The sequence below is a fragment of the Mucilaginibacter sp. L196 genome (assembly GCF_009765905.1).
In the GTDB taxonomy this organism is placed as follows: domain Bacteria; phylum Bacteroidota; class Bacteroidia; order Sphingobacteriales; family Sphingobacteriaceae; genus Mucilaginibacter.
Map to the genome: position 1 here is coordinate 405,197 of NZ_LMUO01000011.1, position 91,692 is coordinate 496,888.

The window sequence follows — 91,692 nt, forward strand, 5'->3', positions numbered from 1 at the left end:
GCTTTAATGCTGTTAATCCAAAACCCTTCAATCGAATGATTGAGGGGTTTCTTGGTTTAAAAAACATTTACAACCAAGAACAATAACACAAATTGCCTTCGCTTAACCAGCGGAGGCTTTGTGCGTTCAGAGAATCTTGAGCCGACAAGCATTTTAGCGATAGACGGACTTAAAAACTGCCTATTTAATGGTGTTTTGGCCTTTTTTTGATGTTATTTGTACCAAGTATACCGGGTGCTTCAACTGTGCCGCGGTACAGTGTAGCATTAAAATAATAATTGCATTCAGTCAACATAATTCTTTTTTAACTCACCTATTGATATTAAGCTTTAGTTAATTTTTTATTTTTTTATAGCTTTTACGAATAATTTATTGATATTCAATATTAATAAACGTAACCTTATCAGTCTTTGTCTTCATTGTTTAAATATTTAATTTTTGATTAATTTTCTGTCGATTAATATGCTTTATGTGGCGTAATGGTTAATATTATGATTAGCTATTACGTAACATACAACTCAGTAATTTTTTGAATTAAGTATTTCACAACTGTACCAAGCTTAAATTGATTGTTTTTTTGTAATGGAGATTAACCTATTCATTACAAGATGTATAGTAATACCTTATCAACCTTATTAATGAGCGGAAAAAAGTTTATAGTAATTGGATGTGATAATGCAGTGCATTTATACAGTGTGTTAAATAACATTAATGAAACCGCTATTTTATCTTATAATATTGTTTCAACAGCACGGATCAGTGATTTGATAGATCTGGTTAAGTCACTTAAACCTGATCTAGTTATTTTATCTTTCCGCAGCATGCCAATGTTGATAAAGGATATTAACAGAATAAAGCCCGAAGTACCTATACTTTGTATTAACAACAATTTTGACGCTATTTTAAATTGGGATAAAAATTGCGTTGTATTTACCTGTCAGTTTGAATACATTACCAGGGCTGGCTACCTTAATGGGTATATAAACTCTATCTTGCTTCTTAGGAGCATATCTCTAAAAAAGGAAGTGTTACCTGCCCAAAGCCTTGCCCAAGCAGCCGCAATAAAAAACACTGAGATCGGTAATGACAGGAGCCTTAGCCGGTATGTACTGGAGCTGGACCAGAAGGTTGAGGTGCTTTTAAAGATAAAGGAACGTATAGCTGATCTTTACCCACTTGTGAATGATAGCATTAGAGCCGAATTAAGTTCGATAGTACACTGGATCAAAATGTCGGCCAACAATAGTAAATTATGGGATGATTTTAGATTGTATTTTGAACAAAGCGATCCGAATTTCTTGCTGCAGCTAGCTCAAATATACCCCGATCTTACTCCAATCGACCTAAAATATTGTTGTTACTTGAAAATGAATATGAGTAATGATGATATCAAAAATTTACTGGGTATTAATCAGGAAAGCGTACGTACCCATAAGTATCGTTTAAAAAAGAAAATGTCGCTCACAGCTGATCAGGACCTTAAGAGTTATCTGATTACCGTAGGCCAAAAAAGTGCCCGTTTAGTTTAATATCCCATCTCTTTCGTTTCATTGTCTACACTTTGTCTATGCTTTTTTTAGGCAGATGAGTGGCTGTATACGAAACGTATATGTGCAGGCATAACTACCATAACATGTTATTGATAATTTTACACAACGCATTATTACAGTTGAGTAAAAACTTATAAAGCATACTAAACCTTATCCGATGATAGCCCAAGCAATGCAATTTATGAATAGTTCGCTTGACCAGTTTTTGCGCAACCGGTTTGGTTTGGATGAAAGTAAAGTTGTGCTTAATAATCTTATTGAAAGCAATGGCTCGATACCAACTATTAACCAAAATAAGCTGGTTATCTCCTTGATTAACGTTGAAAAAGAGACGAACAAGGCATTTTATAATCATAATAGAAAACTCACCAATGGTAATTTTTCTGATGTAAGTCCTTCAGAAAGATATAACCTGATCGTATTAGTTAGTTCAAATTTTGATGATTACAGCGAAACGCTAAAATTTTTAAATGCTGCTATTTTATATTTCCAAGCAAACACGGTGCTTGATGCACAAACATCATCTAATATCCCCGCCGGATTACATAAGTTGGAATTTGAGGTTGAAAAGATCAGCTATCATCAAATGCAAGGTTTATGGACAGCGATGGGCGCAAAATATCAACCTTCAATAATTTACAAAATGAGGCTGATTACAATACAGGCTAATGAAACAGAGGGCTTTATACCTGCCGTGCTTCAATATTCAACTACAATAAACCCCCTGTAATATGAAGAGCAGCTTTAAGCCAATATTTAGCATCGTGGTATCGCATTCATATTTTGAAAGGGAGGTTTGCAATTGCCTTCAATTTAAACCAGGTGCAATTACTAGTGAGTTATTCCGGAGGTTTGACCTCAAAATGAGAGAAAATATAAATGGGTTTGAATTTTATATAAACCCGCAAAATACAGTTACCGGCTTACTCAATTACATCAGCAGTACAACAGGTAAAAACTATTTTGATTTTAATATCGCAACTGATGACCCTGCTTTTTATTTTTTTACAGATCTACTAGTGGATAATATTGGCCAGTTGATTTATAATAGCCATGCTATTGAAAATAAATATAAAAATAACATGGTTGATCTTGCCATGCATTTATCGGATGACACAAGCACCGGGTACGTTGGCAGTTTAATAATATACTTTGATGATGTTATTAAATTTAATGATCAGGGTGGTTTCAAATTGCACATCAGCTATACGGCCAGGGCAACACAATGGCAATATTATATTATAAACAGCAGTTCGTTGCAGTTGCAAAACCCGCAAATATCAGGTAAAACAGCAATTGATTTTTCCGGCCCTGACGATGTGATCCTTGAGAATGGACAAGAAGCCATTCTTTTTTCCTCAGGTGATAATATGATACCATTAAGCGTAACAGCAAATAATAAGTTTGATCTAATCAGTAAGGCCACACCAAGTGCCAACACTGTAAATAAAGGTTCTTCCGCTAAAATAATATTTAAAGGACTGCCTGTCCCTGATCCTATGCGTATAGGCGCTATTAGCAGCGGGGGTAAAGTTTCATCAAAAATGTATGTATATATATAGCACCAGTAAAAAAATCACAGTTTATGAATTTATCAACCATTAGTTCACCAGGCGTTTATATAAACGAGATAAACGCCTTCCCAAATTCGGCGGTGGCAGTTGCCACGGCAGTACCGGCCTTTATTGGTTATACACCGACGGCTTTATACGAGGGGAAATCATATGCCGGCGTGCCTACCATGGTGTCGTCATTTGCAGAGTTTAATGCAATATTCTGTTATCCGGATCCGGCCGCCCCGGCACCTGCGGCAAAGCAATATAGCCCGCAATATTACCTGGTGCAACAAAAAAGCAAGCCATCTGGTAACGAGTATATGCAAATTAATGGTAATTATTATTCTATATTACCTGATCCTAACACTATTTATTACCTGTATAACAGCATCAGGCTTTTTTACGAAAATGGCGGGGCCGAAGCCTATATTGTTTCGGTAGGAACATACGGGCCGCCATCGCAAAAACCAATGGGTTTAACCGATCCGCTTGTTAATTCAAATGTTTTATTGAACGATTTGCTGGGCGGCCTTAAGTTATTGCTAAATGAGCAGATGCCAACTATGTACATATGCCCCGAAGCAACATTGCTTTCGATTGGTGATAACAGCACGCTGATGGAAGCTATGTTGTTGCAATGCACCAATATGCAAACAGCAGTGAGCGTATTTGATATTATAGGCGGCAAAAACCCCGACCCGATTATGTATACCAATGATATTACCACTTTTAGAAATGGTACGGGTAACATGGGGTTAAATTATGGTACAGCATATTATCCGTTTGTGGGCACATCAATTATGCAACCTCAGGACATTGACTACACCAATTTGTTTGGTGGCGATATAAAACAGCTTGCCCCTATAATTAACCCTGCATCTAATCCGGACCCTAATGTTGCAACCATTTTAAGCAATATTGAAACACCTGCCGGTGCCCCATTAACAGTTACACAGTATAATAATGCTTTAACTAATTCAAGCAAAACATATAAATCCATTATCAATAATATTTTGCTTGATGCTAATATGTTGCCACCAAGCGGAGGCATGGCCGGTGTAATGACTACCATTGATTCGCTTGATGGTGTTTGGGAAGCGCCGGCAAATACCTCGATGGTGGGCGTAACATCATTACCAATTCGCTTATCAGAAAGCCAGCAGATGAATTTAAATATTGATGCTGTGTCGGGAAAATCTGTTAATGCTATCCGGTTTTTTAACGGATTAGGCATATTAGTTTGGGGTGCCAGGACATTGGATGGCAATAGCCTCGATTGGAAATACCTTTCTGTACGCAGAACCATGACGATGTTGGAGCAATCCTGCAAGCTTGCAGCACAAGCCTACGTATTTCAACCAAATGTTAAAAATACATGGGAGGCTGTAAAAGCAATGATAGGCAGTTTTTTAACCTCGATATGGAAACAAGGCGGTTTGATGGGAGCTACTGCGTCTGATGCGTTCTCTGTTGATTGCGGATTAGGTACCACCATGACTGGGAATGATATTTTGAATGGTTTTATGAATGTATCAGTTAAAGTTGCGGTTGTAAGGCCTGCAGAATTTATCGTGATTACTTTCCAACAGGAAATGGCTACTTCAAGCTAGTATGACAATTAACAAATTTAATTAAACACTAAAAAAATATAAAATTATGGCAACAGATGACGGTAGTGCAGAAGGCGCAACATGGCCCATGCCGAAATTCAGGTTTGAGGTTGATCTTGGATCTGAATTAAAGGGAGTAGCATTTCAGGAAGTATCAGGAATGGATGTAGAAAACCAGATAATTGAATACCGCAAAAGCAATAGCCCGCTTTTTTCGACAGAAAAAATGCCGGGTATTGCAAAATATGGTAACGTAACCATGAAACGGGGTGTATTTGTTAATGATAATACCTTTTGGAACTGGCATGCCGAAATATCAATGAATGTAATTAAAAGAAGAACTGTTTTAATTAAGCTGCTTGATGAAGATGGTACTGTAACTATGCAATGGCAATTAAATAATGCCTGGCCTACAAAAATTACCAGCACCGATCTTAAATCGGATGGTAATGAAGTAGCAGTAGATACCATTGAAATTGCACACGAGCAACTGATTATAACTAATGGAAAATAATAGTACCTATCCGGTAAGTTTTTATTTTTCTCTTTCATTCAGGGGTGAAGATGCTGCATTTCAGGAAGTATCAGGGATATCAAAAGAGTTAACTACTGAAGAAGTTGTTTGCGGGGGCGAAAATCGTTTTAAATATAAACTCCCGGTTATTACAACTAATCAAAATTTAACACTTAAAAGAGCAATCAGAACTGAAGGCTCGCAATTGATAGATTGGTGCGCGAGTTGCCTGGATGGCGGCCTTGCTAATAAAATTACACCGAATGATGTATCTGTAAGCTTGCTGGATGCCAGTGGGGTGGTATCCGTAATGTGGACGTTCCACAACGCCTACCCGGTAAAGTATTCAGTCTCGGATTTTAAATCGCAGGAAAACGGTGTAGTCATCGAATCTATTGAATTGGCTTACACCTACTTTGATGTAACGTCGGATACCTTGTTTGGAAACTTATTTGATTAAGATTATGCCTATCGAGATCAGGGAAATAATAATTAAAACACAGGTATTAAGCACCGACCGCAACCGGCCGGCCGGGGTGAAGGAAAAAGACCTGAATTTGATAAAGAGGCAATTGATTGAAGAATGTAAAAGAATGATAAGGGAAAATACTGAACGCAGCAATTATAAACGATAATTATTTATTTGGCTATGAGCGGAAGTTTGGCATTGTTAAGAATTACGGGTTATACAGATGGCAATTTTCAAAAAGCTTTCCGTTCAAAACCTTATACGGTTATGATAAATCCCGACTCGGTTAAGTTACAGCGGAGTATCGAATATAATGAGCAACAGGCTCCTGATTCAAGCTCTGCATCGCAGAAATATAAAAGTACCCCGAGCGATAAGCTTAATTTTGATATTGTGATAGATTGTACAGGTATTGTTGATCCCAAAAGGATAAGCATGCCTGATGAAATTACCGCACTCGAAAATATTATTTATACCTATAACGGGCAAATACACAGGCCAAACTTTGTATCGGTACAGTGGGGTAAAAATATGATTTTTAAAGGCGTATTGGTATCGTTTGATATATCCTATACACTCTTTAAACCAGACGGTACCCCACTGAGGGCGAAAATATCCTTAGGATTTAGCCAATACATTTCGCCTGATACAATCAACAAACTCAATCAGAAGAAATCACCCGACGTAAGTCATCTGGTAACCGTTGTTGAAGGTATGACACTTCCGCAGATTTGCGAAAAAATCTGGAATGATGATTCATACTATGTACACGTAGCAAGGTATAATGATTTGGATAAGTTCAGGAACCTCAAAGGAGTAAGGACATTAATTTTTCCACCAATAATTCAACCTGTATAATGGCAGCATCAGGTACAATAGGCGGGGTAGTAACCTTTACGGTTAAAGTTTCAGGTAGCCCTATTCCCGACGAATTGCGGATACTTTCGATCAGGATCGGAAAAAGAATAAACCGTGTTTCGTCAGCAAAACTTATGATATTGGATGGTAATTCGGGAACAGGAAAATTTGATGCCAGCTCTTCATCAATTTTTGTTCCTGGGGCACAAATTTCAATCGAGGCCGGTTATGATTCAAATAATTCGGTATTATTTAAAGGGATAGTTACAGGGCAGGCAATACACATAGATGAGAGTAACGGATCGGCCCTGGAAGTTGAGTGCCGGGATGAAGCAATAAGAATGATTGTTGGCAGAAAATGCCTCACCTATTCAAAACAAAAGGACAGCGATATCATATCATCCATAATAGGTACTTACAGCGGGTTATCGGCAGATGTTACCGCTACAACCACAGTATGGCCGGAGCAGGTACAATATTATGTAACAGATTGGGACTATATATTAAGCGCCGCTGATGCAAACAGCATGGTTGTAACCACAGATGGCGGTAAAGTTTCAGTTTTTAAACCCGGGGCAAATACCGCTCCGGTATTTGCTATGAAGTATGGCGATGGGTTAATGGAATGTAATGCCGAATTAAATTCAATAACGCAATTAGGTAATGTAACGGCGAATGCGTGGGATTATAAAACCCAGGCGGTCATATCAACCAGCTCAAGCGCCAGCTTAGCGGGAGCTGGAAACCTCTCCTCAAAAAAGCTATCAGAAGTAATAGGCCTTGATAACTATATGCTGCAAAGCAATGCACCTATTGAAACAGCTGATTTAACTAACTGGACAGAAGCACAAGTAACAAAAAGCGAATATGCCAAAATACGGGGTGATGTTAAGTTTCAGGGTACAGCCATAGTTGCACCGGGTAAATACATTACCCTACAGGGTTTGGGCGACAGGTTTAATGGTGATCACTTGATGTCGGGTATTACGCATAATATCTCTGATGGTAACTGGCTAACCGATGTATCTATCGGTCTGTCGCCAACATGGTTTATTGAAGAGCCTGATGTAATTGCACCAGCTGCTTCGGGGCTTTTACCCGGCGCAAGCGGACTGTACAGTGGTACAGTGAAGCAAATGTATGAGGACCCTGGCTCGCAATTTAGAATATTGGTAACGGTACCGGTTTTCGACAAAAATGGGGCAGGAATCTGGGCCCGGCTGGCCAATTTTTATTCAACAAGCGGCGCGGGAGTATTTTTTTTACCAGAAGTTGGTGATGAAGTAGTTGTAGGATTTATGAATGAGGACCCCCGTTTCCCGGTAATATTAGGCAGCCTTTACAGCAGTTCAAAGGTAAAACCTTTTGAAGGGCTTGCACCTAATCAAAAAAATTCAATAAAGGCAATAGTATCAAAGTCGGGTATTTCTATACAGTTTGATGATGATAAAAAGATATTAACCATCGAAACCCCAGCAAAAAACACAATGATCATCAGCGATGATGCCAAGCAGATCACCATTAAAGATCAACATTCAAATAGTATCATAATGTCGGCAGATGGCATCACTATAAAAAGCCCTAAAAATATAAATATCGAGGCGGATCAAAATGTGAATATAAAAGGTACACAGGGAATAACTGTACAATCTTCAGGAGGAGATGTAGCCACTAAAGGTATAAATATAAAGGAAACCGCGGATATGCAATATTCGGCAGAGGGTGCGCAGATGGCTAAAGTAACAAGCGGTATGCAGCTTACCTTAAAAAGTGCAATGGTAATGATAAACTAAATAAACTATGCCACCAGCAGCAAGACTTACAGATTTTCATGAGTGCCCTATGGTAACCCCGGCATTGGTACCTATACCGCATGTTGGTGGCCCTATAGTTGGCCCCGGCGAACCTACTGTGTTAATTGTAGGGCTGCCGGCTGCAAGGGTTGGTGATATGCTTGTATGTGTAGGGCCGCCGGATAGTATTGTAAAAGGATCGGCTACGGTGCTAATAGGCGGTATGCCTGCTGCCCGTATAGGCGACCAAACTGCACACGGCGGGCAAATTATGTTAGGCGCATTTAATGTAATGATAGGTGGATAAACACGAAAAAAACTTTTTAGGATCGGGATGGGCATTCCCGGTGACTTTTTCTCCCGGAAATTTCCAGTTGAATTTGTCGGCTTATGAAGACAATATCAATGATTCCATTGATATTATTATGAAGACCAATAAAGGTGAGCGATGCCTGGAGCCACAGTTTGGGGCGGGCTTGCAGCAGTTTTTGTTTAGAAAAATGGATGACGCGCTTAAAGGCGAAATATGTGATGTGGTTAAAAGTGCACTTTTATTTAATGAACCCAGGATAACGGTTACTGATGTAAAAGCAGATTTTATTGACCAGCAAAATGGAAGGGTTGAAATTATAATTACCTATGAATACAACCAAACGAATACAAGGCATAATTATGTTTTTCCTTTTTCACTAAATGAGGGAACTAATTTGAGACTATCAGCAAATGAATGGAATTGATCAATATAGCCTGCTAAATTCGCTGAACGAAGCACTTATGCCCGGTTCGTCACTTATTGACGGGAGGACCGAGCAGGACAGGTTATGTTTTTTTGCTGAGTTTGCCTCTGTGATCAATTTTTATGATGAAGAAAATAATATAAAAGGCAACTGGGCGCCGTTTATGCTCAAAGACCCCATTTTTTTACTGGCCAGTATTTCAAAAACCAGGTTTGCACAAATCCACAACCAGTATCTCGAAACATGCCACAGGTTAAAAGTACTTATTGATGATCAGAAAAATGAAGTGATCACTGATTTAGTAGCTATCTCCAATTTATTTAATCAGTTATTTGATCAGCTTATCAGGGTTTTTATTTGTATAAAACGCTGGATCTATTACATGCAAAGATCAAACGAAGTTTATGATCTAAAAACATACGTAATAGATCAAACCAAGACCAACATCAGCGCTTATTACTGGGCTGTAATCGCTTTGAGGCAAAATCTTTCTATTTCATCGGCTATTACAGGCATACAGTTTTCTGACCCAACCAAGTTTTATTTATTTGAACATAACGAAAAACTGATATGGAAACAGGATAAAGATAAAAGCCCGTACTGGGAAATTCTGGATTTGGATAACCCGATAACAAAAAATTCAGACGGGGATTTTTATAACGCCCTTACCAAAACAGGCGATATTGTATTTGATTTTTTTCAAACCATTATTCAGCATTCATCTGTCGACTATGAAAAACTAAGTAAAAGGCGCAGTCAATATCCGGATACCACGCTGTTACGCGGCTTTGTTGAACTTTTGCAAATACAGCAAGCGCAATTAAATGGCATTTCTGCCAAGCATCTGCAATTTTATTATAAGGATATTTTGAAGCAAACAGAACGTACCGCAGTGCCCGATAGTGCGTATGTTTTTTGTGAACTGGCCAAACCGGGCACAACATTTAATTTGCCATCGGGTACTTTATTTAATGCCGGGCTCGATGCTGAAAAACGGCCCGTAGTATTTACAACAACCGGGGATGTAAATCTTAACTCAGCTTCAATTACCGAAGCTTTTACATTAGGGTATGTTAGCGGGGCGGCAAATCCTAATGCATTTTATCTCCAAAAGATAGCGACCCCATCCATAGTGCAAAAAAATTCAGATGGTGCTGTACAGTCGTGGCCAACATTTGGTGGATATACCGCTTTGCCGGGCGCACTGGTAATGCCAGCCATTGTATTTGCATCGCCAATGTTTTTGTTAAGGGAGGGAACCCGCATTATTCAGTTAACAATAAGCTATACCGGCAATGCTGATGTACAAATGATGAACAGCGCATCATATTATCTGAGTACGCAAAAAGACTGGGTTAAGGTTACAGCCGTGGTAAAAGCGGGCACATCGCCTGATTCGCTAATTATTACGATAAGCCCCGATGGTAGTTACCCGCCAATTGAAGCATTTGCTAAGAATCCGGATGGTTTTCAAAGCAACTGGCCAATGCTCAAAATTGAGTTTAGCGCATTATCAAAGTTATCGGCTCCACCTGTTATTAATTCGCTTAATATAACTGTAAGTGCTTCTGATTTTAAAACCTTCCAGCTTTATAATAATGATGGTGCATTAAGTACCAAAACACCGTATCAACTTTTTGGGCCAACCCCTGCGCTCAATAGCAGTTTTTTGATTGGAAGCGACGAGATATTTAGTAAGCCACTTAATGATATTAATTTTGAATTTGATTGGAATAATATTTTACCCGGTTTTAATTTTAAGGATTACTATGCGCAATACAACGATTATTTATATAGTAACGAATCCTTTTTTACACGTGTAAAACAGCGGCTTTCTACATTGGTTAAAAAGCAGAATGTTAACGAATATAATTCCGAAAACCCTTTTAATAATTGCTGTTTTAAGGTGAATTTTCAGCTATTACAAAACCATAACTGGCAAGATTTTAGCTTGCATGCAAGCCAAAAATGTGTTTGCGTTCCTGGTAAAGACAATGATACCATAGCTGCCTGGGATGGCAGCGAAATTACAAGCGAAACACTTTTTGCTACTGATGCTGCCGGTAATCTGGTGGGTAAAAGCACCTTTGCTTATAACAATACCGGCGATAAGTTTATATACGATCCGGGTATACAAGATACACCACTAAAATTTACTGACAGTAGCTTATCCGGTTTTGTAAAAATGGAATTATGCGATCCTGTATACGGGTTTGGGATGGAATTATATTCAAACATAATTTACCAGATAGCATTGGACAATGCCATTTCATTACAAAAATGGTTTGATAAAAGCTTTAAACAAACAGCCGTATTGCCATTTGCACCAAAGCTTAATCAATTATCAGCAAGTTACAGCGCCTCTCAAACATATACATTTAATCCTGCTGTTGATGATTATCCTTTAGAATGTTATTTATACGGTGCTTTTGAAAAGTACAAAATATATGATGGCACTACCGGCCCAATACCCGGCTCATATACTATCAGTACTACTGAAAACATTGCATCGGGAACAGGTGTGCCTTTATTTGCGCCAATGGACTACATGGGTTATTTGTTTTTAGGTATGGATGATCTTGTACCGGCTGCCGGGCTCAGTATCTATTTTGAGCTGACCAGAAAATATGAGATAAACAATGTTAATGATCAGATCGAATATTATTATTTGAGCATAAACGGGTGGCAATCACTCTCATTACTTTCTGATGGTACTAATAATTTTAATTGTTCAGGAATTATAAAGTTAAATGTACCCGGTGATATTACTAATCAAAGCCAGATAATGCCGGATAATAAATTCTGGTTTGCAATAGCTGTGAAAACTAATCCGGAAACCTTTCCGCATACTGTTATAGTAAAAACCAATGCCTTTAACGTAACCCGGTCGGGAACGGAATTTTTAACGGATAGCCAAATACCCGTACTGGCGGCAAATGCCATAACAAAACCTAAAAACCCAATACCACAAATTGCGACTGTTCTACAGCCATTTGCTTCATTTGGAGGGGCGCCTGCAGAGAATGAGGCCACCATGAACAGCAGGATTTGCGCCCGCATGGAAACTAAAGACAGGGCCGTTGATGCCGGAGATTATTTTACAATGGTAAGGCAGCAGTTTAATGATATTTATTTTGCCAAAACTGTATTTGATAAGATTACCCGAAAAATAGGTGTATATGTGGTGAAGGCATATGCAGACTGGACAGATGCAAGTGCGTTTATGCCATTGATTACTGCCTGCCGGGAAGAAATGATAACTGAATATCTGAAAGAAAAAACTTCGGCATTTGCTCAGGTTGAGGTGTCAAATTTTGACATGCAATATGTGAAAATCACTTGTATCGCAATGATAAGCCAAGGGTTTGAATGTCAGGGAATGCAAAAAAATATAAATCAGCTGTTAAATATTTACTTATCCCCCTGGATTACAAACCATATACAACAAGTACAAATAGGCGTGCCGGTAAATGATACACAAATAGCAAAATTTATAAAAAGTATAAATGGGGTTTCTGAGGTGTTAAATGTATCGTTTCAAACCTGGATGAAAAGTGGGGGTGATCTGGCACAAAGCAAGGCATCGTTGCAGGATAATATTGTGCCGTTAAGCCCTGTGTCGTTATTAATATCCTGTATGAATCATGATATACAATGTATAGCAATATAAAATGAATACCAACAGTTACATAGTTGATGTGCCTATGCCGCTTAACCAGAATTTCAATTTATTGAAACTGGAAGGGTTGGCCTATATTCAAAAACACAGCGGCTATGAGTGGACTAACTTAAACCCCAGCGATCCGGGGATAACTATACTCGACCAGGTTTGTTATGCGCTTACAGAATTAGGTTATTGTAATGATTTCCCCGTAAAAGATATTTTAACCAGGCCCGACGGAAAATTAATAGTAAAAAATCAATTCTACTTACCTGAGAATATATTGACCACATCGCCTGTAACCATACAAGATTACAGGAAATACCTGATTGATGGCATAGATAAGGTAAATAATGTATTAATTACTACTGCGCCCAATAATGCATACCAGTTTTATTTGATGATTGATCAGTCGGTTACTGATAAAGACGAGATTGGCACAATATGTAGCGCTGCATATTTTTACCTGAATAAATGCAGAAATATTGGTGAATTGTTTTTACAGCCGTTGCCTTTAAAACCTGATAATTACCTCTTGTACGGGCGTATTGATATTGAAAACGAAACGGCTCTTAACGGTATAATTGCACAGATCCAGCTTAAGATCCGGGATTTTATTTTTCCGGAAGTGCCGCAAACAGGTTACCAGCAGTTGTTAGAAAAGGGATTGGCAGCCGATGAAATATTTAATGGACCCTTGTTACAAAACGGATGGATAGCAAGCGATACGCTGGGCGATAAGAAAGATGAATTACGGGCGATTGATGTAGCTAACATCATTGAATCAATTACTGGGGTAACATCGGCATCAAATCTGAGCTTTGATAACTTAATACCTGCTACAAAGCGGGTTACTTCAATCTTTAGCGAAATTATTACGATTAATCTGGCAGATTCATTAAGAAAAGGCCTCGAAATTTATTGTAAAGGAAAGAAGCTAACTATCGGTTCAAACCTGGATTTGATACTGAGCAAATCTCAGGGCCCGGAAATAAATATACAATTTGGTGCATCGGTTAATATCCATGCCGAACTGCCGTACGGGAAGTTTAGAAATATCAATAACTATTATTCCATCCAAAATACTTTTCCTGAAATTTTTGCTGTTGGCGATGATGCTATTGTTGCTAGCGCATCTGATTTTGAGATGGCGCAATCGAGGCAGTTAAAAGGCTACCTTACCTTATTTGACCAGGTATTGGCAAACCAGTTTTCGCAATTGGCAAATGTTAGCAGGCTATTCTCATTCAGAAACTCAATGACCGGTGCCCCGACCGAAATAAGATCATACTATAAGCCGGAAGAAGATGACAACATGAACCTTAAATATCCTGCACCATATGTAGCATTTTCGCCAACTTATTTTTACCAGGCGTTATACGATATTCCGCATGTAAGGCATTTATTAAAAAATAACGACAGCTTTAATTATACTGACGATATTGAATCGCAAAAATTATTGGAGCATAATAGTTGGGCGGCCTATAAACAAAATCCATATAACAGCTACATACGTGGCTTAATGGATTTTATGGAGGATGAAAGCGCCGGGCATACACGCAGGAATAATATACTCGACCATTTGCTGGCGCGCCATGGCGAATCGCCTTTAATGATAGATACGCTGATTGAAGGATCGGTGTATTGCGGAGACAATTTGAAGGACAAACTGATATTTAAAAGTTTGTATCTGCAAAACCTGGATCTGCTGTCGTATTACCGGCAAAAGTCATACAACTTTTTGGCTGCAAAAAAGCTATCGGCTGATCTTACCGAAGTCCCAGAAAACTATTCAGAGAAAATACTCGGTTTATATGAAAGAAATTTTATTGTTGAATCTCCTAAAATAGATCGTGCTGAAAAACTGGAAGCAGATGATTTTATAAATTATTCGGCACTTGAGTTAAAGCTGAGCCTGCTTTTAGGCCTGAAAGTTAAATACAGGGATTACATATCCAAATATTATGAATCGCCTGAGTTTGATATCAACATCAGGCTGGCCATGTGGATGATAAAGCAGCGAAAAGGTGTAATAATGGTAGAAACAGCTTTGTTTCTTAAATATTTCAAGTTTGATGTAATTATAACGGATAGTGAAAAAGCAGAGCCTGATAGCCATTACTGGCAAATAGATAGCGATTTGAATTACTCGCAAGCTATCGCAATAATTCATTCAATAACCGATATGCACCAGGAAGAAGCGTTGGATTTAGCTCAAATGGATGTTGTAGCAGGCGGAAATACATACAAGTTTAAACCGGCGGATAGTAATAATACGAATAACAAATACCATAAGCCGATAGCCAACACAAAATATTTTTTTAGTGTCAGGATGCAAAATGGAGATGAACTACCGCATTTTGATGAATTCCCGATTTTTAGCAATGATTTGGAGCTTATTTTCCCGGTATTTATAAATGAACTCAGCTCCGTAGAATTTACAAACCGGCTGGATGTTTTTTTGGAAAATACGCTGCCGGTGCAGGTTAGTTATGCGTATCATTTTATAGGCGATAATCAACTCGAACTGTTTATACCAGCATTTGTAAGCTGGCATAACCAACTTATATACAACTATAAACACCCATTTATTTACTAATAACAATGTAAGCAAATTTTAAAAAGTGGATCAAAATATCAATCATATCATTTCAAAATTTAGCTGGGATACCTGTTTTGACAGGAAAGAGAAAGCATTTGAACTACAGGAGCGAATAAGCAACTGGAGCAGAACAGGTATGCCGCGTGAATTAGCTGATATTTTTGATAAAATATGCCCTGCTGAACAAACCTGGAGAATAAAATCTTTGGAAATTGACCTAGGTGAGGTTGATTTTGATAACCTGGAATTTGAACTTTCATCAAAATTAAGATGGAAATTGAATGAAAGCCTGAGCGATATGATCAACAATTCCAATCAAAACCAACAAAATATTGAGTTGGTAGATGAAAAATTTTCACAATTGGAATTGATCCGTGATTTTTTGCTTCATGGCCTGATGAGATGGAATTACCAGCCTGCTTATGGTTGTGTAAATGAAATGCTAAGTAATTTGCTTCGATCGGATATGGATGGTGTTATCAGCATGGTGAAAGAAACAGGCGCAACCCACGAGAATGTCAGGAAAAGAATAGCGTGGCAGTTTAATGAAAGCAATATTGTTAAAATTATAACAGGATTGGAGCCCAATTACCATAACGAAATAGTTGAATTTTCAGTTGAGCTTATAAGGGTACAGGAGCAGGAAACAGTTGTTAAAAGTAACGTAAGAGAGCTTAAAAAAAACATATGGTTTTGGATACTTAATTTTTTGATGAACGAGAGAGGAACCTTATTTAATAAAGTTGCTTTTATGAAGAGCACCCTAAAGCAAATGGCAGCTGCCCATAATATTAGTTATGATGAATTGCTTGAACTAATTGAGCTTGCGACTGATAAACTAAGTAAACGATTTACTATAAAAACAGATTTTATAACAACGTTAAAACTATTATCTAAAGAAAAAAAGAACCAGGAAAAACATGCCCAGGTACAGAGAAATACTGATTACTGGCAGCTTTTAGAACATTATTTTAATAACCCGGAATCACGCAGATCTCCCGCTAAAGTTATAGAGTTTAATGAATTGGTGGCAGCCTTTACAAAGCAAGATCACCCCAAATTTCGTGAATTTATTTTGTCGTTTAAGCCCGATGAACAGTTATGGCATAGTGTGCTTACTGATCTAAAAATAAGTTCATTTAAAGCCATAGTATCTGCAATAACTCCGGCTAACTCTGGTCAATTACTAAAAAGTTTCGACTTTCTTGATGCGCTTACCGGTTCGGCTGATATTAAATTATTGCAAAAAATAACACTGCGCTATCTGCAAAGCCATAATGGTACCTTTACTGAAAAAGATTTTTTTAATTATTTTAATACCTCTTTAACTAAAATTGGATCAATAAATAAACACGAATTATGGGAGCGTTTAATAGAAAAGAAGATACCCTATATTGAAAAAACAATTTCAAACTCAAGTATTTTTTCAGCTTTCATATCGTCTTTTGATCAAACAACTCATAGTGATTCAATCACCCAATCAGAAAGTTTCCAAAAAATAATTGATGGGCTTGTGAAGGAGTTTAAAAAAGGAAGCATTAATAAAACATCCTTTAGCTCGTTACAGCGTTTGGCAGTAAAATATATTCAGTTTAGCCCAAAGGCGGGGTTTACAATATTGCTTAACTACCCGGATAAAGCCGTTCTGCAAAAGCTTATCCCGTATATAACAGATAATAGTACTGCACGCCTGCTTATACAAGCCAGCAACCCTAAAGTCTACGACGATTTATTACAGATTGAGCAATTGTTTAATCAGTTTAAAATAGCCGGCAAATATTCTCAAACAAATTCAACCAGCCACGAAAGCCTTTTTACTGAAGCTTTAAACTCGCTTATTTTTTATCCTGATTTGAAAGATAGTATAGTGAAGTTTGTTTTTAGTAGAATAAGTGGATTAATATCGACGGCAGAATTTAATGAACTCAACCTGTTTGCGGGTCAATATCTTAGTAACCCTCTTTTTACAGCTATCAATTCAAGCATAATTGTTGAAGGAGAAAAAATAGCCTCATCTGTTTTAGCCCGCGTTGAACAATTGATAAAGGCTAAAGCAAATAAATACAATCTTATTGAAAATAAGCAGGCTTTACTTGCCCAACTATTGGTTGTAAATTATAACGACAGAGAACTTACTGCATTGCGTACAGGTACAGATAATCGCCAGATATTGATCGTGAATTATTTGTTGAAAGACGGGATAAAGTTAATGGATGAACTGGTGAAAAAGTATTCAACAATACTAAAACTAACGTTAGATTCTGTTGATGGAATTTCAACAATTAACCAATTGCGCGGGCTGTATTGGCAATGCCTTTTAAGTTATAGCGAGTATAGCGGTAACGCCGGGGAATTTAGAAGTTTATTCGGGGTGGCTGTATGGTATCATTATCCAACATTAAAGCATATTGGTGCGGTTGATCGGTATCAAAACACTGGAAATATTGTTGAAGAGATCGATAAATTGATAAATGAACCTGTAAGCAAACACTACGAGGTGATAAAGCGGCTAACCGAAAATTTAAACAGCAGCTGGATCGTTAAGTTAAAAAAATCGGATAGCAAGCAAGGCATAGTCTTAAAAAATTACTTTTTGCCTAATGGCGATAAAATAAAGGATGAACTGATAAAAGAATATTCGGCTACATCAATGAATGCTATTGTGAAGGGTGGAACCCAGCGCCACGTAGTTGAGCAATTAAATGAACTGTACTGGGAATGCTTGTTAAAATACAATAAGTATAATGGTGATGCCGGATTATTCAAAAAGCTGTTTAAGGCTGTTTTTGAATTGAAATATCCTGTATTGATAAAATCTGCTGTAAATAACTTTAATGCAAAAGAACTATCCGTTGCAAAAAGCAAAGAGTATACATTAAAAAGTGGTGATATATTGCCTATAGGTAATCTTTTACAATACATAAAAAGCTGCCTGCAAAAGGGCAACGACTATTTTAGCCATAATGAGAGAAAATATTATTTAAGCGAGCTATTAACCATTGCATTGGAGGAAAATCCAGGCAAATTAAGAGAAGTTATAAACGATATAGCATTTTCTGACAAGCAAATTAAGCAACTAAGCTCATCAATATCATTCAATCATTTTAGCCTTTGGATAAGTAATGATGCACATAGTGCTGAAACTGAAAATATACAAACCGTAGGTGCCTTGTTTAATATGGTACACCATTTTGTTCCTGCTAACATGAGTAACGAATTGATGGTAATGTACTGGAAGCAGGTTTTAAAAATCATGAAGGGGCATGCCTGGTCATCAGCAGATAAGAAAAAATTGGTAACTGATTCATTTAGTTTTATAGCCGATAAGGCAGGCTTAACTATGGGTGCAATTATTAGCAGCCTTAAAAAAAATGGGTATACCATTTCACCTCCAATCCACAGTATTATAAGTGAATACCTACCGATAGCGGCAGTTTTACAGTTAAACGAAATAATAATTAATCCTAATGAAAAGCTTGCCCGCGCAGAACAGGTGGGGCTATTAGATAGCTTAATTGATGCACTTGTTATTCAAAGGCAAATTTCTGGTTGGTTTGATAAAACTAATGCTGGCGATGAAGCAGTATTACTAAACGAAGTGGTGATACATTACCCGTTAAAATTTCTGTGCATAATGCAACGACAAATAATAACCGGGCAACAAATGTTTTGGTTAGGCCGATCAATAAACTTTAAAAAGCTGCTTACCGCTATTGCAGGTTTAAACAGGCCTCAGCAATCTATTTTATACGCGCTCGAAAAATTACATCAGTCATTCGGTACCATATCCATCAGTGGTATCAGCGCAGAAGAACTACAGTATATCCTGTTTAAAAAAGTGATAAAAGCATGGTCATCAGGTAACTGGGAAATAGTTTTAGCCAAAAATATTTGGAATGAACTGCTTTGGGAGGTTTGCAATAAAAAAGGGGTTTCGCAAAAAGCCTTTTTTATGGGGATAGATAATATAAAATTTCAATTACCCGCTTCGCTCCAGGTATCCTATAAGTTTTTTAAAAATACAAGTGTTATGCAAAAAAAAGTGATCAATGACGCTGTCATTAAAATACCTAAACTAAATCCTCAAAAAAATGATACCCTAATATTAGCAAAGGCGGGCATTACAGTAAAAAATGCCGGGGCGGTACTGCTTAACAATTATATAATAATGTTATTTGAGCGATTGGGGCTCATTAATAATAAAAACTTTGCAAACAGTACGGCACAGGCAGAAGCGGTGCATTACCTGCAATATGTAATAACCGGGTTAACCCAAACCGACGAATCACTATTGGCATTAAATAAAGTGTTGTGTGGCTTGCCATTAGCTGAACCGGTGCACGACGGGATAAACATTTCACCTGCCAATGTAAAATTGATAGATGGCCTTATTACAGCTATTATAGGATACTGGCCAGCTATAGGACAATGTTCTGTTAATGGCTTTAGAGGTAACTGGTTAGTGCGCAACGGATTATTGGTTGAGCAGGAGGAAAGGTGGGAATTAACAGTTGAAAAGCGTGCTTATGATCTGCTGATCAATAAGTCGCCTTTTTCATTTTCAATTATAAAGTATCCGTGGATGGTTAAACCCTTGCATGTTTACTGGGCCTATTAAACTTATTACAATGAAAAAAACAGAATCTGAAAAAATGGATACCAGTTAGCTGCCATCAAGAGGTAATTAACTACAATAATTAATTAATAACTGAACAAAAATATCATGAATACATACAACGAAAATTTACAAGCAAATGTGGTAACCTCGTTACTAACCCTGCAACTCGAGATAAAAGCGTCACAAGCAAAACGGGATGCTGCTATGTTTAGCCTTTATTACGCCGAAGGTGCACAAATAACAGCTGGAGAAAACCTTGATAAGGCGAATACTAATTATACTTTTCAGCAGGCTATTAAGGAGCAGGGTGTAAATAACAATAACATTGCAGCCAACCTTTTATCATCAGCAACGCAACAAAAAGCCTATACCTTACAATCGGTTACCAATACCGCCGTAAGCGCGTCAAATATCCAAATCGCATCAAATGCTATTGTTCGGCTTGCGGGTGATATCGGGAGTATATTCAGTATATTAAAAGCAGCGGATTTTGATACGGAAATTTATACACAAGGGCAGGAAGCCAATGAATTGATGTCGAAAACTGCGTATGATGCCGAAAAAGCTTCACAAAGTGCAATGGAATCCTCAACAATTACTGCAGTAATTTCGGCATCAACAGTAGCCGATGAAGCAAAAGCGACAAATACTGCTGTTGGTAATCTGTTAAGCATTATATCTGCCGACTATGATGCCATAGCAGCAAATGTTACCAGCGATAACACAGCCCTGGCAACCGCAAGCTCGGCCGAAAAAAAGGCAGAGGGTGCGCTGGAATTTATTAATGCCGAATATTTTGCTGCAAACTATGCTTATGTACTTAATAATAAAGAGCTTAATTTGGATTTAAGCGTTCCTGTTATAAAATTAACCGCCGATTCTTATACAGTAACATTTTCTGATTACAGAAGCGCTTTCAGGCTTGATGAAACAAACGTTCGTGTTAAAGCTAATGCACTGCATGATTTGGAACTACCTTCCTATCCTGTTGCCAAGTATTATGTTATGCTGGTAAAAAACAGCAGGAAAACGGTATTTTCTAATGCTAACGCTGAAGCCTTATTGCTGGATGCAGCACAGTATGTTGAAGTTCCGGCTTTATCATTAGGGAACAGAAAGGCTACAGAAATTCTTATTTCGCAACTGTTGGATTCTGATGGCGAACCGATGGAATTGGGACAGGATTATGTAGTGTTTGTATTGACCGAATTTATGGATGATTACAAAAAAGCGATCAATGATTTTGATAATTATTTATCCGCGCCGTCCGCTCCATTTAGATTAACCAATCAGTTAACTGCGCCCAATAAGGAAACCATCATTGTAAATAAAGAAACGAACATACTTTCATTTGAAATTGATGTGAAGAGTGAGGATAATAAACATATTAAGGATGGAGAAAAGGAGGATGACGATATTGATGGGCCTGGTGTTGAATACAGATGTATGTTTTTGCCTGATAACAGCGATTTGTTAAAAGGCTTACTATCAGCCGGGGATTTAAGAACTATTGAGAAGGAAGTAGAAAAGTTAGAACAAATAGCAAATACGTTTGACCCGCAAATATTAGCGCTTGATGCAAAAATAAGCACCCTTAATGCCACCTTGCATGGCTATAACCAGCACCTTGCCGAATTGAAAAAAACGAAGCCAAGGGATAAAGCTGTTGAGGACGACATTCAATATACTACAAAAAAGATTGATGATACTATTAAGCTTATAAAAAAGGATAAAGCGGCTTTAAAGGCAATACATGCGCAGATGCGGATTGCAATGAGGTCTATCGATCCGGTAAAAGAAACCATACCAGGATTTTTCTTCAACCTGACTATAGCTGAACAGGTACCTGCTGCAAATTATACGGTTGCCATAGAACAGGAGAAATCTAAAGAACAGAAAAATAAGAAGAAGCAACATTTTGAGGCCCGGATACAGGACAGTAGCACAGATAATTTTGGCAATGCATTAATAGTAGGCAAAAAATATCTGCCTGTAGTTTTAGCGGTTTCTAAAGCTATGGAAGATGACCTTGGCGAATATACCAACGCTTTATCGGGCCATGGTGAACATTTTATATATGTTGCAGCAGATCAAAAACTATAAAAAAATAAAAAACTATGAAAACATTAGATACAAGTTTATTTCCTGTAAAAAGATACGGGGTAACTGAAAGAAAGAAAGCAGAGTTAGACGCAATTGCTGTAATGGTGCTTGATGCGCAATACGATGTGGAGCAATTACAGGCAATAGTTACATCGCTTACTGAAAAATCGAATAAATTTCAAGGTGCGCTTGCAGATGCTATTGCCGACCGTGCCCACACACTCGATAATCGTAATTTGCTTGATGTGGTGGTTCAAAATGCGCTTAGTCTGTTAGAAAATTCTGAAAAAGCTTTTAGTGAAACGGTGATAGCAGATGTATCAACCAAAAATACAGCAACAGCAGTAAAAAGCCTAATTGATAAACTAATTTACTCGGCAGAGGTAATTAATAAGCTATCAACTATGGTGATCCGCAAAAAAGCATTAAACCCGCTTATTTCTGATGACCTGGTAAGCAGGATAACCGTTGCAGGTAACGATGCAAATAATGCGGTAGCATTAACATTGGTGGCATTACAGGCAGCATTTACCACCCAGGCCTCAAGTATGGAGTCAGAAGCAGCAGCTTCATTGGAATATATACAATCCATGCAGTTGTATGAAACGTTAACAGGTACCAATTACCAACTTGAGGAAACGAGAAATGTTGATACCTGTTTAAAAACATTATTATATCAGGCTTATGACCAGGCTGAAAGCGCATATAAACACGCGCATAGGGCAAATGCAGATACCTTAGTGCAATTAAATGAAGCATCGGTTAATCTTATACAGGCGCAAATAAAGCTTAAATCGTTACAGGCTGGTTTTGCGGCAGGTAATGCAGCTGCTTTGGCTTCGTAACAAGTTGTTTCGTATGGCTTGGGGTAAAATATAGGTTGGTATTTATTGCAGTAAAACTAATGGATAATATATTTAAAAATTTTTATCGAAAGTTATATATGCGTACCGGTGGTTTTATACCATCGATACCGCATAATAATAACATATATCCGGGTAATTTTTTGCAGATCAGGAACGGCCAGATGACCCCGCTTGGAAATATATTCAGGAATGGTATTATTGAATCCGAAAACTATAATTTGGGGTATGGAATTAAATTAGACCCCGCTTACTGGAATTTTAGCGATGGGGTAACAAAACCGTACTCAGGCAGGGGCAGCGGCCATGGCCCGATAGGGGGCGAGTTTGAATATAGCAAGCAAGTGCTGGCATTTTCGGGCTATGGCAGTTTTTTTTTCCGCAGCAGTGATCCGCAATCAGTAAAGGTTAGAAACTGGAACCAATTGCAGCAGCAGCTGATCATTAAACTAACCCAAACCCTTTATTCTTTTCGGGAAGTATATGTTGTAACCGAAACCGTTAGTACTGCAGATTGGACACTTGCTATTGCTGGCTCGGCAAATGCTGAACTGGAAATAGCAACAGACACCGAAAATTTTGGTTTAGTTGATATTTTTGGCGATCCGACGGCACGCACTATTCAGGCAAAAGAAATAGAATATTATTACAGGCAGCTTAATCGTAAACCGGTTTTTTATAAGGCTAAAAAACTGGCCTTACAGGACGAAAAAATAGAGCAAATGGTGTCAGAAATGGTTGCGAAGGAATTAAATCAGGATGAGTGGGCCAGTGAGTTTTATGATTATGATTTTCATTATGATCAAATGGATTCTTCGCAAGACCCGGGCAATTATAATATAAATATACTGGATCTGATTAAGGCTAACGAACTTAACCCTCATACAGCATTAATGTATTTTAAATGGGTAGATACCAACCTGGATGATGTTGAAAAATTATTTTTTAACTATGGAGGCTAATCTTTCCGTGAAAATATTGCAAAACGAAATGGATTGGTTACAAAGCGTGATCGACCAGGTGATTTGTACTTATCTGTTGCATGACGGGCATGAAAACAATTGGCAGGATATAGCCCTGCCGGATCTATCGGAAATTGATTGCCCGTATGCCGGGATGATTAAACAATGGGATTTGGATATATACAGCAGGCTTGCCCTGGTGCTGGCTATGGCACCGCACATAAGGCCAGAGGTATTGGATGTTTTTTTAGGTAAAAACCAGATTTATGACCGTTGTTTTACTGAGTTTGGCGGCGTAGCCGATAAAAATCACAGCGGATTTTTACCTACCGGCCAAACTTTATGTTTCATGATAACCGTTGGGGCGCCTGAATTGAGAGTGAAGGTATTGGAAGTATTAAGCACTGATAATATTTTAGTAAAGGAGCAGGTGCTGATATTAACCGATGTAGACGAATACCTGCCGCGGCTTAATGGGATCTTAAGTTTGTCGGGCAGATGGTTTCATTATTTTACAACCGGTGAACAATTGCAAATGGAAAACAATGCTTCATTCCCGGCGCAGCGAATAACCACTAGTATGGACTGGGAGGATGTGGTATTGGATGATATGGTAATGGAGCAGGTTGAAGAAATAAAAACATGGATAACCCACAGCCATACATTAATGGAAGATTGGGGTTTGTTTAAAAAGATAAAACCCGGCTATAGGGCATTGTTTTATGGGCCGCCTGGCACCGGGAAAACCTTAACAGCAACGCTTATAGGAAAAGTATCCTCGCGGGAAGTTTATAAAGTTGACCTGTCTATGGTTGCATCAAAATATATTGGTGAAACAGAGAAAAACCTCGCGAAAATATTTGATATCGCGCAGCATAAAAAATGGATCTTATTTTTTGATGAAGCTGATGCATTATTTGGGAAACGCACAGCTGCAAATTCGTCTAACGACAGGCATGCAAATCAGCAAACGGCCTATCTTTTGCAGCGCATTGAAGATTTTCCGGGCGTGGTTATTCTGGCATCAAATCTTAAAGCCAATATGGATGAAGCCTTTATGCGAAGGTTTCAGGCTACAATTTATTTCGCTATCCCATCGGCACCGGAAAGGTATCAGCTTTGGAAAAATGCCTTTTCAGGAACCTGCACGCTACACCCCGCAATTGACCTGCAACAGGTAGCCGAAGAGTATGAATTAGCGGGCGGGGCTATAATAAATGTATTGCGCTTTTGCGCATTATCAGCCATCCGCAGAAATGATACGGTGGTTACCCGGCACGAGTTGTTAACCGGAATACGAAAAGAATATAAAAAGGAGAATAAAACACGAAGTATTGCAAACTGAAAACCATGGCCAAAACCAGTAAACAAACTGATGATACAGACGAAGAATCAGAAAATAGGGCGACGCTGTATCCCATAACGCTTACAATGGGTAAATGGAGGGAGGGGTTTACGCAGGAGCAACGAAAATTAATTATAGCTGAGGCGTTAAATTATTGCACCTATAACCACGGATTAAATATTGCCGGTTACCTGATAAATAACACCAGACTACACCTGGTGCTTAAAATAAATAAAGCAGATATACATAGAATGCTTAACCTATTTTATGATAGCGTTGGGCGGGAAGTAAGTAAATACCGCAGTACAATTAAACACATTGATTTTGAAACTGCTGAAAAGCAATTATTTATTAGGCATAGTACTGTAAATGACAGCTTGGTGAGGTTAATAACAGGCAAACAGGTTGATTTAGGTTACTATGACCCGCAATTGGCAAGGCTAAAGGATAATATTAATAGCAGTGATTTTTGTTCGGCAATAGATTATACGGGGGCAATAGGGCCTGTGATAGTAAAGCTGCCTGCGGGAAATTAAATGTTGATAAGATGAACGATTATTTAAAAGCACCAACTAAGCAAAACAATCAACCTACAACGATTGTGGGGGCAGCAAAAAAATCTGCTGCTCAGCTTCAGGATAACCGTCCAAAATCTGTTGTCCAAAAAAAACAGGCTGAAGCGTTATCAAACAAAAATATCGCAAGCCCAATCCAAAAAATGCCCAATAAAACTGGGTTGCCAGATCAGCTAAAAGCAGGTGTTGAGAACCTTTCAGGTTATTCAATGGACGATGTAAAGGTTCATTATAATTCTGTTCAGCCCGCCCAGCTTAATGCGCATGCCTATGCACAGGGTACGGATATTCACATAGCATCCGGCCAGGAAAAGCACTTGCCGCACGAAGCCTGGCATGTGGTACAGCAAAAACAGGGCAGGGTGAAACCTACTTTGCAGATGAAGGGAAAAGTGAATGTTAATGATGATAAAGGATTAGAAAAAGAGGCGGATGTGATGGGGGAATTAGCCAATAAAACAAATGCCCTGAGATCAGTTTCTACCCCTTTGTTACAGGCTCATTATAATGAAATGGCTGAGCCTTTGGTACAACGAATGGTAAACTTTACTGCCACCCAGTACCAACAACAGGAGGCCCCGGGCGGTAACCTAACCCTACCTCAGTTAAAACAGTATCTTAAATTTTTTATAAACAGCGATCTTATTTTAGCACAGGGATACGCAGATAATGGAATTGCGGCAACAGGGCCCTTAGGTGTTGCATTTCCAATAGGTGTAGGACAGGGCCATGGCGAAATAGGCGCTTTGACGGCTTACCGAACTGCAATAGCTGCAGCTGCAGTTGGCGCACCGCCTACCTTGGCTGCTAATATTGCTGCTGCTGATGGCCTTGCTGTATTAATAAATACTATCCTTGGCCGGGCTATTGTGAATATTCCGGATTATGCCGTTGCACCTGCATTACCGGGTGCTTTGCCGGGTGCTATGCCTACAGGTGTAGCAGCGAATATTCCCGTACCGCATTCTCAAACAGCATATTCCGTAGCCCCGGTTTTGGGGTATGCACATCAAAATGCCAGGCCATTGTGGCTTGCAACATATGATGCAACCCCGGGCAACCACCAGGTTAAAACGGCTGCTGCTAACCTGGCTGCTCCACTTGTTACCTGGGTTGACGAAGCTACAGGGCAGGCCGCTTTTGGGCGTGCTGCAGGGGCCGCACTGCTGGCCGCCCCCCGCGTTACACATGATGCGCAAGTGGCGCGCCCACAAATTAAGCAGTTGACGTGGTCGCAGGCGCAGGAATTTTTGCCCAAGCCATTACTAAATTTGCTTTTTAATGTTAAGCGCCAGCTAAATGGCGGCCCAATGGTAGATGAACGAACACCACTTGATCAGCATGCTTTAGTTCGGAATGCAACTTCAACAGTACCCGGTACATTAAGAAGCTGGCACGAAGATTCCGCGGGAATGCTTCCAGCCAATGGCCTGGCGGGTGCGGCTAACGGGCAAGCAGTGGCGGTTCCTGCCCCGGCTGCTGCATTGCATGCACATTACACTGCTACATCCAGAACCGGTGCCGGTGCTGCTGCGGGAGGTGTAAATGCCCCTGTTGCCCCCGTTGGTTTCGCAGAATATACTGGCGCTGGTACAGCTCATATACACAACATTAAAGTAGTTTTGGATTACATTAACACCCGGGTTTATTTAACGCTTTCCCATTATCAATATTGGGCGTTAGTGATCAATGGAGCAGGGCAACACGAATTTATCGCAGGAGGTTCTCAAAATCGTGCAGCAGCGCAAATAACCATAGAGGCTAACCCAACAGTTGTTGCTGCAGCTGCTGCTCTTCCTCCCCGAGCTTACACGATGATGAATCCGTGGCTCGAAATTTTGGTGTGATGAGATCTGCAACACATTTAAGAAATATAAGTATAAAAAGGTTCGATTTTTCATCAAAAATCAGTCAAAAACAAGCGAAATACATCGTTTTTTAATCGTTTTTAGGCCTGAAATGAACCTTTTTTCGCTTAAAAACAACCAAAATATATTGTAAAAATAGCCTTTTTGAGATTTTTTTGACTGTTTTTGGGGTGAAAAGTGTACCAACTGTTTCACTTGTGCCATGGTACAGCACAACATCTTGTTTACATGTACTGATAAATATAACCTATACACTAGCTTTTCATAAGCGAAAATTTTAGATAAGCTGTTCCTTGTTCGCTTTATAACGATAGCTTAACATCGCCTTAATTTTACCTGGGTTTATTTGCGCTCTAATTAACGCAAGTACAAATGACGAAACCCTTACCTCTTTTAATTTTACTTTTCTGCTCATTATTTAGTTTTGCAAGTGCTGGCAGCATTGTAAAAGGAACTATTACTGATAAAGGCGGCCAACCGCTAATAGGAGCAACCATTGCATTGAAAAATGAAATCAACGGCAACAAAATTTATACCAGTGCCGGATTAGATGGCTCTTATATATTCAAAAACATTGATGCCGGTAAGTACGAGATCGAAGCCAAGTATGTTTCTTATAAAAGCGAAAGCAAAAACATAGTGGTTAATGGTGCCGTAGTTATAGTAGATATTTCATTAGCCAGTAAAAGTGGTTCGCTTACCGAAGTTGCTGTAAGTGGCCGTGCCAACAAAACTTCTGATCAGGCGGCTATAAATGCGGAGCGCCGCTCAGATGTGATTCTGAATGCGGTTTCTGCCAGAACTATTGAAGCATCACCCGATATTACCATAGCCAATGTTACCCAGCGAATATCAGGCGTTTCGGTTGAGCGGAGTAACAACGGAGAAGCACAATATGCTATTATTCGTGGTATGGATCAGCGATATGAATATACACTGGTAAATGGTATAAAAATCCCAAGTCCTGATAATAAAAACCGATACGTTCCATTGGATATATTCCCGGCAGATATTGTGGACCGGCTGGAGGTTTCAAAATCATTAACTCCAAACATGGAGGGAGATGCTATTGCAGGCGCTATTAACATGGTATTAAAATCAGCTCCTGACGATTTTACTGTTTTGGCCAATGTAGGTACAGGTTATGCCGGAAACTTTTTTAATGGCAAAGGCTTTACTCAGTTTGATCATAGCGCTAGTTTAACAACCTCGCCTCGTGTATCAGGTAATACTGCTGCAACAATGGCCGATTTTCCAAATAATCCATTTCATTACAGCCAGGATAAAACACCATTGGGCAGTATATTAGGTTTAACGATTGGTGGCCGTACTCCGGATAAAAAGTTCGGTGCTATAGTTACCCTAAGCTATCAAAACACCTTCCGCCAAACTAACGGAACGTTTTTTAATTCTACCACAAACGAGGAAACTAGTCAGCCGGAGTTAACAAGTCAGCAAAGCCGCACTTATGATATTCAACAAGAGCGTACAGCGGCTATTACTAAGTTTGATTATAGGTTCGATACCAATAACAGAATAAGCCTGGATGCTGATTATATCAATCTCACTAAAAATGAGTATCGCTTTACTTCGGATACCAGTTTATTAACGAGTCACACGCAACCGGGCATTGGTAGCGTTGATCAGGATTACAGAAGTGACCGCACGGTACAGCAGATATATAATTTCGACCTGCATGGTGATCATAAATTAAGTGATAAATGGAAAATGGATTGGTCGGCTGTATATTCAAAAGCTACAGCTAATGAGCCTGATCGTGCTGATCTTTATATCACCACAGGCGCTAATTTAGATCCTACCACGGGTGCTATTGTACAATCGCCTCAGCGCTTAAGTACAAATCCGTATGCCCAGTCGCGTGTATTTGAGGAAAACTCCGATGCGGATAAAATCGGTTATTTGAATCTTACTTATTCGCCAACCATATTTGGTACTGTAGTGGATTTTAGCGCCGGCGGCATGTACCGTGATAAAACCAGGCACAGCACTTATGACGATTATAATATTAACGAATCAGGAGCAACTAATCAAATATATGATGGAAACATCAATGATAATTCGTTCGCGGTGCAAAATACAGCAGGTAGCGCGTCGGATGCATTAAATTATGATTTTACCGAAAAGATTGGTGCCGGATATGGCATGTTTAAATTTACCGCAGGTAATTTATTGGCCATAGGCGGTGTACGATATGAGAATACCAACCAACAATGGACAACCGGAGCGCCGGTAAATAGTGTTATTGGTGCAAACGGATCTATTAGCTATTTTGATGTTTTACCGAGCCTAAACTTAAAGTATACGCTTGATAACAAACAAGATGTACGTTTCTCGTATTATTCAGCTATCAGCAGACCCAACTTTTATGAGTTGATCCCTCACACTGAAGGAGACCCTGATGCGGATTATACGGAAGTAGGTAACCCATATCTTAAACGTATCACTTCAAATAATCTTGATCTGAGATATGAGTTTTTCCCTCAGGCGCTTGATCAATTATTGGCAGGTGTGTTTTATAAAAATATCCAAAATCCAATCGAGTATGCTGTAGTACTTCCGCCACATGCGGTTGACTATGTTTTAGAGCCTGAAAACTTTGGTAATGCAAACAACTATGGTTTTGAGCTGGATGCGACAAAATATGTCAGAAACTTTGGCTTGAGGTTGAATTATACTTATACAAATTCAGAAATCACTACCACCAAATTGCTGGATTACCGTGATGCTAATGGAAACCTAACACATCGTGATGTAACGCAAACACGCCCTCTTCAGGATCAGTCAAAGAATATAGGGAACTTATCGTTTCTATATCGCGAACCAAAAAGCGGTTTTGATGCGCAAGTTTCTGCTGTATATACCGGCGCACGCATTTACGCAGTCTCACCTTACCTTGATAACGACATCTGGCAGAAAGGATTTGTGACGCTGGACGTATCCGCAGAGAAAAAGATATTTAAAAAATTCTATATCTACGCTAAGGCTACTAACCTTACGAATACTCCTCTCCAATTAGAAATACACCGCCCGTATACCCCACAGGCTAATGTGTTTGAAGATCAAACCGTCGGTAAAAACATATTTATCCGCAAGGATACTTATGATCAGTATTACATTTTGGGTATAAGGTATAAATTATAATTATTTGAAAATGAAAAGATTAACTATTATATTAAATCTGGCTGTTAGTATTATGCTATTTAGCGCTTGTCATAAGACGGGAAATCTAAGGATCTCTCAACCTGTTGTACAAGTGGGTAGCATTATTACTTCAGATACCCTTAACGGTAATGTTAAGGGAACTTTATTAAGCGGAAAAACCTATTATTTTGCAAGTAATATTACTGTTAATGGTGGCGATACACTATTAATGCAAGCAGGTACTAAATTGATTGCACTGGGCAATGGTTTAACCTATCAAACCGCCCCCGAGATATTTGTGCACGGTACATTTATAAGCCTTGGCACACAAGCAAATCCCAATTATATTACCGTTAGCAGCGCGGCGCAATTGCATACGCAGGCAAATGCACAAAATTATACCAATGTTTTCCAGGGATGGTGGGGTGGTATATTTTGCACCCCGGGTGCGGTAACTGCAGAGGATCCTAATCCGGCTGGCGGGGATGTGATCATTAAATGGACGCATCTTGAATTTGCAGGTGGTCCTTCAGGTCCTGATGATAATGCGACTGTTTATAGCCCGGTAGGTTCGCCCCGTTGGACAATTTATTTTGGCAACATCACCAAAAACTTTATCCTCGAGGATTCGTGGGTATTTGGTAGCCGCGATGACGCCATGCGTATAGCCGGTGGCCATGTGGATATTATGCGTAACACCTATGAGCTATGCGGCGTTGCAGCCGGAGAAGCTTGTAATATTAAAAGCGGTTCAGTAGGAGATGTAGGCTACAATATGGTTATCGGTGCGGCAACCAATGCCTTTAAAATATCAGATGCAGGCAGCACCGGTACACAGTGCAACATCAATTGTTATAATAACACCCTTGTAAATTGTGGTTTCAGGCAAAACTCCACCAGCGGTCACGGTGGTTCAATTGATTTTGAAAAATCAGCTAAAGGCAATGCTTATAACAATATGATCGTGAATTGTGCTATTGGTTTGCGGGTATTAAGCAGTGCCGACGTTGCTAACGTGCATTATAACAATCAGCTATTTTATGGGTATAATGCAACCTTAGTTAAGGAGTTTTATGCTGCTGATGGTATTGGAAAAGTTCAGGCTGCCGACATTTATTCTGCTACGGAGCAGCAAAATAATCCAATGTTTTATGGCTTTGATGTAAATGCATATAACTATACCCAATATCCGGCTCCTGTTACTGCAGATAACCAAACACCTGTAATTGTAATGGTGGGTACTTCCAGCTTTAGGCCCCAGGCAACTTCACCGGCGTTGGGAAAAGCCAGTACAACAGCAGCATCCTATAACACTGTTACAACAACAGGCAATTATGGGGCAAATATTACGGCTCCAGGTAAAGATATAGGTGCTTATCAAAATGATGGTACCGGTAACCAACATTAATAATTGAATTTATTAAACAGAGACGTAATACAATGCGTCTCTGTTTTTGTTAACATTAAACCTGTTATGAAAACTACCATATTGTTCCTTTTGTTTGTAATTGTATTGCCTTTGGGGGCATTTGCCCAAAACTGCACCAGCGATTTTTTAGGTACAAAAACGCTTTATAAATCTTCCGGCTCAAAATATACCGCTGCACCTACAGGTTATGTGCCTGTTTTTATAAACCATGTTAGTAGGCATGGTGCGCGGCATTTAACTAAGGATGTAAAATCAACGCTCGCATACAAATTATTATTTAAAGCAGATAGCTTAAACGGATTAACTGCAAAAGGGACGCAATTGAAGCAAATGGTTATTGCTTTACAAAAAATTGAAAAGGGAAAGAAAGGCTTTATCTCTGCCGAGGGAAAAGAAGAATTGCGTGGTTTGGGCGAACGGATGTATTTAAACTATCCAAATGTGTTTAAGGGTGATCTGAATCTTAGCATCGCCATAACTAAAGAAATACGTACCCGGCAAAGCGCTGATGCTTTTTTAAAGGGATTAAACAGCAAACTTAAAGATACGGTATCCGCAACGTTTCATAATGATGATGTGGCCTTAAGATTTTATGATTTATCACCTGCCTATAAAAACTTTGAAGATAGTGTAGATAACGATGCGGCGATGCTGGAGATTGAAAAAGCAGACGATTTTAAAGCTATTAATTTTTTTGTTGCCAGCCGGATATTTACTGCCGGATTTTTAAAACAATTGAATGAAGATCAGCAATCAAAATTTGTAGCTGATATATTTGGATTTGCTACAATTGTTTATTCGTTAAAAACAGAGATAAGGGAAGAAGGGCATGAAACAAAAGATCTAAATTTCGAATCGTTTTTTACTTGCGACGAGTTGAAGAAGTTAGGTGAGATGGATTCCTGGAATGAAGATTTAAAAAAGGGGCCAGGGAAGAATTGTAATGGTATACAGGTAAGAGTAGCCGTACCGCTGTTGGTTGATTTTTTAAATACCTCAGATGAATTTATAAAAACTGGTAAAAACGATGCACGGCTTCGTTTCGCGCACGCGGAAACAATAGCTCCATTTGCCGCTTTGCTACAAATAGCATCGGCAGATAAACCGATTAGGAGTGTTGGTAAATCAAATACCAACTGGAACACATCAACAATTATCCCGCTAAGTTCAAATATTAATTGGGTGTTTTATAAACGAAAGGGGACTTCAAATTACTTGGTTAAGGTATTGTTAAACGAAAAGGAAGAAAAGATAGACGGCCTCTATTCAAAGTCATTTCCGTATTATCAATGGCATGATTTGAGGACTTTCTACCTGAAAAAATTAGAAAGATTAAAAGTTAAAACTTCTGATGACATGAGCTCATATCTGTTACAGCTTAGGTAAATATTATTTTGGGCCTGATAAGAAAGGCAACCCTTATCCGTCTGCTACCGTACTTTAAGAAGAAATGCTCATTGCTGATATAAGCGCTGTGAATTAACTTCTATAAAAGATTTGAAATACTTAGCTGAATCTGTTCTAAGAATACTTAATCGCAAAGAAAAGATAAGGTTTGGCCTAAACATTACACTTGATTTGTTGATTGGGATACTGGATATAGTTTTTTTGGGCTTATTGTTAGTAATAATCAATTTTTATTCAATAAACCAAATCCCGGTCAATCATATTCTACAGCAATCATTATTCAGTAAAAACTCGCTGACGCTAATCAGTGTGTTTTTCGGGTTATACGCGTTGAAAAATTGGGCAGGTTACGGCATTGCTCAATCTCAAAATGCTTTCTTTTACCAGATTGCCTCCCGTTTGTCAAGGCAAAATATGATTGATTATTTAAAAGAAGATTATTTCAAATTTATAAATATTGATTCATCGGTTTACATCCGCAAAATAAGCCAACAGCCAATAGAATTTAGCAACTACATCCTCACCAACATCCAGCAGATCATCTCGCAAAGCATATTGATTTTTTTTGCCATAGTTGGTATACTCTTTTATCACCCTTCACTATTTCTTTCCTTATTCATTTTATTGGTGCCCCCGGTAGCTTTATTAGGGTATTACATTAAAAAAAGGTTAAAAGAGGTAAGAACCAATTCAAAACTAACCAGTCAGTTAACGCTTCAATACTTAAAAGAGTCGCTTTCCGGGTACGTTGAAAGCAATATATATGATAAGAATGATTTTTTTACCGACAGATTTCACCACCAGCAAAAACAACTTAATGGGTACATAGCCACACAACAAACCTTGCAAGGGCTACCATCGCGTCTCATGGAAGTTTTTGCTGTTTTAGGTTTTCTGATCCTGATAGCTATTAATAAATATTTTTCTGGCAATCACGGTGTCGGTTTATTAGATATCGGGGTGTTTATGGCGGCCTCTTACAAGATCATCCCCGGGATAATTAAAATATTAAACAGTGCGGGGCAAATTAAAACCTATGAATTTACATTGAACGATTTACAACGCGACAATGAGGAGACGGTTAATGTGAGCATACTGGAGTCGGTTATTAGTTCAATACAATTGGATAGGATTGATTTTTCGTATAGGCACAACCAAATATTAAACGGTTTTTCTCTCGATCTTTTTCCAGGTGATTTTGTTGGTATTTCCGGGCTATCTGGTTTGGGTAAAACAACCATTATAAATTTATTATTGGGCTTTTTGGAGCAAGATAATGGAAGCATTTCTATCAATAGTATCGAAACAAATACTTCTGATCGTCAGCTTTTTTGGAATCGTATTTCCTATTGTAAACAACATCCCTTTTTTATAAACGACTCCATACTCAAAAATATAACACTTACTGAGGATGCTTACGATTATTCAAGATTAGAAAATGTGCTTTCTTTTTGCGGTGTTGATATCATGCTGAGCCAATACCCCGAAGGTATTGACAAGCTAATTACCGAAAATGGTAAAAACATAAGCGGCGGCCAAAAACAACGATTAATGCTGGCAAGGGCCTTATACCACGATTTTGACTTGCTGATATTAGATGAACCCTTTAGCGAATTGGATGAAACTGCAGAAAAAACACTATTAGCTAAACTTAAACTGCTGGCACAAAAAGGTAAAATGATCATCATGATAACTCATAACAAATCCAGCCTGTCATTTTGCAATAAATTGATTTCGCTAAATGATTAATAGACCCGATACCCTGATTATTCTTACACCCGGTTTTCCTGAGGATGAAGCGGATAGCACCTGTATACCACCACAACAGGTATTTGTAAAGGCATTGAAGGAAAATAATCCGCAATTAAATATCATCGTTTTAACTTTTCATTATCCGTTTTTTTCTGCCCGGTATCAGTGGAATGGGGTAGATGTTATATCATTTGGAGGCGAACGTAAAGGCCGGTTTTATCGCAAAATAATGGATGTAAGGGTATGGGCCGAGTTGAAAAAAATAAATAAAGAATACCACATAATTGGCCTGTTAAGTTTTTGGTTAGGTAAATGTGCTTTTATCGGGAGTTGGTTTGCCGAAAAATATCACTTAACACACTATTGTTGGATATTGGGCCAGGATGCCAAAGCAGGTAATAAATATGTACGAAAAATCAACCCTAAAGGAAAATCATTAATTGCACTGTCAGATTTTATTGCTACCGAATTTTATAAAAATTATGGAATACTTCCTCAGCACATTATACCGGTTGGGATTGATACCTCGTTGTTTGCTAAAGTTATTCCTGAAAAGAACATTGACATAATTGGTGCGGGTTCCTTTATCCCACTAAAGCAGTACGATATATTTGTAGAAGTAATAAAATTGCTAAAAGAGGATTTTCCGGCTATTAAAACTTGCATCTGCGGCGATGGCCCAGAAATGATGCATTTACGCACAATGATTGATGTAATGGATTTAGAAGATAATATTAAACTGTTAGGCAGGCAATCGCATGCACAGGTGTTAACCTTAATGCAAAGGTCTAAAGTACTTTTGCATCCCTCCAATTATGAAGGATTTGGCGCTGTTTGCCTTGAAGCATTATATGCAAATGCGCAGGTGGTTAGTTTTGTTAAGCCGATGGATGCAGCTATTGAAAACTGGCACATTGCGGAAGACAAGGCAAGTATGGTGCAGATCTTAAAGACTATTTTGCAAAATCAAGATTTAAAATATCAATCCATATTGCCTTATTCTATACATGATAATGCTAAAGTAGCTATGAAACTATTTGATTACAATCCTGTTGCAATTTCCTGAATCCGGCTGGCAATCGCCTCAAAAGAAAGATTTGATTTGAAATAACTAAGGCAGTTTTTTTGCTTTTCCTCAATATTTGAAGCTTGTGTTTGTACCAATACGTTTAATAAGGCATTTTCATTTGCAACTTCATATAACAGTCCGCATCTGCCATTATCAGTTATCATCCTGAAAGAATCTATATCAGTTACAATCGGCACGCAGCCGCAAGCCATCGCTTCACAAATTGCGGTGCCGCTGCCTTCATAATGCGAACCGGAGAGCAGAAAATCGGCGCTGTTAAACCAGTAGAGCAACTCATTATGCAATATTTTGCCAACTAATATAATTTGGGTTCCGTGTGCGCTTGCATTCAATAATTGTTTAATCTCACTAAGCAATTCCTCTGTTTGATAAATCATGTACAAATGAGCTTCCGGGCTAACGGCCGCAAACCTTAGGAATGCTTTGACAACATTCAACGGATCTTTATTTTCATTCAATCTCCCTACCCATAAAAAAACAGGGTCGCCACTAACACCTGTTTTTAGCTTGGCAGTTTTTTTATTAATGGGGTGAAAATGCGTTGATACCTCCATTACCTCATGTATTTTTTTGAGCGATGATAGATTGCCTTTACTTATCCAGTCCATACCCATGGGCTTAGAGGCAAATAGGTAAGCATCCACGAAATAGTCGGCTAGTCTTTGACTATATTTTTTAATACCGATGAATGGCCGTTCAGCATGATGTTGCGCGATGATCTTTACTTTTTTCCTGTTTAGTAGACCTAATTGTATTACTTGTAATGGAAAATGCAGGCCTTGTATTACAATAACATCTGGTTTATGAGATAGGATGTAACGATGCAGTTTTAAAGGCACGAGGCGCTCAAAAGCCGATAATCTTAAAAACTGATAATGTACACCATATTTAAAGCAACTGCCTTCGTAATTTATTTGTTCAATACTGATCACTTCATTACCCACACTTAAAGCACTTTGAATTCCCGCATATAAGCTAATGCGCTTTAACCATCGTTCAGGATCGTCGAATTCTTTTGTAATTACGTAGCTGGCAAATACAAACTTCATGGTTCCATAGTTTAATCCGTAATAGTTATGTTTTTCGGGAAATTGGCATTGGGATGAAATCTCCTAATGTCAGCCATTAATCCGGGCAAATTCCCTTGCACATATTTGCAGACCCCGTTTATGTAGATCTTGCTGAAATCTTCTTTTATATTGCTTAATTGTTCCAATAGTTCTTCATCAAACAATCTTATTTCTCCTTGATGAATAACCAGCAATAAATCCGCAGGGGTAATTGCATAAAAAGCATCAAAGCCATCATTATCAAATGATCTTTTGGCAATAACCAGATCAGCATTTTTACCTTGTATTATTTCACCGCTGTTCAATCCCCATGTTTGGGAGGCGTTTATGGTTACAGCATTATAAAGTTCATCGTCATTCAATAGCTGACTTTTTCGGGCCGATTGCAAATGCCTCCATATATCCCATTCGCTGGTTAAGGTAGAATCTGTACCAAACAAAATGCTAAGATGTTTTTTTAATAGATCAACCGGCGAAGTTTTATTCAGTAAAAAATAATTCGATTGTGGGCACCATACCACTGCCTCAAATTCCTTAGCCTGGACTTCGGTCATCGCAACGGCATGTACGGCGACAAGCTTTCTATTTAAAATATTCCATTTGAGCAGATACTTGATCTCATTTTCTGATTGCAGATCAATTCCTTCACCCACATGTATATTTACCAGCAGGCGCTTTTTTAAGGGATTATTAAGTTTGAGTTTGCACCGTTTTTCAAAACCGACAGAATGTATGCAATGCGTATCTTCAAATACAGTAATCAGATCATTTGCTGTTCCACGCTTTTCACCGTGATTAATAACAGTGGTAACGCCACATAATAAGTTTTTATAGATGCCCCATTTTGAACGTAATTCAACAGGAATTTTTAATACCTCCGCTATCTCTGGTTTATACCTTTCATGGATGTGCTTGCCCCATTCGGTATAATTATTATAAAGCTGGTTGCCTAACTGTGGGAATAAATTAAAATCTAAATGGTCGTGCGAATTGATCAATCCCGGAAAAACAATGGCATTATTGAAATCTAGCTGTAAAGCATCTGCAGCAGCAATCGGCGAAGATGATAGCTCCACTATTTTCCCACCATCAATTTTAATATTAATAGGGTCATCGCTGTTTACCGGTTTTATATTGTTTAGGATCATTAACCTCTCTTAAAATGTATCCCGTAAATAATGGGCTGACCTTTAAATCTTTCGTAAACGTGCAATGCATTTTGCTGCTCATAGTAATGCTTCACGGTTTCATCAACATTAAGCTCCTGATGTGCTATTACAGTAAAGCCATTCTTCAAAAGGATTTGCTTTATACTATTTGTAGTATGCACAAAATTCTGAACTGCGATATGTTTATCCTTATGCCTGAACGTTCGCTTGCCGCCTGATGCCAGTGCATTCGGATGAAAATCGGTGATGATCATATCCCCGTGTTTCTTAGTTATCCTGCACCAGGTTTGCAGCGCGTCTTCAATATCTTCAATATGGGCAACTGTCAGCGTTGATAGGATGGCATCATAAGTCTCATCAGCAATATCCTCAAAATGATTATCTGTAATCACATAAGTTTTTGCATCCAGAAACTTATCATTAAGCTTTTTTAGCATCCCCAATGAGACATCAAACCCCGTTAAGCTTGCCGGGTTATGCTTAAAGATTTTACCCCAATGCCTACCCGTACCACAGCCAATATCTGCAACAGCTTTATTTTCGAGGCTTAAACCGTCTAATAGCTTGGCAAACAATAGCTCATCCAAGTCAAGCATCAGGTTACCCGGCTGTGCATCATAGTTTTCGGCCCATATATCGTAAGCCGCAACCACATTCTTATCCTCAATAGTCGAAGGCAAAACTTTCCGTTTGATATAATTTTTAATGGTACTAATCAACTCTGTATGATTTTAGAAAACGGTTATCATTAGCGTTTCATCAGGAATTACGCTCTATAAAGTATAAAGGTTGCTCCATCAATTTTATTTAATCAAGCAGGCAACCATAGCATTTTGCAGGGCGTAACTATTGTAGTAATTGTTTTAGTCTTAAGTAAATTATTGTGAACTGTTGTCCCCGCTATGTAGGGCGTACCGATGGGTTTTACTCATCGGTACTGCGGGGGCTTGCTAATAACGATGTATACAAACTATGAGTAATAAAATATTATTGTTTAACCCCAAGAGCGCTATTAATAAGTATCGCATTCCTAATTCAATTTTAAATATAGCCGCATCGGTTGATGGTAAATACGAATGGGCAATTATTGATGGTAATTGCGAATTAGATTCCATCAAAAAAATCGAAAGCTATTTAAGTACAGGCGAATATAAGTACCTTGGTTTTACCGTAATGCCCGGCCCGCAATTAAGGCAAGCTATAATATCGGCAAAAGCTATCAAAGAAAAATACCCGCATACTAAAATGATATGGGGAGGTTACTTTCCATCTAACCAGCCTAACGCGGTTTTATATTCCGGCTATGTTGATTTTATTATCAATGGCCCCGGCGATAATGCTTTCCCGAATTTGATTGATGCGCTGGAAAATGGTACACCTTTCGAGTTCATTAAAAATCTCATCTATAAAAATGTCGATAGTAAAGTCATAATAAATGGGAAGGAAGACTTGCTCGATCAGGATTCACTGCCGCCATTGCCTTATGATAAGCTGAACGAATTTTATCCCATTCCTAAGTTTTTAGGTAAGACCTATTTGGGCGAAAAAACATTGGCTTATCACTCCAGTATTGGCTGCCCCTTCACCTGCTCATTTTGCGCGGTGGTGCCTATTTATGAGGCAAGATGGAAGGGTAAATCGGCACAAAAGGTTTATAACGATGTAAAATACATCAAAGACAAATGGGGGGCCGATGCCATCGAATTTCACGATAATAACTTCTTCGTGTCAGAAAAAAGGGCAGTTGAATTTTCAAGGTTGATAAAAGATGAAAACATGACCTGGTGGGGGATGGCGCGGATTGATACGATGAGCAAGTTTAAAGATTCATCCTTGGCTGCCATCCGCGAAGCAGGCTGCAAGATTATATTTTTTGGTGCCGAAAGTGGTAATAACGAAGTTTTGGCGCAGATGGATAAAGGTGGCACCCAAACCGGTAACCAGATCATTGAATTTGCCGAGCGATTGAAGAAATTTGACATCATACCCGAATACTCATTTGTTTTAGGCACACCCGGCCCAACTCCCGAAAAGGTGCAGGCAGGGATCGATTTTGAAATAGATTTCATCAAAAAAGTAAAACATGTAAACCCCAAAACAGAGATCATTATTTATACCTATAGCCCAGTGCCAACAGAGGGGTCGGAAATGTATAAGCAGGTGTTGGCCAGTGGCTTTAAATTCCCGCAAACATTGGAGGACTGGATTAGCCCCGCCTGGGAAAGTTTCGATCTTAGGAAAAACCCGCTAACCCCATGGCTAACGGCCGAGATGATAGACAAGATCAGGAATTTTGAAACGGTGCTAAACGGTGTATATCCTACAGTAACCGACATTCGTATGAGTACGCTTAAAAGAAAAGCGATAAAAATGATAGCAAGCCTGCGTTACAAAGTGGACTTGTATTATTATCCATATGAAATAAAACTGCTACAAAAAATTTGGAGATATCGCCAACCCGAAACACAAGGCTTTTAATAATTACAGCTCATGACCATGCCGCCTTTATACGATACTTTTAAGCGATATAGGACATTGCAAACGCACACTATATCTGCGTTGCCTGTGGTGATATTAATGCCGCATAGTGCCTGTAATTGCCGTTGTGTAATGTGTGATATATGGAAGGATAATAAAAACTTGAAGCAACTTACCGAGCAGGACGTTGAGGGATTAATGAGTTCACTAAAAGCGTTTGGAACACGGCAGGTAGCCATGTCTGGCGGCGAAGCTTTGCTTAATGCCAATTTTTTCAAGTTGTGCGAGATATTAAAATCCGCGGGCATTAGTGTTACGTTGCTCACAACCGGCTTAACCATAAAAAGAAATGCTGAAAATTTGGTGAGATGGGTAGATGAGGTGATTGTATCATTAGATGGCGATGAGACTCTGCATGATGCCATTCGCAATGTGCCCGGTGTTTTTAAAAAGCTTAAAGAGGGGGTAGAGCATATCAAGCAATTAAATCCAAGTTACAGGATAACAGCACGCACAGTGATCCATTGCTTAAATTTTAGAAATTGGGAATCCATCATCAACGAAGCAAAAAAGATGGGCATCGACCAGATAAGCTTTTTGCCGGCAGATGTAAGCAGTCATGCCTTTAATCGCCAGATGGCTTGGGAGGAACCCAAACAAGACGAGATATTAATATCCAAAAATGAATTGCCTGAATTGATGGAAACCATTACCCGGGTTATAGATAATCACGGTGACTTTACCTCAGGCTTCATTGCCGAATCATCCGAAAAAATACGACAGATCTATTATTACTATGCAGCCTTTTATAAACTAAACCCGTTCCCTTTCAAAAAATGTAATGCGCCCTGGGTATCAACAGTTATTGAGGCCGATGGCAGCGTTAAGCCATGCTTTTTTCATGATGAGATAGGTAATATAAAGGACGCATCATTAGCTAATATTTTAAACAGTGATAAGGCCATTAGCTTCAGGAAATCATTAAGTAAAGATATGGGAATCAATGCAACCTGCATAAAATGCGTTTGCTCGTTAAACTTATCGCCTTTGCAAAAAATCGCATAATATGAAAAGCATCCTGTTTACACATTCTTACTTTTTGCGCTACGACCCTAAACAATGGCAATTAGGGCAACCGTATCCGCCATTGGGCACGCTGTATGCTGCTGCTTTAATGCGTGAAAATGATTATCAGGTTACTTTGTTTGATACCATGTTTGTAAGCAATCCTGAGGAGGTTACACCTGTCATCGGAAAAAACAAACCTGATTTTTTTGTGATTTATGACGACGGGTTCAACTATCTCACTAAAATGTGCCTCACCAATATGCGCGAGGCTGCATTCAGTATGAGTAAAATGGCAAAAGCTGAAGGCTGTACCGTTATTATATCAAGTTCGGATTCGACAGACCGATATGAAGAATACCTGAAAGAGGGCGCTGATTTTGTAATAATAGGAGAGGCCGAACATACACTATTAGAGTTAACCAATTATATTGAAAGTGGAGGCGCTGAATTCTTAAACATAAAAGGACTGGCTTATACACAAAACGGAAGTATTATTAAAACTCCCGGCCGCCCTGTTTTAAAAGACCTTGACAGTTTACCATTACCCGCCTGGGATTTGGTAAACATAGAGCAGTACAAACAAACATGGCTAAAAAGCGTAGGCTATTTCTCACTAAATATGAGCACCACGCGCGGTTGCCCGTTTAAATGTAATTGGTGTGCGAAACCTATTTACGGAAACCGCTATAATTCACGAAGTCCTGAAAACGTGCTTACCGAAATTAAACTTTTGAAAGAAACATATAACATAGATCATATCTGGTTTTGTGATGATATTTTCGGTTTGAAACCGGGTTGGGCAATTGAGTTTGCAAAACTCATTCAACAGGAAAATATTAATATCAGGTTTAAAATCCAATCCCGTGCCGACCTGCTTATTGATGTAGATACGGTAAGTGCATTAGCCGCAGCAGGTTGCGAAAACGTTTGGATAGGGGCAGAAAGCGGTTCACAAAAAATATTGGATGCGATGGATAAGGGTATTAGCGTTCAACAGATCCGCAAATCAACCAAGTTGATGAAAGAGGCCGGTATAAAACCTTCATTTTTCATCCAGTTCGGTTATCCCGGCGAATTGAAGGATGATATTAGTTTAACCATTGATATGATTAACGAACTATTGCCTTTTGAAATAGGTATTTCTGTATCGTACCCACTACCCGGCACTTCATTTTATGAAAAAGTGAAAGCCGAGCTACAGAAAAAAACAAACTGGACAGATTCCAACGAAATGGCGCTCATGTTTCAAAACACTTACCCGCCATCGTATTATAAGCAACTGCATCGCTATGTGCATCAAAATTATCATAAGCATCTCGCTAAAAATGCCATGGTTAAATTGATGCAAAACCCTGCACTTACCAATGGAAAAAATCTAAAAAAAGCTTTATCCGTACTTTATCATACACCGGCTACATTTATAGCAGGTGTAAAATTGAGGCAACTGGAGGGATCGTGAAAATGAAAATTGCAGCCAATAATAATGAAGAGCTTGCCGAAGCTGCTTTCACTACGCAATCATCAATTTTTGATGAAATTTATGCCAATAATACTATTGTAAATTATAAAAGGGAGCGTGTGCGCACTCATGTGCTGCAATACTTAGTACCCAATAGCTATATACTGGAATTAAATAGTGGTACCGGCGAAGACGCCATATTTTTTGCTGAAAAAGGCCATCGGGTACATGCCACCGATATATCAACCGGCATGCAGCAGGCGTTGAAACGAAAGGTTGAGGCGAAAGGCCTGGATGACAGGATCGGTAATGAACATTGCTCGTACACCATGTTGCACCATCTTCAAAACCGCGGGTCTTATGACCATATCTTTTCCAACTTTGCCGGTTTAAACTGTACTGATGAGTTAGGCGAAGTGCTGGATTCTTTCAGCAATTTATTAGTATCTGGCGGGAAGGTTACTTTGGTGATACTGCCCAAGTTTTGTTTGTGGGAATTCCTGCTACTATTTAAAGGGAAATTCCGTACGGCTTTCAGAAGGCTCTTTAGTAGTAACGGAAGCAAGGCACACATTGAAGGCACCTATTTTAAGTGCTGGTATTACAACCCGTCATTTATTGTAAATCGGTTAAAAAATCAGTTCGACCTATTAAGTATCGAGGGGCTGTGTACAATTGTCCCTCCATCCTATATTGAAGGGTTCGCGGAGAAGCACCCGATAACTTACCGGTTATTAAGAGAGATAGAAAACAAGCTAAAATCCCGCTGGCCGTGGAAGTATATTGGCGATTATTATATCATCTCTCTGCAAAAGAAATAGCTCAATGCGCTAAGCTACTTTCATGTTTAGATAAAAGGCTCGATACTTTATATTCGTATCTCGAGAGTAAATTCCTTTGGAAATTTTTAGGATCGGGTTTGGCATAATGTTTACCGGTTAAAAGGCTTAAAACATTACCGTGGTTGTTTAACCGTTTTAGTAAAGTCTTCTTTAACCACCTGTTCGTGGTGATATTCATCAGCATATTATCAAGCATATTCCCCGGTGAAAAGCTGAATAAACCCTCGAACAGCATTTTGAAAAATGTTTTCTTCACAGGCATTGCTGATGAGATGCGCATGTTTTTGTTGGGTAGAAATTCACGGGTCCAGGTGTTGGCAGCATAAAATTTCTCAAATACAATATCGCCTTGTAAGGGTATTAATGTACCAACTTCAATTGCAGTGTAAATATTTTTCTCGGGTATTTCCAGCTGCTGCATATCAATGTAGTAGTTCATGCAAAACAAGTGCTCTTTATTAACCAAAAAGGTTAGTTTTTTAAAACAATGCATAATGGTACGTGCTATCCATAATCTGTTTTTCTCGGTGATGATGAACAGGTCGACATCGGAGTCTGTATCTGCAAAATTCTTGGATAATGAGCCCGAAATAGCTATACCACGCACATAGGGAAATTTGATCAACAGACTACCAACCTTCTCTGCAATCTTAATCAACTCCGCGGCTTTTTGGTTTCCATCAAGTCGCCTTACAGCAATATAATGATCTGCCGATAGGGTGTAAAATTTATCGAACTGGTGAATTGTACTATTGTCAACCAAACATTTTAACGCATCATCAAATAGCTCGTAATCAAATTTATTTCCTAAAAACAAATACACTTCGGCCTGCGTCAAAGGATAGTTGAACATATCAAAATATGCCAGTGTTGCTAATATATTTTCCTTAATTGCCGACAAGTTTTTGTTTGTTAAAGGGTATAATCTATTTTGCATTTTGTCATCAGGGCTGTTTATGTCCATCTATAATTATGACGGCTTAGGTATAACTTTGGTTGCCCGTTGATTGAAATATTTATATCGATAACTTATTAATTAGCAGTGTTTTATTATGTATAATAAAATATCAGACATCCGTTTGTTCTAATATGCCGCGAGGTTGTTGGCGGGTAGTGATTAATTCACTATAAAAAGGCTTTTCGATTGAAAAACTAAAAAAGGTAAAAAAGAAACTATAGAAAAATATACCCTTATCCACATCAAGCACATTCTCCGAAAGAGATACAATAGCAATGAGCAGAATGAAAGTAAAAAACAGCAAATCTTTTCGTTTGAAGGACATTCTGAACCCCCATATCAAGGTTGCCACATATATTAAAAAACCAATTATTCCGGATTTAAGCCATAAACTTAAATATTCATTATGGGCGTTTAATCTGTTTAAATATGAATTGTAAAGTTTGTGTGTATAAAAAACTTCCTGCAACAATCCTATTTCTGCCCCCGATCCATAACCAATTACAGGTTTCTTGCTTATCAAACCGGTAACAACTCGCCACCTGGCTAAACGGCCATCGCTGGTTTCATTAGTTGTTGCTTTTGATAGGTCGATTTTAAACTCATTTAATATACGTTCCCGAAAAACACCTGAATATAATATGCCCGAGATCAACACCAAAGATAGCGAAGCAGAACATAACACATATTTCCATCGCCGTGCACTCTGAAGAATAAAGTAGGGAACCGCGATATTTATAATAATGAACAATGCCATCAAAACTGATTTTGATGAAAGCTGAACTAAACCAACTGTTAGTATGATACTGCATAATAGATAGAATATGCGGATATACCGATCCTTTTCCTTTATCAAAACACTAATCAAACAAACCAAGGCGGTAACCAACTGCATCGAAAAAAATGTAGCGTGCATCTCAATCGGTTCAGCAAAATTGTGGTTAATAAAAGCACCGGATATTATGGCTGATAAAGGCAATTGATAATGCCTTATAGTGATCAATGCATCGGCATAGAGATAAATAACGGTAACTGTACAAACCAGCGCGAATGATAACAGCAATTTGGGGCGATATTTTTTAACATCGAGCGGGTTAAAGCAAAAGAATACCGGGAATAGAAAAATAGTTATCTGTTTACCCCAATCGTTAAATCCTTCATGCTGATTAATACTATAAAATGTACTTAATACTGTTATGAAAAACACCGATTGAAGCACAATAGTTCTCCACTTAAATAAAGGCTTAACAGCACCGCGTTTTAAATGTATGAGTGTATGTATGCCATAGCTTATCAGTATTAAATGGCTATAAAACCTGTCAAAAGGCAGGCTGGCCGCTAATAGCATTAAGTGGTAATAGCTTATCTTATTAGCCAGGCTATCCTTTATTTGAAACAATCCGTTCATGGGGTAAATTATAGTGGCTCTCCATAATAAACTGTTCGTACTCGTCAATTATCTTTTCCCAATTAAATTGGTATTTTATTTTGTGCAAGTTGTTACTCACCATTAGCTTTTCAAGATCTTTTCGCTGTACTGTTTCAACAAGGTTGCGGACCTCCTTTGCATTGGAAAAATAAAAAGCGTCGGAATTTAATACCGATTTATTAAAAGGGTTATTGTGTGCGGCAATAAGCGCTTCGCTGGCCATTGCTTCCAGCAATGAAGGGTTTGTACCGCCAACACTATGCCCATGGAAGTACAGATAAGAGTTGTTTTGTAACGAACGAACTTTGCCGGTATCAAAAATCGACCCTTTAAATTCTATCCTTTCGTCGTTTTTAAATTTGTTGGTTATAAACTTGCCGAAACGGTTGCCGGTATCGCCCAAAACTTTAAATTTTCTATGCGAGCTGCTATTGTTAAAGCCCTCTAATATTGTTTCAATATTATTCTCGGGTTCCATTCTGGCCATTAGCAAAAAGTAATCTTCTTTTAAGGTTTCGATATTGTCAACCTGCTCGCGTTCTTCATCCGAAAACAAATCGGCACCATAGGGAATGTATTTGCTGTTTACATTGTATTTATCAGCCAAATAAGATTTGATCACCATCGAATCAGAAATGTAAAACTGACTATGCTTTACCGCCAGTTTTTCGGCATACCTCAAAAACTTTTGTACTGATGGAGAGTACTTAGACCTTTTCCATTCCAATCCATCCATATTAGTGATGATGGTGCTATTTGGCGGGTATAGTTTACCCCAAACTGAGCTACTGGTATAACCCATGATCAAAACCACATCAAACTTTCTTTTTCGCGCATCAAGCAGACAATTCAAGTCGTAAACAAATTGCCCGGCAGCGCCCATTATATATTCGGGGTCATAACAATGCCTTATCTCCACACCATTCCAGTATTTTTCTTTATAAGGATGATTGTGCGAGTTATATACCGTAACAGCATGTCCCCGCTTTACCAATCCCTCCGAAACATATTCCGATATATGTTCAAAACCACCGTAATGATTTGGGATACCACGTGTTCCTAAAATTGCTACTCTTAATTTCATAATATAGCTGTTAATTGATATGCTTTTAATGTTTGTAAGGCCGAATGCTTCCAGGTGTATTTAGATAGTATTTTTTGGCGAAGTGCATCGTTAACAGGCGCCAAGCTTGCTGTTTTAATGGCATTTAATATGCTTCCTGGTTCAGCGGGGTCGCAGTAATAGGCGTAGTCCTCAAAATATTCTTTGGTATCGCCTTTATCTGTTATCACAATGTTGCAACCCATAATGGCTGCTTCAATTGAACTTAGGCCTGTAGTTTCAAACCAGCTTGGCAATACATGTACTTTTGCCATCTGATAATAATAAACCAGTTCATCCTGAGGCAAGTGATCTATGAAGCTCACATTATCCGCCGCGATGCTCCGACATTGGTTATAATAATTAGCTTGATTTGGTGATCCGGTTCCTATAATTAATAACCTGTAGTCGGTGTTATTTAAGGCCCTGATCAGGTTTATCTGATTTTTGATACCCTCAATTCTTGCTACACAAATCACCAGTTTTTCATCCTTTAGGATTGATGGGTTCCATTTAAACACATTTGGGTTAATGCCATTAGGCACTATGATGTTGTTAACCTGCTCTAAATAATCTTGTCCTACACGTTTATATTCCGATTTCGAGTTTGGAAGTATCATGGCAGCCTTATTTAATATCTCTACAATGCTTTTGCGCTGGCCTTTCCATATATAATTAATACTGGAGAGATGATCTTTACCCATTAGCCACCTTGCCATCGTTTTTAAATACTCGATGCTATCGGAAGGCAAAAAACTAAACAACATGCCAATTCCTCTGCGGTGGTGTTTGTCGTATTCACTGTAATTGCATAATATGGTTGATACCACATAAGGCTTTCCCGATTTTTTACCGTGATAAAGTATATCGGCAGGTCGGGTTATATTGAAAAAATGCAGCAGGTTGTATTTCGTATAATCAATGTGTTCGTTTGATAGTAATATATTTACATCAACCCCCAGTTCGGTAAGATGCTGGGCAGTTTGTACAACCTGTACAGTATCGCCGCCGCGAACCGTGTATAACGTCGACCGTGTTATTAATGCTACTCTCATTATCCTGTTATTTTATGTAGCCAGTTAATAAATGTGGCAGGTAAAAAACTCACCGTGTATATGAGATAGTTATCTAAACGAAGTGGGTTCAGGCTGATGGCTTTAGCCAAATTGAACCGTGCTTTTTCGGGTTGATAATTATTAAGCAGGAATTTTTTACTGCACAGAGCATAGTAAGCGCCTTCTTTTACTTTGCGCGAATGGTTTTTGCCGCTGATCTGTTGCAATACATTGCCTTCTGCTGCTGTTATGCTGCGGTTTTTTAGAGTAGAATATTTAATGTCGAGGAATTTTTTGGAATGCCATTTTTCATCTATAGTGATGGATTCAGGATTAAGCCTCACTTTAATCAATGCCTGCGAGAGATTACAAGCTTTTTCATTCGCCAAAATATTTACCCATAAAAAGTGATCTTCATAGGTATAAGCATGTTCATTATAACCGCCATTCTTTACGATGAGATCTTTTTTATACATCACGCTGGAATGAATAAAAGGGCAAACCGAGTACTTTAATTGATGGATCTCCTCGTTAAGGTGTGCCACCGGATGATGCGTGAAAATGTAATGGCCAGCAGCGTCAATATAATCAGCAGCTGAACCTATAATGCTATATTCCGGATAAGTGGTAATAAACTCATACTGAACTTTTAGTCTGTCGGGATGGCAAATATCATCGGCATCAAAACGGGCTATGTATGGGGTGCGGGAATGTATCAGTCCCGCATTTAAGGCAGATGATACACCTTTATTGGCTTGGTTAACCAGCACAATACGATTGTCATTAAATGAATTGATAACCCTTTCCGTACCATCTGTTGATCCATCGTTAACTATCAGTAATTCAAAATCAATAAACGATTGCTTTAATATGGACGAGATCGCCTCAGCAATATATTTCTCTGCATTATAGGCAGGCATTAAAACGGTAACCAATGGATTATTGCTATTCATAATTCAGTGGTTTTAAGTGCGCGGTTTCTTTAATATTGAGCAGCAAAAGCAATTCGAAGAACACCACTACCGATAGTTGCTCAAACCAATAATCAGTAAGAAATACAGCTAACATCAATAGCAGGATTGGTATGCCATAGGTGAGTTTTTTGAAATGCCGGGTAAAGTATCCTAAATAAAATATCACAAATGCGGCTACCCCTAATAGACCGTATTCAGCCAAAATCTGATCGTAAACAGAAAACGGGCTATTGGTTAATGAATGCAGCTCTCTTCTTTTGCTGAAGAAGTTGAGATAAACATCAAGATGGTTCAGCAGGAAATCATGATTGATGTAAATATATTTAGCCGGGAAACCACCGCTAAAATCAAACCCGGTAGCTTTAAAGGCAAGTTTAGACGAGAAGTTTCCCATACCACTGCCCGCTAATATTTTTGTTGGGTGAGTTTTTAAAAAGTTTACTGTTTGTTCAAAGCCAATTATCTTACCCGGCAAATGCATTTTAAAAGAATCCTGACCCGATAAAGGCAGTTCAGCTTTATTAAGATGAATAAATGCTAATAGTTTGCGTTGTTCATCAGGGGTATCTGTTGGTGTTTGATAGGGTGGAGTATTAATATCAGCACCAATCAAAATAATGCGCCCCGCACCTGTTTTAGGTAGGTTTGCCGGCAGCGCCGCCAATGAACGGTTGTTTATCCCGCTTTTAATTACGATGGACTTAATGCTATCAAGATATTGCTTAGCAAATTTTCTTTTTGTAAAGTCGGGATCTTTTGAGCTATCAGTTGTAGTTAGTGTGGCAGTATTAAATGGTGGGTGTGGTGGATTGATAATATTTTTAAAAGTTTCGTGAACGTATTGATTGTTTTGGGGCGATACCTTCGCCAAAAAAATGATCAGAAACATGCAGCAAATAACGATCAGGCTCTTTTGATCACGGTTGGTTTTGAATAGGAATAGCCCGGTTAACACCAACAATAAAGCTATATTCATAAAATTGCTGGCTGTTAACAGCAATACAATCATGCAAATCAAAACCATCAATGGCATTTTCCGGGTGAGGAAATAAACTACTCCAAAAGCGTTGATAACCGCGTTGGTTGTAGATATATCGAGGGTTATCCCTTTAATGTAATCGCCAGTTCCTAAAAAATATTTCTGATACTGCCCCTGGTAACGGAACGGGTTAATGGCATGTGCATCAACCATAATGTATGCTAGTGTAGCAAGTGAAACGATGGCATTAACCACAAAAAATACCAGAATGGTATTGTGCAATACCTGTACGCTATTGTTTTCGACCGATAACTTTATTTGATGAACAGCCAACAGGCATAAAAGCCAAAAGCCAATCCCAATAGCAAAAACCACTAGATAGTTGGAACTATTGTAGCCTTTGTTGATAATAAGATTGATAAATGCGATAGCGATAACCAGCAAGTAAAAGAGTGGTAGTCGTGAGTTTTTGAAGTTAAACCCAAACTTGAAATTAAATTGTAGTAGATAAATAATGATGATGGCCGGAATTTTCACAGCCAGCTTTACGTTTAAAAAAAGCAATAGAAACAATAGGAGTTTCCAGTCCACATAAGTTTGTAGCTTTTTTAAATTAAAACCGGCAATATTAAAAGTCATTTTGTCAATCAATCAATCAGTTTGAGAACCAGTTTTTATTAAACTGGTTACAAAAGAGATTACGACCTGAAAATTGAAAGGGTTGCCTGCACTATGAACTTAAAAGCTATTTATTTAACTGAATAAAATGGCAAGTGATTGGCGATCTGATAACTTAATTTGTGCGCTTACAAAAAGCAGAACGATATAAAATACTATAGCTTCCGGTAATGCCAGCCACCAATTGATAAAAAGCATTTTCGCGATAAATCCACTTATTAAAGCGCTTCCGGTGCAAAGAATCAATGGCAGCCAAGTATAAGTCAAACCTGCCACCGTATTCTTTTTTAAATAGTAAACAGTCTGCACCATACACGCCAATAGAAAAGCAAATGCAGCTCCTTCGTTTTTAAAAATGGGGATGAGTACAATATCAAAACCCACGTTTACCAATAATGTAATAATGAAGGAGATTAAAATAGCTTTTAATCGCCCCTGTGCAAAAAAAACAGTCCACAAAAAATTATTGATATATAAAAATGGCATGCACAGCGATAGTATAAAGATGGTTTTTACGTTTATTGATCCATATTTGCCCGAGGTAATACCATCGATAACCGGGCTCCAGCAGATGTTTAATATCAAAGCGACCAAAGCCGCTACGATCATCTCTATCCTTACCAATAATTTCAAATCATTTACCCTAAAATCAGTTTGCTGAAACAGCTTAGTAAAACGCGGAATAAGTATGGGTGCTATTGCCAAAAGTGGCAGGGTAGCTATTTCGAAAACTTTATAAGCAAAGCTATATTCAGCCAGTTTGATGGCTGAAACCATAAAGCCGATAAATATCCAATCGAACCGGGCAAGGGCTGAGGTTATTAGAACAACACCGGTTTGAGGTAGTGATTCGCGAAGTAGCCGGGAATATGCCGAGCCATCCCATTTAAGATTCAATGTTGTTTTTACGGATCTTTTAAAAAGCAACATGCAGGAGAGTAACTCTATCAAATCTCCACTAATAAATACAATAATAACCGTGTATAAACTTAAATAATGAAATAAAAAAAGTATAATTAGCCCTATACAACGAACAATATTAGAGCCAACCGACATATAAGCCAGTAGCTTAAATTTTTCTAATCCATTAACTGCCTGTTTAAACGGAGTGGAAAAATAGATCATCAGTTTACCGATACCAATAAGCAACAATAAGCTATATGTATAATTAGTAGATTGAAAAAAGTAATAACCAATAAATATTATTCCATAAAATACCAACCCTGTAAGTAAAACATGCAGCATGTAAATAGAAAGGATAGATGAGATCTCCGTTCCCGCAGCGATTTTCTTTATACTAAGCTGATCGATACCAAAGGAAAGAATATTAAAAGCAGCCAACAGGATGGCCAGCACGAGATTAATCTGCCCGAAGTTATATTTATCGAGTCCTATTGATAAAACATAAAATATCCCGAAGCCAAATACCTGGTTAACAATAAGCTGAGTGGCATTTGCTGAAAGATTTTTTACCAGTCTGCTTTTCATTATTTATAAAGAGGTAAGATTTGAAGGTATTAATATTCTATGGCAAAGCTATCTTTATATACCTGTTTTTGGGGTTTAATGCCTTGCATCTGACTGAGCAAGCGATATTTACGCTGGGTATTTTTAAGCGTAATTTTAGCTATTTGCCATCCTTCACGTCCGTCTAAAAAGCCAAGATGAAGAATATAGTTTTTCAAAAAGCCAAAAACAGGAGAGATATATAGTTTAACAAATCCTGCTTTTTTACCACTGTTGAAATATTTTACGGCGCTAAGTTTTGCATATAAACTGTTTTTTACATCATATTCAACAGCATCCTTTACCGAATAGTGGTGCAGATACCCGTCTATTTTTTCTACCTGCACATTTGGTGGTATTACGAGTGTTTCATGCACCGTGGTATCTAACCATCGCACCGTATTCCGGTTAAATAAACGGATGTGATGATCTTTCCCCCAACTGCCAAAACGGATCATCTTATCACCAAAATAAGTGCGAAATTTTATATCATATACAGCGGCAGGGTTAGTGTAATTCAAATTATGCAACGCCTTTATTAATTCATCATCAGGTACTTCATCCGCATCAATACTTAATATCCAGTCGTATTTAGCAACTAATACCCCTTTATTTTTGTTGGCCCCATAGCCATCCCAGTTTTTTTTGAAAACCCTGCAGCCCTCAGCGTATATATTCTCCTGATTGTTGGTATTGCCATTATCTATAATAACAATATCATCAGTAATAATCTTCGCTTTATCAAGGCATTCGACAAGTATTTCAGACTGATCCCTGGTAATTATAACAATAGAAACCGCAACCATATTAATAATTTATTTGACCTTAATAGCCGGATGTTTATTAATATATCGCAAGATGCAGGCAAAGGGTTGCCTGCATCAATATTTTTTGTAATTTCCCTTACGGGGAAGTGTTAAGGGCTTAATATTAGCAGATATTCTATGTAAATTAACTTGCTGATAGTGAGTAATATATAATATATTGCTATTTTGTTACTACTAACAGGCAACCTTTATTTATTTTTTAACGTGATGCAACTATATAGGTAGAAATTTTAAAAGGAATAGGTAATAACCCATATGGGAGACGAAGAGTTACACGAACTGATTAAGGGCTGTATAAAACAGGATAGGAAATGCCAGAAAATGCTGTACAAGGCTTTCTATGGTTTTGCTATGGGGATATGTCTGCGCTATACCAATGATCGTGATGAAGCTTCGGGGGTTATGAACCAGGGTTTTTTTAAAGTATTTACACATATTGATAGCTTTGATACTGCAAGGCCATTTAAAGCTTGGCTAGGCAGGATCATGATGAATGCTTCGATTGATAATTACCGGTCGAATTTAAAAATGGCCTATACAGATGATCTGGATAAAGCGGAACATTTGAGCGATGGTGAATTACCTGACAGGAATTTGAATTACAATGACCTGTTAGCTATGGTTCAGCAACTGCCGCCAGCATACAGAACTGTGTTTAATCTTTTTGCGGTAGAGGGATATTCGCACGAGGAAATTGCTATAATGCTCGGTATCAATGCAGGTACATCTAAATCAAACCTGCATAAAGCCAGATTAAAACTAAAAAAAATGATATTAGAGGCAGATTTGCCCGATACGCATACTAATTATAACACACGAACAGATTATATACCTATTGTAGCATTAAACGCCATTAATATTCAGGGTGTATTTTTAAACAGGGGTATCAGAGGATGAAAAACGAGCAGGATAAGAAGTTAGATGATCTTTTCAAAAAAAGATTAGAAAATCCGGATGAACAATCCGGGTACAGGGAGGAGGATTGGGATGCTCTGGAGAATATGCTGGATAAGCGCAAAAGAAAAATAGGTATTGTTTACTTATTACCAATATTAAGCAGTGTGGCCGCATTAATGCTGGTATTTGTGGGCTGGTGGTTTTTTGAGCAAAAAGCTAACCGCATTAACCATCAGCAAAAATCACAAATAACTAAAGTTGCTGCACCTAAAATTGATAACAACACACTAAATAATAAGACCCATTCTAAAAACAATGAAGGCCAGTTGCCTAAACCGCAAATAGTGCAGCCAACTGCTTACATAGCTAAAATTATACAGGGTAAAGCGATTAGTAACGGCGTTGTTATTAGTAAAACAAACATTAACAGTATTAAAAACGATAGTTTAAACAATAAAGCTTCGGTGTTTGCGACATCAGCACCCAACACAAATAAAAGTAAGGACTCCGTTTTTGAGCAAGCTTATACTAAAAACCATCCGCTTTATAAAGGCTCTATGCTTAGTCCTCAAACTAATAATAGTAATAACTGGATTAAGAATGAGCAAATAGTCGCTTTGAATCATGTTACTAGCCCGGTTGATAAAGCAACTAGTCCGGTAATTTTAGATAACAATAACGTCAGAAACAATATCGCATCAGTTTCAACGCCTCAACCGACGTTTAATCCTCCGGCTACTGTAAATACAAGTGCAGTACAAAAACAACCTGTAGGTAATGGGAAAATAACTGATCAGCCAATGACAGCTGCTGAAAAATCAAATGCAGCGATGATGAAATTGTTAGAGAGCACATCGCCAGCGAATAATAATAAGCTTAGCGCAAAAACGCAGGCATCGTTTAAACCACGGTTTGTAGGTGGTGTAATAGGCGCGCAGGATATTAATGGAGCCGGATCATTTAAACAGGGTAAAGTTGGTAGTAAAGCAGGTTTGGTATTTGCTGCGGGGGTGTCTCAAAAGCTAACAATTAGTACAGGTGCAGTTTATTCGTCAACACCTTATTCAGCCGGATATGACAATTTTACTTTGCCGTACCAACCTAAAGTGAGCCCTGTTAGCTTAACAGCAAACTGTCAGATGTTGGATATTCCAATTAATATAGGATACCAGGTTTATAACCAGGGTAAAAATATGATTTCGTTTGGCACCGGGTTATCATCATACATCATGCTACAACAGGACTATAATTTTGTTTACTCAAGCTCATCCGGTATAGCGCCAAAAGATTATTCAGTACCGAATAGCAGTAGTTATCTTTTTAAAATATTAAATCTTAATGCAACTTATGAACGACAAATTAGTTCAAAGGCCGGCATAACCATTCAGCCATATCTGAAACTCCCTTTAGCAGATATAGGATACAGCCAGGTGAAGTTACAAACTACCGGCATAGCTGTTGGACTTAGCTGGAACCTCGATTCGTCACAACCTTAGAAAAAAAATGAAATATATCAGTATTATTTTACTTGCCTGGATGAGCATCAACCAGGCGGGACAGGACATCTACGTGTCAAAAAATGCCAGGATCAGCTTGTATTCAAGCGCGCCAATTGAGGATATTAAAGCTGCTACTTCCTCAGGAGGTTCGGTTTACAATCCTTCATCGGGGGAGTTAGATTTCAGCGTGAATATTAAATCTTTCACGTTTGAAAAGGAGCTTATGCAAGAACATTTCAACTCTGATTATATGGAGAGTGATAAGTTCCCCAAAGCCACTTTTAAAGGTAAGATTCAGGAGCATGTAGATGTAACTAAAGACGGAACTTATCCAATTACCGTTGCTGGCGACCTTAATGTACATGGCGTAACTCAAAAAAGGACTATCTCGGGAACGCTTACCGTGAAAAACGGTGTGATCAGCATTGCATCGGAGTTCATCGTTAAATGTGCTGATCATAATATCAGCATCCCCCGAATTGTATTTCACAATATAGCCGAAACTATAAAAATAAATGTTTCGGCCACTTACGCACCTTATAAATCACAAACTAAATAACCCTACTATGAAGAAATATTTAATTTTATTAGTTCTGCTTGTAGCAAGCAACTTTTTAATTGCCCAAACAACCGATACAGCTAAGAACGAGAAAAAAGCCAGTTCGATGGATGCGCTACTTGATTCGGTAAGTACGGATAATAAAGCCGATAATGTGGTCATATTTAAAGCAACCAGGCTCGTGCTGTCGCAAAGTACGGAAATGACTAAAAAGAAGAACCTCAACTTCCTGATCATTCACCGTTTTGGTGATGCAGGCGGCGCAAATGGCGGAGGAAAGCTTTATTACGGGCTTGATGATGTGGCCGACGTTTACATTGGTTTTGAATACGGTATTAGCGATAATTTTAATATTGATATTGGCAGAACAACTATTGGGGGCCTTGCCGATCTGGAATTAAAATACGCTCTTTTACATCAAAAAAGTGATAACAGCTCACCAATAGCCATTACATTAATTGGGGAGGGCGGAGTTAGGCCTTATGGTTTTGTAAGCTATCCAACATTTGGCGATAGATTATCCTATTTTGGACAAGTTATTTTTGCCCGTAAATTTTCATCAGCTTTTTCATTACAGATAGCACCATCATATGTACGTGATAATTTGCCTATGCCAGACGTTGCTGGTAACGAACAGCAATTTTTCTCCCTATCAGGTACCGGTGTTTTAAAAGTATCAAAGCACATGGGTATAATTGTTGATTACGCGCATCCTTTCTCATCTTTTAGGCAGCACAATAGCAATTTCTCAGATCCATTAGGATTTGGCTTACAGATGGAAACAGGCGGCCACGTATTTACAATTAACTTTACAAATGCCCGCGCAATTGACGAGATCAATTATTTAAGCGATACAGAGTCCAAATACTCAAAAGGCCAGTTCCGGATTGGGTTTACTATATCAAGGATATTTGATTTCAATCATAGTAAATAATTGATTCTAAAAAAAACTACTATAACTAAATAATAGTTGATCAAACTCATGGCCTGGACATTCTGAAGCCATTGACCACCTTGTTCCGGAATAGGTTGTTTGCTATTCCGGAACAAGGTGGTCATATTAATTTATTATTAATTGCGAATTTCCTAACTGCCTGTACTGCCCGGTGCTCCAATGCATACGGAATAGCCTAGTCAAACCTCTCGGAATATTCAATTTTTTGCGACTGAAAATTAATGTTTCCCGCATTAAATAGTCCTAAAAAAGGGTTAAAAATCATGTAACTGATTTGTAATTCTATGTATATAAGTTATTGTATTTTCTGTATCGGAAAGTAATTGCCATTTTGCGTACTGGTGTAACGGTATTCTGATTGAAGAGATCGAATACTGAGAGGCGGGACGAAGCTAATTGACCATGCAACAATCTCATAACGAATAAGCAACATTTCTATGACAAATTAGTTTCGTTGAAACTTTGGTAGTAACTTCATACCCAATCTAAAAAATAGATTTTATCACATCAAAACCGATAATCCTTTTTTATTTTTTCTATTCCAATTGTAGATTTAGCAGATATGAAAAAAGTACCTTATAGCATCAGAAAACCTGTTCTCATGTTAATGTTAATAAGTGTTCATTTAACACTTATGGCTCAGAAAGTTCAAAATGTCCAGATCGGTAATGTGTGGGCACCGACCGCCGTAAAAATTGATGGAAAGCTTACGGAGTGGGGCGAAAGTTTAAAAGCCTACAATAAAAATGTACAGCTTTGGTATTCGATAGCCAATGATGACAAGAATATTTATCTCGTTATAAAATCAACAGATCTGGATAATAACAATAAGATCTTAGCAGGGGGCATAAGTTTTACCTTGAATACAGAAGGAAAGAAAAAGACTAAGAATGCTTTCACCATCACATTCCCTATCATAAAACGGACTGGTGGTGGTCGAACAGGGCATGGTGGCAGAAGAGGCGGGTTTGGGCAAGACGATACGCCGGATACAGCGGCCATTGTAACCCAGCAAAATCAAGCACTGGCCACCAGTAAAGAAATAAGTGCGATAGGTTTTGCAGATATTACCGACACCCTTGTTTCTATTTACAACGAATACGGCATAAAGGCAGCAGCCAATATTGACAATAAAGGCGTATTGGTTTATGAATTAGCAGTTCCACTTAGGTTGTTGAAGATAGCAATCGACAATCAAAAAGAATTGGCTTATAATATTAAAATTAATGGTTTAGCACTTAGCGGTAGTGGTGGTTTTGGGGGAAATAGCAGTTTTGGCGGCGGCGGTCGTAGTGGCGGCAGCGGCAGCGGCAGCGGCGGAGGTTTCGGCGGCGGTTTTGGTGGTGGGAAAAGCACAGATGTATCAGACATGATGAGCCCCACTGATTTTTGGGGTAAATATACCTTAGCTATCAAAATTACTAATCAATAACCGGGTGTACATGAAAAAACTATACCTTTTATTAGTTGTGATTTTAATTACTCAACAATTGTTTGCCCAAGGTAGCCGTGGCGGCGCTTCAAAAAGCCGGAACGCAGCCCCGCTTCCGCCGCCTTTGCCTTTCAGAGAGGTGAGTGGTATTGTAAAAGATACCGTCGACGACCCGATTGTCGGCGCCGTTGTTACGTTAACTTCCAAAACTGATACCTTCAGAACAGCCACAAATGTTGACGGTATATTCGTGTTTAAAAATGTAAAATCAGCCACATTCGTTCTTTCAATTACTGAAATCGGCTATGTACCGTCAGCTCGTAAATATCTAAATAATGATGCATCAAAAAAGGTGGTATTGGATCCGATCATCCTCAAATCGGACACCCATATGCTTAAAGAGGTGAAGATAAATGGTACCCCGAGTATAACTTATAAAACGGATACAGTTGAATATAAGGCAAGCGATTATAAAGTACGTGAAAATGCAACCGTTGACGAATTACTCCGGAAAATGGAAGGCATGGAAGTAGGCTCAGATGGTACGTTAACACACCAGGGGCAGCAGGTGATGAAGGCAAGATTAAACGGAAAGGATTATGCGGGTGGTGATGTAGCACAGGCCATTCAAAATTTACCAGCTGACATTGTTGAAAAGATACAAATAGTAGATGATTATGGTGATGAAGCCGCGAGAACCGGCGTTAAAGACGGTACCCCGCAAAAAGTATTAAATATAACTACCCGGGCAGACCGCTCTGTAGGTGACATTGCCCGCGTAACTGCCGGAGCAGGTAGTGATGACCGCTATGATGAACGCCTGTTTTTACAACGGATAGATGCTAATCAGCAAATAGGCGTTATAGGAAGTTTCAAAAATACAGTGAATGGCGTAGCCAGCACTGGTATCAATAGCGGCGCTGGAGGTAACTATGGCAGCTCGAGCAGTAGCGGTGGGAGCGGTGGAACCACAAAAACAGTTACACCTACGCTTAGTTACCGGGATGACTGGAGCAAGAAAATAGAGGTTAATATGAGTTATGGCTACACTTATGCTGATGTTAACGCGATTAATGAAAGTGATGGCGTACAGCTTTATGCACCCGGGACCATCAACCCACAAACAGGTAAAGCCTATCCATCCGGGGCGAATACGGCTTTTACTAATAATAGTGTGGCAAATAATCTGACCAAATCACACACGGCAAATTTTGATATGGAATATAGTATAGATAGTGCTAACTATCTGCGATTTACGCCTACTTACAGTTTCTCGGGCTCAAACAATGATAATATTTCTCAGTATTACCAAACCGGGGTTATTCATCAAACATCGCTCGGCAATACCGATGCAAGCACTACAGCCCCCAGTTACGGTGCTACACTGTTCTATCAGCATATATTTAAAAAGAAGAGAAGGAATATTTCATTGCAATTGAGTTACACTCATACCAACCAGGAGCAAACTAATGAACAAAATAATCACATTTTATATTACAACGATAGTACTAGTTTAACTACGCCTTTTTTAGATTCATTGGTACATCGGGTAGTTGAGCGTGGTAATATATCTAATAGCTTCCGCGCGAGTTTAACTTATGTTGAACCTTTAAACCCGGTATCCCAGTTAGAATTTAATTCACAGCTTATTTACAGGGGCTACGAAAATAATGCCTTTACCAACAATATTGATAGCCTGAATCACAGCACGCCGATAGACAGTTTAACTAACGTTTATCATTATTCATTTACTGAGGCACGTATTGCCTTAAATTACCGGTTGAATAAAACCAACTATAATTTGTCGCTTGGAGTTACAGCAATACCTACGCTTTTACAGGGATCCAGGCAGGGATACACCGGCAATGTTGATCATTCAGACTTTACCCTGATCCCTATTTTTCGGTATCAATACTCATGGTCGCGACAGGAGAAATTTTCTATTTATTATACAGGTACACCTACCGAGCCTACTTTTAATGAATTACAGCCTTATACAGACTTGACTAACCCGCAAAACCCTGTTATTGGCAATCCAGATCTTAAGCCGTCGTTTACCAATGCGATCACGGCCCAATATAATAATTATATTGCCAACTCACAGCTAAATATATCCGCCAATGTTAACGCCTCGACGATTAACAATCAGGTAATTACAAACAATATATTAGTGCCGATAGATATTACCAGTAATGGTAAAACCACTAAAAGTTTTATTACCGACACCCGCTACCTGAACCTTAGCGGCGCTTACGCGGTAGCCGGCAATTATAATATTGCAAAGCAGTATGATGATAGGAAATACAACCTGGAGCTAAATGGAACCGTTACGTACGGTTATAATATCGCGATGACCAATAATGTAGAAAACTTTTCGACATCATGGAAGTTCAATGAACGTTTAGGCCCGCGTATTGATCCTACTGATTGGTTTGAGATCAATCCATATGTTTCTTATAGTGTTACCAAATCCGACAATTCCCTGCCTGACGCGCCGGATAATAATGTTAAAAACGCGGCTTTGAGTGTTGACGGAAAGGTGTATTTCTTTCAAACCTGGCTGGTGGGTTACAGCGCAAGTAAAAATTATGTCACAGGTATCAGCTCCAACCTAACAAAAAACCCTTTTGTGGTTAATGCTTATTTTGAAAAAGAGTTGTTCAAGAAGAGAAATGGCATTCTAAGCGTACAATTTTTCGACCTGCTTGATCAAAATAACTTTGTTACCCGTGTAACCACACCAACGGGTTATACCGATACTAAATCTAATGCCTTAAGCAGGTATGTAATGGTAAGCTTTCGCATTAATCTTCAAAAATGGAGCGGAGCGGCAAAACGGCATGGCAAATTGCTGCAACGTAGGGGAGATGGAAGCTTCATAAACGAATAGTGTAAAATATTGTAAGTTGGTTATGCTGAATTATTTATGGTGATATATTGAGTTATCTTTTACATATATTGGTATTGCATAAATGATTGCTAAATTTATAATGTAAATTTGACAGCCAATTATAAGTTTTATGCGTTTGAAGGTAGTTTTAGTGTTATTCCTAATTTCCGGTGGGTTTTACACTGCACTTGCGCAAGGCAATAAATACCAATTTTCACACCTCGATATCACCAATGGTCTTTCGCGCAATCAGGTAAATTGTATTTACAAAGATTCAAAGGGTTTTATGTGGTTTGGCACCATGGCAGGCCTTAATCGTTATGACGGTTATACCTTTAAAGTATTCAAACACATCGCCAATAATAAAAATTCCATCAACGATGATTATATTGAAAGTATTTACGAAGGCCCGGAGCAAAATCTATGGATAACAACTCGTAATGGGCCTTGCATATATAATTTAGCCACTGAGCAATTTAACAGTGATCTATCGCCTTGGCTCAAATCATTTAACCTGCCCGGCAGCGATTTTACCAAAATTAAAAAGGACAGTAAAGGTGATTTTTGGTTTATCTATCCTAATTCAGGCGCATATCGGTACGATCCGGTTCATAAGCAAACCTATCACTACAGTCATGGTTCAACCTCAAGTCCGTCCCTGTTTTCAAATGCTGTTGCTGATATTTCTGAAGATGCAAAGGGCGATATGTGGTTTATTTACGGTACAGGCGTTATTGAAAAACTGGACGTTGGGCGCAATAAGATTACCTTCAGTAGCAATATATTAAGCAAAGTAAATAATGCCAAACCGCTGCCTTATTCAATAATGGTAGATAGTGATGGTGACTTTTGGCTTTATGCATCGGGTGTAAATATGGGGGTATATTATTTAGACCCTCAAAAAAATGTGTTGAACCATATTGATAAGTCATCAGCAGGAACAAGGCTAAATGCCGATGTTATCAATAATGTTTACCAGGCGGATGATGGGTTGATATGGATAGCAACTGATCATGGTGGCATAAACCTGGTGAATAAAAAGGAATTTAAGGTTACCTATTTATTGAATAGAGAGGATGATGCCAAATCGTTAAGTCAGAACAGTGTGATGCTTTATAAAGATGATTTAGGCATCATGTGGGCAGGTACTTTTAAGGAAGGTATAAGTTATTATCATAAAAATATCATTAGGTTCCCGCTCTACAAGCATTTCACATCCGATCCTTCAAGCTTGAATTTTGAGGATGTTGACAAATTTGTTGAGGACAAACAAGGAAATTTATGGATAGGAACCAATGGGGGTGGGTTAATTTACTTTAACCGCAAAACCGGTAAATACACGCAGTATAGAAACAACCCGCAAAATAGCAACAGCCTTAGCAACGATATAATTGTCGGCATGTGTATTGATCACAATCAGACATTGTGGATAGGTACTTATTTTGGTGGTTTGGATAGTTTTGACGGTAAAACATTTATCCATTACCGCCATGATGACAAAATTGCAACCAGCATTTCCGATGATCGTGTATGGAGCATAGTAGAGGATTCATCAAACCGTTTATGGGTAGGTACACTTGCAGGTGGTCTTAATATTTTCGATCGTTCAAAAAAGATATTCCTGCATCCTTATAACAGCGCGCAAATAACGTCACCCTTCATCTCCTCTATTTTTGAAGATAAGGATGGCAATATGTGGATAGGCGGTTATACCGGTATAAATGTGATAATGAAAAGCAATGGCCGCATAATACATTATACACATAACGATAATGATAACAATAGCCTTATAACCTATAATGTAAACAACATTACCCAGGATAGCAGGGGCCTAATGTGGATAGCGACGCGAGACGGGCTGAGTATGTTAAATTTAAAAACTAACCACTTTATATCATTAACAAAAGAAAGCGGGCTGCCTGATAATTTTATAATTAATATACTCGAGGATAATAGCGGCAAAATGTGGCTGAGCACGTCAAACGGACTTAGCCGTATTACGCTAACATCCACAGGAAATACTTATAGTTTTCAGATTGAGAATTTTGACGAAACCGATGGTTTGCAGGGCCGCGAATTTAATGTAAACGCCGCATTTAAAACAAGCAAAGGCGAACTGATATTTGGCGGCGGACATGGATTCAATCTTTTTGAACCATTAAGCATAAAACCAAACCTCAATAAACCCAATCTGATTTTTACCGATTTTCAGCTATTTGGCAAAAGTGTAACCGTTAATAAAGCTATAAACGGCCATGTTATACTTACAAAAGCAATTACAGAAACACCGGCTATAACTCTTAACCACAGAGATAACGTTTTTACCATAGAGTTTGCGGCGCTTAACTTCTTCAACCCGAATAAGGTGCAGTACCAATATATGCTGCAAGGCTTTGATAAAGGTTGGATCACGGCGGATAATAACAACCGCAAGGCTACCTACACCAACTTGGATGCAGGCGACTATATCTTCAAGGTAAGGGCCGCTAATCCGGACAACATAGCTAGTAAAGATACGATTACCCTGAAAATTCACGTGAATCCACCATTTTTGGAATCGCCAATAGCCTATGTTTTGTATGTACTCATTGTCATCGGAATCCTTTTGTTTATTCGTCGGCGGGGAATCCAAAAAATAAGGCGTGAGTTTGCCCTAAAGCAGGAGAAGATGGAAACCCAGCTGATTATTGAGCAGGAACGGCAGGAAATTGAACGGATGCACGATATTGATAAGTTGAAGACGAAATTCCTGACCAACGTTAGCCACGAGTTTAGAACACCGCTCTCCCTGATTATGGCACCGGCTGACAAAATGTATAGCCATACTATTGATACTGAACAAAAGTTGCAATTGAACATGATCCGTAAAAATGCACGGCGACTGCTAAACCTGGTAAACCAATTGCTCGATTTTCGTAAAATGGAGGTGCAGGAACTGAAACTGCACGCCAAGTCGGGCGATATTATCAAATTTATTAAAGAGATAAGTTTCTCGTTTAGCGATATTGCTGACGAGAAAGGGATTGGTTTTGTGTTTGATACCGAGGTAGATTCGCTCAAAACAAACTTTGATCATGATAAGATAGAACGGATATTATTTAATCTGCTTTCCAATGCCTTTAAATTTACACCCAAAGGCGGTCATGTGAGTGTGCTGGTCAATCTTTACCGCAAAAAAACGGACGCTGAATTGATTGAAATTAAAGTGATCGACACTGGTATAGGTATCGCTAAAGATAAACACGACCGCATATTTGAACGTTTCTTCCAGAATAATCTTCCGGGCTCCATGCTTAATCAGGGAAGTGGTATAGGTTTAGCTATTACCAAAGAGTTTGTAAGTATGCATCATGGCGATATTTCAGTAGAAAGCGAACCGGATCATGGCAGTTGTTTCATTATCCACCTCCCAGTTTTAGCTTTGGATGATATGCAAACGGAAGAACCTTTAGATGATGTGATAACCACATCAGATGATGGGGCCAAACCAGAAGCAAATATCGGCAACCGCCAAAAATCAACCAAAAAACAAAGTGTGTTGCTGGTTGAGGATAATGATGATTTCCGGTTCTATCTAAAAGATAACTTGAAAGATAATTATCATGTAATTGAAGCGGTAAATGGTAAAGAAGGCTGGCAAAAAGCACTGGCCCTGCACCCAGATATTATGGTGAGCGATATTAGCATGCCCGAAATGAACGGTAAAGAATTATGCCGGAAAATTAAGAACGATAGCCGCACATCGCATATCCCCATAATCCTGCTAACCGCGCTCATTGGTGAAGAGGAGGAATTAAAAGGACTTGAAATTGGTGCCAACGATTACATGACTAAGCCATTTAATTTCGAGATACTGGTTTCCAAGATCAGGAACTTGTTGAGCTTACAGGCTACCTTCAAAAAAACCTATACCCGCCAGCTGGATGTGCAATCGGTAGAACCAATTTTGCCATCAACCGATGAAAAATTCGTTAAGGAGATTATCAAATACATCGGCGATAACATGCTTAACCCAGCTCTGTCTGTTAACGAGCTGAGCCGGCACATGGGCATGAACCGTAATACCCTTTATAAAAAACTGCTTACCATTACCGGTAAATCCCCGGTAGAATACATCAGGTCGCAACGCCTTAAAAAAGCTGCTCATTTACTCGAGCATAGCCAAATGAACATTGCCGAGGTCTCATATGAGGTCGGCTTTAACACCCCCCAATACTTCGCCCGGTCATTTAAGGACGAATTTAATATGCTGCCATCAGAATTTGTGCTGCAAAAGCGTACACAAAGCCAGCCCATTAACAATATTTCCTGATAATAGCTATTGTATATCAGTTGATTAGATCTGTGTAAACATTTGTTACATTCAAAATTACAAATGTTACTATCATTTTGTGGGCTGCCTTATATCTTCACTTTCTGTTATAAACCAATTATTCGTTTTCTAAAAAGCTATTTATTAAATGGTGTTTATGTGTACGTTATTTCCGTGGGCGCTAACTATGCGGCCGTATATTATTATAGTATCTAATTTATGATGAGGCTGTCCTATTTGTTTTTAATGGCAGCTCTATTAAATCTGTCAGCCTCGGCACAACAAACCGTACAGGGCTATAATTGGAAGAGTGTTCAAATACGGGGCGGTGGTTTTGTTGATGGCATTATTTATCATCCAACAAAAAAGGGCCTGCTTTATTGCCGTACCGATATGGGCGGTGCTTATAAATGGAATAATGCAACTAAAACCTGGGAACCCTTGCTGGATTGGGTATCCTATAAAGACAATAACCTGATGGGCGTTGAAAGCATAGCACTTGACCCTAACGATACTAACCGTTTGTATATGGCTTGTGGCACGTATACCAGTTCGCATGGGCCTAATGCTATTTTGGTTTCCGACAATCAGGGTAAAACCTTTAAACAGGTAGATGTACCCTTCAGGATGGGTGGTAATGAAAATGGCAGGGGCAATGGCGAGCGAATGGCTGTAGACCCCAACAATGGCAATATTATTTATATGGGAACCCGACTGGATGGCTTATGGAAAAGTGATGATCGTGGTTCAAGTTGGCATAATGTAAGTGGAATTTCATCCTCGATGGTGTCTCCCGATACTTCAACCAAATACTGGTCGAGGCCCAACGGGATCATATTTGTTTTATTTGATACAGAAAACAAGGTTAACAATAAAAACACGGTTATCTATATTGGTATCTCCCAAAAAGGAAAAGCAAACCTGTACAAAAGCACTGATGGCGGCACTAAATGGTTACCGGTACCTAGCCAGCCAACAGCTTTAATGCCTACACATGCGGTTTTGTCGGCAGATGGGATGCTTTATCTTACCTACGGTAATAGTCCCGGCCCGAGCGCGATGACGGATGGCGCTGTTTATCAGTTCAATACAAAATCCGGTCAATGGAAAAATATCAGCCCCATAAAACCCGACCCCGAAAATGGAAAAGGGTTTGGCTACGCAGCCGTAACCATTGATGCGCAACACCCGCAAACCATTATGGTGAGTACCTTCCATCGTTATGGAAAGGCAGGCGGCGACGATATTTTTAGAAGTACTGATGCTGGCAACACCTGGAAACCCATATTTACAGGCGACGTCAAAGGTAAATATGATGATAGCGCTGCACCCTATGTAGCACATACCGGCATCCATTGGTTGTTTGACCTTGAAATTGACCCGACCAATACCAACCACGCCATATTTACCACCGGCTATGGCCTGCATGAAACATACGATTTAACCAATGTGGATATGGGTAAACCTACCACATGGACGGTAAAAAATATCGGCATTGAAGAAACCGTGGCGTTAGAACTGCTAAGTCCACCTCAGGGCGCCCAATTAATCTCAGCCATCGGCGATTATGGTGGATTTGTCCATAATAACTTGGACGAACCTGCACCCGAAGGCAATTTTATAAACCCCCACTTTTCCAATACAACAGGTGTAAGCTGTGGTGCGCAAAACAGTAGCATCATCGTTAGGGTGGGTGAAGGTTCGATCCAGGTAGGCGGTGGAAATATTGCTTATTCCTTAGACGGAGGAAAACAATGGCAACCCACACAAAGCGCTCCCTTTACAGGAAGCAGGAGTGGTTCTATAAGCGTTTCCGCAGATGGGCATAGCTGGATTTGGACACCGCAAAATAACATACCTTACATCACTGGTGATAAAGGCAATACTTGGCAACTCGTATCCGGTTTACCAGTGAATACCCGGATTGTAGCAGATCAGGTAAACCCGGCCAAGTTTTATGCCATGGCCTTATTTGATGGCGAGCTTTTTACCAGTATCGATAGTGGAAAAACCTTCCAACAACAAAATTTAAATTTAGCAGGCGGCTTGCCCGAACGAACCCGCAATCGTGGTGATGTCCGTGGTGGTCAGGATCGAATTTATGCAGTTCCCGGTAAAGAGGGGCAGCTTTGGATAGCAACCTTTGATGGTTTGTACCGCAATGCCGCTAAAATAAATAAGTTTCAAAAAATAGCCCACGTGTCCGAGATACATGCATTTGGTTTCGGTAAAGCAGCCCCTCAAAGCGAATACCCAGCCCTATACCTGGCCGGAACCATCGATGGTACGGATGGCATTTTTCGCTCGGATGACGAAGGAAAAAACTGGGTAAAAATTAATGATGACCAGCATAGCTGGGGGCTGATTCTTCAAATAACAGGCGATCCTAAAAAATATGGGCGTGTATACGTAGGCACCCATGGTCGGGGTATTTTCTATGGAGATATGATCCAATCTAATTAAAGTAAAAAAGTATATCAAAAAATTATGTTATATAAAAATCTACATTTTAAACTAAGCAAGCTATGCAAACCTTTATTGCTGCTGATCGGCATCTTCATGGTACAACCTGTCCACGCGGCTATCCGCGACTTTAAAAAGCAAGCCGACGGTGTTGTTTTTAACCTGGATAAAGGCCTGATGAAAATAAAAATATGCAGTGCTGATATCGTCGAAGTAAAATACACGGTATTCAACACTTTTCAAACCAAGGAATCACTTGTAGTTAACAACAAGTGGAGCACGCCGGTTAGTTTTTTGGTGGCAGATGAGGGTAATGATATTGTGATCACCACCGCCCGGTTAAAAATTGTGGTTAACAAAGCAACCAATGCTACCAGCTACTTAACAAAACAAGGTGTGCTGATAACCGCTGAAGATCAATCGGATAACAAAAGTATGCAGGCAGTTACAATAGCCGGCATAAACACTTTTAACTGCTCAACTGAATTTAACTCTCCTGCTGATGAAGCGCTATTCGGATTAGGCTGCCACCCGGTTGATTCATTATCTATCAATTACAAAGGCCGCAACCAGGATATGCTGATTAAGTATATGACAGGTGCCATCCCGGTTTTGCTGTCGACTAAAGGCTACGGGTTGATGTGGGATAATTACTCCGCATCCAGTTTTTATGGAGCCGAGGCCCAAAACACAAAGTTTAAATATGTATCAGAAAGCGGCAAGCAGGTTGATTATTATTTCTTTTATGGTCCAACATTCGATCATATTATCGATCTGTACCGCACCGCTACCGGCAAAGCGCCTATGTTCCCTAAATGGGCATTTGGCTTATTCCAGTCGCAGGATAGGTACATGAGTCAGGACGAGATCATCTCCGTAAAAAATAATTACCGCGATAACCATATACCGCTTGATGTAATTGTGCAGGATTGGTATTACTGGGATCCATTGCCTATCGGTTCACACATCATGAATCCCGACAGGTATCCCAACCCTAAAAAAATGCTGGATGAACTACATAAAGATCACATTCATGGTATGATTTCAATCTGGCCGGTATTTGGTAAGGGTACACCAAACTATGATGCACTCAAAAAAATGGGTGGTATGACTGATATTACCTGGGATAACGTAGTGACCCATACTTATGACAGTTACTATGATGCTCATAACCCCGCTGCCCGGGCATTATACTGGGAGCAGGCAAGAGACAGTCTGATAAAAAAATACGATTGGGATGCCTGGTGGGTTGACCAATGTGAACCTGATAACGGTACTTTACTGGATGCCCGCCGTCAAACCAATTTCTGGCCGGGTAGGGGGATTGATTACTTCAACACTTACTCCCTGGAGCATTCAAAAGGTATTTACCAGGGCTGGCGTAGGGATATTCCGGGTAAACGCGCATTCTTCTTAATCAGACAATCATTCGCCGGCGAGCAACGGAATGCGGCTACTTTATGGTCTTCGGATATTACCTGCTCGTTTGAATCATTTAAAAGGCAAGTACCGCAGGGCATTAACGCCTGTGTTTCCGGTATCCCATACTGGACATCCGACATTGGTGGTTACCACCTTAACTGGGGGACACCGGATTGGTCGCAGCCGGAGTATCGCGAACTCTTCACCCGTTGGTTCCAGTTCGGTAGTTTTAGCCCGATATTCCGTATCCACGGTAAAGGCGAACGCGCCATTTTTTCCAAAAATTGGGATGATAAAACCAGAGCCATTTTGTTGAAATATGATAAACTTCGTTATCGCTTATTGCCATACATCTATTCGCTTGCCGGTAAGGTAACAACAGATAATTATACCATTATGCGTTCCCTGGCTTTTGATTTCAGGAATGATAAAAATGTATACAATATCCCCGACCAATATATGTTCGGTCCGGCATTTATGGTAAACCCGGTAACCGAGCAACTATATACCGGCAGCAATGCTTCTGCCGGAAAAACTACCCGCGATGTTTACCTGCCTGCAGGTACTACCTGGTATGATTTCTGGACCGGAAAAACTTACAATGGTGGCCAAACTATTGCCGCCAATGCACCAATTGATGTGATGCCGCTATATGTAAAAGCAGGATCAATTGTACCTATGGGGCCGGTTATGCAGTATGCTACAGAAAAACCTGATAACAATATTGAGCTAAGGATATACCCTGGTGCTGATGGCGAGTTTACCTATTATACAGATGAAAATAACAACTACAATTACGAGCACGGTAACTACTCAACCTTCAACCTAAAATGGGATGATAAACAACAGGTACTAACCATTTCTGATAGTAAGGGTAAATTTCCGGGTATGTTAGCACAGCGCAAGTTCAATATTGTGTTAGTTAGTGGCTCTCATGGTTCTGATTCTGGGGTTGTCGATCATGCTGATAAAACAATTACCTATTATGGTAAACAGGTGTCAGTTAAACTATAATGAAATCATTAAAACTAAACAGTGCACATTATCCGGCTGGCATCTCATCGGTAAGATTGCTGGCACCGATCAGCAATTGTATTTTGAACGAAGTGTCGATACTTTAACCTATAAGCTACCGGATAACCCTGCCGGATCAGGTAGCTTGTAGTTTTAAGATATTTCCGGCTTAAATAATATTAAAATAAAAGATTTAGATATTTATATGAACTTAAGTAATTGTAAATCAATTAATTAAATATATATAAACATTAGTTACATCAATAGTTACAAATGTTACATTCTTATAAAATCATCATTAATATCTTCATTCCAGTAATATGATGCATTATTTGGCAGCCATATTAAATAATACAACCAATTATAATTTAGTCCTTAACCCGACGATTTTTTTAAGATTTAATAGATAGATGCAATGTCTTATGTTTTCGGCAATTTATTGCCGAAAACATAAATGCTAACATTTTAACGCTGTTTACAGGCTATAAAAGGCCAATAGTTTACTGTACTTAACCTATAAATTATGAGATAAAAACTAACCAAAACCTAAAAATTATGAACCAATTATTTACCGTTTTTAAAATTTCTGTATAAGATGGAAAAAAAATTACCAAAAAAATTAAGTTATAGTGTCCTACTGTTCGCAGCTATCATGTTACTAGGCCTTTCTGGCTATGCGCAAAGCAGATATGTTACGGGCAAAGTTGTCGGCTTAGATGATAGCAGGCCAATGATTGGCGTTACCGTAAAAGTTAAGGGCGCGGCAATTGCCGCATCGACCGATATAAACGGCGATTTTTCTATCGAAGCGAAAACCGGCGATGTGCTGGTGTTTTCATACGTGAGCTATCAAAGCAAAGAAGTAACTGTTGGCAGTACACGGGTAGTTAACGTAGCTTTAACCGCCATTAACACCAACCTTAACGAGGTGGTTGTTATTGGCTACGGTAAGTTGCAGCGTAAGGACCTTACCGGCTCAATAGCCTCGGTTTCCGCAAAAGACCTTGTTGAAACGCAACCTACTACTTTCGACCAGGCCTTGCAAGGAAAAGTTCCGGGAGTTGTTGTGCAGCAGGTATCGGGACAGCCGGGCGGCGATGTGAATATCCAGATACGGGGTATAGGTGGTTTTACCGAAAGCCCGCCATTGTACGTGATAGATGGTGTTCAGATACCACCTAATGCCCAGTCACCCATTCCGGGCGAGGGTACAAACCCGTTGTCGACCATCGATCCGTCGCAGATCGCATCTATCGACGTCTTAAAAGATGCTTCGGCTACGGCTATTTATGGCTCACAGGCATCCAACGGTGTGGTTATCATCACCACAAAAAGAGGCGTGTCAGGCACGCCAACCATCAGTTACGATGGTTATAAGGGCTGGCAGGCCTTACCAAAGTACTACGATGTAATGAACCTGCCGGAGTACGCTACTTTCATGAACGAAAAAGCGGCCATTATCGGTTATGACCTGCGTCCGCAATTTGCCAATCCGCAATACCTTGGTCAGGGTACCAATTGGCAAAAAGCGTTGTTCCGCACAGCGCCTATGCAAAACCATAATGTGGCCATTACCGGCGGCGATGCCCGTACCAAGTATTATATATCAGCTACTTATTTTTCACAAGAAGGTATTGCTTTAGGTTCTGATTTTGACAGAACCTCTATCAAAGCAAATATTGATAACAAAACCACCGACTGGCTTAAAGTAGGTATTAGTTTGGATCTGGCTCATGTGTCAGAAGACGTTGGTACCACCAACACCGGTGTAATTTTACAGGCATTGAACCAAACACCCGATGTGGAAGTTAAAAACCCTGACGGTACCTGGGGCGGTAATGATCCGAATATTTACGGGGCTTACGGGGCCAATCCATTCGCGTTAGCATCGCTCGTAACCGACCATAAAAGCCGGTACCAGGGGCTTGGGAACGCCTATGCCGAAATACAGTTTACCAAAGATCTGAGTTTACGTAACGAGGTATCGGGCAATTTTGATTTCGCTACCGAAGACTATTTCGACCCCACCTATGTGATGGGTTCATACACACATACCAGCAATACGGGAACCGCTACCACTGGGCAAAATATTTATAATTCAATAACCAATTACCTAAATTACTCGCATACATTCGCCTCCAAATATTTTGTGAGTGCAACTTTAGGGCACGAAGCACAGGTGGTAACCACTTCGTCAGTTTCGGCCACCCGTACTAATTTTGCCAGTAACGATGTAACCACCATAAGCAGCGGCGACCCCACCACGGCAACCAACACCGGTGTAAAATCGGATGGTGCAATGGAGGCCTACTTTGGCCGTGCAAACTTTACTTATGATGATAAATACCTGTTAACGGGTACTATACGCCGCGATGGTTCTTCTAAATTCGGCCCGGCAGACCGATGGAATACCTCCTATTCGGGTGCCTTCGCATGGAAGATCATGAATGAGGATTTTATGAAGGGTGTAAAAGGTATTAATGACCTGAAATTGAGGTTAGGTTATGGTTTGGTGAATAACCAAAACATTAATGAGTATGCCTATGGCTCAACTTTAAGTACGGTAGCCACCGGCTTATCGGGTAATTCGCAGTTAACCGCAACCGAAGGTAACCCCAATGTAAAATGGGAAACCTCAACATCGTATAACATGGGCCTGGACGTGAGTGTACTGAATAGCAGGATACAGCTTACTGCCGATGCTTATTACAAAAAAACAAATAATCTGTTGCTACCCCTTACGCTTCCATATTATTCAGGCACGTATCCTAACGGCGGCTATTCACCCGGTGCAATTCAATCGCCTTTTGTCAACATCGGCGCGGTAAGTAATAAAGGCTTTGAGTTCTCATTAACAACCTATAATATCAAATCGAAAGATTTTAACTGGAAAACAACCATCAACTTCTCACGCAATATCAATACAGTACTTGCTTTAAACCCGGGCACACCGGCCATTTACGGTACGTATACCAAAACAGTTGTAGGTGGTTCTATCGGTGATTTTTATGGTTATCAAACACTAGGCCTTTATAAAGACGCCGCCGACTTTAAAAAATATCCGGCGGTATGGCAAAATGGTAGCGGGCCTATACCTATTACACCTGGATCTGGTGGGGTTTGGGTTGGTGATGTCATTTTTAAGGATAATAATAAGGACGGAAAGATAGATGCCAATGACGAGACCGATTTAGGTTCGCCGCTGCCTAAATTTCAATATGGCATTAACAACACCTTTAATTATAAGCAATTTGACCTGACGGTTTTCATGACCGGTGATTACGGTAATAAGATCTTCGATCAGGTATTAGTAAATGGCGATGATCCTAACCAAAATTTCGGTTATTTCCCGGCTGTGCTTAATTACGCGCGTATCGGCCTGATCACTCCTGTCGCTGCGGGTGGTTCCGCATCCGATATCAACAATGTGTACATTACTAACCCAAGCACTAATATTACACGGATAAGCCAGAGCAGTGGCGATCAGAATACTATCTTTTCCGATAGATATATTCAAAACGGCTCGTTCCTGAAATGTAAGAGCATCGCTTTAGGCTACAAATTTAATAACGATCTGATCGCCAAATTGCATATTGCTTCATTAAGGATATACGCCAATATGACCAATGTATTTACTATCACAAAATATAAGGGATACGACCCGGAGATCGGTTCATGGAACCCGTTAGCGGCTGGTATTGATAACGGTTATTACGCGCAACCCCGTGTTATTTCAATTGGCGCCAATGTATCTCTAAAATAAATAAAATTTATTATCATGAAACTGATTAAAATAAATATTCTCCTGTTGCTTATCGCCATTGCGGTGGGCAGCTGTAAAAAATCTTTCCTGAACAGACCCCCACTGACCGGGCTAACGACTGATAACTTTTATAAAAGCACCGCCGACCTTCGCCTGGCAACGGCGGCCATTTATGCACAGCCCTGGTTCGACTGGAACAATTTTCCATTACTCGGCATCGGTGATATTATGAGCGGCAACATGTTGCAGCCGTATAATTCAGACCTGGTACAGTTCACCACCTTTTCTATCACCAGTAATAATTCCTATGTAACACAAGCGTGGACAGGCTTTTACGATATTGTAGCGCATTGCAACATCAATATAAAGGCTATCAATACCCAACTGCCCGATTCGGTATCGGTAAAAGGTAAAAACGGTGCACTTGGCGAATTACGTTTTTTGCGTGCCACGGCTTATTTTTACCTGGTGCAGCTATGGGGGGCGGTACCTATTATTGAGGATAACGACAAACTGATAACCAATCCTTTGGTGCCGCGTAATAAAACTACCGATGTTTATAAATTCATTATAAACGATCTGCGGTTCGCGGCTACCAATTTACCAACTTCCGATCAACCTGGGCGTGTTACAACCTGGTCGGCACAGGGTTTGCTGGCAAAGGTATATCTGACCAGGGCAGGTTTAGGCCAAAGCATGACCCGAAACCAAACCGACCTGGATAGTGCAGCTTACTTTGCAGGCAATGTTTGCAATACCAGCGGCTTAACATTATTGCCAAGCTATTATAACCTGTTCAGAACACAGTATAATGATAATCCTGAATCACTTTTTGCATTTCAATGGGCACCTGGCGTAGGTTATGGCAACGGAAATGATATTGAAGCACAGTTTGCACCAAGCGGTAGCCTGGTTACCGGTGGTGGTGGCTGGGGCGGCGCTATTGGCCCGACCATAGATTTGGCTAATTTATATGTTCCTGCAGATTCGGTACGCCGTAAAGCTACTTTTATGCTTACTGGAGATTATTATCCCGAGCTGGACGCAACGAATGGCGGCTATACTGCAACCGGTTGTAATGTTAAAAAACACATAGTAGGCACCGCTGCTGATAATAATTCACCTACGATGGACTATTGGTCGTCTATTGAGCATAATACGGTTTTAAGGCTGGCCGATGTATATTTAGTATATGCGGAAGCATTAATGGGTAACAGCAGTTCAACCACTAATGCGCTGGCATTGCAATATTTTAACGATGTGCGTGTAAGAGCCGGTCTTCCGCGGGCGACCAGCATTACAACAGCATCATTGATGACGGAACGCCGCATAGAGCTGGCGTTCGAGGGCCAGTACTGGTTTGATCTGGTTCGCCTGTCGTACTATAATCCGCAGGCTGCTATTGCATCTCTTAACGGGCAGGTAAGGGATCAGTTTACCTACGACCCGAGTACGGGTATAAAAACTGTTACGCCAAGCGGCCTGCTCATTACGCCGGCTACAGTTGCAACATTTACACTGCCTATACCTGCCAATGATCAAACAGCCGACCCGTTACTATTACAGGCACCTGTGGCTTATTATTAATAAAAAGATATTGGAATTAAAATTATCCTTAAAAAAATCATGAAAAAGCTACTTAAACATGTTAATAGCTGTTTGCTGCTGATGTTGATCGCGGCAGGCATCCTCATACAACAAAGTTGTAAAAAGGACACCTCATCGTCCACAGGTACGCCTGTTATTACCGGCATACGCAATTACGTTGCCCATCCCGGCGATTCCGCTTTAACAAAAGTGGGTACAGGGCTGTGGGTAGTTATTTCGGGCCGCAATTTAAAGGGCGCGCTACAGATCAATTTTGATGGCGTTGCAGGCTCGTTTAATGATGCCTGGTTCTCTGATACCAGCGCCATTGTGCTGATACCGGCGGTCATCGCTTTCCCATCGGTACCGGCAAAACAACTCAATACCGTACAATACATCACCACACATGGGCAAACTACCTTTAGTTTCCCTATTATTGCACCTGCGCCACAAATAACAAGCATTTCTGATGAAGATGCACCAGCCGGAGATTCGGTTAAGATTTATGGGTTTAACTTCTTCTTTATCAAAAGTGTAACTTTTGGTGGCAAAGTAATCACCAGCTATACCTCGTCAAACGATGGTACTTCAATTACGCTGGCGGTACCATCGGGTATACCACAAACAGGTGGTCTGGTATCGGTTACCACAAATTCGGGCTCAGCCGCTACAATTTATAACGTTGAGGATTTTGTAGATGGTGTATTTCAAAACTGGGATAGTATAAACGGATATCCATGGGGATCGAATACCGATAACAGTTCCACTGATTATCCGGGTAATACGGGCAGTTACAACGTAATAACTGCAACCAGCCTTGCTGGGGGCGACTTTAACTGGTACAATGGTGGTCGTGGCGTAAATATGGGTGCCAGTCAATGGGTACCGGTTGCAAATATCGATAGCAGTTTATCCAGTTATGCTGTAAAGTTCGAAGTATCGGTTCCTAAATCTACTCCATGGACTGGCGGTTCTATTTTCATATCAGTAAATTATAGCTTTACTTACATAGCCCGGTACAGGCCGTGGGCAAACAGCAACGGTACGACAACGCCGTTTACTACAACAGGATGGGTAACCGTTACCGTTCCATTGTCAAGCTTTTTAACCAATAATGGTACCGGCATCCCGGTAGCTTCTATTACAGATTTAGTTGGTTCAAGTGGTAACAATGGTATGAATATCTGGTATATCAATGATGGTACAACCTCGGTTGCAGCTTTCACAATGGCAATAGACAATATCCGGGTAGTTAAAATTCAATAATTGGTTAATTCATAAATACCCGTGACTGCAAGTTCAGGAGCGGGTATTTTTTTTCATGCTGATACGCCTTATAATTAAACTATAAATGAAGCATATACCCCACTTTAAATACTATGCCCTTGGCTTATTCGCTTTATCAGCCTGTTCAAAAAGTAAAAGCAATAATCCCACTCCTGTAACACCTGGCGGCGGGGATACTACTGTAACGATCAAGGCGCAAACGGATCCCGCTATTGCGGCAACGATGGGTTTTTTCTTAGACGACTGGGCACCAAAAACGTTCACTACACCATCTTATGCCGATACTACAAAGCCATCGGCAACAGCATCGGTAACCGTAAATGTTGACTATAGTAATGTGATTACCAAGGTTTCGAAATACCTGTTTGGTAATAATACCAATCCCTACATAGGGCAATTGGTTACCGAGACAGGTTTAATAAATAATATAAAAACCTTATCACCGAATGTATTACGCTTTCCGGGCGGCAATATTTCCAGCGTTTATTTTTGGAACGGTGTAGTGCCTGCCGATGCTCCGGCTAACTTATATGACACTAATGGAAACAGTGTTGCTGCAGCATACTGGTTGGGCAATAATACCGCCGCCTGGACGCTTTCGTTAGATAACTATTATTTAGCATTGCAGCAAACTAACAGTACTGGCATTATAACCGTGAATTATGGTTATGCCCGTTATGGCACCAGCGCCCATCCCGACCAGGTTGCGGCACATTTGGCGGCCAACTGGGTTAGGTATGATAATGGCCGCACAAAATATTGGGAAATTGGCAACGAGAGTGGCGGCCCGTGGCAAGCAGGCTATCAAATAGATGTCACACAGAATCAAGACGGTCAGCCTAAAATAATTACTGGCGCACTTTACGGAACCCACTTTAAAGTATTTGCCGATTCTATGCGAAACGCGGCAAAGCAAATAGGAGCCCAGATAGAAATTGGCGCGCAAATCACTAACCCTGTTTCTTATAACTCGACCGATCCGACCTGGAATTCAGGCTTGTTTGCGTCAGCGGGTAATTACCCCGATTTTTACATTGTGCATGATTATTACACTGGTTCGGATAACGAAACTGCTGCGACCATCCTCGCCACCCCGGTAACGGAATCAAAAGCTATCATGACCTGGGTGAATAGCTCAGAACAAAAGGGTGGCGTTGCCTCAAAACCAATAGCCCTTACCGAATGGAATATATTTGCAACAGGTGCAGATCAAATGGTATCAAACATAGCGGGTATGCATGCCACTATGGTTTTAGGCGAATTATTAAAAAATAATTTCGGCATGGCCAGCCGCTGGGATTTGGCAAACGGTTGGAATGGTGGTGATGACCAGGGTATGTTTAGCTTGGGCGATGAACCGGATAACACCACTAAATGGAATCCCCGCCCATCGTTTTACCACATGTACTACTTCCAAAAATACTTCGGCGATAGGATGGTTAACTCAACGGTATCCGGTAGTTCGGATGTGTTTAGCTATGCATCTTCATTTACCTCAGGCCAGGCCGGGGTGGTAGTGGTTAACAGGGGTTTAGCATCGCAGGTAGTCGGCATCAATATTCAAAATTTCGCGCCAGGCACACGCTATTATTATTACGTACTGGTTGGCGGTACAGACAACGGCCAATTTTCGCGCAAAGTATATATTAATGGCGTTGGTCCTTCATCTGTATCGGGCGGCCCATCCAATTATACGCAGATCACCGCGAAAGCGGGTCTCATTCAGGGAGGTATAAAAGTAGCATTGCCGCCAATGTCGGTTATATTTTTAGTGGCTGATGCAAAATAGACCCGAATAAATAAAAATAAGATCAAAAAATGATAAAATATATAACAGCGTGCGTTGTAGCCCTTTTCCTGTTTGGCAATGTTTCAGCTCAAGATAAAAACGAGGCCGCTTTACAGGTTAAAATTAATAAGGTAATTAAAAAGATGACGCTCGAAGAAAAGATAGCGATGCTTCATGGCAATGCGTTGTTTTCTTCAGATGGTGTAAAGCGTTTAGGGATACCCGAATTAACCTGTGATGATGGCCCATTAGGTGTCCGGGAAGAAATAAAACGCTTCGACTGGAACTCTGCCAATTGGACAACCGATTCGGCTACCTTTCTTCCAAATGGTTCGGCAATAGCCGCTACTTGGAACCCTGATATGGCTCACAAATATGGCGTTGTGATCGGGCAGGAAGCAAATGCCCGTAAAAAAGATGTGATGCTATCGCCCGCGTTTAATATTTGCAGGATGCCACTTAATGGCCGTACTTATGAATACTATTCCGAGGACCCATATTTGAACGGCCGGTTAGCGGTGCAGGCTGTAAAAGGTATTCAGAGCCAGCATGTGGCGGCTTGTGTAAAACACTTCGCGGCCAATAACCAGGAGGTTAACCGTAACAATATCAACGAGGAAATTGATGAACGGGCCTTGCGCGAAATTTATTTGCCGGCCTTTAAAGCAGCTGTACAGGAAGGTAACGCCTACACCATCATGTCAGCTTACAACAAAGTGAATGGTTACTGGTGTTCTGAGAATGACTTTTTACTCAATAAAATATTAAAGAAGGAATGGGGCTTTAAAGGTGCAGTAATATCCGATTGGGGCGGTGTTCACCATACCATAGCCGCGGCTAACAATGGCCTGGATATTGAGATGGGATCGAGCGGACCGTACGACCAATGGTACTTCGCTAATCCGCTGCTGGCCGCTGTAAAAACAGGCCAGGTTTCAGAGAAAACGATTGATGATAAAGTGAGGCGGATATTATGGGTAATGTACCATACCTCCATGAGTGCAAATCATCCAAAAGGATCTATCTCAACACCTGCGCATGGCAAAGCTGCTTATGATATTGCGTCTGAGTCGATAGTACTGTTAAAAAATGATGCGCATCTGCTTCCTTTAAAAACAAACAACATAAAAAGCATAGCGGTAATTGGTGATAACGCTATCCGGACATTTGCTTCGGGTGGTTATGGTGCAGGTGTGAAAGCGAAATATGAAGTTACAGCATTGGCGGGCATCCGGTCGAGGTTTGGGCAAACAGCCGATATTAAATTTGCACAAGGCTATAAAGCTAATTATTTAGCCAATAATACAGATGAACAAAATGCCGGTTCTGATAAACCCGACCAAACACTGATAGATCAAGCGGTATCACTTGCAAAAACAACTGATGTAGCTATTTTATGCATTGGCTCCAACCGCGAGTACGAAAGCGAAGGGCATGACCGCAAAACTCTTGCGCTTCCCTTTGGTGAGCAGGCACTGGTTAACGCGGTAACCGCCGTAAACCCCAATACCATTATTGTAATAATGGCAGGCGCGCCATATGATCTCAATGAAATCAAAAAATCAAACCATACGATTGTCTGGTCATGGTTTAATGGCTCAGAGGCGGGTAATGCGCTGGCCGATGTATTGAAAGGTGTTATTAATCCATCAGGCAAAATGCCGTTTACATTCCCGGTTTCATTGCATGATTCACCTGCATTTGCATTAAATAGTTACCCCGGCGAAAATCTTAACACCACTTATAAAGAAGGGATATTGGTAGGCTATCGCTGGTACGATACCAAAAATATCGAACCGCTATATTGTTTTGGTTACGGGCTTTCTTACACCAATTTTGCCTACACCGGTTTATCAACCGATAAAAAGAACTATAAGCTTAATGATAAGATAGCTGTAGCCGTAGCTGTAAAAAACACGGGTAGCCTTGCGGGGAAAGAGGTCGTTCAGCTTTATATCAAAAAAGTAAATTCATCCATATTAAGAGCTGATAAAGAACTTAAAGCCTTTAAAAAAGTAGCGATAGCTCCGGGTAAAACCGCTGTTGTTTCAATGAATGTTAAGGTAAATGACCTGGCTTATTTTGATGATAAGTTAAACAAATGGGTTGTTGAACCGGGCGAATATAAGATCATGGCAGCATCCTCGTCAAAAGACATCAGAAAGGTAATATCCTTTTACGTTCGTTAATTATATCTTCATAATTAACGAAGATCCTGCATCTCCTTTTTTCTTCGCGAATAAAAATGCCGCTATTAATTATAGCGGCATTTTTAAGTTTGGAGATAAATTACCCTCCTTGCAGTTTGCATAAAGAAAATGGCCCGGCGTAGGCACTATTTTGCAGCTATTCAACACCATTTAATCCTAGAATAACTCATATCATATTGATTGTTTGAATTGATGTTATTTTTATTTGGATTTATTCTAAATAAGGACTTACTTTGTGATATACTTACTTATATCGCATGAATAATCCAACTGCTTCCAATCCTCCTTAAATAGAATATAAATAAAAAAGCCCAGTGATTCGTCGCCAAACTTCACACCGGGCAAATGCTAATTCATTCTTCAATCAATTAATCATTCAAAGCAAAACTATGAAATCTTTATTACTATGCAGTAATACACGTACTCCCGCACTATTTAAAAAACACATCAATTTAACCACGCCCTTTAGATGGCTTGGGTGTATCGCTCTGATATTTTATTTTCAATTCTCATTTGCTCAACAACAAACAGGAACAATTCATGGCACCGTTAAAACATCCGATGGTAAGCCTGCCGAATCTGTAACCATTTCGCTGAGAGAAACTCATGCGGGAACTACAGCAAAGGATGCAGGGAACTTCCATTTAAATCATATCAAACCAGGCAACTATACATTAGTGGCCAGTTTTATTGGGCTTGCTTCACAAACACAACAAGTAGAAGTAAAAGCAGGAGAAACCACCTTGGTTAACCTTGTTCTGACGGAGAGCAGCCAACAACTTAATGAGGTCCAAATCAAGGAAACAAAGAACAATAAGTTCGCTGCAAAAAAAAGTGACTATGTTGCCAAGATGCCGTTGGATAACCTCGAAAACCCGCAAGTATACTCTACTGTGGATAAAGAGTTGATCCAAGAGCAAATGGTAACGGATTTGAACGGTGCATTAAAGAACGTGCCTGGCGTTACACTACTCTTGCAGGACGATGGTTCAGGAGGTGATTTTGCCTCGAGGGGATTTGTGACAGACTCTTATTTGCGAAACGGCATGGCTGCTTATATGCAGTCAACGGTAGATCCGGCCAATCTGGAAAAAATAGAAGTGCTAAAAGGGCCATCAGCTACTTTGTTTGGCAGCAGTTACACTTCGTACGGTGGCTTATTTAACAGAGTGACTAAAAAACCATTCGACACTTTTAAGGGAGAAGTTGATTATACAGCAGGCGGTTTTGGTTTAAGCAGGTTAACGCTTGATTTGAATACACCTGTTAATACAGATAAGACAGCGCTGTTCCGCATTAACGTGGCTGATGAACATGATGGCACCTTTAAGGATGCCGGTTTTAGTGATCATGTTTTCGTAGCTCCCAGTTTTTCCTATAAGGTTAATGACCGGCTTTCTATCCTGATTGACGCAGAAATTTATAGTCAAAATGGGACGGTTCCATTCCGCTTTTTTCCCGAGGTAGGTTTTAAAGTAACTACTCCACAACAATTGCATTTTGATTATGATCGCTCTTTTACCAATAATGATATAACAGCATCAAGACCGACAACCAGCGTATATTCATCTGTCAATTATAAAATATCGGACCAATGGAAATCACAAACTAATGTTTCTTATACCAATACTGCTAATAACGGAAATTTCTCCTGGGCTTCTGTATTGCCGGGGGATACTAAGGTTGTAAGGTATCAAAACCCGGGGCCGGATATGACTACTGATTACGAAGTTCAGGAAAATGTGATCGGCGATTTTAAAACAGGTAGCATACGCCACAGGCTGATTGTCGGGCTCGACTTGCTTAGCTATACAGAGAAGTCATCTTTTGGCTATTTAGCTTTTGATACGGTCAGCATCAGCGGGCCAGATCCGGAATATGGAGCACTAAATGCAAATTCATTGAATGCCAAGCTTGCTGGAGTACCCTACAGCAGTGACAAAAACACCCAGTATGATTATGCAGCTTATGCTTCTGATGTGATCAACTTAACTGATAAGTTTATTGCCATGTTAAGTTTGAGGGTTGACCGTTTTGACAATAGAGGTGATGACAATTATATTGCCGATACAACAACCGGTAAATATGCACAAACAGCGCTATCGCCAAAACTTGGGTTGGTTTACCAGCTGTTAAAAGATAAGGTATCGTTGTTCGGGAATTATATGAATGGTTTTCAGAATCAGAACGGAAGCGATCACGACCATAATCCATTTAAGCCTCAAGAGGCAAATCAATTGGAGGGCGGCGTAAAGCTGAGCTTGCTTGATGGTAAAATAACCAGTACCATCAGTTATTATGATATTAAAGTAAATAATGTGTTGCGAACTGATCCTGATTTTCCGCAATTTGAGATCCAGAACGGTACACAATACAGTAAAGGAATAGAAGGGGAGGTGATCGCTAATCCATTTGCCGGATTTAATATAGTGGCCGGTTATGCACATAACGATAGTAAATATGAAAACATCGATGCTACTTTGGATGGTTACCGCCCCGTTAGCGCTGGCCCTGCTGATGTTGCCAATTTATGGTTAAGTTATGCTATTACGAAGGGAGATGCGAAAGGATTGGGCTTCGGTTTTGGCGGAAACTATGCCTGCAAGAATAATATTATTAACGAATCTGATGGGGTATTCACTTTGCCAGCTTACACCGTTCTTAATACTACCGCGTTTTATGATCAGCCTAAATATAGGATTGGTTTGAAGGTAGATAACCTGACGAACAAAGAATATTGGGTTGGTTACGATACCATCATTCCGCAGATGCCGCGCCGGTTATCGGCAACCTTAGCAGTAAAGTTTTAATATGGCCCAATTAAAAAATATCAAAAGATGGTTTTGGTGGCATCGGTGGTCGAGCCTGATATGCACCTTGTTTCTGCTGATGCTATGTATTACCGGTTTACCATTGATCTTTGGAGATGAGATTGAAGGGTGGCTCAACCCAACTCATTATGCCAACCTGCCGAAGGATACGCCAATGGCCGATTTGGATAGCATGATTAAGATTGCACACACGCGTTACCCCAAACAACTGATCACTTTCATTTTTGTGGATGATGATGAGCCACAGGTATTGGTCAATATGGCACCGGGCTGGAACCCGGATGATCCGTTGCGCCATTCCCTGCAATTTGACAGCCGAACAGGTAAGCTGCTGAACGATGAGCCGCCATTCTCCCAAAAATCGGCAAGTTTTATCGATACTATGCTCGATCTCCATCGTGGATTGTTCCTTGACTTGCCGGGTGAACTGTTTTTGGGGCTGATAGGGGTGTTGTTTGTAATTTCTATCATTTCTGGGGTCGTATTGTACGGCCCCTTTATGAAAAAACTGGACTTCGGCACCATCAGGCAGGATAAATCCCGGCGACTCAAATGGCTCGACTTGCATAACCTATTGGGTATTGCAACTGCTATATGGCTGTTTGTAGTTGGCGCAACAGGCGTGATGAATGAACTTTCCACACCGTTGTTTGGCTTATGGCAGATTACTGATGTAAAAGCGATGCTAAGTAAATATCATGGCAAGCCATTAATTCAGCAAAACGAATTGAGTTCTGCTCAGGCAGCTTACAATACTACCAAAGAAGCATTACCCGGCATGGAGGTAATGAGCATGGTGTATCCGGGCAGCGTTTACGGCAGCCCTTACCATTACCTGATCTGGACAAAAGGAAGCACACCGCTTACTTCGCAGTTGTACAGCCCTGTTTTGGTTGATGCCAAATCGGGTAAACTTGCAGCGGTGGTGAAAATGCCTGTATATCTGCGGGCGCTTGAGCTTTCCCGGCCGCTGCATTTTGGTAACTACGGCAGTACACCGCTAAAAGTGATCTGGGTGCTGTTTGATCTAGTAGCTATCGTAGTGCTGGTCAGTGGCGTTTATCTCTGGATTGTGCGCCGTAAATTTTATAAGGATTATTTTGACCAGATGGCCGGTTCAGAATTAACAGAAACTTATTCTACAAATTCAACCCATGAAACAAAATTTTAAGAAAATCTGGCGGATTCCTTTACTGCTATCTGTGTTGATATTATTTGGTTTACTGGCTGCTTTGCTGGGTACAGGTATATGGTATTGGTTATCATGGCTGGCAATGATTATTCCGCTAATTGTTATCTGCCGGAAGATTTGGAAACCCAAGGCCCCAGCTAGAATAAATACAATGAATTATTAAAAATATAAAGTCCTGCTTACCTGCGGTTGATTATCTATCTATGCAGGTAAGACAGGCACTAATTGTTAGCTTATGTGTAAAACCATCGTTTTAAGCCGTAAATGCGCCACTGTCATTAGTCAATGTATGGAGTGTAAGATAATGAATATCTGGCTCCGGAACCTGCTGTTGAATTTTACACCCGAACAGTTTAAAATGTTTAAGAATTTTACCTCAGGGCTGGATGTAGAAGAAAGTATGTTTCCTTTCCCTGATGGAGAAGACAGGTTGGTGCTGCGTACTCCACATAGCGACATTTGTTTTACATTTAGCTTAACAGAATGGGAGGATTTTCAGGCTGCTATGGAAGAAGCCGAGTATATGCAGGGTGTTTATACACTAATATCACCCTGATAATACTTGCTTTCAATAATAAAGTTCAATCATTCGGAGAAAGATATTTTTAATATCAAATCGGACTAACGTCTTTCTAATAAAGGCAATACAACAAGTCGAACAATAAGGTGCGCTATGAGCGAAAGCGCGAAGGTGAAAATGATAATCATCCCCATTTTTATAGGTGTGTTAAAATAGTCGAGAAAGCCAGAACGACCTGAACCAGCATAAAGTAAGGCCAGTGCGAAAACGATGAAGCCGGTGATCCACAAAGTGACATGCGAACAGAAATATCTTTTACGGGCCAGTGTGGATTGTGGGAAAGCAGTTAGGAGCAACACTACGTGTGTGATGAAAAAGATAACAGCAATAATGATAAGGAAGTAAAACATAATCTAGGATTTGAATACTAAATTAAAAAAAGTATTTAATCTAAACTTAAAATATTTCGCCAACGTTTATAAACATCCCTCTTGACCCCTCGCGGCCAAAACCATAGTCGATTGCTATATTCGTACGGGAAACTTTATTCAGTTTAATGCGTAACCCTGGCCCAAATGCAGGTTGAATGGATTGCAGATTTGTTCCTTGCGCTGCAGAAAATGATTGCGCATTTACAAATACAACACCGCCCAAAAGGCCGTTATTGGTCACTTTAAACCGGTATTCCGATTCCATATACACCATTTGTGCGCCACGAAAACGGCCTTGTATATAGCCTCTTCCGGTTCCGCTGTAAGTATCCCATGCATTAGCAGGCAGATCAAGATACGGCGGATTGCCTTTTAACACCAACCAATCATATGACCAAAATGCTAATACATTATCTGAGTTTGAAGGAAATTTGAAATATTTGCGCACATCAATAACCATAGCCTGCCAATTGTGCAAATTGCCTATAAAACTTCCATTATCAAGGTATTGCAGTGATGCATAAAAGCCACGATAAGGGTTAATGGAGTTATCTCTACTATCAAATAAAGCATTTAAAGTGATGCCGGAAGATATTGAGTGTGCCATAGCCCCATATTTCACATAATCAGATGGTGCGCCATCCAGCGGACCCTTATGGGTAACATTCCAGTGCACATCAGCTATATATCCAATTCCTGCATAAAAATCTGACCATATACGCCTTAAAGCAATTTCACTAAACCTGAAGAAATCATAATCCATCGGATCTTCATTCCTAATATTGGAACTACTGCCTAAGCCGTATGTGCTTTGCGGGTATTTAAGGTAGCGTATATCTCCGATAAAGTCATAATCATTGTTATTTGACCAGATGTTGGATTGGATAGGAATAATGATTTGTTTGGTTTGGGTATAGGCCGTATTAATGGTTATAGTTGATATTTTTGAATCTTTAGTTGTTCTAAAGGCAACATTCCCGGCAAGAGTTAAGGCTAATTTTGATTGCAAAGTGTAACCTAATGCAGGTACTACTGAAAAAACTGGTTTTGTTGATATAGTATCGTTCTTAGTCTTCCTTTTATTTCCAAATATTGAGCCGATAATATCGTATACATCTAGCTGTTGTAAAGAATCGGGCTGTTTTTTCGCAACGGTATCAGTTTTGGGATACTTGGTTAATGGTACAAACTTTTCATCCTGAGCATGCAGTAGTACCGGGCTATAAATTAATGCAAATATCAAAAGGCACTTTAGCACAGATAGCATACAAAATGAAGTATTTTTAATGAAGATATAGGCACATTTTGATTTAATTCTGAAGAACTAATGTACTAATATAATGGAATGGTATGCACAAATGAAGTTAAGAGTTCCTTTTTGTGAATGGAATTTTTAATACCTTAATGAAATTTGAATTGACCTGTTTATCCATGTGTGAATCAATACCGAATGTGATTTCGCTTTTAGGTAGATCATTATAATAGGTTTTAAAAATCCTATCCCAAATGCTTAATACATCCCCATAGTTACAATCGGTATAAGGTAACTCATAATGATGATGTACATGGTGTAAATTAGGGGTAATAAAAACCAGGCTTACAATATTATTAGCTCTAGGCGAAAGTTTGAATTGTGTGTGTGATGTAATATTGGCAATGGTTTGTATCGTTTGGCGCAGTAGTAAAACGCCAAATGATGCTCCAAGCAAAAATACCCAGATAATTAAAAAACACATTCTGACAAAGGTTTCTACCGGATGTTCCCTCACTGTGGTTGATACATCAAGATCAAGGTCACTATGATGTATTAAATGAAAATTCCACAATGATTTAACCTTATGCATAACCACATGGTAGATATACTCGCAAAAATCAAGTAGCACAAATCCTACTATATACTTCACAAATATGCTGTTGGAATACGGTAATAAAAATAATAATCCCCAATGATGACTAAGTGACCAAACACATATCATCAGCACAAAAATTGTCATAAACAGCTGTACCGGTAAGGCTGTAAATATGAAAAACATATTGGTGAGTGTATGTTTCCATTTATCTTTCCATGAAGATGTTAACACAAAGGCTTCAATCAGCCATAAACTCACAATAATTCCGCCATACAAGAAAACTTGGGACGAAGATGGGTTATTAATGAAGTAGGACTTAATCGATAGCATAAGTAGGGGCATTATAATTGGCAAGTATAAAATAAAAATCTGTAGTTAAGATGAAGATGACATTAGAAAGTGATTAAAATTAGTAGATGTTGTGTTTGAGATTTGATGAAACAAACAGCCTTAGGTTAATTCTTTGAGATAACTCATGAGATCTGCATTAAATTAAAGGTTAAAATAGTGTATTTTTAAACGATGACTAACGGTTTTGAACCAAGCTCTGTACAGTTATGTTGATATAGGGGCCAATAAATTGGCTTTAGCTAAATTTATTAAACATCTACTTATGAAAAAACTCTTGCTGCTGTTATTTTGCGTGTTTAGCCTGAGCATAGCAAATGCACAAACAAAAGCCCCCCGGTTTCATGTGATCGCTCTTTATGAAAATGGCGGGCACCATATTGAGTATTCAAAGGCTGCAAGGGTTTGGCTGGATAAGCTGGCTGTAGATAGCAACTTTAGCATCGATTATATCCAAAATACGGATAGTATTGATGACAAATTTCTATCCAAATACCAACTCTTTATTCAGCTTGATTATGCGCCTTATGCCTGGAAACCTGAAGCAGTAGCAGCTTTTGAAAAATATATTACAGAGGGCAGGGGAGGATGGATAGGGTTTCACCATGCTACGCTGATCGGCGAATTTGATGGCTACCCAATGTGGGACTGGTTTCACCAGTTTATGGGCAATATTAGGTTTAAAAACTATATAGCCACCTTTGCAAAAGCTACTGTTGATGTGGAAGATAAGCAGCACCCGGTTATGAAGGATGTCTCGCCGACCTTTACAGTGGAGAAAGAAGAATGGTATACGTATGATAAAGACCCAAGGCCAAATGTGCATGTATTAGCTACTGTTGATGAATCAACCTACGTTCCAAACTCTGATATTAAAATGGGAGGGGATCATCCCGTGGTTTGGACAAACCTTAACTACAAAGCCCGAAACGTATATATTTTCATGGGCCATTCACCTATATTATTTGAAAGTAAAGATTACAAGACTTTATTTACCAATGCCATTTTTTGGGCGGCAGCCAAATAGTAATACATGATATTTTGGGTTGCTGTTTTTTAGCAGCCCAAATATAAACCTATAGAAGATTTATTGATACATTGCAATACAGCTGTAATAACAACAGGTATATAAAAAAATAACTTCTTTGATTTCTAGATCAAAGAAGTTATCAGAGGCAGTAGCCGATTTAAATAAGCTTAATTATTTGCTTTTAGTAGCCGCTGGTTTTGCCGGTTGAGTTTTTTTCTCAGCAACCTTTTTTACAACAGGTTTTTTCTCAACAGGTTTTGTAGCTGTTTTGATATCTGTTTCTTTTTTAGCAGGAGTTTCAGCCGCTTTTGCTTTTGCAGGTTTTACTGCAGAAGATGGCGCTTTAACCTCTTTAGGCTTCTTAGTTGCAGCAGGTTTGGCTATTTTTAATTCCTCAGATATTTTTTTAGCCAGTTTTTTTGATTTTTTCTGGAACTTTTCTGTTAGTTTACCTTCGTCCTGGCCAAACTTTAAAGCTATCGCTTTTACTGTTGCTATAAGGCGTTGTTGTATATCCAGTTTTGCGGTTTTACGTGCCGACTTAACGGGGGATTTTTGTTTTGGTTGTTTCATAAAATTTTGTGTGCCAAATGTATAGCAAATTCATGTGAATTTAATATTATGTTTATGTTAAGCATGTTGCTTGGGCTTAACACAAGATAATCATTAAATGCAAAAAAAACTATTTTGTTTTGACCCGATGTTATTTACTAAAACCAACTAAATTGAAATCACTCGAGTTGATCGGCATTATTTATATTTTTCAATTCCTTTAGTATCTTCGCTTACCGGTTTAATGCTAATAGCAGCACCGCCACCCGGCGCCAATTTTAATTTGAGTTTGGTATCTGAATCAACTAAATAAGAAGTTATTTTATATGATTCCGGGTTTTTGTCCCAGTCAGCATCCGCGCCATCGGCATATATGGTTGCTATGTATTTTTGCCCTTTATTTAAGAAATCAAGAGGAGCAACCTCGTCACGCCCATCCTGGTTAGTAACTGCACCAACAAACCAATTTTCTGTCCCTTTTTCTTTACGGGCGGTAGTAATATATTCTCCCGGTTCAGCTTGAATGATCTTTGTATCATCCCAATCAACACCTACATCTTTAATAAACTGGAATGCATCTGCATATTTTTCATAATTCTCAGGCAAATCAGCGGCCATTTGTATAGGGCTATAAAGTACCACGTACAATGCCAGTTGCTTTACAAGTGTAGTGTGTACCTGTTTATTTAGTAAAACTGTGTAATCTTTAACCTTAAGTATACCCGGGGTAAAGTCCATAGG

Annotated in this window: 64 protein-coding genes; 48 read left to right on the forward strand and 16 right to left on the reverse strand. The window is 39.5% G+C overall.

From position 1 onward, the window contains the following. The first annotated feature begins 608 nt into the window (after positions 1 to 608). The 25 genes from GSQ74_RS09305 (at position 609) to GSQ74_RS09425 (ending at position 36,500) form a co-directional block, all read left to right on the forward strand. The gene (locus GSQ74_RS09305) at positions 609 to 1,529 is read left to right on the forward strand and encodes a hypothetical protein (RefSeq protein ID WP_158992478.1); all 921 of its coding nucleotides are present in this window, start codon (positions 609 to 611) and stop codon (positions 1,527 to 1,529) included. Positions 1,530 to 1,707: 178 nt separating this feature from the next. Further along, positions 1,708 to 2,280, forward strand: coding sequence for a DUF4255 domain-containing protein (locus tag GSQ74_RS09310; protein WP_158992480.1), 573 nt, complete (start codon positions 1,708 to 1,710; stop codon positions 2,278 to 2,280). A gap of 133 nt (positions 2,281 to 2,413) precedes the next feature. Further along, on the forward strand, positions 2,414 to 3,112 hold the full coding sequence (locus GSQ74_RS09315; protein ID WP_158992482.1) for a hypothetical protein: 699 nt from the start codon (positions 2,414 to 2,416) through the stop codon (positions 3,110 to 3,112). A gap of 23 nt (positions 3,113 to 3,135) precedes the next feature. Continuing rightward, the gene (locus GSQ74_RS09320; protein WP_158992484.1) at positions 3,136 to 4,716 is read left to right on the forward strand and encodes a phage tail sheath C-terminal domain-containing protein; all 1,581 of its coding nucleotides are present in this window, start codon (positions 3,136 to 3,138) and stop codon (positions 4,714 to 4,716) included. A gap of 46 nt (positions 4,717 to 4,762) precedes the next feature. Continuing rightward, positions 4,763 to 5,230, forward strand: a complete 468-nt coding sequence (locus GSQ74_RS09325) for a phage tail protein (protein ID WP_158992486.1) — start codon at positions 4,763 to 4,765, stop codon at positions 5,228 to 5,230. Further along, positions 5,220 to 5,690, forward strand: a complete 471-nt coding sequence (locus GSQ74_RS09330) for a phage tail protein (RefSeq protein WP_158992488.1) — start codon at positions 5,220 to 5,222, stop codon at positions 5,688 to 5,690. Before GSQ74_RS09325 ends, GSQ74_RS09330 begins: the two co-directional genes overlap by 11 nt. 4 nt (positions 5,691 to 5,694) lie before the next feature. Then, positions 5,695 to 5,865, forward strand: coding sequence for a DUF5908 family protein (locus tag GSQ74_RS09335; protein ID WP_158992489.1), 171 nt, complete (start codon positions 5,695 to 5,697; stop codon positions 5,863 to 5,865). 14 nt (positions 5,866 to 5,879) lie between these two features. Further along, positions 5,880 to 6,557, forward strand: coding sequence for a hypothetical protein (locus tag GSQ74_RS09340; protein WP_174236922.1), 678 nt, complete (start codon positions 5,880 to 5,882; stop codon positions 6,555 to 6,557). After that, a complete protein-coding gene (gene vgrG, locus GSQ74_RS09345; protein WP_158992491.1) occupies positions 6,557 to 8,350 on the forward strand; it encodes a type VI secretion system tip protein VgrG in 1,794 nt (597 codons plus the stop codon). The genes GSQ74_RS09340 and vgrG overlap by 1 nt, the downstream gene beginning before the upstream one ends. Before the next feature lie 7 nt (positions 8,351 to 8,357). Beyond that, positions 8,358 to 8,657, forward strand: a complete 300-nt coding sequence (locus GSQ74_RS09350; RefSeq protein ID WP_158992493.1) for a PAAR domain-containing protein — start codon at positions 8,358 to 8,360, stop codon at positions 8,655 to 8,657. Continuing rightward, positions 8,650 to 9,087, forward strand: coding sequence for a GPW/gp25 family protein (locus GSQ74_RS09355; protein WP_158992495.1), 438 nt, complete (start codon positions 8,650 to 8,652; stop codon positions 9,085 to 9,087). Before GSQ74_RS09350 ends, GSQ74_RS09355 begins: the two co-directional genes overlap by 8 nt. Beyond that, positions 9,074 to 12,757: a hypothetical protein gene (locus GSQ74_RS09360; protein WP_158992497.1), complete on the forward strand. Its 3,684-nt coding sequence runs from the start codon at positions 9,074 to 9,076 to the stop codon at positions 12,755 to 12,757. Before GSQ74_RS09355 ends, GSQ74_RS09360 begins: the two co-directional genes overlap by 14 nt. 1 nt (position 12,758) lies before the next feature. After that, positions 12,759 to 15,347 (forward strand): hypothetical protein, encoded by a 2,589-nt coding sequence (locus tag GSQ74_RS09365; protein ID WP_158992499.1) that lies wholly within the window; start codon positions 12,759 to 12,761, stop codon positions 15,345 to 15,347. A gap of 25 nt (positions 15,348 to 15,372) precedes the next feature. After that, complete coding sequence (locus tag GSQ74_RS09370; RefSeq protein WP_158992501.1) at positions 15,373 to 19,968, forward strand: contractile injection system tape measure protein; 4,596 nt, start codon at positions 15,373 to 15,375, stop codon at positions 19,966 to 19,968. A 105-nt stretch (positions 19,969 to 20,073) separates the two neighbouring features. Then, on the forward strand, positions 20,074 to 22,071 hold the full coding sequence (locus GSQ74_RS09375) for a hypothetical protein (protein WP_158992503.1): 1,998 nt from the start codon (positions 20,074 to 20,076) through the stop codon (positions 22,069 to 22,071). Positions 22,072 to 22,085: 14 nt separating this feature from the next. Continuing rightward, entirely contained in the window at positions 22,086 to 22,916 is an 831-nt protein-coding gene (locus GSQ74_RS09380; protein ID WP_158992504.1) for a hypothetical protein, read from the forward strand. 59 nt (positions 22,917 to 22,975) lie between these two features. Then, positions 22,976 to 23,896 (forward strand): hypothetical protein, encoded by a 921-nt coding sequence (locus GSQ74_RS09385; RefSeq protein ID WP_158992506.1) that lies wholly within the window; start codon positions 22,976 to 22,978, stop codon positions 23,894 to 23,896. After that, positions 23,886 to 25,241 (forward strand): ATP-binding protein, encoded by a 1,356-nt coding sequence (locus tag GSQ74_RS09390; protein WP_158992508.1) that lies wholly within the window; start codon positions 23,886 to 23,888, stop codon positions 25,239 to 25,241. Before GSQ74_RS09385 ends, GSQ74_RS09390 begins: the two co-directional genes overlap by 11 nt. 5 nt (positions 25,242 to 25,246) lie before the next feature. Beyond that, positions 25,247 to 25,777, forward strand: coding sequence for a hypothetical protein (locus GSQ74_RS09395; RefSeq protein WP_158992510.1), 531 nt, complete (start codon positions 25,247 to 25,249; stop codon positions 25,775 to 25,777). 11 nt (positions 25,778 to 25,788) lie between these two features. Then, the gene (locus GSQ74_RS09400; protein ID WP_158992512.1) at positions 25,789 to 27,663 is read left to right on the forward strand and encodes a DUF4157 domain-containing protein; all 1,875 of its coding nucleotides are present in this window, start codon (positions 25,789 to 25,791) and stop codon (positions 27,661 to 27,663) included. Positions 27,664 to 28,056: 393 nt separating this feature from the next. Continuing rightward, positions 28,057 to 30,846: a TonB-dependent receptor gene (locus tag GSQ74_RS09405; protein WP_158992514.1), complete on the forward strand. Its 2,790-nt coding sequence runs from the start codon at positions 28,057 to 28,059 to the stop codon at positions 30,844 to 30,846. A 10-nt stretch (positions 30,847 to 30,856) separates the two neighbouring features. Beyond that, positions 30,857 to 32,254, forward strand: coding sequence for a hypothetical protein (locus tag GSQ74_RS09410; protein ID WP_158992516.1), 1,398 nt, complete (start codon positions 30,857 to 30,859; stop codon positions 32,252 to 32,254). Positions 32,255 to 32,320: 66 nt separating this feature from the next. Beyond that, a complete protein-coding gene (locus tag GSQ74_RS09415; protein WP_158992518.1) occupies positions 32,321 to 33,661 on the forward strand; it encodes a histidine-type phosphatase in 1,341 nt (446 codons plus the stop codon). A 111-nt stretch (positions 33,662 to 33,772) separates the two neighbouring features. After that, complete coding sequence (locus GSQ74_RS09420) at positions 33,773 to 35,431, forward strand: ABC transporter ATP-binding protein (RefSeq protein ID WP_158992520.1); 1,659 nt, start codon at positions 33,773 to 33,775, stop codon at positions 35,429 to 35,431. After that, entirely contained in the window at positions 35,424 to 36,500 is a 1,077-nt protein-coding gene (locus tag GSQ74_RS09425; RefSeq protein WP_158992522.1) for a glycosyltransferase family 4 protein, read from the forward strand. The genes GSQ74_RS09420 and GSQ74_RS09425 overlap by 8 nt, the downstream gene beginning before the upstream one ends. On the opposite strand, the gene GSQ74_RS09430 is transcribed toward GSQ74_RS09425, so the two are convergent. The 3 genes from GSQ74_RS09430 to GSQ74_RS09440 are packed head-to-tail and all read right to left on the reverse strand — an operon-like array spanning position 36,476 to position 39,482. Continuing rightward, positions 36,476 to 37,573, reverse strand: a complete 1,098-nt coding sequence (locus GSQ74_RS09430; RefSeq protein ID WP_158992524.1) for a glycosyltransferase family 4 protein — start codon at positions 37,571 to 37,573, stop codon at positions 36,476 to 36,478. The genes GSQ74_RS09425 and GSQ74_RS09430 overlap by 25 nt on opposite strands. Before the next feature lie 11 nt (positions 37,574 to 37,584). Continuing rightward, on the reverse strand, positions 37,585 to 38,742 hold the full coding sequence (locus GSQ74_RS09435) for an amidohydrolase family protein (protein WP_158992526.1): 1,158 nt from the start codon (positions 38,740 to 38,742) through the stop codon (positions 37,585 to 37,587). Further along, positions 38,742 to 39,482, reverse strand: coding sequence for a class I SAM-dependent methyltransferase (locus tag GSQ74_RS09440; RefSeq protein ID WP_158992528.1), 741 nt, complete (start codon positions 39,480 to 39,482; stop codon positions 38,742 to 38,744). Before GSQ74_RS09440 ends, GSQ74_RS09435 begins: the two co-directional genes overlap by 1 nt. A gap of 253 nt (positions 39,483 to 39,735) precedes the next feature. Here GSQ74_RS09440 and GSQ74_RS09445 point away from each other — a divergent pair, with 253 nt between their 5' ends. The 4 genes from GSQ74_RS09445 to GSQ74_RS09460 are packed head-to-tail and all read left to right on the forward strand — an operon-like array spanning position 39,736 to position 44,589. Continuing rightward, complete coding sequence (locus tag GSQ74_RS09445) at positions 39,736 to 41,241, forward strand: B12-binding domain-containing radical SAM protein (RefSeq protein WP_158992530.1); 1,506 nt, start codon at positions 39,736 to 39,738, stop codon at positions 41,239 to 41,241. A gap of 12 nt (positions 41,242 to 41,253) precedes the next feature. After that, positions 41,254 to 42,306, forward strand: a complete 1,053-nt coding sequence (locus GSQ74_RS09450) for a radical SAM protein (RefSeq protein ID WP_216846709.1) — start codon at positions 41,254 to 41,256, stop codon at positions 42,304 to 42,306. Position 42,307: 1 nt separating this feature from the next. Further along, complete coding sequence (locus tag GSQ74_RS09455; RefSeq protein ID WP_158992535.1) at positions 42,308 to 43,768, forward strand: radical SAM protein; 1,461 nt, start codon at positions 42,308 to 42,310, stop codon at positions 43,766 to 43,768. A 2-nt stretch (positions 43,769 to 43,770) separates the two neighbouring features. Then, positions 43,771 to 44,589, forward strand: a complete 819-nt coding sequence (locus GSQ74_RS09460) for a cyclopropane-fatty-acyl-phospholipid synthase family protein (protein ID WP_158992537.1) — start codon at positions 43,771 to 43,773, stop codon at positions 44,587 to 44,589. Between the two features lies 1 nt (position 44,590). Here the strand turns inward: GSQ74_RS09460 and GSQ74_RS09465 are convergent, their stop codons facing one another. The 8 genes from GSQ74_RS09465 to GSQ74_RS09500 all read right to left on the reverse strand — a co-directional run bounded on the left by GSQ74_RS09465 (position 44,591) and on the right by GSQ74_RS09500 (position 54,097). After that, a complete protein-coding gene (locus GSQ74_RS09465; protein ID WP_158992538.1) occupies positions 44,591 to 45,574 on the reverse strand; it encodes a nucleotidyltransferase domain-containing protein in 984 nt (327 codons plus the stop codon). 103 nt (positions 45,575 to 45,677) lie between these two features. Next, positions 45,678 to 46,976, reverse strand: a complete 1,299-nt coding sequence (locus GSQ74_RS09470; protein WP_158992540.1) for an O-antigen ligase — start codon at positions 46,974 to 46,976, stop codon at positions 45,678 to 45,680. Further along, entirely contained in the window at positions 46,948 to 48,081 is a 1,134-nt protein-coding gene (locus GSQ74_RS09475; RefSeq protein ID WP_158992542.1) for a DUF1972 domain-containing protein, read from the reverse strand. The genes GSQ74_RS09470 and GSQ74_RS09475 overlap by 29 nt, the downstream gene beginning before the upstream one ends. Beyond that, the gene (locus tag GSQ74_RS09480; RefSeq protein WP_158992544.1) at positions 48,078 to 49,154 is read right to left on the reverse strand and encodes a glycosyltransferase family 4 protein; all 1,077 of its coding nucleotides are present in this window, start codon (positions 49,152 to 49,154) and stop codon (positions 48,078 to 48,080) included. Before GSQ74_RS09480 ends, GSQ74_RS09475 begins: the two co-directional genes overlap by 4 nt. Continuing rightward, entirely contained in the window at positions 49,154 to 50,107 is a 954-nt protein-coding gene (locus tag GSQ74_RS09485) for a glycosyltransferase (protein WP_158992546.1), read from the reverse strand. Before GSQ74_RS09485 ends, GSQ74_RS09480 begins: the two co-directional genes overlap by 1 nt. Further along, entirely contained in the window at positions 50,100 to 51,746 is a 1,647-nt protein-coding gene (locus tag GSQ74_RS09490; RefSeq protein ID WP_158992548.1) for a hypothetical protein, read from the reverse strand. Before GSQ74_RS09490 ends, GSQ74_RS09485 begins: the two co-directional genes overlap by 8 nt. A 114-nt stretch (positions 51,747 to 51,860) precedes the next feature. After that, a complete protein-coding gene (locus tag GSQ74_RS09495) occupies positions 51,861 to 53,273 on the reverse strand; it encodes an oligosaccharide flippase family protein (RefSeq protein ID WP_158992550.1) in 1,413 nt (470 codons plus the stop codon). Positions 53,274 to 53,302: 29 nt separating this feature from the next. Beyond that, positions 53,303 to 54,097: a glycosyltransferase family 2 protein gene (locus tag GSQ74_RS09500; protein ID WP_158992552.1), complete on the reverse strand. Its 795-nt coding sequence runs from the start codon at positions 54,095 to 54,097 to the stop codon at positions 53,303 to 53,305. Positions 54,098 to 54,373: 276 nt separating this feature from the next. Here GSQ74_RS09500 and GSQ74_RS09505 point away from each other — a divergent pair, with 276 nt between their 5' ends. From GSQ74_RS09505 to GSQ74_RS09590, 18 genes are all read left to right on the forward strand, one after another. Next, entirely contained in the window at positions 54,374 to 55,015 is a 642-nt protein-coding gene (locus GSQ74_RS09505) for an RNA polymerase sigma factor (RefSeq protein ID WP_158992554.1), read from the forward strand. Next, the gene (locus GSQ74_RS09510) at positions 55,012 to 56,511 is read left to right on the forward strand and encodes a hypothetical protein (protein WP_158992556.1); all 1,500 of its coding nucleotides are present in this window, start codon (positions 55,012 to 55,014) and stop codon (positions 56,509 to 56,511) included. The genes GSQ74_RS09505 and GSQ74_RS09510 overlap by 4 nt, the downstream gene beginning before the upstream one ends. 7 nt (positions 56,512 to 56,518) lie before the next feature. Next, positions 56,519 to 57,073, forward strand: coding sequence for a YceI family protein (locus GSQ74_RS09515; protein ID WP_158992558.1), 555 nt, complete (start codon positions 56,519 to 56,521; stop codon positions 57,071 to 57,073). 7 nt (positions 57,074 to 57,080) lie between these two features. After that, on the forward strand, positions 57,081 to 58,007 hold the full coding sequence (locus GSQ74_RS09520; RefSeq protein ID WP_158992560.1) for a DUF5777 family beta-barrel protein: 927 nt from the start codon (positions 57,081 to 57,083) through the stop codon (positions 58,005 to 58,007). Between the two features lie 655 nt (positions 58,008 to 58,662). After that, positions 58,663 to 59,460 (forward strand): hypothetical protein, encoded by a 798-nt coding sequence (locus tag GSQ74_RS09525; protein ID WP_158992562.1) that lies wholly within the window; start codon positions 58,663 to 58,665, stop codon positions 59,458 to 59,460. A 10-nt stretch (positions 59,461 to 59,470) separates the two neighbouring features. Continuing rightward, entirely contained in the window at positions 59,471 to 62,350 is a 2,880-nt protein-coding gene (locus tag GSQ74_RS09530) for a TonB-dependent receptor (protein ID WP_158992564.1), read from the forward strand. A 130-nt stretch (positions 62,351 to 62,480) separates the two neighbouring features. Continuing rightward, positions 62,481 to 66,662 carry a hybrid sensor histidine kinase/response regulator transcription factor gene (locus tag GSQ74_RS09535; RefSeq protein WP_158992566.1) on the forward strand — a complete coding sequence of 1,394 codons (4,182 nt, stop codon included), beginning with the start codon at positions 62,481 to 62,483 and terminating at the stop codon, positions 66,660 to 66,662. Positions 66,663 to 66,908: 246 nt separating this feature from the next. Further along, the gene (locus tag GSQ74_RS09540; RefSeq protein WP_158992568.1) at positions 66,909 to 69,125 is read left to right on the forward strand and encodes an exo-alpha-sialidase; all 2,217 of its coding nucleotides are present in this window, start codon (positions 66,909 to 66,911) and stop codon (positions 69,123 to 69,125) included. Between the two features lie 24 nt (positions 69,126 to 69,149). After that, positions 69,150 to 71,561 (forward strand): glycoside hydrolase family 31 protein, encoded by a 2,412-nt coding sequence (locus GSQ74_RS09545; RefSeq protein ID WP_158992570.1) that lies wholly within the window; start codon positions 69,150 to 69,152, stop codon positions 71,559 to 71,561. Next, positions 71,533 to 71,712 (forward strand): hypothetical protein, encoded by a 180-nt coding sequence (locus GSQ74_RS09550; protein WP_158992572.1) that lies wholly within the window; start codon positions 71,533 to 71,535, stop codon positions 71,710 to 71,712. Before GSQ74_RS09545 ends, GSQ74_RS09550 begins: the two co-directional genes overlap by 29 nt. 444 nt (positions 71,713 to 72,156) lie before the next feature. Then, the gene (locus GSQ74_RS09555) at positions 72,157 to 75,324 is read left to right on the forward strand and encodes a TonB-dependent receptor (RefSeq protein WP_158992574.1); all 3,168 of its coding nucleotides are present in this window, start codon (positions 72,157 to 72,159) and stop codon (positions 75,322 to 75,324) included. A 15-nt stretch (positions 75,325 to 75,339) separates the two neighbouring features. Continuing rightward, the gene (locus GSQ74_RS09560; RefSeq protein WP_158992576.1) at positions 75,340 to 76,911 is read left to right on the forward strand and encodes a RagB/SusD family nutrient uptake outer membrane protein; all 1,572 of its coding nucleotides are present in this window, start codon (positions 75,340 to 75,342) and stop codon (positions 76,909 to 76,911) included. 39 nt (positions 76,912 to 76,950) lie between these two features. Then, positions 76,951 to 78,177 carry a glycan-binding surface protein gene (locus GSQ74_RS09565; RefSeq protein ID WP_158992578.1) on the forward strand — a complete coding sequence of 409 codons (1,227 nt, stop codon included), beginning with the start codon at positions 76,951 to 76,953 and terminating at the stop codon, positions 78,175 to 78,177. Between the two features lie 85 nt (positions 78,178 to 78,262). Continuing rightward, positions 78,263 to 79,987, forward strand: a complete 1,725-nt coding sequence (locus tag GSQ74_RS09570) for an alpha-L-arabinofuranosidase (protein WP_158992580.1) — start codon at positions 78,263 to 78,265, stop codon at positions 79,985 to 79,987. Between the two features lie 29 nt (positions 79,988 to 80,016). Continuing rightward, positions 80,017 to 82,176 carry a glycoside hydrolase family 3 C-terminal domain-containing protein gene (locus tag GSQ74_RS09575; protein ID WP_158992581.1) on the forward strand — a complete coding sequence of 720 codons (2,160 nt, stop codon included), beginning with the start codon at positions 80,017 to 80,019 and terminating at the stop codon, positions 82,174 to 82,176. Positions 82,177 to 82,586: 410 nt separating this feature from the next. Further along, the gene (locus GSQ74_RS09580) at positions 82,587 to 85,007 is read left to right on the forward strand and encodes a TonB-dependent receptor (RefSeq protein WP_158992582.1); all 2,421 of its coding nucleotides are present in this window, start codon (positions 82,587 to 82,589) and stop codon (positions 85,005 to 85,007) included. Between the two features lies 1 nt (position 85,008). Further along, positions 85,009 to 86,199 carry a PepSY domain-containing protein gene (locus GSQ74_RS09585; protein ID WP_158992583.1) on the forward strand — a complete coding sequence of 397 codons (1,191 nt, stop codon included), beginning with the start codon at positions 85,009 to 85,011 and terminating at the stop codon, positions 86,197 to 86,199. 256 nt (positions 86,200 to 86,455) lie between these two features. Further along, positions 86,456 to 86,776 (forward strand): DUF6686 family protein, encoded by a 321-nt coding sequence (locus GSQ74_RS09590; RefSeq protein ID WP_158992584.1) that lies wholly within the window; start codon positions 86,456 to 86,458, stop codon positions 86,774 to 86,776. Between the two features lie 65 nt (positions 86,777 to 86,841). Here the strand turns inward: GSQ74_RS09590 and GSQ74_RS09595 are convergent, their stop codons facing one another. From GSQ74_RS09595 to GSQ74_RS09605, 3 genes are all read right to left on the reverse strand, one after another. Continuing rightward, positions 86,842 to 87,150 (reverse strand): hypothetical protein, encoded by a 309-nt coding sequence (locus tag GSQ74_RS09595; protein ID WP_158992585.1) that lies wholly within the window; start codon positions 87,148 to 87,150, stop codon positions 86,842 to 86,844. A gap of 46 nt (positions 87,151 to 87,196) precedes the next feature. Then, the gene (locus tag GSQ74_RS09600; RefSeq protein ID WP_158992586.1) at positions 87,197 to 88,414 is read right to left on the reverse strand and encodes a hypothetical protein; all 1,218 of its coding nucleotides are present in this window, start codon (positions 88,412 to 88,414) and stop codon (positions 87,197 to 87,199) included. 121 nt (positions 88,415 to 88,535) lie between these two features. Continuing rightward, positions 88,536 to 89,351: a sterol desaturase family protein gene (locus tag GSQ74_RS09605; protein WP_158992587.1), complete on the reverse strand. Its 816-nt coding sequence runs from the start codon at positions 89,349 to 89,351 to the stop codon at positions 88,536 to 88,538. 283 nt (positions 89,352 to 89,634) lie between these two features. Here GSQ74_RS09605 and GSQ74_RS09610 point away from each other — a divergent pair, with 283 nt between their 5' ends. Further along, complete coding sequence (locus GSQ74_RS09610) at positions 89,635 to 90,396, forward strand: ThuA domain-containing protein (protein WP_158992588.1); 762 nt, start codon at positions 89,635 to 89,637, stop codon at positions 90,394 to 90,396. Positions 90,397 to 90,570: 174 nt separating this feature from the next. On the opposite strand, the gene GSQ74_RS09615 is transcribed toward GSQ74_RS09610, so the two are convergent. Together GSQ74_RS09615 and GSQ74_RS09620 are read right to left on the reverse strand one after the other, a co-directional pair. Then, positions 90,571 to 90,972 carry a hypothetical protein gene (locus tag GSQ74_RS09615; RefSeq protein ID WP_158992589.1) on the reverse strand — a complete coding sequence of 134 codons (402 nt, stop codon included), beginning with the start codon at positions 90,970 to 90,972 and terminating at the stop codon, positions 90,571 to 90,573. Between the two features lie 177 nt (positions 90,973 to 91,149). Continuing rightward, positions 91,150 to 91,692 (reverse strand): glycoside hydrolase family 97 C-terminal domain-containing protein (locus GSQ74_RS09620; RefSeq protein ID WP_254060841.1); only part of this gene is annotated, 543 nt, incomplete at its 5' end.

Bases quoted from the DNA above. Each gene is read 5' to 3' on its own strand.
- GSQ74_RS09595 (WP_158992585.1), bottom strand. From the start codon at position 87,150: ATGTTTTACTTCCTTATCATTATTGCTGTTATCTTTTTCATCACACAC.
- GSQ74_RS09385 (WP_158992506.1), top strand. From the start codon at position 22,976: ATGGATAATATATTTAAAAATTTTTATCGAAAGTTATATATGCGTACC.
- GSQ74_RS09375 (WP_158992503.1), top strand. From the start codon at position 20,074: ATGAATACATACAACGAAAATTTACAAGCAAATGTGGTAACCTCGTTA.
- GSQ74_RS09410 (WP_158992516.1), top strand. From the start codon at position 30,857: ATGAAAAGATTAACTATTATATTAAATCTGGCTGTTAGTATTATGCTA.
- GSQ74_RS09315 (WP_158992482.1), top strand. From the start codon at position 2,414: ATGAGAGAAAATATAAATGGGTTTGAATTTTATATAAACCCGCAAAAT.
- GSQ74_RS09455 (WP_158992535.1), top strand. From the start codon at position 42,308: ATGAAAAGCATCCTGTTTACACATTCTTACTTTTTGCGCTACGACCCT.
- GSQ74_RS09310 (WP_158992480.1), top strand. From the start codon at position 1,708: ATGATAGCCCAAGCAATGCAATTTATGAATAGTTCGCTTGACCAGTTT.
- GSQ74_RS09365 (WP_158992499.1), top strand. From the start codon at position 12,759: ATGAATACCAACAGTTACATAGTTGATGTGCCTATGCCGCTTAACCAG.
- GSQ74_RS09585 (WP_158992583.1), top strand. From the start codon at position 85,009: ATGGCCCAATTAAAAAATATCAAAAGATGGTTTTGGTGGCATCGGTGG.
- GSQ74_RS09405 (WP_158992514.1), top strand. From the start codon at position 28,057: ATGACGAAACCCTTACCTCTTTTAATTTTACTTTTCTGCTCATTATTT.
- GSQ74_RS09545 (WP_158992570.1), top strand. From the start codon at position 69,150: ATGTTATATAAAAATCTACATTTTAAACTAAGCAAGCTATGCAAACCT.
- GSQ74_RS09610 (WP_158992588.1), top strand. From the start codon at position 89,635: ATGAAAAAACTCTTGCTGCTGTTATTTTGCGTGTTTAGCCTGAGCATA.
- GSQ74_RS09515 (WP_158992558.1), top strand. From the start codon at position 56,519: ATGAAATATATCAGTATTATTTTACTTGCCTGGATGAGCATCAACCAG.
- GSQ74_RS09565 (WP_158992578.1), top strand. From the start codon at position 76,951: ATGAAAAAGCTACTTAAACATGTTAATAGCTGTTTGCTGCTGATGTTG.
- GSQ74_RS09445 (WP_158992530.1), top strand. From the start codon at position 39,736: ATGAGTAATAAAATATTATTGTTTAACCCCAAGAGCGCTATTAATAAG.
- GSQ74_RS09590 (WP_158992584.1), top strand. From the start codon at position 86,456: ATGTGTAAAACCATCGTTTTAAGCCGTAAATGCGCCACTGTCATTAGT.
- GSQ74_RS09390 (WP_158992508.1), top strand. From the start codon at position 23,886: ATGGAGGCTAATCTTTCCGTGAAAATATTGCAAAACGAAATGGATTGG.
- GSQ74_RS09450 (WP_216846709.1), top strand. From the start codon at position 41,254: ATGACCATGCCGCCTTTATACGATACTTTTAAGCGATATAGGACATTG.
- GSQ74_RS09320 (WP_158992484.1), top strand. From the start codon at position 3,136: ATGAATTTATCAACCATTAGTTCACCAGGCGTTTATATAAACGAGATA.
- GSQ74_RS09350 (WP_158992493.1), top strand. From the start codon at position 8,358: ATGCCACCAGCAGCAAGACTTACAGATTTTCATGAGTGCCCTATGGTA.
- GSQ74_RS09465 (WP_158992538.1), bottom strand. From the start codon at position 45,574: ATGGACATAAACAGCCCTGATGACAAAATGCAAAATAGATTATACCCT.
- GSQ74_RS09570 (WP_158992580.1), top strand. From the start codon at position 78,263: ATGAAGCATATACCCCACTTTAAATACTATGCCCTTGGCTTATTCGCT.
- GSQ74_RS09535 (WP_158992566.1), top strand. From the start codon at position 62,481: ATGCGTTTGAAGGTAGTTTTAGTGTTATTCCTAATTTCCGGTGGGTTT.
- GSQ74_RS09560 (WP_158992576.1), top strand. From the start codon at position 75,340: ATGAAACTGATTAAAATAAATATTCTCCTGTTGCTTATCGCCATTGCG.
- GSQ74_RS09400 (WP_158992512.1), top strand. From the start codon at position 25,789: ATGAACGATTATTTAAAAGCACCAACTAAGCAAAACAATCAACCTACA.
- GSQ74_RS09510 (WP_158992556.1), top strand. From the start codon at position 55,012: ATGAAAAACGAGCAGGATAAGAAGTTAGATGATCTTTTCAAAAAAAGA.
- GSQ74_RS09520 (WP_158992560.1), top strand. From the start codon at position 57,081: ATGAAGAAATATTTAATTTTATTAGTTCTGCTTGTAGCAAGCAACTTT.
- GSQ74_RS09615 (WP_158992589.1), bottom strand. From the start codon at position 90,972: ATGAAACAACCAAAACAAAAATCCCCCGTTAAGTCGGCACGTAAAACC.
- GSQ74_RS09325 (WP_158992486.1), top strand. From the start codon at position 4,763: ATGGCAACAGATGACGGTAGTGCAGAAGGCGCAACATGGCCCATGCCG.
- GSQ74_RS09490 (WP_158992548.1), bottom strand. From the start codon at position 51,746: ATGACTTTTAATATTGCCGGTTTTAATTTAAAAAAGCTACAAACTTAT.
- GSQ74_RS09475 (WP_158992542.1), bottom strand. From the start codon at position 48,081: ATGAAATTAAGAGTAGCAATTTTAGGAACACGTGGTATCCCAAATCAT.
- GSQ74_RS09530 (WP_158992564.1), top strand. From the start codon at position 59,471: ATGAAAAAACTATACCTTTTATTAGTTGTGATTTTAATTACTCAACAA.
- GSQ74_RS09540 (WP_158992568.1), top strand. From the start codon at position 66,909: ATGGCAGCTCTATTAAATCTGTCAGCCTCGGCACAACAAACCGTACAG.
- GSQ74_RS09485 (WP_158992546.1), bottom strand. From the start codon at position 50,107: ATGAATAGCAATAATCCATTGGTTACCGTTTTAATGCCTGCCTATAAT.
- GSQ74_RS09360 (WP_158992497.1), top strand. From the start codon at position 9,074: ATGAATGGAATTGATCAATATAGCCTGCTAAATTCGCTGAACGAAGCA.
- GSQ74_RS09460 (WP_158992537.1), top strand. From the start codon at position 43,771: ATGAAAATTGCAGCCAATAATAATGAAGAGCTTGCCGAAGCTGCTTTC.
- GSQ74_RS09605 (WP_158992587.1), bottom strand. From the start codon at position 89,351: ATGCTATCGATTAAGTCCTACTTCATTAATAACCCATCTTCGTCCCAA.
- GSQ74_RS09500 (WP_158992552.1), bottom strand. From the start codon at position 54,097: ATGGTTGCGGTTTCTATTGTTATAATTACCAGGGATCAGTCTGAAATA.
- vgrG (WP_158992491.1), top strand. From the start codon at position 6,557: ATGGCAGCATCAGGTACAATAGGCGGGGTAGTAACCTTTACGGTTAAA.
- GSQ74_RS09415 (WP_158992518.1), top strand. From the start codon at position 32,321: ATGAAAACTACCATATTGTTCCTTTTGTTTGTAATTGTATTGCCTTTG.
- GSQ74_RS09505 (WP_158992554.1), top strand. From the start codon at position 54,374: ATGGGAGACGAAGAGTTACACGAACTGATTAAGGGCTGTATAAAACAG.
- GSQ74_RS09580 (WP_158992582.1), top strand. From the start codon at position 82,587: ATGAAATCTTTATTACTATGCAGTAATACACGTACTCCCGCACTATTT.
- GSQ74_RS09335 (WP_158992489.1), top strand. From the start codon at position 5,695: ATGCCTATCGAGATCAGGGAAATAATAATTAAAACACAGGTATTAAGC.
- GSQ74_RS09550 (WP_158992572.1), top strand. From the start codon at position 71,533: ATGGTAAACAGGTGTCAGTTAAACTATAATGAAATCATTAAAACTAAA.
- GSQ74_RS09525 (WP_158992562.1), top strand. From the start codon at position 58,663: ATGGCTCAGAAAGTTCAAAATGTCCAGATCGGTAATGTGTGGGCACCG.
- GSQ74_RS09495 (WP_158992550.1), bottom strand. From the start codon at position 53,273: ATGAAAAGCAGACTGGTAAAAAATCTTTCAGCAAATGCCACTCAGCTT.
- GSQ74_RS09555 (WP_158992574.1), top strand. From the start codon at position 72,157: ATGGAAAAAAAATTACCAAAAAAATTAAGTTATAGTGTCCTACTGTTC.
- GSQ74_RS09425 (WP_158992522.1), top strand. From the start codon at position 35,424: ATGATTAATAGACCCGATACCCTGATTATTCTTACACCCGGTTTTCCT.
- GSQ74_RS09330 (WP_158992488.1), top strand. From the start codon at position 5,220: ATGGAAAATAATAGTACCTATCCGGTAAGTTTTTATTTTTCTCTTTCA.
- GSQ74_RS09395 (WP_158992510.1), top strand. From the start codon at position 25,247: ATGGCCAAAACCAGTAAACAAACTGATGATACAGACGAAGAATCAGAA.
- GSQ74_RS09430 (WP_158992524.1), bottom strand. From the start codon at position 37,573: ATGAAGTTTGTATTTGCCAGCTACGTAATTACAAAAGAATTCGACGAT.
- GSQ74_RS09305 (WP_158992478.1), top strand. From the start codon at position 609: ATGTATAGTAATACCTTATCAACCTTATTAATGAGCGGAAAAAAGTTT.
- GSQ74_RS09575 (WP_158992581.1), top strand. From the start codon at position 80,017: ATGATAAAATATATAACAGCGTGCGTTGTAGCCCTTTTCCTGTTTGGC.
- GSQ74_RS09380 (WP_158992504.1), top strand. From the start codon at position 22,086: ATGAAAACATTAGATACAAGTTTATTTCCTGTAAAAAGATACGGGGTA.
- GSQ74_RS09480 (WP_158992544.1), bottom strand. From the start codon at position 49,154: ATGAGAGTAGCATTAATAACACGGTCGACGTTATACACGGTTCGCGGC.
- GSQ74_RS09470 (WP_158992540.1), bottom strand. From the start codon at position 46,976: ATGAACGGATTGTTTCAAATAAAGGATAGCCTGGCTAATAAGATAAGC.
- GSQ74_RS09340 (WP_174236922.1), top strand. From the start codon at position 5,880: ATGAGCGGAAGTTTGGCATTGTTAAGAATTACGGGTTATACAGATGGC.
- GSQ74_RS09435 (WP_158992526.1), bottom strand. From the start codon at position 38,742: ATGATCCTAAACAATATAAAACCGGTAAACAGCGATGACCCTATTAAT.